The following is a 115343-nucleotide window of genomic DNA, read 5'->3' on the forward strand; positions in this document are numbered from 1 at the left end:
GCATTTATAAAACTAGATTTTCCAGCATTCGGGCGTCCTACTACAGCAAAACGCGGCAAAACCACTTCTTCCTGAACTGGCTCTGGTTTTACAGGGAAAGATTCGATCAAAGCATCTAATAAATCTCCTGTTCCGCTTCCTGAAATACTGGCAAATGTAAAATAATCTCCTAATCCAAGGTTATAAAACTCAAGCGCATCTTTTTCACGCATGGCGTTATCTACCTTATTTACAGCCAATAAAACCGGTTTCGTTACTTTACGCAATAAACGCGCAACAACGTCATCCATTGGTGTAATTCCTTCTTCAACATCAACCACAAAAATAATAACATCGGCTTCGTCGATAGCAAGCTCTACTTGTTTACGGATCTCTCCTTCAAATACGTCATCAGATCCGCGAACATATCCGCCGGTATCAATCACAGAAAACTCTTTTCCGTTCCACTCGCTTTTACCATAGTTTCTATCACGGGTAACCCCAGATACCGAATCTACAATAGCTTCTCTTCTTTGTATCAGCCTATTAAAAAGGGTTGATTTCCCTACATTAGGTCTTCCTACTATCGCAACAATGTTATTCATTTTTTTGAATTTTAGATTTTAGACTTTAGATCTCAGATTTTTAGTTTCCTAAAAACCTAATCACTTGGAATCCAAAATGCTTTATTTTAATTTTTTGCAAAGGTAGGTAAAAAAGTGGCTAAGTTGCTAAGTTTCTAAGTACCTAAGTTTTTTAATTCTTTTGTTTCAAGTTTGGGGTTTCAGGTTTCAGGTTTTAGAACCCAGAAAGTACAATCAAAAAATTGAAAATTATTTATTTTTTTAGGAGCTGTTTCCTGCTATCCGTTACAATCTTTTGTTACGCTAAAGCTTCACAAAAGGATTTCCACTGCTATCAGGGCTAGGGCTTCAGGGTTATCAATTGACTTCTGTCTTCCAAAATAAAAAAACCTTTTAAAAAATCTCAGAATTTTTATAGCTAATGGTGATCCCAGAAGGATTCGAACCTTCGACCTGTATAAACTGAGATTCCTACGGAATGACAAATATTGCGTTTAGATTGTACTTATAGTTTGTCATTCCGTAGGAATCTCAACTCAAAGTAATCATATTATCAGATCGTAAAAATTCTAAATATTCTTTAAAAAAATCAATTTTCTTTTTAGTTCGTATGCGTGAGGGATGGAAACGGCATCCTTTTGTGGCGGGGTTCGCCGCAAAAGATATAGTGTACAGCCCGGCCCTTGGGACACGCCCAAATTATATTATTGGTTATATCCAAATCGCTTTAACATATTAGCGTTACTTCTCCAGTTTTTATTCACCTTCACAACCAATTCGATATGAATTTGTTTTCCGAAGAACTGCTCTAAATCGGCACGGGCATCGGTTCCTACTTTTTTAAGAGCGGCTCCTTTATGACCAATGATGATTCCTTTTTGGGTTTCGCGTTCTACCATAATGATCGAACGGATTCGGATGATTTTTTCGTCTTCAAAAAACTCTTCGGTTACGATTTCTACAGCATACGGAATCTCTTTGCTGTAGTTCAGTAAGATTTTCTCACGAATGGTTTCGTTTACAAAAAAGCGTTCTGGTTTGTCGGTTAACTGATCTTTTGGATAGTATGCAGGTGATTCTGGCAATAATTCGATGATTCTACCAAAAACTTCCGGTACATTAAAATTCTGCAAAGCCGAGATTGGGAAGATTTCTGCGTTTGGCACTTTGGCTGTCCAAAACGCAACCTGCTCTTCTAATTGTTCTTGATTTGAATTGTCAATTTTATTCAACAATAACAAAACCGGGATTTTGGCGTGGATGATTTTATTAAAGAAAGCTTCGTCTTTTAAGTCCTGCTCTCCTATTTCGACCATGTAAACCAGGATGTCTGCATCTTCAAAAGCCGATTTTACAAAGTTCATCATCGACTCCTGCATTTCGTAAGCGGGTTTGATGATTCCGGGCGTATCCGATAATATCAATTGAAAATCTTCTCCGTTCACGATTCCAAGAATACGGTGACGGGTTGTTTGTGCTTTTGATGTAATGATTGATAATCTTTCTCCAACAAAGGCGTTCATCAATGTTGATTTTCCAACGTTTGGATTCCCGATGATGTTTACAAAACCTGCTTTATGTGACATTTGTGTATTATTTAAAGTGCAAAGGTAGTCATATCAAGTCAATACAGAAAATAAAACATTTTTTAATGTTTTGGTTGGATTTCTAGAAAATCGCCGTATATTTGCACCCGAAACATCGCGGGATAGAGCAGTAGGCAGCTCGTCGGGCTCATAACCCGAAGGTCACAGGTTCGAGTCCTGTTCCCGCTACAGAGAATAACCCATCAAAATTTTGATGGGTTTTTTGTTTTTTATTACCTCTCTCAATACCTGTAAATGTTGAGACTAAGCCAAAAATAGAGTTTACTCTTCCAGTTAGATATTCCCTGTTTTCAGCCCTAATTGACAATCCTTCTGGAAATACTAAATTCTGGATTCTTATTTTACTGTCAATATCTCCATCTCTCCAGTATTTATTGATATTTGTAACCTTTTCGATCACTTTATCAATATGTCTGCTGTGGTTAGATATTATTTTTTTATTCGATGCAATCTGAAGATCAACATCCTTTAATTCCATGTCAAACTGAAGTGAGTATCTATTGTATTTTTCATCCCCAAAATTCGGATTGTCAAAATAGCGTTTATCCAAATTTTCAATTTTCGATTCTAAATCTTTTTTCCTAGCAAGCAGACCTTCCATCTCTTCCCTGCCTTCATTTTCCACAATCTCAAAAAGTTTATTCAGCTGAAATTTAAAAGCTTCTACAAATTGAGAGCTTAAGGTATATCTTGATAACAGTTTTTCAAATGAATCATTCAATCCTTCCGTTTTTGAATGTGAGGTGGTCAATGCATTAAAACTGGCATTTCTGCATCTCTGGCATTTATAGTAATGCGCATTCTTTTTTCTTACCACATAACTTGTCAGAAGGCTTCCACATTCGCATCTTAAAAACCCTGTCAGTGGTCTAAACTCATTGATCTTGCTTTTAGAGTATTCTTTTACTGGCACTTTACTTTCGGAGAGCATCGCGTAAATTTTCAGGAAATCCTCCTGACTCACTAAACCTGTCCAATTTCCTTTCACTGGCTCTTCAAGCAGTGCATTGACAGATATTCCACAGTAAAATGGGTTTCTCCACATTGAGCCGAGTGATTGTTTTGTAATATTTAAATTCAGCTTTTCTAGTTTCTCTCTGATTACAAAATCTCTCTCTCCTGCGAGCTTCCATTTCCAAGCTTTTTTTAAAATCTCTCCCTCCAGATTGATCGTGATAGACTGCTTTTCCTGCATTAAGGAATAATCTCCAACCTTCTTTCCTCTCATGGTGTAACCTCTGGGGGCTTTGCCAAGCCAGTTTCCTGATCTGAGCAGTGCTTTCATGCCTGGAATTGTTTTTTCAAGCCTGTCCATGTTTTCTCTTCTGGCATCTAAAAGCTTGCTGTAAATATCAAGTTTGCTGTATTCATCATTAGTGCAGAGACCTGAAGAAGTTTCAATTAAATGCACGCCTAGTTTATCCACCAGTTCATGAACAATACTAATAGCGTTGCCACCGGTTCTGGAAAACCTGCTGATAAATTTGATCGCGATTGCAAAAGGTTTCTGCTTTGCGCTTTTAACCTCTTCTAATAATCTTGTAAACTCTTTTCTGGTAAAATCCCCCGATGCACTTTCGTAAGTGCCTCCAAGAATATTTTTAAGTGTATATCCATTTTTAGAAGCAAATTGTATTATTTCTATACGCTGTTCTTCAAGGCTGTTGTTTACCAGCTGTAATTTAGAACTTACTCTAGTATAACCCCAGATTTCTTTTACCTCAGCTCTTTGGGCTAATTTCTCTTTTTGAAATTTTTTAAAACTTTCAATTCCCATAATTTTACGTTTTAAAATTATAAACTATCATCGCTAATTGAAATAAGCTTTCAATTATTTCATTTCCATCTGATTCTGAAATTTCTTCAAAACCTCTACATCTTCTTAATTCTTCAATTGTTAATTTCCCTTCATTCGTTTTGGGCTTTTTTTCTGCATCATAAACAATCCTTTCTCTTTCATCAAACCTACCCCCCTGTTTTTCAATTTGTAAATTTACAAAAGTTTTTCCTCGGGTGATTCTTCTCTTCTCATCCGTTGCTCCGTTTTTCATTATAAAATTCCTCTTCATTAAAAAAAGACCATCACTGGTCTTTTTTGTTCAACAATCACTCTGCGCTATAAATTTAAAACACTTTTTTTAATTTATCCCGTTCAAAATATGGTGGGGATATTTGTAAAGATATGAGTTAATCTTCTGGCTTTGATAAGTAAAATATACCTGTGAAAGCCCTAGAACGTTCTTTTAAATCCAAGCAAAGATAAAACTCTCTCGTCTTATTGTCATGGACATAATATGTACATGAAACGTTTTTTGCTATTTAGAATCAACTATAGTTCCATCTTTCCGGCAGTGGTATAGATCACTAATTTCGTTTATAAGTTCAAATTCATCAATCGGGAATAACTGAAGTGCAACCCCTATTATTAGCCCGACATCAATATTCTGGTTTTGAATTGTTGGAGGAACTTCTGCGCTATCCCTGTCTAAAGCGATTATGCAGAGCTTCATCAGATTCCTTATAATGGAAACAAGTTCATAATAATCGTATATCCTGATCTCTGCGTTATACATTCCTCTTTTATCCTCGGCTGGTTTCAGAGTATTAAGCAGTCTTTCGCTTAACACTCCGATTTTTTCCAATTTTCTAATTTCATCTGTCTCCATACCCATTATTCTTAAATTAATTTTACCAAATCAGTCCTGCTCATAAATTTTTAAAAGCCCGCCTTCAATTACCAGTTTATGAAGTTCGTTGCTAAGCTTTGTGACAATCATTTCCATCTGAGAAACCTTTTCCGCGTCAAGCCTTGTTAATCCATGCGAAACAGTTCTATTTGCATCCAGATAAGGAAATATTTCTGTCCAGAACGTCTCAAGTAAATAATTGTACTTTTTAATATCATTATCCGCGTAAATGCATAAATTCCACAATGTCTTGCTTGACAAATAATTGGGCATATAATAGGTTTTTACGAAAATATAGGTTCTGCAGAACGAAAGAAAAAACTGTGCGAATAAACAACCCAACCCACAGTAGTTTTCCTCATTGTTGCGGGCTGTTGCAGAAAACTGTTCCGCACATTTTTCTAACGATTTATAAAAAATGTGAAGATCACCGTAATAAGGTTTGTGCGGTTCTTCCCAGTGAAATTCTGGATGATACTCATTTGATGAATAAATCAGATAATTTTCTTTTATGACTTTCTCAAAAAAACTCTGATGCTCATAGAGGTTATTCTGTATCCAATAACGACTGTGGCTGATCATAACCAAATTACATTTCCCGCCTATCTTGTTTTTTAAACAATTGGTAATTGCTTTTAATTTTTCATTACCTGCATTTTCGGCAATAAGCAACAGATAATAAATTATTTTATCATTGCTGGTTGTCTCATGAAACAGATAAATCTGTTCTGGTTCTGCCCTTTGCAAAATTATTTGAACAGCGGTATCAAGCACTGTAATCGCAGGCTTATTATCAATCTCGCACAAAACTTCTTTTTTATCTGTATATTCTTTTTTTATGAGTTTTTTCAGTTCACTCAATCTGTCTCCAATAAGATCGCAGAGATTTTCTTCAGCTTCACCGACAGCCTTAAACATTTCATTACGATACAATGCCTCATCATCGCTGGAAGCTTCCTTCGCCTGCTCAAACAGATCGGTAAGAAAATATCTTCCTTTGGAGCTTTTTACAAAGTATCTTTGAATAGCAGGAATGTATGCCGAGAGACTTGTGATTCTCTCATTTATACTCACAGAAACAGATTTACTTCCTAAGTAAAGTTCCTCCAAGTATTGGAGATCATATTCAATAAGCCTTGAATAAGAAGTAAAAATAGCGTTTGAAGCACTTTCTGAAATGAGATTTTTTATCTGCCATTTATGAAGCTCATGATCGTGATAAAAATTATTTTCGTAATCATTAAATCTTTTCTTGTATTTTTTCCATTCCCATTGTGTGAAAATTGAGTTATCAAATTCTTTATTCTCGTAGATTATAGCAGACTGGCGACAATAAAATCCAATAAAAGGATCGCCTAAAGAGTAATAATGATGAAGCTTTGAAGAAAAGATAAAATATACGGTGATCTGAAAGTTTTCTTTAACTTTTCTCACCCATTTACTCTGTTGGAGTTTCTGCACATCCATACTGCTGTCCAGATTCACGATAAGATTTGAGAATGCTGATGAGCTGTCTCTGGTAAAAAACAGCTGGATAATATTATACTTATTTATCAGCTCTCTGAGAATATTCTCCAAATACTCATTTTCCAGTTCCGGAAATGTAATTTTTTCTAGAGTTTTCATAGTGTGTTTTTTTTGAAGTTTTTATAAAGGTTGTTTTATTCGACAGGGGATAAAATATCCTCCGACAGCTTCTCTTTTTTAATCTTTTCAATACCTCTTTCCATGATAAGCTGTCCTGCATCCAGCATTTTGACTAAATAGACATAAGGAGTTATGATATCATAATCCGATTCTACTGCACGTGGAGATAATGAAAGATGCACGATTTCGCAGAGAAAGAATTCAAACTGCTCTAATGATTTCTCTTCAAATGCCTTTCGAAACACCTTAAAAGGATTTTTATACTCTTCTTTACTTAGTGAAGCCAGATGAACTATTGAACTGTAGTTGCCCGAACCCTTCACCTGCCATTTCCTGCTTTTTCTTTTAAGACAGTTGCAAACTTTGATAAACGAGTTTAAAGCAGTATAAATCACAAAAACATGGCAAGGGTTATCCTGCTTATAAATCTTCCTCCTGTAGCCGTGGATTGCTACATCGCTTAAAATCTGTTTATACTCATCTAGGTGGGAGAAATCAAAAAAAACATGCAGAGCATCATATGGATTTCCTGCCTCATAAGCTGACCAAAAATTAGTTCCAAAGGATATTTTATTCTTTTTCATAGCGGAAATATTTAGAATTCGAAGCGAAGTTCCTGCCTTTCAAAAGGATAAACTATTCCATAAATGGATATAATATCTGACAAAAGGGATATTTTACGGGATATTTTTTTATCTTTGAAATTCAGATTTTTTAATCCCCATGGCTTTATCTTTGAGCCTTCAGAAAATTGATAATCATTATGGAACAGAAAATACATCAGGGAAGAAACGTAAAACGTTTCAGAGAAATGCTTAATATAAAGCAGGAGGCATTAGCTTATGATCTGGGAGATGACTGGAATCAGAAGAAAATTTCTATGCTTGAGCAGAAAGATGTAATTGAAGATAATCTTCTTAGACAAATCTCAACAGTTCTAAAAATTCCAGTTGAAGCTTTTCAGAATTTTGATGAGGAGCAGGCAATAAATATTATTTCAAATACATTTGATAATGGAGCTTTCTTAAATACGGGTCATAGTCCTACATTTAATGTTAATCCAATTGACAAATTGATTCAGCTTCATGAAGAAAAAATTGTTTTATACGAGCGTATGCTGAAAGAGAAAGATGAAATGATAGCAAGACTTGAGCAATTAATTAAATAATTTATAGAAAATTATTGATATATAGAACTTTATAAAAATGCATTAATTCATAAAAAAAGAGACTTTTGAGTCTCTTTTTTGTTTTGGAAGTATTACAGCCTTTGCCATATCGATATGAAATAAGTTTTTTTATAATCTTTTAGTTGAGTAATGCATTTCCAACCAATAATATCTTCTAATATTTTAGCTAAAGCTTTGTTCCAAGCAAGATCTTCTGGCTTTGGATAAATAAAACCGATAACATATTTTTCTCCTTCAAAATCTACAGAGTCTAATTTTCTAAAATCTTTAAACAATCCGACACTGTTATTACCAAAATAAAAATTTAAGTTTCTTGGAGTTTTGGCAGATTGACTTATAACTAAAGCTTTCAATTCTACTAATATTTTTTTCTTTGATAAAAGAGTAACTTGAAAATCTATATTATAGCCTTTTCCGTCAGTTTTCTTTATTAAAAATTCTCTTTTATAATCAATAATTTTTCTCTTTGAACATAATTCCTCCAAAATAAAAATCATTTCAGCTTTGAACCAACCTTCAATTCTAGAATCTACTTTAGAAAATAATTCAAGATAGTTTGACTTCGATTCAAAATGGCTTTTAATTTCTGATATAATTGTTTTCATCTAAAAATATTCTTCAAAATTAAAACGGGGGCGAATCACAAACCACAATAAATCAAATAAGAAATTTAGGGATTTATTTTATTGTTATTTTCATCTTTTCAAATTGACTAATTGAATCATCAATTAACCATTTTAAAGAAACAAATTCAGTACAAGAACGAAAAAAATAATGATCAGAAATTTTTATTCCAGCAGAACTTCCATTCTCTTGTGACTGTATAGTAAAGATATATCGATCATTATCCGAATGAATTAAATCATAATTTTTAAAGGAGCAGTAATTTTCCACTTCTTCCAAATCAATGATTATCAATATGATAAAGCTACCACTAATAAAGTCCAAATAATCATTAGAATCTAAAATACTCAAAGAAAAAGGGTAGTATCCTTGACCCGAAAATTTGTATTGATTCAAAGAAATCATTATTGGATTCTTTAAATGTTTAAAATTTTCTTCCATGAACTTTTCTTCAAATTCTCTCGAAACAAAATAATAAGTTCCTTTTTCAACTTCGAAAGTAGCGTTTTTAGTTTCTTTTGAAGATATAATTAATTTATTTAACTCTTCAATATAATTTACTTCATCACTATTCAAATCAACACGTATTGTTTCTCCCTGAATTCCATAAAGGTTGTCAGTTTTATCGGTTTCTAAATACTTAACAATTTTATCGGCATTTTCTTTCTGCCTAGGAATTCTTGAATTTTCTAATTTACTTGATTTAACTTCAATAAGATTAAAACCACCTGGATAAACTACTGCTAAATCACAATATTTCAGAACACTAGTAATATCATTGAAAACTGCAATCATTCCTTCCTTGTAAATTTTTTTAAAGACTTCTATTTCTTTTTTTAGACCTATCTTCTCTGAAATAAAACCTGCAGACTCTTTAAAGTTTTGTGGCTTAATATCTAGTTTGCTGATAAAAGTAAAAGCTACTGCATCCCCAATACTACGATAAACATCTATCACAAATCTTATCTCTTCAAGCTTATTTTCTAAAAATTTAATTTTAGCTTTTATTTTAATAGATTCTTCTTTCGTTAATTTTTGAGAAGGATTTTTTCTAAGAATATTTAAATCTTTTTTTTCAGATTTTTTATCTCGTACTTTATTTTCTAAGGATATGATTTTTTTAATAATATTTAATTGCACAAGCTTCCAAACTTCTGCATTTAAATATGGTTCTTTACTAGCAAATTTTACTTGATCTAAAAGCTTCTTGAGAGTATTTCGATGGTATCTTATCATAATTAATTGTATTAATTTATATGAATAAATTTCACTTTCTCCAGTATTAATTGAATAAGAATGTAAATTGATTTTGCATATTGAGCGTAATAGCGAAATGCTTACAATACCGATACGTTTAATTTTCTTGTATGCCGACTAACTTTCCATCTTCAAATTCACTATCCAAATCCGAAATGAATTTATAATCTTATTAAAAACCTTCTTAAGTTCTAGTTTAACATTTCTTCATCTCGATGTTACACGCTACAGAACATGATAAAAAAGATAATACGATTGATTTTTCAAATAAGGTTCAAAGACATGCTAAGACAAATTGCTTAATCTTTATGAATTCGACTTATAATTGATTCCAATGTTCCAACATGTTTATTGTCTTTCGTCCAATTTACTTGATTCTTACTTACTTGTAAACAATATCCTTTTTTATCTTCGCTTATTCTGTAATATTTTTTATTTTCTTTATTTGCGTAAATTTCCTTATTGTCACCCCACCAATCTTTATTTTGCTTTTTCAAATCAAACAATTCTTTAATAAATTCCGAACATGTAAAATATCTTTTATTTAAATCTTTATTAGTAGCTGTTTTAATTACCGTCTTAATTTTATTATTTATAAATGCTGGTAAAGAATCATAATCAAGTAATTTATTTTTTACTATTAAGTTATCAATTGCTGAATCTATAAATTGCCATTTTTCAAATTCAGATCCTGTGATTTTTAAATATTTTGACTTTTGTCTTTCATCTAACCAATCAAAAGGGGCTTCTGGAAATTTTCCTCCTAAAAGTTGAAAAAGAATTATGCCAACTTGATAAATATCCGATTGTCTATTGTAAACATTTTGAAGAACAGATTCGTTTGGTCTATAAATTTGCGTAGATTTTGACGCAACCACTGTGTTTTCTGTATTTGAAATAAATTTAACTGAACCAAAATCAGCAATATAAGGTGTTTTAGTTTCTTGATCTATTAAGATGTTTTTTGGTTTTAAATCTCTATGAAGTAAATTATTTGGGTTTCTGTGCAATTCACTCAAACCATTCAATATTCCCTGTGTGATATTTATAGCATCATAGAGACTTACAATATTATTATCTTTAAAATTTTTCAAATCACCGCCGCTAATTTCAGGTGTTAAAAAATAAGCATATTGCTGATGAATTATTTTTGCATCATAAATTTTTAGGATATTTGGATGCTCAATACTTTTAAGAATTAATGGTTCATTATGAGTTGAAATATCCTTGTTATAATAATAAAACTTTAGCGCAACTCTATCAGATAATAGCTCTCTTTTTCCAAAATATAATTCTCCATTTGCACCACTGTCAGAATATCTATCAATTACAATGTCATTTTGTAATGATATAAAATCTTTAATTATTTCATCTACATTTTCGTCACCCATTATTTAAGAATTTAAAATATAATACGCTAATTTTACAGCTTCGGATTGATAACTAAATTGCGGAGTTATGTCCAAAGTGTTCTTCTTATAAAAAGCAATTAAAGTCTTTGGAGAAATAAATCCGACTGGCTTATTTTTATATGCTTGAATAAAACCTTCCAACTTAAAGGAAATTCCAGAAGATGAAAATTGACCTTTTGAACTTCTTGATAGAATTACAATTTTATCAATTTCTAAAGAATTAAAATGAGAATGGATAGTTTCTATAAAATCAATTACTTGAGAGTGATTGTGGTCGTCATCAAGCACAATAGATTTTACTTTACCAGTACTTTCCGTAATTTGATTATCTGAATCTTTTTCTAAAACGACGAAGATTATTTTATTGGATTTTATTTCAATTGCACATACTTTCATAAATTTATGTATTTGGTTAAATTACTTCCTTTTTCTGCGGGGCAATTTCTGATAACGTTTTCACACTTGTAAGGGTTGAGAAGTTGATTAGTATAGTTGCGCCAATGAAATCTTGTTGCGAAACTTTAATTCGACTAAGTCCCATAACATACGAACGCTCTTGGGCACTAATAATTATTTTCGGTTTATTTTTCCAAATTGTTTTGCATAACCACTATTTTCGCCAATTTCAATTTTCTCTCTATCAATTTTCATAAAAAAATTCCCACCTCTTTTATCTTCAAATACTTCAGTGTAAGCCATTAAAACTTCTTCGACATAAGTTGTAATTTTTTCTCCAGTCCATTTAAGACCAAAATGATTTGATAAATTTTCTAATATTTGCTTAGCTCTATCTTCATTATTTAGCGAAGTTTCAAAGTCTTTTAATATGTCGATTATTTCAAGAATAAATTCTCTTCTCTTTCCAGTATTTTCAAAAGCTTTTTTAATTTCTCTTTCTAATTGTTTTGGAATTTGTTTAAGATTATCTTTTTTTTGATTTTCAATTTTTATGGGCCTACTAGAATTTATTGGAACTCTAATCCTTATTTTCTGCCTTTTCCCATCTACAGGAAAATTAGTTGTTTTGTCAATATGGACATCATTTGATTCACTGTCCCAATTTTTAATTTCGCGACTTCCTCTTTTATGATCATCAATAATTATTGTTTGATTTTCAATTAGTCCTTTTAGGCTCATATTTTCTGTATTATTATCACAAACTTATAAAACACCTGCTATATTTTAGCGGATGTTTATCTCTTGATAGATCAATTTGCGCTATATAATTATAAGGTCTTACAATACTACACAAAAAAAATAGACAGAGATTACGGTTTTCCATAAATTCAACATAAAAAATTAAGCTAAGTAGTTTATTTAAAAAACGTATTTAGATAAACTATAAGGTCAATGGTTTTGTATTACACCTTTTATCACCCTAAAACTATTTTAATTATTATCAACAACAAAAAAAATGAGCAAAATTGTTGGACACAGGCAATTGATGTGCGCATAATGTCAGATCTCGTTTCTTAATCTGCCACCCTTCGGGACTTATAGCACATCTTATGCCTGTTAGTCCAATATCTATTTGCTTTCTTTTTTTCTTTTTTTCTTTTGAAATGATTTAAGTTAATCTTGATAGGTAAAATATACTTATGATACGTGAAAACATTTTTTCTTCATTAGATTTGTTTTCACTTATTACAAAACCTTAAAATAAACTCCCAAACAACAACAATCAACAGCTATCATGTTCAAAATATAGCCATGATGTGACAATACTATTTGCATTCACTAAATTTGAAGTTGCAAAAAAAGATCCTCAATTTATTCCAGATTATTTATATAAAGCTGACTTTTTTAAAAGTTCAAGAATATTTAAAAATTTCAAAGACTGCCACGTTCCTGCAGTCGGCAAGATGAACGGTTGTTTAACAACCGCCTATCTTGCCACCCATTACCTCGGAACTCGGTGGTGGAGACACTAAAAGAAAAGAGTTTGAAAACAATGAAAATGAAAGATGATGAAAAGAGAAAATTCAAACAGAACACGAATCGTAGGACTGCGATTAACTCCTTTGGAGTATGCCGAACTGGAAAAAAGATTTAGAGCAAGTACCTGCCGAAAATTAAGCGACCACATAAGAAGGCACTTATTTAACAAACCAATTGTAACCACATACAGAAATGCTTCTTTTGATGATTATATAGAAGAAACAATGGCTCTCAACAGTGAGCTTAATTCAATAGGAAATAACATCAACCAGATTGCTAAAAAGATGAATTCTTTTAAGACTATATCCGAATTTAAAACACAGGTATTCTGGTTTGAAGTAGATAAAAAGAAGTTATTCGAAAAAATAGAGGAAATTAAAATACACTCTCAAAAATTCTCAGAGCAATGGTTGCAGTTATAAGAACCAGTAATTCAGTACAGCGAATTTTAAACTACAATGAGATAAAAGTAAAAGATGGCAAGGCAGAATGCATAAGTGCTATTAATTTTCCTCTCGAATTCGACAGGCTAAATTTTACTTTAAAACTCAACCGTTTTACAAAACAGGCGTCGCTTAACGAAAACGTTAAGCGAAACGCTGTGCATATATCATTGAATTTTGATCCTTCGGAAAACCATTCTAAAGAAAAACTTAATGAAATTGCAAAAGTTTACATGGAAAAAATCGGATTTGGAAAACAGCCTTACCTTGTTTATCAGCATTATGACGCTGGACATCCCCATTTGCATGTGATTACAAATAATATTCAAAGAGACGGAAAAAGGATTGATCTCCATCTACTTGGAATTAGAAAATCAGAACCTGCCAGAAAAGAAATAGAAGAAACATTTGGACTTGTAAAAGCGGAAGGAAGAAAAACAAAAGAACTATTTTCTTTACAGCCAATTGCAAACCGCAAAATAGAATATGGAAAAGTAGAGTCCAAAAAGGCTATTAATGGAGTTTTAAACAAAGTTTTATTTGAATATAAATATTCAAGCCTTCCAGAACTCAATGCGATATTAAACCGATATAATGTTCACGCAGATAGGGGAACTGAAGAATCCAGAGTTTTTAAAAACAATGGAATACTTTATAAAATACTCGATGAAAATTCGAAATCTGTGGGAGTACCAATTAAGGCGAGTGACTTTTACAGTAAGCCGACTTTAAAATTTTTAGAAGAAAGATTTAAAGTAAATGATGTAAAAAAAGAATCACATAAAAGTCATATAAAGAATGCTGTACGAATGGCTTTTTATAGTGGAAAAATAAAATCTCTTGAAAAATTAGCAGAAGAACTTAAAAGTGAAGGTATTCATACAGTCTTAAGAATGAGCAAAGATGGACAGCTTTATGGTATTACTTATGTTGATCATAAAACACTTTGTGTTTTTAATGGAAGCAGTCTAGGAAAAGAGTTCAGTGCGAAAGGAGTTTTGGAAAGCTGTGCTCAAAATATCCTTCAGCTGGAGAGAATGAATAATTCAATTTCTCATATTTCTGGAAACTTTCCAAATATTGAAGATAAAGAGTATATAAAAGAAAATCTGGCTGATATACTTCTTCGTGGTGAAAAAATAAATGATTACGTGTCAAAACAGTTTAAAAAGAAAAAGAGAAGAAGAGTACAAAAAGGAATTTAAAATAGTAAAGTCACTCTTATCTTATTTTTTTTTATTATCAATCAAAATGCTTAACCGTTTTTCTTTTTCTTACTTTATGGAAAACCGTAAACAAGTAATATTTAGTAATTCTATATTTGAACTTAACTATATTTAATAAGTGTAAACCATTCATCATTTAAGAACCTTCTTTTATAAAATAAAGCTATTTTTACAAATTAATATTAATAAACACACATAAGATTACCTTAAATTATAATGGCAAAACAAGTAAAAGCTAAGAAAGAAAAATCGATCGAAGAAACTCTTTGGGAATCAGCAAATAAGCTAAGAGGAACTGTAGAATCTTCGGAATATAAACATGTTGTATTAGGTTTAATATTCTTAAAATTTGCAAGTGATAAATTTGTAGAACGCAGAAATGAATTAATCAAAGAAGGTCAAGAGAAATATCTTGAAATGAAAGAATTCTACAATATGTCGAATATTTTCTTTTTGCCTGAGGATTCCCGTTGGTCTTTTATTATTGAAAATTCCAAACAAAATGATATTGCGTTAAAAATAGATACCGCACTACATACGATCGAAAAAAATAATCCTTCGCTGAAAGGAGCATTACCAGATAATTATTTCTCACGTCTGAATATGGACGTGAGTAAATTGGCTGCCTTATTAGATACAATCAATAATATTGATACATTAAAAGACAAACAACAAGACATTGTTGGTCGTGTTTATGAATATTTTTTGAGCAAATTTGCCTTAGCCGAAGGAAAAGGAAAAGGAGAATTCTATACGCCAAAAAGTATTGTTAATTTGATTGCAGAAATGATCGAACCTTACAAAGGTATCATTTATGACCCTGCTTGTGGTTCTGGAGGTATGTTTGTACAATCTATTAAGTTTATAGAAAACCACCACGGAAACAAAAAAGAGATTTCTATTTATGGACAGGAATACACGGCAACCACTTATAAACTTGCCAAAATGAATCTTGCTATTAGGGGTATATCTGCTAATTTGGGCGATGTGCCTGCGGATACTTTTGGGCGTGACCAACACCCTGATTTAAAAGCTGATTTTATAATGGCCAACCCGCCATTTAATCAAAAAGACTGGCGAGCAAGTGATGAATTAAAGGATGATCCTCGTTGGATTGGCTATGACGTACCTCCTATTAGCAATGCTAACTATGCATGGATTTTGAATATGGTGAGCAAACTATCTGAAAATGGTGTGGCAGGTTTTATCTTAGCGAATGGAGCCTTGTCTGGTGGTGGTGAAGAATATAAGATTAGACGCAAACTAATAGAAAATGATTTAGTAGAAAGTATAGTTATTTTGCCACAAAATATGTTCTACACTACAGGCATAAGTGTTACCCTTTGGATTTTAAACAAAAATAAAAAGGCAAGAACGGTTCAAATGCCAGATGAGGCAAGAAACTACCGTGATCGTAAAAATGAAATTTTGTTTATGGATTTACGACAACAGGGGATTCCTTTTGAGAAAAAATTTATTCAGTTTTCTAGTTCAGATATTGAAAATATTAGTAAAACTTACCATACTTGGCAAACAAACTTAGAAATATATCAGGACGTTCCAGAATTTTGTTACAATGCAAAAATTGATGATGTTATAGCTAAAGATTTTTCTCTAGTTCCTAGCAAATATATCACTTTTGTAAACCGCGATGAAAATATTGACTTCGATGAGAAAATGACAACTTTACAAAGTGAATTTTTAGATTTATTGAAAGCGGAAACTCAATCTAAAAATGACTTATTAACCGTATTTAAAGAATTAGGTTATGCTATTGAATTATAAAAGATTAGGTGACTTTATAAAAGAAGTAAATATTAGAAATAATGATTTAAAAGTAAAGAGGTTAATTGGCGTAAGCATAGAAAAGAAATTTATAAATTCTGTTGCAAATGTAGTAGGAACAGATATGTCCATTTATAAAATCATAAATAAAAATCAACTTGCTTGTAAGTTAATGAGTGTTGGTAGAGATGAGAAATTACCAGTTGATTTGTATACAAATGAAGAACCATCCATGATTTCATCAGCATATTATGTTTTTGAATCAATTAGTGATGAAATTTTATTATCTGAATATTTAAAAATGTGGTTATTTCGTTCAGAAACTGACCGATATGTTGGCTATGTAAGTGGTGGTGATGTTCGTGGCGGTATTTCTTGGGACACTTTTTGCGATATGCCAATTGTAATTCCTCATATTGAAAAACAAGCCGAAATTGTTAGAGAATATCATGTTATTCAAAATCGAATGGCGTTAAATAATCAATTGATCACCAAACTTGAAGAAACTGCTCAAGCAATTTACAAGCAATGGTTTGTAGATTTTGAATTTCCCGATGAAAATGGTAAACCTTATAAAAGCAATGGTAATAGGATGATTTGGTGCGAGGAATTAGAAAAAGAGATTCCTGAGGGTTGGAAAGCCGGCTTTTTAAATCACATTTCCAAAATTGAAGATGGAGACAGAGGAAGTAATTATCCTAGTAAAGATGACATGTTTGAAAAAGAATTTTGTCTTTTTCTAGGTGCTAATAATGTAAGCCGATCAGGTTTTAAATTTGAGGAAAATATTTTTATTACAAAAGAAAGGGATGAATTATTAAGAAAAGGCAAGCTTAAAAGACATGACATCGTTTTTACAACTAGAGGTAGCTCTATTGGTAAAATGGGATATTATAGTAATTACGTACCTTTTGACCACATCCGAATTAATTCTGGAATGGTCATTTTCCGATGCACAAGCAAAAATCATGCATTATATTTATTTACAGTTTTAAAAACTTCAGATTTTCAAAAGGAAATAAAAGGCTTTTTTTCTGGTTCAGCACAACCACAACTACCTATAAAAGACATTATTAAAATTCCTATTTTGATTCCTAAAGAAGGATTGATAATACAATTCTCTCAATTAGTAGAGATTATTCAAGACAATATAGACATATACACATCCCAAAATAAATATTTAATTCATTTAGAAAAATTGATTTTTTCGAAAATGACGAAAGTTGAAATTGAAAAAGTTTGATTATGACAGAAACTATTAAAAATGAATTGCAAAAAGTTGATTTTTGGCTAACAATAATTCAAGATTCGATATCAGGATTAACTATTGGTTCTACAATTGCATTGATAGGATATTTCATTTGGAAAAAGCAAAATTTATATTCAAAAAAATTTGATGTTTATATAAATGTTATTTCAAGTATTGAGGAAATTCAAAGAGTTATTACACATTCAATAATACTCAAAAAAATACCTCATTTTAATAAGTTCTTTGAACTTGATGCTAACATATTTTTAGACTTGAAAAAGAATAAAATATTATTTATTTCATTTTTTGGAGAAAAACACAACGATAAAATTGAGTACTTTATTAATATCAATGAACATATTAAAAGAGTTCAATTCTCTTATGAAGAAGAAGATTCAACCATCACTCATTTTTTTACCGAAGAAGAAATTACACCCCAAATATTGCGAGATCATAAACAAGATGTGATTTATAAAATGCACGAATATAGCAAGGAACTCAAGCTTGTTTCAAAAGGCTTGAAGAGATATGCATTATTAAAATAACTTTTTAAAATACTTCATGTCTTTAACAATAACAAATAAAACTAAAAGCAAATGTTCTAAATATGAATTTAGTATTTATGAGCATACCTTAACATTACCTGATTTAGATAATTACATTCTTGATATTCTATATGATGAAACAAAATTAAATTATTTATTTCAAGTCAATGAACCTTTAAAAAAAGATGATCGAATCAAGCAACTACAAAGATTTATAGGAAATCCTTTTAGAAATAGAGAAGAAAAAGTACTTGATTCTGAAATTCGGCAAAACATTAAAGATAATGAAAGCAAACAATCGTACTATACTTTTTTTGCAGAAGCTTTATTAGCAAGGCTTAATATTGATTTTATTGATAATAAATTAATTACTGGTGTAGTAAGTATTGGGGACAATATTAGTGTTACTGGTCATGGTGCAGATGCATGTATGTATTCTGATGATATTTTGGTTTTAGGAGAAGCTAAGTTTTATGGTGAATTATATGGTGGAGCATATAAAATAACTAATGACACATCATTTATTAGTAAACTAGAAGATTTCATAGCTCGAATAAATGGAACAAATAATGTTGTATTAAAAGGTATTAATGGTGACATAACTACTAAAACAGAGGATGAAATAAAAAAAACACCTTTAATTTTAACTGGCTTTGTTTTACACACAATTGAAAATCCAATCACAAAATATGAGAAGTCTTATAATTTAGTAGATAAAATTAATATTAAAGATTTTTCAAGTGACTATAAAATACATTTATACCACCTACCAATTGAATCTAAAAATGACTTAATTTTTAAAGCTCAAAGGGTTGCTCTAGATTTAATAATTAAAGAAAAGGGACTATGATAGATTCAGAAAATGAATTGATAAATCAAGAAAATAGAGAAGTTGTTATTAAGCTTTTAGATGATTCTAATAGCAAAGTGAGCTTAGAAGATTTATTCTTATTTGATTTATCTCCATATTACAAAGAAAAAATTGAAGATTCCTTTTTTTCAAAACAACTTGAATTTATTCAGGAAAGAAATTTATTGAGTCACAATCCAAACATTTCATTCACATCTGAACAGATTACCATATATAATAAGATCGTTGAAAATGAAAGAAGTATAGTGTCTGCACCAACAAGTTTTGGTAAAACTATGCTTATCAAAGAATATATATATAACTATCAACCCAAGAAAATTGTATTCATAGTACCTACTAATTCTTTGGCAGATGAATTATTAGATGATTTTAAAAATTTGTTTGAAAATATGAGTTACACCATTTTTGACTCTATTAAAAATCTAGAAAAAATTAATGAAAAAAGTATTTTTATTGGTACTCAAGAAAAATATTACAATCTAATTCAATTCTATGATAAGATTGATTTATTTGTTATAGACGAAGCATATAAACTTACTGATCCAATCAAAGGCAGTAGAGAAGTTATCTTAAATCGTTCTTTCATTGACACTTTAGAAAATTCAAATAAAATTATCTTATTAATGCCATTAGTTAATTCACTAAGTGGTTTAGGGCATTTAAATTTTGAAATTTTAAAATCAGATTATGCACCGGTAGCAAAAAGTTTTCAGTCGAGTAAGAAATTAGATAAAAAAATTAATGAAACAATATCTGAAAATAACAAAACAAATCTTATTTATTTCAGCTCACCAAAATATCTTGAAAAATTCTATTTAAAAAATCTAAAAAACATTAGTAATCCCATAGCAGTAAGTGATAATTGGGTTAAAAGAGTTGAAGAAGATTTCCATCCAGAATGGTTACCAATCCAAGCTTTAAAATCCGGTATTGGAATACATTATGGTCCAATGCCTAAATTCATACAAAAAAAAGTAATCGAACTTTTTAAAACAAGAGCAATAAATAATATTCTTGCCACAAACTCCATTATTGAAGGTGTAAATACACCAACAAAAAACATTTATATAGCAAACTCAAATGACATATTAGGAAAAAATGATCTAGTTAAGTTTAAAAATTTGATTGGTAGAGCTGGAAGATTAGGAGAGCATAAAGTAGGAGAGATTTTTTATTGGGAAAAACATCAATCGCAATTTGAAAGTGCTAATTTATCCTATGAAAAAATTGATATTCAATTTGTCATCGAGAATAGAGCAGAGATTATAGAAATCAACAGAGAGGATGAAAGTGAGGAAAAAATAGATTCTAAGGATGACAATTCCAATGAAAACAAAAACACTTTAAAAAATTTATTAGATAATTCCAATTATTCTAATGTACCTCATTTGGAAGTAAGTAAACTACTAAATACCCATGGATTTACCCTTAACCAATTGATAACTTTAATTAATTACATAAAGGAAAAAGACAAAATATATTTACTTGGAATTATTGGGAAGATAAATAAAGGAATAGATACGAATGCATACAATGTCGCTTTAAATCATAAATTTAAATCATTTAATGAAATGGTTGAAGAATTACATATTTTAAAACCTAATGAAGAAAAGTCGAAAATCATCTCTTTACTTATAGATATGATATACAGTGTATTGCCATTTAGAATAATACCATTAATAAATTTCACAATAGATATCAATGAACTATATAAAGAACATAATCTAAAAAGTTTACTAAAAGATGACGTTATAAAAGAAGCGAATAGTAGAAAAGCTCAATTTTACAGCAAATTTATTGGTATTGAAAATCCAACTCATGAATCTTTAGTTATTGTGAATAAGTTGTTTGAATATGGAATTCCTTATCAACGAGTAAGGCCTTATCTAAAAGAGTTAACAGAAAAACTACCTAATAAATTCTCGATTCACGATATTAAAAAAATAATATTTGAAAATAATTCAATGGAAGATTTGAGAATATACTTTGAATAGTTAATGATGGAAAAAGTTATAAACAATAGAAAATGTATTTGGTGTTTAGAAACTGAACCCAACGTAACTTTTATTAAAAAAGCACACACCATTCCTAAGTCATTAGGAGGACAGAATTTCAATAAGAATATTTGCGATGATTGCAATTATTATTTTGGAAACAGAGATAGCCATAATGGTAAATATTCGATTGAAGTAGCCTTAAAAGAAGCTTTTACAATTTCAAGAAAAAGATTCTTACTCGGAAATATTACTAAAAGAAAAGTGGGTGAATTCAAATCTCAATTCTTTGAAATGAAAGAACGAAATGGTAAATATCGCTTAGCTTCTAAGCCATCTTTTATGTTTGCTTCGCAATCTGAGCTTTGCCGAGCATTTAAAAGAGGATTTTACAAAATGTATTTTGAAGAACTCAATAGACAACGAAAAGTAGGCTACGAAGCAAGTTTTGATGTAATAAGAAGTTTTGCAAGATATAATAAAGGAGACTTGCCTATATTGTATTTCACCAGAAAGATAGGGGTTATGATATTTTTTAATAGAGAAGCAGAAACACCTATTTTGTATTTCGATAGGATGAACTATTTATACTCAGATAGCAAATTTGCAGAGATTGAATTTTTAGGTCATGTATTTGGTTTTCCTATTTCCAATTTTTCGAAAGAGGAATTTGAAAATTATGCACTTCGCTCTATAGAAATAAAAAAAGATTTTTTTACCGAAGCTAAGATTATAAGTAAGTTCACCGATATTGATATAGCTTTAAACATTATGAACAGTTAAGTTTTTGTCCGTTTGATATTCAAATCTTCACTGTATTATATTTCGAAAAAAACAGCAGGAATAAATGTCCAGTTTTTTATATAAAAAACTGGACATTTTATATATATTTGCATTAACTAGTATAGTATGAAAACTACTGATTACATTGCAACTACCATAGATCGATTACCCAAAGGGTATGTCTTCACCTATGCAGACTTTACTACTGAGGTGAATAAAAAAGAAGCGGTAATCAAAGCGTTGAACAGAATGGTAGTTTCAGGTAAGATTGCTAAACTAGCTAAAGGGAAATATTACAAACCTGAGAATACACCTTTTGGCAATCTAGAACCTAATCAATTTCAAGTCGTAAAAGATTTACTTGAAGATGATGGAAAAACAATTGGCTATCTTACAGGTTTCAGTATTTACAACCAATTAGGATTGACCACACAATTAAGCAATACTATACAAATTGCTAAGAATGAAATCCGTCCAATGCTAAAACGAGATCGTTATACCATTAAATTTATCAAGCAAAAAAATACCATCACTAAGGAAAACGTTCCATTGTTACAAATTTTAGATTCTATTCGTTATATAAAAAAAATACCCGATACTACTATAGCTTCTGCTTGTATGCGATTAACAGCAATACTTAAAACTTTAAACGAAAAAGATGCAAATTCTTTGGTTCGTTTATCTCAAAAATATCCTCCTGCTACGAGAGCGCTATTAGGCGCATTATTGGAAGAATCTGGAATTATACAATTTCAAGAATTATTACAGAAAAACTTAAATCCTATTACCAAATATAAACTTTCGGGAGTTTCTAGTGTTTTAAAAACCGCTGAAAAATGGAATTTATTATGAAGCTACATCAAAACAAACAACTCTTTAGACAAGCTATACAATTTACAGCACAAACACTTGGAATACCAGAAATCTATGTGGAAAAGGATTATTGGGTCACATTAGTATTACATACACTTTATCATAGTGATATAAAAAATGAGGTCGTTTTTAAAGGAGGAACTGCTTTATCCAAATGCTTTGGGTTGATTGAGCGATTTTCTGAAGATATTGATTTAGTAGTACTACGAGAAGCAGGTGATTCAGGAAATAAATTGACGAATAGAATTAAAAAAATAAGTACATTAGTTTCTACAGTTCTTCCAGAAATAGCTGTAGAAAACATTACTCAAAAAATGGGTATGAACCGAAAAACCGCACATACTTATAACAAAGAATTTACAGGAAATTATGGTCAAGTTCGTGATGTGGTTATTGTCGAAGCCACTTGGCTTGGCTACCATGAACCTTATACCAAAGCAATTGTAAGTTCATATGTATATGAAATGATGATAAAAAACAATCAAGAGGCATTAACACATGAATATGAACTACTCCCTTTTGAGGTATTAGCCTTAGAACCTGTGCGAACGGTGTGTGAAAAAATCATGAGTCTGGTTCGTTTCTCTTATTCAGCTGATCCAATGTTAGATTTAAAAAATAAAATCAGGCATACATACGACTTGCATTTATTACTTCAAAACGAAGTAATAAATACTTTTTTTGAATCAGCAGATTTTGACATATTACTTAATAAAGTAGCTCAAGATGATGTAGATAGTTACAGAAATGACAATCTTTGGCTCCAAAATCATCCTAACGATTCCTGGTTATTTAAAGATCTTAATACAAGCTGGAACACACTCAAAAATTCTTATACCACTGATTTTGGAGAATTAGTATTGGGACCATTACCAGATGAAGCAGAAATAGCTAAAACATTATTAAGAATTAGTAAACGAATGGAGAGCATCCAGTGGACTATTAAAATACCTTGATATGAAATTTACTGAATCACAATTAGAACAGGCTTTTATCAGTTTACTACAAGAAGAGAAAATGACTCATCTTGCCGGTGGTGATGTCCGTAAATCTGAATTAAATGAAGTATCAGAACCTCAAGCAATTTACGGTCACGTTGTAAGCGAAACAGTTTTGCTAAAAGAAGATTTTAAAAACTATTTGCAATCTCAATATACTACTGAAAATATTACAGAAAGCGAAATTGACTCAATCATTAGAAGCTTAGAAAGACTACCTGCTTCTGATTTATACGAAAGTAATAAAACCATTATGAAAATGGTATCAGATGGTTTTTTATTGAAACGAGAAGACCGAAATCAAAAAGACTTCTACATTCAATTAATTGATTATTCTGCAAAAGACAATAACATCTACAGAATTGTCAACCAATTAGCAATTAGAGGTTATGAAATTCGTATACCAGATTTAATTTTATACATCAACGGGATACCATTGGTAGTTTTTGAGTTCAAAACTGCCATACAAGAAAATACAACTATGCATGACGCATATGTTCAAATAACAACACGTTATAAAAGAGATATTCCGGAACTATTTAAATATAATGCATTTTGCGTAATTAGCGATGGTGCCAATACCAAAGCAGGCTCCTTTTTTGCTCCATATGAATTCTTTTATGCATGGCGTAAAATTGAAGGTATGCCAAACGAAGTAGACGGTATAGATGCAATGTTTACGCTTATTCAAGGCATGTTCAATCGCAATAGACTGAGAGACATTATCCAAAACTTTATATACTTGCCGGATAGTTCTAAAAAGAATGAAAAAATTGTCTGTAGATATCCACAATATTATGCTGCTACAAAACTATTCGAAAACATAAAACTGCACCAAAAACCTTTAGGTGATGGTAAAGGCGGAACTTATTTTGGAACAACAGGCTGTGGAAAGAGCTTCACTATGCTTTACCTAAGCCGTTTATTAATGCGCAGTAAACACTTTGCAAGCCCAACTATTGTAATTATCACAGACAGGACTGATTTGGACGATCAATTATCCGGGCAGTTTACTAACGCAAAAGGATTTGTTGGTGACGAATCAATTATTAGTGTTGAAAGCCGAAGTGATTTAAGAGAATTGCTTCAAGGTAGAAACAGTGGCGGTGTGTTTTTAACAACTATTCATAAATTTACTGAAGACACAAAATTACTAACAGATCGTACTAATGTGATCTGTATCTCAGATGAAGCACATCGTAGCCAGACCAATCTTGATCAAAAAGTCAAAATTACAGAAACAGGCGTAAAAAAGTCATTTGGTTTTGCAAAGCACCTGCATGATTCACTTCCAAATGCAACATTTGTTGGTTTTACAGGCACACCTATTGACTCGACAATAGATGTCTTTGGCGATATAATTGACGCTTATACAATGACTGAATCTGTTGCTGATGAAATAACAGTTCGTATTGTCTACGAAGGACGTGCAGCTAAAGTACTGCTCAATAATAGCAAACTTCAAGAAATTGAAGATTATTATAATCGTTGTGCAGAAGAAGGTAGTAATGAAAATCAGGTTGAGGAAAGTAAAAAAGCAATGTCACAGATGAATGCAATCATTGGTGATCCTACCAGATTAGCAACAATAGCAGAAGACTTTATAACTCATTATGAAAAACGAATTGCAGAAGGTGCTACAGTAAAAGGAAAAGCAATGTTTGTTTGTAGTAACCGTCAAATTGCTTTCGAGTTATATAAAAATATTATTGACTTACGTCCAGAATGGGGTATTATAAAGATAGCAGAAGAAGATATTGAACTTACTGAAAAGGAAAAAAAGGAAATCAAACCAATGGAACGCATTAAGATGGTTATGACCCGTGGTAAAGATGACCATGCTGATCTGTATAATTTATTAGGCACAAAAGAAGATAGAAAGGAATTTGATCGTCAGTTCAAAAATGAAAAATCGAATTTTAAAATTGCTATTGTTGTCGACATGTGGCTAACAGGCTTCGATGTTCCTTTTCTTGACACGATGTATATTGACAAACCAATTCAACGCCACAACTTAATTCAAACAATTTCAAGAGTAAATCGAAAATTTGAAGGGAAAGAAAAGGGATTAGTTGTAGATTATATTGGAATTAAAAAACAAATGAATTTAGCACTTGCACAATATAGCAATGCTGATTCCCAAAATATAGAAGATATTGAACAATCTATTGTAGTAGTAAAAGATCAACTAGATCTTCTAAATAAACTATTTCACAAGTTTGATACTTTAAAATATCTTAATGGTACACCTCTTGACCAACTTAAATCATTAAACGAAGCAGCTGAATTTATACAACTTACACAAGAATTAGAAAAGAGATTCATGTACATTGTTAAACGTTTAAAATCAGGCTACGATATCTGTTCCGGAAGCGGAGTGTTCAATGACGTTGAAAGAGATTTGATTCATTTCTATCTAGCAATACGCTCGATAATCTTTAAATTAACCAAAGGAGAAGCACCAGACGCAGCAAGAATGAATAATAGGGTTAAGCAAATGCTTCAGGAAGCTATTGAAAGTAATGGTGTGGAAGAAATCTTTAAATTAGGTGATGAAAGCCAAACTGAAGTTGACATCTTTTCAGATGATTATATGGCAAAAATTGATAAAATAAAATTGCCGAATACAAAGATAAAGCTATTACAAAAATTACTATTGAAAGCAATTGACGATGTAAAAAAAGTAAATAAAATTACTGGTATTGATTTTTCGAAAAGATTACAATTTATAGTTGATAAATATAATGAACGTAAAGAAAGTGATGTTTTGCGAAGCGAAGTCCTTGAAGATTTTACAGATGAAATTATAGATTTGTATTATGCCCTAAAAAAAGAAAAAGAATCTTTTAAAGATCTTGGAATTGATTTTGAAGAAAAAGCATTTTATGACATATTAAAATCGTTAGCCATCAAGTATGATTTCATTTATCCAGAAGAAAAATTAATTTCATTAGCTCAGAAAGTAAAGGTGGTAGTAGATGACAAAGCTAAGTATACGGACTGGTCAAAGAGAGAAGATATTAAAGCTGAGCTCAAAGTTGGACTGATAATTTTACTAGCTGAAAATGGCTATCCACCAGTTGATCGTGACGAAGTTTATAAAGAAATTTTTGAGCAAGCTGAAAACTTTAAGAAATACAAAACTTATTAAGATTTAAATCTTGATATACAAACACATAGAGGTTTACATCAAAAGGTTGTTATTTTTCTAATATCTTATTTAATTTCGTCACAAAGTTAGGGAATCGTTCGCGGGCGCTAGCAAAAAATTCCCCCATAAATGCAGGAAAAAATTCCTGCTTTATTGCGTTGCTTTTTGCGCTTGCTAATCGATTCCCAGTCAATGTTCCATAATTAATTTAAAATATAAAAATTATGGAAACTTTAAATCAAAACTGGCAGACTGTATCTGAAATTGAACTGATCTACAAAACAAAAGTAAAAAACTCCGAAAGACCACAAATCAAATCTTCAAAAGATGCATACAAACTAGTTCTATCAGCTTGGGATCATAATAAAATAGAATTCTTCGAGCAGTTCAAAGTATTATTTATTAATCAAGCTCACAAGGTACTTGGAATTTACGAAATCTCTTCTGGAGGAATTGCAGGTACTGTTGTAGATCTTAGATTAATATTCTCAGCGGCACTTAAGGCCAATGCAACATCTTTGATGATGATTCACAATCATCCTTCAGGAAATCTCACAGCCTCTGACGCCGATAAACAGATAACTCGAAAAGTAAAAGAAGCGGGAAAACTTCTTGATATCACATTACTGGATTCATTAATTATAACTCCCGAATCATATTATTCCTTTGCTGATGAGGGCGCTTTGTAAGCGCCTTTAAAATAATGACTATTACATCAAAAAATGATTGTCTATAAAAGATTATATTATTGTTCAACATTACAACGTTCTGCCTGTAACCGACAGTCGCGGATCAAAACGGACTAAGATCTCTGTTCTAAGATATATTTCTTCGTGAAAATGAAGCATTAATTTATCGAGAACTCCGCGATTGCTGTTAGATTCTGTTAGAAACCATCTTTAAATTCAGCGTAAAACCCAATCTTGACAAACGGCTATTAATGGCTGTTTTTTTCTCTTTCAAGCAACTCTAAAATTTCATTATCTTGAAATGTTATTATTCCACTATCAACATTGTTTTTAAAATACTCAAAGTAATTTTTCTCAATCATTTTTTCGGCAATTTGTTGTGCATTTAGTAATCCTTTACTGTTCGACACAACTGGAGTGGCAATTAAAAAATCATAGTCGTCCATTTCTTTTGTCCATTCAATATTTAGAAAGCCATCTTGGTCAATTACAGGTTTCTCATTTTCAACGCTATATTCTGACGACTTAAACACATCTTTGTAATTAAGATAAATATCTGTCCATCTTTTTCTTATTATATCGGCTCCAACTTTATCCTTTTCGTCTATGTTGGGATTTATAAGCAGTCCTACAGTTCCCCATGACTTATTTAAAGATGGTTCTTTCCCCCAAATACCTTCTGCACTTGCTAATGCAAAAGCTTGACTTTCTAATATTCTTGCGTTTTTTATGACTTCGTTAAATCCTAAAATATAAGCTTGTCCAAATTCAGTTTTTGGATGATTGCTAAAAATCATTGAATATGTATCTTGTCTAGTTTGAGATTTCCGTCCATATCTAATTTTCAATTTGACTGGCGTTTTAGTTGAAATTTCATTTAAGCAAAGTGAACGCCATTTTTCTCTTATAGATGATTTGTCCCACAATAATGAACCGATGATAATTGTTCCTCCTTTAAATTCCATATGTTTTAATTGTAATTGTCCTTAAGGTTGTATTTAACGTTTTTGTACTACAGTGAGTTTGGGATTAAATTAAACCCATTATTCGGATTTACCACTCGAGCGAAGCGAACAGGCGAAGCAAATCATCCAAATACAAAACCAACTTTCCCGTAAGCCAATAGCCAAAAATTGCTTGTAGCGTGTGTTATGGGCAGTTTCTCTTCTCAACGTGATCTACAAGTAATGGTAAATAACTTTCATTTTCATTATTTAATATTTTGTTATCAAGTATCGCAAAGAGATTAAAACAGAATTTAGGAGAATTTACTTCGAAGTATTTAAACGGCTGACGACTTAAACTTTCCGAAATGGTTTTTCTTAAATCTTTAGGCATAATTGAAAGTAGTTCTTGATACTCTTTATATTTAAAATCAAATGTTCCCATGAACTCCAAATGATCATATCCAGCATGATCAAATTTGAATAGACCGCTAACAGAATATTCATTTTCATTTAATTTAGCAATTGCGTTGATTGTGTTAAATGGAAATATCATAGGATCAAAATAGCAGTTTTCTGTACCCGTTCTCATGATAAATAAGCCGAGGTCAAGTTTAAAATTTTTCAGAAATGGTTTTTGTATAAATTCTGGACCTAAAATCATTTCTAAATTATTCCAATTTTCTTTTAAATCTTTTATATGAAAGTGTAATAATGGTTCATGGTTTTTTGTGTTGAACATGGAAATTTCCTTACCGTTACATAAACAAAAAATTTCACTTCGTATTTCTTGATGAACTGCATAGCTATAGGCTTGAGATACGTTTTTACCAGAAATGATATTTTCTGTTGGTCGTTTTGCATCTAATATCCATTTGTTTTCTCCATTAATTTCAAAAGTATAGTCAGGAATAATATTTACCATTTCTTTCTTAGTTCCAAAATAGCAAAATGGATGTATAAGGTTTTTGCTTCTAATAATTTTATTATTAGATGAGGCGCTGTAACCAAGTTTTTTTAAGATCGGAAAAACAATTTCTTCTCTGACAGCGTCTTCTTTGAATTCTAGTGATTCTAATAGATTAAAATCAAAGTCTTTAAATAAATCTTCAAATTCATCGTCTTCTAAAAAAAGTTGGTTTAAAAAATCGTATTTCATAAGATATATTTTCTTGGTAACTCGAAATTGCCCATAACGTCTTGGCACTACAGCGGGTTTGGGATTAAATTAAGACCAATATTCGGATTTGCCAAATCATCCCAAATACAAAACCAACTTTTCATTAAGCCAATTGCCGAAATCCGTTGTGACATCTGTTACGAGTCGTTTATTTTTTTGTTCGAATTTGTTTTTTCATTTGAATTTTCATTGCTTTATGATGCAATTCATACATATTATCGATTGTTGATTCCAAAATTTCAATTGCTAATTTGATTTCATCAACACTTGGTTTTGATAATTCGTGAAGTGCTTCATTTCCAATAAATCTTAATTCGTGTAAACTAGTTGCGCTACTCTTCGTCAAAAAGCCACTTTCAAATAATCCTTCAATTTTACCTTCTAAATTTTCCTTTAATACATCATTATTTTTTCTGTCTTTTACCATAATTCCCTTTATGGCTTTATCTAGACATATTGCTTCAATTAATGCACGTAATCCTCCACAGCAAAGAATAAGTTGCTCATTATTAAAAGCATCAATAGTTTCGCGGTATAAACTTTTTAGCTTTATTGAGAGATTGCTAAAATTTTTTATTGAAATACTATTGGGACCACGTTTAGGATAAAGCTCTTGCATATATTGTGTAGTTTCATCATACGATTGTATTTGTGGATTTGTTTCCAATCTTCTAAATGAAATTTCATCACAACCACTACATTGTATGATTTGATAGTCAATTTCTTCCCACCAGCCTTGTCCGTCGTCATATGAAGTTTTTTCTTCTTTCATTACGATTTGATTAGTGGGTCTGCTACATTTATTACAATAACTTTTCATGATGGTTTTGTTAGTCTGTTTTTGCTAAATGGCTCATAACATATTCATATGTGTGACAAAACCACACAAGGCCATCCTAATTTGGGTAGATACGTGTGATAAATTTCACACATCATTTATTTTCAAATATATATATTTTTTCACTACAATTTTCAAAAGGTCTAGTAATTTTAAACGATGCTTTTTGAAATTTAAATTAGTGGCTACGCCAACAAAATGAAGAAAAAAATTAAGATGCACATTCCAAAATACCGCAATAATCCAAGATAATCTGGTTAGATATTTGAATGCTTCCCGCTACTAAGACAAAAAAGCTTCAGAGAAATCTGGAGCTTTTTTGTTAAAATGCTGTGTCATGGACCGCTGATGACACGGATTGGCTTTGCCAAAACGCGGATGATCACGGATTTTATTATCTTCAAGACGTGTTCATTTGTAAATTATATCTCTTACTGACAATTTTACGAAGCTCATTCACCAACTTACGAAGCTTACTCACCAACTTACCATGCTCACTCACCAACTTACGAAGCTTACTCACTAAATTACCATGCTTCCTAACAACTTTACCGAGCTTACTAACGAAGTTACCAAGCTTACTCACTAACTTACATAGCTCATTCACTAACTTACGAAGCTTACTCACTAAATTACCATGCTTCCTAACAACTTTACCGAGCTTCCTAACGAACTTACGGAGCTTACTAACGAAGTTACCAAGCTCGCCAACAACTTTACCGAGGTCCCTAACAAACTTACCGTGCTCACTAACAACTTTACCGAGGTCCCTAACAAACTTACCGTACTTACTTTCTCAAATACAAAGCTTACTTCTTCAACTACCGGGCTTGCTTTCTCAGATACCATGCTTACTTCCTCGCATACCTTACTTAGTTTCTCACATACGAAGCGTACTTCTTCAACTACCCTGCTTATATCCTTACATACCGTGCTTACTTTCTCAGGTACCAAGCTTACTTACTCGCATACCCTGCTTACTTTCTCAACTACCCTGCTTACTTCCTCGCATACCGTGCTTACTTTCTCAGTTATCAATCTTCCTTACTAACTTAGATGTACTTTTATTCGATTTTAATTTTCAAAAGAGGTAAACAATTTTGGATGATGTGAAAATTTTACAAGTCCTGTCAAAAATTCTGTAAAACATTCTGTTACAGAAACTTTAATTTTAAATCTGTCTAATTAATAGATATAGTTGCTTAGATAAGGTATTAATTTTAAAAATGATGATATGAAATCCGAAAATTACTTTGATATGTCTGAAGAAGGCAATATGACACAGTACGAAGAGCAACTGTTGTTAAACTATGATGATTATCTGGAAAATGCTTTTGTGGCTGAACTGACAGCAAGCACGCACTATAATCTGGAACTTGGCGATCTGGAAGAGGATCTTGAGGATGATATGGAATCTGAATATGACGAAAACGACTGGGAAGAAATCGAATAAGGATAGTGATAAAAATGGACCGCGGATGACACGGATTGGCTATGCCAAAACGCGGATTAAAACGGATTTTTAATCCTAAAAATATCTATGTCTATAAACATATCACCGTCTATAAACATGTCACCGTCTACAAACATATCACCGTCTGCAAACATATCACCCCTCTGGGGTTTTGTTTAATTAACAAAAATGATTTTCTATAAATATGTCACCTCTCTGAGGTTATAAGTAAAAGCCTGAGAAATCTATATTTCTCAGGCTTTTCTGTGCCAGGAAAATCATTTTTTCCTTGCTGCACTATTCTAACTATTAGAGTTCTGACTTTAAATTTATTTTAGCTTTCTGAAGTCCTTTTCCTGTTACTTCCAATTGGATTGTACCTGCCGTTTCAATCGCTTTAACCAAAACCACCAGTTTACCGCTGAAAAGCTTCATTTTATTCTGATGAAATATTTCTAATGAAGTCGCATCGCCATTACATGCTGCTCTATATGTTGCTGCACCGCTTACCTTAAATTGCAGCTCATTAACAGCTGTAGGACATGGAATTCCATTTTTATCCACCACTGAAACCGTTACAAAAGAAATATCTTCTCCATCGGCCTTGATAATTTCGCGATCGGCTTCGAGAACAATTTTATAGGGATTTCCGGCAGTCTTAATTTCGCTTTCAGCCGCTATTTTTCCATTGGAATCAAATGCAACAACTTTTACAGTTCCTGGTTCGTATTTAACATCATTCCACATTAAACGGTAACGGTTTTGCGGAGTAGATTTATTCTTTTTCTGGACACCCATGCTTTTTCCGTTTACGAAAAGCTCTGCGCTGTCGTAATTCGTGTAAACAAAAACCGGAGTAATCTCTCCTTCTCTTCCTTTCCAGTTCCAATGTGGCAATATATGAAGCGTTTTATCCTGAGTGTTCCATCTGCTTCTGTACAAATAAAAACGGTCTTTAGGAAGTCCCGCCAAATCTGAAATTCCGAAATAAGAACTTCTGGATGGCCATTTTTCATCATAAGGTGTTGGCTCTCCCAAATAATCAAAACCGGTCCAGACAAATTCGCCAATCACCCACGGTTTGTCATCCTGCAATACAAAATCTTCATCAGGAACATTCGACCAGCTGCAAGCTTCGAGATCATAAGACGAACACTGAAGATCATCGTATTGTTTCTCTTTTTGCTGTACAACAGGAAATTTATAAATTCCTCTTGAACTCACCGTTGAAGCGGTTTCTGAACCTAATATAAAACCTTGTGGAAATGATTTATATGCTTCTTCGTAAAGATGAACTCTGTAATTTAGTCCCGGTACATCTAATAAAGATCCAAAACCGGACGCCATAGTCTGCTTTACCTGATCCATTCCTACCGTTACCGGACGGGTCGGATCTTCTCTATGAAAAACATCCTGCAAAAATTTCGCCCTTGTCAAACCTTCTGCTCCGTATTGATCCGGAACTTCATTTCCTGAACTCCACATTACAATACAAGGGTGATTTCGTGTGGCTCTTACTAAATTTACAATGTCTTTCTCTGCATATTCCTCAAAAAAACGATGATATCCGTTTTCAACTTTTGGCTTTGCCCATTCATCAAAACTTTCTGCCAGAAACATAAACCCCATTTCGTCAGCCAGTTCAAGCTGTTCAAAAGAAGGCATATTATGAGAGCTTCGGATGGCATTACAACCCATATCTTTCAGAATCGTAAGCTGTCTTCGAAGTGCTGCTTTGTTCACCGCTGCACCAAGCGGGCCAAGGTCATGATGAAGACAAACTCCTTTAAATTTTGTTACTTTTCCGTTAAGGCTAAAGCCAGTATTGGCTTCGTATTTAATCGATCTGATACCAAATTTTATAGTTTGTTCGTCTTTTAAAGTTCCGTCAGCTGCGTATAGTTGGGTAATGGCTGTATATAAATAAGGTGTTTCAGGACTCCATAAATGAGGCTTGTCAACAGAAATCTTCTGATGAAATTTTCCGTCTTTTATTTCTGAATCTTTTTGAGTGGCTACAATAGTATTATTGGCATCTTTTATTTGGGTTACCATTGACAGATTATTGCCAGTAACCTCCGCTTTAAGATCAACAACGGCCGTATTTTCTTTAATGTCCGGAGTGGTAATAAAAGTTCCCCATTGTACAAATTTTTCCTCCTCTTTTACGACAATACTCACTTTTCTGTATAAACCGGCTCCGGGATACCATCTTGAAGAAAATGGCATATTGGTCAGTTTTACGGCCAGCACGTTTTCTGCCCCTACAAGGAGATCATTGGTAATATCAATGGTAAAATAACTGTATCCGTAACCCCATTCTCCTATTTTTTTTCCGTTTAAAAAAACCTGAGGTTCGCTCATGGCACCTTCAAAAATAAGAAGTGCTTTTTTTCCTTTTTTAAAGTCCGAAACAGAAAATGTATTGCGATACCAGCCTGTACCAATATGCGGCAATGCTCCGGTACGACCTGTTTTTTCGGTAGGGATTTTTTCTCCGTTTTGTTCAATTGCCGAAACCTGTTTGTCCCATTTTTCATCAAAAGGTCCGTAAATAGCCCAATCGTGCGGCACACTGACTTTTTCCCACTTTGAAGCATCAAAATCTACAGAAGATGCCTCTCCTTTTACCTCTTTAGAAAAGCGCCAGTTGTCTTTTAAAAGAACTGTGGTTGATTGTGACATCATTTTTCCAGATGAAAAAACGAGTAGAACTACGAATACTATTGATTTGAAAATTAACTTCATTTTCTGTTTTATTTTTTCACCATTAAGATCATTTAGCTTTATAAAACATACTATCGTAATGGTGAAATTTAATTTTTTATTTTTTATTCTTTAAAAGCATCCAATGCCGGCGAAGGTTTTCCGTCTGGAAGCCAGGCATTTAATTGATAACCGCTCCAGCTTTTTTCGCCTTGTGGTTCCCAATAAATAACGCCTAAACCTTTGTTATCAGGTACACTTTTTACGGCTTTTATGGTGGCTTCAAGCATTTCTTTGGTGTTTTGCACCAATGTGTAATCGCCACCAACCTCAACCACCATAACTTCTTTGTTATAGCGGGAAGCCATGTCTTTCATATTGTTTTCCAGATCTAAAATAGTACTTTGATAATCGGTTTTAATCCAATACGGATAATACGACAAACCAATTACATCGTATTTCACCTTATTTTCAGTGGCTTTGTCAAAGAACCATCTGAATTTTTCACTTTTATTTCCTTCGTCCAAATGAACAATGACTTTAATTTTCGAATCGATCGCTTTTGTCGCCTCGTATCCTTTATTAAGCAATTGTGCCAACTGATTAAAATTATCTGTATTACCTTCCGGCCAAAGCATTCCGCCTGGGATTTCGTTTCCAACCTGAACCCATTCTGGCGTTACTCCTGCTTTTTTTAGCAGTTGCAAAACATCAAAAGTATGCTGGTAAACATCGGTTAACAATTCTGGAAAAGAATGTTTTGCCCAGGCTGCAGGTTTATTTTGTTTGCCCGGATCTGCCCAGGAATCGCTGTAATGAAAATTGATCATAATTCGCATTCCCATTTTTTGCGCACGAACTGCCATGACTACCGTTTCTTCCGGACTGCAATGTCCGCTGGCTTTATCATCATTTGGATTTACCCAGACACGTAAACGAATAGTGTTTATACCACGGTCTTTTAATAATTGAAGACAGTCTTTTTCAGAGCCGTCTGTATCATAAAATTTATAACCGGTTGCTTCCATCTGTGGCAGCCAGCCTACATCAGCTCCTTTTGAAAAAGAGGATTTCTCAGTTGCCATTTTAGATTTACATGACGTAAACAGAACGGCAGTTAGCATCAAAAAGGAAACAATTTTAAGTGATTTTTTCATGTTTTATTCTTTACTGAAAGACTGCATTACAGATAACGCATTATTATCAAAACTATACAATGCCTGATTTTCGAAAGTAGAACCGCTTTTGGATTGTGGCCCTTTAAAAGCAACCCATTCGCCACCCCAATACGCAAATCCTTGCCCAAATTCGGATGATTTTACCAGATTTTTAATATCCAAAACAAAAGTTCTTTGTCCGGCAGGAGTTGCAGGATAACCCGGAACCAGCTGATCGCTTGAGCCTACAATATTATTGGTCTGGTCGTTATACAATAGAGTAAAAGGATAGGCAGTTTCGGCAATAAGCACTTTTTTACCGTATTTTTTTCCTAAGGCATCGATTGTATTTTTTACCTCAGTTAAATCTTTTCCGTGCCAGATTGGGTAATAGGATAATCCGATATAATCGTAATCGATTGTTTTCATTTTATTGAAAAACCAATCGGTACCACCACCATTTACACCAGCATAATGAATCATTATTTTGGTATTAGGAGCTTTGCTGCGAACGGCTGCACTGGCAGCACTTAACAAAGCAATACATTGTTGTTCGTTACTGATTAAGTTTCCCTGCGGCCATAAAAGACCACTGTTGATTTCATTACCAATCTGAATAATATCAGGGTTGATTTCGGTTATAATTGTCGAGGTGTAATTGGTAACAGCCGTTTTTAAATCGGTAAAAGATAAATTTTTCCATTCTTCAGGAACAGTCTGTACTCCCGGATCAGCCCAATCATCAGAATAATGTACTGTTATCCATATTCTTAAACCGGCTTGTCTGGCTTTTTTAGTCAATTGTTTTACTTCGTTTAAGCCGGAACGTCCGTTTACGGGGTTTTTCCATAAACGAATTCGGACTGTATTACAACCAGCACTTCTTAGTGTGGTAAGCATGCTTTCGGCTTTGCCATTGCTGTAAAATTTAGTTCCCAAAGCTTCCATCTGAGGAAGAAAAGAAACATCAGAAGCTCTGATAAAAGTATCCGTTGCATCAGGAGGGTTTACCACTTCAGGCTCTGCAGCATCATTACCGGAGCATGAAAACTGAATTGCCGTTATAGCAAGTAACCCAAGAATTTTTATATATTTTCTCATGATATGAGTTATAATTAATGAAATTTTGAATTTAAAAATACTTTTTTTAATGTAAAGAGAAGCCTCAAAATAAAACTTATTGAGGCTTGTCTTATTTTTTTAATTCAACTTATGGAGTAGGAATAAACATATAACGACCGTCTAAATCATTGAACCAAATGTCGTATTTTCCAGCTTCAACAATAATATCTCCTCCATCATCGCCCCAGCTTACATCCCAGCTGTTGTTTGCTTTAAATTTCATTTTTCCGGCTTTTAAAGTTTGATTCACTTTCCAGATATGGGCATCAAATGCTGACTGAACTAAAGGAACCTCCATGTTCCATCCAGCATCATCACCTGTTAATACAGATCCTGTCAAAGTAATAGTAGCATAAGTAGTCATTGGCCCTGTGTATGGCTCAATTTTATACGTTAGTTCTTCCAGATTAATTTCAAAAGAATAATAACCTGCCGCTGACGTAGGGAAAACACCCGGATCTGTATCGCTTTCGGTAGCTCTGTACTGTACTTTAGCGCCGTTTGTTCCGTAAGCCGGAGCCCAGAAGCCAACTTGTTCGATTAATTTAAAACCATCCGGGTTAAAATATCCTGTATAATAGTGTTTTGTATTGTCTTTTGTATCTCTGTAAATTGGCATGTTATTGCTTGTCACACTCCATCCTGCAGCAGTACCCGGACCTACTAAGAACAAATCAACTTTAGGGAATACGCCTCTGTAAGGAGTTAATGTAATTGTAATAGGAGTAGAAAGTTTTGGCTCAGAAAGCGTTGTTCCTACTGTAGATTTAATTCTAACATCAAGTGTTCCTTCAACATCAGGTAAAAGTCCAAGTTCAAGCGCTTTTGCGTTAAGCTCAGACACACTAATAATGGCATGTGTAGAGGTTGTCGTTGTAATATCTACCGGTGCTGCAAATTCAGTATTACTAGAAGCAAACTGAACTGTGTAAGTCACAATGGTAGGTGTTCCGTAGGATACTTTTTCCCAGGTCAAAGTCAGGGCCGTATTGTTGGGTGTCTCTTTGTTTAGAATTGTAGCTGAACCGCTCTCCGGTGTAATGATTGCAAAAGCAGGTTCCTGAGCCTCTAAGATCATTAAGTTTTCTTCGTTTTCACAAGACCAAAGTCCTGTAACTAGTGCAACAATTGCAAGAAGTTTATATATGTTTTTCATTTTTGTATCGTTTATATTTTAAAAAAAAAGTTTAGTAGCCCGTGTTTTGAGTCAGATTTCTGTTCGCTCCCAATGATCCTTCCGGAATAGGGAAAACATTCATGTGCGAAGGGATAGCGATTCCTTTAGAAGAATTTCCTTTCCATGACCAGTTGTACGATCCTCCTGTAAATTTTCCAAAACGGATTAAATCTTGTCTGCGGTGTGCTTCCCAGTGTAATTCGCGTGCTCTTTCATCAATTAAAAAATCCAGCGTTAATTCGCTTGAAAGGATATTCCCTACATTCGAATTGCTATTGGCTCTTCTTCTTAAAGCATTTACATAATCCAATGCCTGAGCAGTTGTCCCGTTTCCGCCTCTTAAAGTAGCTTCAGCATACATCAGGTAAACATCGGCTAATCTGAATAAAGGAAAATCTGTATCGGCGTACGTAGAGCTTACTCCATTTACTCCTGTTGAAGTTTTATTGGAGAATTTAGATAAAATATAACCCTGAGTTTTTACCCCAATATCAGCAATATCAATTGTTCTTTGTTTTGAAGGATCGCCCTGAACACCTTTTCCGATCGTGTTTCTGGTATCCTGACTGAATTTTGTACCATCGAATTTCTGAACAAATTCTTTTCTGATTCTAAGTGCGCCTGTCCAGCCTCCAATTCCAAAATCGGCGCCATTGTTTTCCCAGGCTCCAATCTGGCCATTGGTTAAAACCGTTGTAGCACCCCAGTTTTGAGAAACGGATCCATCTGACTGGATTGCGAAGATGATTTCTTCAGAGGTGTCATTATCTGCTTTAAAGTTATCCAGATATTTTGGTTTTAAAGTATAACCGCCTGCAATAACTTCGTTGCACATTGTAATACAGTCATCAAAACGATTCTCCTGAATATATACCTGAGCATTTAGATACAATTTAGCTAAAATCATGCGGGCCATCGATTGATCTAGTCTTCCGTATTCATTAGTTCTGGCTGCTTTTAAGTCTGGTAAAACCGCTTTTAATTCGCTTTCGATAAAAGTAAATAATTGCTTTCTGTTGTATTCAGGACCTGCGAAGTTGATAGGATCATTTTCAGTGTACATTGGAGCTTTACCAAATAAATCCATCATGTTGTAATACGCATAGGCTCTTAAAACACGAACTTCTTTTCGGTACAATTCGATATTGGCTAAAGTGGCAGCATCATTAATTCCACGTGAGCTTAATTTTTCAGGAGTACTCTGGCGTAAAAACTCATTGGCATACGAAACCGAAACCATTGTACGGCTGAACATTCCTAAAATAACCGGGTTGGCCGGTGTCCAGATATTACGTTGTAATTCAGCAGTTCCACCATCATTTTCATAACTCCATATTAACTCGTCTGTTGTTAACTCCTGCAGATACAATAAACATCTTGTAAACTGGCTTGTTCCTGCATCTACACCTTCAAGCGAAGAATTGTCAGGACCTAAAACACCGGTAAGCGTAAGGTTTCCGTAAACACCTGCAAAGGCTTTTTTGTAACCTTCAGGGGTTGAGAATAAAACATCTTCCGAAAGTACGTCGTCATCTTCAGAGACTACGTTTAAGTCATCTGTACAAGACTGAAAAACTGCACTTAGTACTATTATTGTTAGTAAAATATATTTTTTCATGGTTGCTTTATTAAAATTTAAGATTAAGACCAAATAAGATAGATCGTTGTCTTGGATAAATGGTTTTGTCAACACCGTTGTTCGTGATTTCAGGATCTAAACCACTGTATTTAGTAAGTACAAAAACATTCTGAACACCAGTTGATACTCTTAAGGAAGCTTTACTGTTTAACCAGTTTGTCAAAGTATATCCTAACGTAATGTTATCCATTTTTAAGAAAGAAGCATTCTCAATATAAAGATCTGATAATACAACATTTGAAGTGGTCTGGAAATTAGTTTCAGTTACCTGAGACGGAATATTGCTTAAAACACCACCATTTTCCATAGCATCATATTGTGCTCTGCTGGCATCTACTGCATTAAAAATGCGGTTACCAATACTGGCTCTTAAATTGAAAGAAAAGTCAAATTGTTTGTAATTCATGTTCGATGCGAAGCCTAAAGTAAAATCAGGATCAGGATTATTATAGATGTATTTATCCGAATCATTTTTGATATTATCGCCATTTAAATCTGCAAAAGCACCATCAATTGGTTTGCCTTCGCTGTTGTACAATTGTTTGTAAACAAAGAAAGAATAAGGCGTATATCCTTCGCTGAAAATTTGTCCAGGAGTTCCGGTACCGGCAATGTTGTCTCCTAAAAAGATATCCGAATTAAAAGCTAATTCTGTAATTCTTCTTTCAAATTTAGAGGCGTTGAAATTCATATTCCAGTTAAAATCCGTCGTTTTAATTGCGGTTGCATTAACGGTAAATTCGATTCCTTTAGTCGTAAAGCTACCAATGTTTTGATATACCCTGTTTGAATAATTACTTCCATCTGCGGCAGCTGCATTTGCTAATAAATCTTTGGATTCTTTGTAGTACACATCTAATCCGGCTGTGATTCTGTTGTCTAAAAATCCAAAATCAAGACCTGCATTGTAGGTTGTGGTTTCTTCCCACTTTAAATTCTTAGTTACTTTATAAGGCAGGGCAACAGGTATTGCATCTGATCCAAAATAGTATTCAGAATTTCCTCCTCCTAATTGGTATTTCTGAAGGTATCCGTTTGGTTCCGGAATATCCTGCTGACCTGTAATACCATAACTCAAACGTAGTTTTAAGTCGGATAAGGTGTTGTTGTCCTTAAAGAAATCTTCTTTGATTTTCCATGCAAAAGCTACTGAAGGGAAATTTCCCCAACGGTTTTCTTCTTCAAATTTTGATGAACCGTCTCTTCTGTAAGACAAAGTCAGTAAGTATTTATCTCTGAAATTTAAGTTGGTTCTGGCAAAAAATCCAATTAAAAACTGATCGGTATCAGTAGTGGTTTCCGGAAATGTTGACGGAAGATCAGGATTTAAAATATTACCTGTTTCAAATCTTGAACTTTCAAATTTTTGATACGAATATCCCGTTGTAAACTCGAAGTTTAAGGAGTTAAAAGTCTTATTGTAAACCAGATAAGAATCTAATAATTTATTTTGTCTTCTGGCTTCGGTATATTCATTGGTACCATACGGAATGTTATTGTTTGATGGTGCAGAACCTGCACTGGCATCTACCAATCTCGTTCTGTCTCCGTTTGATTCATCAAAACCAACATTTACAACAGCTCTTAGTTCTGGCAAGAAATGAAATTTATAATCTACTTCAAAGTTTCCAAAAAAGCGGTCATTTCTTCCTATATCGCGTGTATTCATTAATTGCGAAACTGGATTTCGGGCTGCGGTAGCAACTAAAGGATAATTTCCGTTAGCGTCCATTCCGGTTGTATATTCAAAATAACCTCCGTAAGGCGCACCATCTACTTTAATAGGCTGAGTTGGGTCGAAACCAATAGCAGCACCTTCTACACCATCTGTAAATCTGTTTTTTTCGTTGGCATAATTGGCAGATAATTTTACTTTTAAATGATTTTCAAAGAATGAAGGATTCATTACTAAACCAACGGTGTTTCTTTTAAATTCATTCGTTAAACGCAAACCTTGCTGATCTGTATTTCCTAACGTTAAACTTGTTGGAATAACCCCAAATAAACTTCCTCTCACCGCTAAACTCTGATCCAGAGATCCGGTGTTTCTGTAAATGGCTTTTTGCCAGTCTGTATTTGCCGTTCCTAATTTATCCAGATCATCAGGTCTTCTGTCGGCAATAATGTTTCTAAATTCATCCGCATTAAAAACATCTACCGTTTTAGTAAGTTTTCCTGCTGAATATTGTACGTTGTAATCTACAGATAAGGTTTTGCTTCCTTTTTTAGTGGTAATAATAATCACACCGTTTGAAGCTCTTGAACCGTAAATAGCCGTTGCCGATGCATCTTTTAAAACCGTCATCGACTCTACAGTTGCAGGGTTTAAAGAAGCTAAAAACGAAGCAGAACCTGTATTGGTTGTATTTTCAAGAGGCAATCCGTCAATAACAATTAATGGGTTGTTGCTTGCAAAAAGGGAGCTTCCTCCCCTAATTCTTATCTCTGATAATGAGCCAGGTGCTCCCGAAGAATTAATTGTCAAACCCGCAACTCTACCGTTAAGGAGGTTTTCAGTTGTAATGTTATTTCCTTTATTAAAATCTTTAGCGGTAAGTGCAGTCACTGCACCGGTCGCATCTTTCTTTTTGACACTTCCGTATCCTACCTGAACGACTACTTCTTTTAGTACATTATTGTCTTCTTCGAGATATACCGTTATGTTTTTCTGAGCACCAACAGTAATGGTCTGATTGGTATAACCGGTATAGGAAAAAACAATTTTATTATCGGTTTTTACTCCTGATAATTGAAATTTTCCATCAAAATCTGTGGTGGTATTTTGGTTCCCTCCGGTTACTTTTATGTTTGCTCCTGGTATAGGCTGTCCGGAGCTTTTTTCCAGAACAATTCCACTTATTGTGTTTTGGGCGAAAACACCAAAAGGGAGCAGCAGTAATAAAAGTAAAAGTTTGTTTTTAATTCTTTTCATACTTTTTTAATGGGTTTGGTTTAAGTTAGTTTTTGTTTATTAGTATTAATTACAAAATGGTAACAGAGCTATAGAAGTTAGTGGTATAATCTGCTTCTTAAAATAGGGCTCTTCTCTTTTTTTAATAAATAAGAATAGGTTTTCCTCTGTAAATTTTAATTGAAATGCTGGTCATGTTTAAATTGTTTTTGGTTACAATAATGGGTTAGTTTTTCTCTTGACTGACTTACTCTGAACAAAAAATAGTGTAGTACTACTCAAACGTTATAGCTTATCAACTCACTTTGCAAATTAAGTACAGAGTTCGTTATTAAGACAGGGGACAATTCATTTATAAAAGGGGACAATTTCGTAAAAGTGTGCGTGCGACACTTAATAAAAACATATTATTCAATTTTTTAATCTAAAAAAAATGATACTATGAATTTTAAACCTTTAAAAAAATGGAATTAGCAATCAATTAATTGTGGTTTTTAACCGGTTTATTCTTTAAAAAAATATTAATCTTGAAAAAATCACCACAAGAGACGCACTGTAGAGACGCACAGCAGTGCGTCTTTACGTTACGTAACCACAATTTATTAAAATGATGCAAGACGCACTGCTGTGCGTCTCTACGGAAAATTGGAATGAAAAAATTAAAACAAAAAAATTGAATCACGCAAAGACGTAGAGAACACTACGTTTTTTACTCTTAGTCTTGAGAACTCCAGGTATTCTTAAATAAAAACAGTTACGTTCTTTGCGAAAAACAGTAAAATTATAACCCGGCAATCCTTTAAAAAACAAATGTTCTATTTACACATTATATAATAATTGTGTTACTTTCGCAAAGTACACAGATTCATATATTCACATAAAAATCGATACAGCTTTGAGATCAGCTCTCTTCTTTTTTTCGTATATAAAAGAGCAACGGACTTTAAATAAAAATCTATGAATAAGTTAATGTTCTTTCTTGTTATTAGTCTTTTGCATATAAATGCATCCGGACAGAATTACCCGATAAGACATCTTGATATTTCATCAGGACTTTCTAACAATTCTGTGGCGACTATATACCAGGATCAAAACGGCTATATGTGGTTTGGAACTTTTGATGGCCTTAACCGATATGATGGAAATGATTTTAAAATTTACCGTCATATTCATACAGATCCAAATTCGATTCAGGGAAATGCCATTAGCTGTATCGAAGGAGACTTTCAAAATAATTTGTGGGTAGGAACTACGGCAGGTCCTGTGGTTTTTAATGCCGAACGATCTTCTTTTAGTCCATTGAAATATTATGATACGAATAAAAGAATCAAACCTTTAAACGTTACCGCCTACGAAATAATTGCGGTACATGCTCTACATATCATTCTCGTTGCCACAAAAGAGGCGATTGTGCTTTATAAGGAAGGTGAAAAAATTGGCACAGCGATACCCTTCAACGGAAAATTAAATTATATCGCACGATCCATAGCTTATAATGCGAAAAAACAAATTTTCTATGTTTTTATAACCGGCAAGGGGCTTTGTCAGTACGATATTAAATCTAAAAAACTAACGCTTCTTAATGATACCCTTACAGGTGCAAACTGCATTAAACTGACCAATGACGGGCTCTGGATTGGATCAGACGAAGGGGCGTATTTATATAATGACAACCTGAACACATACTCTAAAAATTATTTTCTGGAAAAAACAGTTGTGCGCGATTTTTTTCAGCAAGACAACAGACTTTGGATTGCTACTGACGGAGCTGGTCTTTTTACCCTTACCAAAAATCAGTCTGCTCCTGTTTTATATCGTGCCAGCGGGCCTGTTTCATTGCTTAAGAGTAAATCGCTGTATGATATTTTCGAAAGCAAAACCGGAGAAATGTGGTTCGGAACCCTTCGTGGGGGCGTAAGCATGATGGGAGAAAAACCGCTCCATTTTAATCATTTTAAGAGCAAGGATCCACTTACGAATAAAGAAGACGAAGATCCTGCGGCGAACTTCATGCTTTCTTTCTGCGAAGATGTAAAGAAAAATATCTGGATTGGTACTGATGGCGCCGGAATGCGATACTGGAACAGAAAACAAAATACCTATGACGTTTACTCGACAACAGCTGCTGCCGGAAGAAAAATTCAGAGCAATTTTGTTACGAGCATTGTCCGGGATTCTGATAATGCCATTTGGGTGGCTATGTGGAAAGGCGGAGTCTGCCGTATTGATCCACAATCAAAAGCAATTCAGAATTTCTCTATTTATAATCCATTCACTAAAAAAGCAGAACAGGAATCATGGGTACTGTTTATAGATTCAAAAAAAACGCTGTGGCTTGCCGTTACTAATGGCGGAGCACTATATCAATTTGATAAAAAACAAAATAAATTCGTCTGTTACAGCAACGCTTTACGCGATGTTACGTGTCTCTATGAAACCAAAGACGGGAAAATCTGGGGCGGAACTTTCAATTCTTTTTTTGAAATAGAACCCCAAACAAAAAAAGTAAAAATCCATCATTCCGATTATACTATTAGGTGTATAACTGAAGATCAAAACAATAATCTCTGGATTGGCACCGTTGAAGGCGGACTGCTTTTATTTAACCGAAAAACAGGTACTTTTAAAAAATATACCACACAAAACGGTCTTTCGAGCAATACCATACTTCGCCTTTTAGAAGACAAAAAAGGAAATTTATGGATGAGTACGTATCACGGGATTTCCAGATTGAATCCTAAGAACAATACTTTCAGAAATTTTGGGGTATCTGATGGCCTTCAGGGCAGTCAATTTAGCTGGAATGCGGGTACCGAACTTTCGACTGGGGAATTTATTTTTGGCGGTATAAACGGATTCAATGTTTTTGATCCTAATACTATAAAAGACAAAAAAAATACCGGCAAATTTTTATTAAATGATTTGCTGGTAAACAATCAGTCCTTAAAATTGGACAGTCCTTACATCACCGAAAAAAAGCTCGAAATGATAAGCGGTGCCGAACTTCCTTATGAAAAATCGGCCGTGAGTTTTGATTTTGTGTATTTGGATTATATCAATTCTGAAAAAAACAATTCCGCCTATTATCTCGAAGGATGGGACAAAGACTGGAATTATACCTCAAAGAATAACAGGGCAAATTATTCCAGGCTGACCGAAGGAACCTATGTTTTTAAAGTAAAAACAACCGATGTTTTAGGAAATTGGACCCAGGAAGTAACACTCGCGACGGTAAAAATCCTTCCGCCCTGGTATAGAACATGGTGGGCTTATACCCTTTATCTGATTGCAGCTGCTGCTGCGATTTACGCGTATGTACTTTATCATAAAAACAAGGAAAGGCTTCGCTACGAAATAAAACTGGCCCGTATGGAGCATGAAAAAGACAAAGAACATGCCGAAAAACAGTCTTCTATGTTTACCTATATGGCACACGAACTGCGCACTCCCCTATCTCTAATTATAAATCCGCTAAAGAGTGCCATTGATAGAAAAAACAGTTCTGAAGATGATCTTGATCTGAATTTTGCCTACAAAAATGCAAAAAGATTATTGAGTCTCACCGATCAGTTATTGCTTTTTAGAAAAGCGGAAACAGATCTTGATGAACTCAAAATTTCTAAAATTAATTTAAACAACCTGTGCCGTGAAATCTACGACAGCTTTACACAAATGGCAGCGGTTAAAAATTTGAATTATCAGTTTATTGAAGAAAAAATAGCTGTTGAAATATATGGTGATTATGAAAAAATAGAGATTAGTCTTTTCAATTTAATTTCAAATGCTTTCAAATTTACACCCAATAACGGATCCATCAGTATTGAGATAATCGAGAATATTGCTGATGTTTCTATTATCATATCAGATACCGGAAGCGGTATAAGTGAGAATGAAATTGATACTATTTTTGAAAAATTTAAACAGGCTCAGTCTAAAAGCAGTAATGGATTTGGAATAGGTCTTTATGTGGTGAAATATTTTGTGAATAAACATTCTGGTGAAATACGATGCAAAAGCAAAGTAGGAAAAGGTACTTCGTTTACCATTATACTTCCAAAAGGAAAAAATCACTTTGCCGAAATGAACATAAATGAGAACCATTCGCAAATGTCGCCTCTTGTGGGTGAACTTCTTGAAGGGATGCCGGCAGAGAGCCACAATTTAGATAAAAGCAAAGATCCTCTATTGCATCCTGAAAACATACACTCAGCATTAATCAGTACCAAAAAAGTATTGCTAATTGTGGAAGACAATCCCGAAATGAATCATTATCTGGTTCAGCTTTTTACCAACAACTATATAGTGTATTCGGCAGCAAATGGGCTGGAGGGACTAAAACTTGTCGAAAAACACATGCCTGATATTGTTCTAAGTGATATTGCTATGGAGGGTATGAACGGTTTGGATTTATGCAAAAAAATCAAACAAAATGATGATTTAAGCCATATTCCGGTGATACTTCTCACGGCGACAACCAGCAATGATATTCATTTGCAAAGTATTACCGAAGGTGCAGACGATTATGTTACCAAACCTTTTAACAGTGACATACTTCTGGCACGTGTTGATGCTGTTCTTCGAAACAGAGGACAATTGCGCAAGTATTTCTTAAACAGTATTACGCTTCGTGAAAATCTAAATAAGGTTCCTCTTGAATACAAAGAATTTCTGGATAAATGTATCGAAATCGTCGAAGCCAATCTTGAAAACAGCGAATTTAATCTAAAGAGTTTCTCTACTGCAATGGGCATGAGTCATTCCAGTCTTTACAAAAAGATTAAAGCAATTTCGGGACAAACCGTAAATGTTTTCATCAGATCGATCAGAATCCGCAGAGCCGCAGTAATTATGCTTACTGAAAATATTAATATTGCGCAGGTAGGGCCTCAGGTGGGTATAGAAGATCAGCGCTATTTCCGTGAACAGTTTGTAAAATTGTTTGGGATGAAACCTTCAGAATATATCAAAAAATATAGAAATTCTTTTAACAAGGAATTGAATATCATTCAGAAAGAAGATTTATGATGCAAATGCCATACTATTGAACAAAGGGGTTAGTTTTTTCGATGCTTGCCGCTGCTCCAATAAAAGCTTCAGAGAAATCTGAGGCTTTTTTGTTTAAATGCTATCTTATGGTCTGCGGATGATACGGATTGGCTTTGCCAAAACGCAGATTATAATGGATTTTTGGTTTAATTTTCTTCGTTAGTACTTATTTGATAAGCTACCAAACTTCCTCATTACTTTACCAAGCTTATTCTCTAAGTTACGAAGCTTACTCTACAAATTACCAAGGCTATTCTCTAAGTTACGAAGCTTGCTCTACAAAATACCAAGACTACTCTCTAAGTTACGAAGCTTACTCTACAAATTACCAGGGCTATTCTCTAAATTACGAAGCTTACTCTACAAAATACCAAGACTATTCTCTAAGTTACGAAGCTTACTCTACAAAATACCAAGGCTATTCTCTAAGTTACAAAGCTTACTCTACAAAATACCAGGGCTATTCTCTAAATTAGGAAGCTTACTCTCTAAGTTACTATAAATATGTCACTCCGCTGGAGTTTTATTATGAGACGAAAATGATTTTCTATAAATATGTCGCTCCGCTGGAGCTTTCTATAGCATATTCAATAGGGGTGAAATATAATAATTATCAATATCTAACCCTGATGGCGCTTTCAAAATAACATCTTCCTTAACCCGTTGGGTGTAATTAATAAAATTTAATAAACACATAGAAAACATAGATTTTATGATTTTGAAAAAAAGGAAATTAAAAAGAAACTCGTTTCTTCACACATAGCTATGTGTTTTAATGCAAGTGAAACGCCTTTTTTGAGTTCAATAAACTATGTTTTCTATGTGTTAAAATAATTTCACCCAACGAGTTCTTCCTTATATAAAATGATCCTTTTACGATCGCTTCATTTTGTTTAGAAGAAATTTACGAATAGGAACATCTACAAATTGCATCATCAAATACGAGAAAATCAGTAAAGCAACTAATCCTATTACGCTACAAATATTCATAAACGTCATATCGGGTTTGTATTTTTCGATATAACTATAAAACACCCAAAGAAAAGGATAATGAACCATATATAAAGGATACGAAATATCTCCTGATAGTTTACATATCTTCTTGAAACCGGGCAACAGCTCGGCACCTGCCCCCAATGCAACTAGGAAAGGAAAATAAACCACTACTATAAAAGCATCGATAAACCAGTTATATTCTTTTATAAATGGAACCACGAATGCAGCCACAAGCAATACCGACAAAGAGACAAAACCCAATCTGGATTTGATGATCCAATTGAAACGATACACCAGCATTCCGGCAAGAAAAGAATAAAACACGCGGGCGCCACCTCCAAAAAAACTATCACCGCTCCAGCCTACTCCTACATAATTGGCATCAAAAGCCACAAAACAAAGAATGACTGCTGCCACTAAAGTCAGTATCCACAGGATTTTATTATTTAGTTTATACAGCAGAAACGCATAAAAAACATTCGCTACATACTCCCAAAACAACGACCATGTAGGCGGATTAAGATGAAAAAGATTAAAGTAACGTTCCTGTACCAGCGGATACGGAATCATGAAACAGGACGAGAAAAACATTTTTACGGTTTCCCATAACCCATACTTCGCATACAAATCGCTAAACGGGTCAAAAACAAATGTCAATAAACCTAATATCGCCCCTATGACTACCAATGGCTGTAAACGGATCAATCTTAGTTTAAAAAATGTAGCGATTCCCATCTCGGCAATTCTGTTATCGTAGGCGTAAGCCAGTACAAAACCGGACAAACAGAAAAAGAAATCGACGGCCAGGTAACTGTGTGCAATAAAATTATCTGCATAATTAGGATACACAAATTCCATAAAGTGAAAAACAACTACCGAAACCGCAGCCACACCTCTAAGGCCGTCTAAAATTTCGTAATGCTGTTTGTTTTTTAAAATGTTTGGGGAAACTTCAGAGAATGCCATTCTTTATTAATTGAAATTAGTTTTGGGTTAAGAATTACAAATCAAATTATAATTTTTGACATCTTCATCATATTACACCAAAAATAACAGAACATCTATTATGAAATTATAATGAATTACTATAAAATGATTCGTTTATATACTTTATATCTTATTCGTTTATGCCAAATAAATAATATATTAGCTAAAATTTACCCAATATGGTAAGCTTCCAAAAACAAAAAAACCACACTCCAAATGAATAAAAAAACAGTAATTCTGATCGGTTTTATTATTTTAAAATTTGTTCTACAATATGTCTTGATAAGCCCTGAATACGATTTACAACGTGATGAATATCTGCATCTCGATCAGGCACATCATCTGGCGTGGGGCTATCTGTCAGTTCCTCCGGTGACTTCGTGGTTTTCTTATCTGATTCTTTTGCTTGGCAATTCGTTTTTTTGGGTGAAGTTCTTTCCGGCTCTTTTTGGTGTGCTTACCCTGCTCATCGTCTGGAAAACCATTGAATTACTCAAAGGCAATTTATATGCTTTGATTCTGGGCGCGACCTGTATGGTGTTTTCGTGTTTGCTGCGAATCAATATGCTTTACCAGCCCAATTCGCTGGATGTTTTATGCTGGACTGCTTTTTATTATACCGCAATTCTATATTTGACTACCGAAGAAAAAAAATGGCTGTATGCTGGTGCCGTCGTATTTGCTTTTGGTTTCCTGAACAAATACAATATTTTGTTTCTGCTTATTGGTTTGTTGCCCGCTCTACTGCTTACTGAACAAAGGCGTATATTGGTACAAAAACACCTTTATTTTGCTTTGCTTCTTGGTGTATTACTCATTATTCCCAATATCATCTGGCAATACAACAACCAATTCCCGATTGTGCATCACATGAAAGAACTTGCCGAAACACAATTGGTCAATGTTGATCGTTTGGGTTTTCTAAAAGAACAAGTCCTCTTTTTTATTGGAGGCTTTTTGGTTATTCTGTCCGGGCTTTATGCTTTATTGTTTTATAAGCCTTTCGAAAAATATAAATTCTTCTTTGCTTCTATCCTTTTCACCCTCGTTGTCTTTTTATATTTTAAAGCAAAATCGTATTACGCCATTGGTTTATACCCCATTTATATTGCTTTTGGGGCTGTATTTCTTTCAAAGATTTTAGAAACGGGCTGGAAGCGTTATCTGCAGCCTGTGTTTATCCTCCTTCCGCTGTTGTTTTTTATTCCGATGTACCAGCTGCTTTTTCCAAACAAAACGCCTGAATACATTGTTGCACATTCTGAAAAATACAAAGATCTCGGCATGTTGCGTTGGGAAGATGGTAAAGATCATGCTTTGCCTCAGGATTTTGCCGATATGCTGGGCTGGAAAGAACTGGCACGAAAAACCGACTCGGTATATGCAACGCTCCCTAATCCGGAATTAACGCTGGTGCTTTGTGACAATTACGGACAGGCCGGAGCGATTAATTATTATTCTGAAAAAGGGATAAAAGCCGTTTCGTTTAATGCCGATTATGTCAATTGGTTTGATCTTACGGTTTCCTATAAAAATCTTATCCGAATTAAAGAATATGAAGAAAACAATACCGAATTTGCCGAAACGAGTCCGTACTTTCAAACCTCAGCCATAGCGGGTGAAATAACCAATATTTATGCGCGGGAATACAAAACCACTATTTTTGTATTTACTAATGCAAAGGTTGATATCAACAAAAGAATTGAGTACGAAATCAAGGAAGAAAAAAATTACGAGTAATTCGTTTAACACATAGAAAACATAGCTTATTAAACTCAAAAAAGGCGTTTCACTTGCATTAAAACACATAGTTAGCGGTCAGACTAAAACGACAGAATGTGAAACTAAAAATTACAAACAAAAATGACAAAATTTAGTTGGGACATAATTCAGAAACAATCAGACGAAATTTTATCGTGCGGACTTAACAAATTGAAAACTCAAACGTTTTGCGACACTTCGACTGTTAATGAAAAAGGCTTTGGAAATTATCTAATTTCGCTTGATAAAGTTCCATTTTATGTTGGAGAAGGAAAAGAACTTATTAAAAGACTTAAACAACAATTCAAACCAACAACATCGACTTTTTACAAGAACTTCGAGAAACTAAATTCTGCAAATCTACTTACAAAACCTACAACAATTGACAAGTTTAAAATTCAATTTATTTCGACAAACATTGGAAGAAAAGAAGTTGAAGAATTTGGAATTGTAAACTTACCAACAAAACTTAACGGCTTCCAACTTGACAAAAGGAAAAAATTTGCAATTTCTGACCAAAAAGGACTTTGGAATGCTGTTCAAGCAAATTTCGCAACACTTTTAGAAGAAGGAGAAACTAAAATTCTAAAATCAACTTTTACATCTTGGTTTGACACAAAAACTATCAGCATGGCTGGACTGTACCTCGTAAAAGACAAATCAAACAAACTAATTTATATTGGTGAAAGTTCGGATATTGGAGAGCGAATAAAAACTCATAGTGGACGAACATATTTTTCTGCCCTTCGAAGGCACATTGGTACTGACATTTTTGGTTTTGAACTTCAAGAAATTAAAGGTAAAAAAAGGTACTTTAGCGAAACAGAAGACAAAAAAGTAACAGAATTTTTAAAAACGTGTAAAGCGACACTTTTTCCAGTTGTATTTGGACGCTACGAATTAGAAGAATATTTAATAAAAAAACACAAACCTTTATTAAACCGAAAAAACAAAAAAGACTAACAAAAAGCCCGAATCGCTAACATAGCTATGTGTGAAGAAACGAGTTTCTTTTTGATTTCCTTTTTTTCAAAATCATAAAATCTATGTTTTCTATGTGTTTAATTAAATTTTTAATCATTAAACCTCAACGGGTTATAACTTATACCTAATGATCGATTTTAGCACTATAGACTATTTAAAAAAAGGAAGCTTAAAGCAGGTTCAGGCTTTTGAAGTGCTGACACAACATAAGGTTTTGTCTAAAATGGCTCCCTACGACCCTATTCTGGCAGGAACAATTCCGATAAACATTGCTATTGATAACAGCGATCTTGATATCCTTTGTTATTGGGAGGACAAAGCTCCTTTTATTGCAATGCTGGAATTTCATTTCAGTAAGGAAAATCAGTTTACACTTCGTGAAACGGTTATTGATGCTCATGAAACGGTTATTGCAAATTTTAGAATAGAGAACTTCGAAATTGAGATATTTGGACAAAACATTCCGGTCAGAAATCAGAATGGCTACCTTCACCTGCTAATCGAACATGAAATTCTGGAATCAAAAGAGGAAAGTTTTCGCTTGGAAATCATCAAACTCAAGCAAAAAGGATACAAAACCGAGCCTGCTTTTGCCTTATTATTAGGCTTAAAAGGCAATCCTTTTGAAGCTTTATTAAAATACAAGATGTAAGGCAACACCACTACAAAAATATAAACTACTAGCATTAAACAAATTAACACCTCAACAAAACAAAAAACCAAGTCTATTTTGATATTAAAAAAATAAATCGACTATTTCTTTGCATAACCGTATTTACTGTGTATCTTTGCACCCGAAACATCGCGGGATAGAGCAGTAGGCAGCTCGTCGGGCTCATAACCCGAAGGTCACAGGTTCGAGTCCTGTTCCCGCTACAGAGAATAACCCATCAAAATTTTGATGGGTTATTTGCTTTTTACTATTTACCTCAAGCCTTGTAAATGTTGACACTAACCTAAAAACAAGGTTTACTTTATCGGTTAGATACTGCCTGTTTTCTGCCCTAATTGACAAACCTTCAGGAAATACCAAGTTTTGAATTCTTATTTTACTCTCAATATTTCCCTCTCTCCAGTATTTACTGATGTTCGAAACTTTTTCTATTACCTTATCGATATGCCTGCTGTGGTTAGATATTTTTTTTGCATTGGAGTATATCTGGCTTTCAATCATCTTTAGTTCAGTCTCAAACTGAAGCGTATATCTATTATATTTTTCATCTCCAAAATTTGGGTTTTCAAAATAACGTTTATCCAAATTCTCAATTTTCGATTCAATGTCTTTTTTCTTTGCATGCAAGCTTTTCATTTCCTCTTTAGCTTCTGCGTTCACATCTTCAAAAAATTTATTCAACTGTATTTTAAAAGGCTGTACATATTTTGAGTTTAATGTATATTTTGACAATAACCTTTCGAAAGAATCATTGAGACCTTCTGCTTTTGATTTTTGAGTAGTCAGAGCATTAAAACTGGCATTTTTACATTTTTGGCATTTGTAATAGTGTGCTTTCTTTTTTCGAACCTCATAACTTGTCAGCAGGCATCCACACTCGCATCTTAAAAATCCTGTAAGGGGTCTAAACTCATTAACTTTGGTTTTACAATATTCTTTAACTGCAATTACATTGTTCTCGGAAAGCATATTATCAACTTTCAGGAAATCCTCTTCGCTAACCAAACCCGTCCAGTTTCCTTTTACTGGTTCTTCAATTAATGAATTAACTAAAATCCCACAATAAAATGGGTTTCGCCACATAGAACTAATCCCCTGTTTTGAAATAACCAAATTCAATTTTTCAAGTTTCTGTCTGATCACATAATCTCGTTCCCCTGCAAGTTTCCATTTCCATGCTTTTTTTAAAATCTCTCCTTCCTGATTGATTGTAATAGACTGTGTGTCCTGCATTAAGGCATAGTCTCCTACTTTTCTCCCCCGCATTGTATAGCCTCTGGGAGCTTTACCCAGCCAGTTTCCTGACCTTAACAGTGCTTTCATTCCAGGAATTGTTTTCTCTAACCTGTCCATATTTTCCCTTCTGGCATCCAATAGCTTGCTGTAAATATCCAATTTACTGTATTCATCATTAGTACAGAGTCCTGATGATGTCTCAATCAAATGAACACCCAGTTTATCTACTAGTTCATGTACAATAGTAATAGCATTGCCTCCTGTTCTGGAGAACCTGCTGATAAATTTGATAGCAATTGCAAAGGGTTTCTGCTTTGCACTTTTAACTTCTTCCAGCAGTTTTGTAAATTCTTTTCTTGTGAAATCTCCCGAAGCACTTTCGTAAGTGCCTCCAAGTATATTTTTAAGCGTGTAGCCGTTCTTAGATGCAAACTGAACTATTTCACTCCTCTGCTCTTCCAGACTGTTATTTACTAACTGCAGTTTGGAGCTTACCCTAGTGTAGCCCCAAATTTCTCTTACCTCGTCCTTTTGAGCTAGTTTTTCTTTTTGAAATTTTTTGAAATTTTCTATACTCATCTTTTTAGTTTTAAAAATTATAAACTATTACTGCTAATTGAAACAGGCTATCAATTATCTCCTGACCTTCCGCTTCTGATACTGTTTCAAAACCTTTACAGCTTCGTAATTCTTCAATAGTTAATTTTACCTGATTATTTTTGGCTTTTTCTTTCTGATCATTAAAGACATCTTTCCTTTGTTCAAGCGTTTTATTTATGCCTTCAGCATGTGGCTCTATTAAGTCTCTGCCAACTGCGATTTTTCTTTTATCTTTTTCTTCATTTACCATCTCGCACCTCCTGCTTTAAACTGCAAAAGACCGTTTTTCACGATCTTTCTGATTACACATAATTATATTTATTTTAATAAATATAATTATGTGTATTTAAAGCTATGATGTTTACAGTGTCACTGGTGCTCTTTGTCTTTTAAAGTCGTAGTATCCAAAACAGAATTACAAGCGCACAATTAATTTATACATTAAAAAGCTGCGGCAGAACATAAACGAAAGATACATTTTTTTACTCTAAATAGCAATTGAAAAACATTAATAATTTAAATATCAAATCATTACATTATTAATTAACAAATCATGTTTTATACCTTGGACATGAATCAATACCAGTGCAGACCTACTGCTCTGGGAATTTTCGCTATAATATCAAGAATCTTGTTTCAGATGCCTTTTTTCAAATTCCTCTGTGAGTTGTATAATCCTTTCTGATAGAACAGCTAATTCAATTGTCTGCTTTTCCAGTTTGTACAGATATGCCGAAGCTTTCTTTTCGGAAAATTTTTGATATAAAATCTTCACAACCTGATTATAATTCACCCCAACAGCCCTAAACTGGCTGTAAAAGGAGGTCAGACGCATATAATAATCCATTGTCGCTTTATCAATCTTAACTGTTTTTATTCCTTTTTGAAAAACACACGCTGTAATAAAGTGTGCCATTACATGCATCCCTGAGGTTTCAAAAAGAGTCAGGAAACGGGCATTTTCTTCTGCAGTAAGACTGATGGAATAGCGATGGATGGCGGGATCTAGTTTGGATGGTCTGCCTCCTTTATTCCGATTCTTTCTTTCTTCATTTTCCATGATTTCAATTAATAGTATTAATAAAGCCAATATATTTTATAATGAGCATTAGTGACCTAGTGTGGCAGTAATTGGAAGTGTTTGGAGACATTTGGCACATACAATCTTAAACCTATAAAACTGGGCATCCGCTGTCAAATAAAGCCACCAGAGGACACTTGAAGAGAACAGGATTTTTTCAGAATTAATTTTCTGAAAAACATGAAATTATGCTCTACAAAGAAACAGTCAGCAATCAGATGTGGGAACTTCTGCAAAAGCTTATGAAAGACCAGAAATTGAAAGAATATGTACTGGTTGGAGGTACGGCACTTTCTTTAAAATTAGGACACCGCTTATCGGTAGATATTGATCTTTTCACAACAAAAGATTTTGATCCACAGATAATGATGCAATATCTACAGAAAGTCTATGGCGCAGATGAAAAGGAAAGCAGGATATACAACAATACAGTTCTTACCTACATAGATGATATCAAAGTTGATATTGTAACCCACAAATACCCTCTTCTGAATCCTGTTGAAAATACAGAAGGAATCCGCATGATCTCCAATGAAGATATTGGAGCTATGAAACTACATGCCATTTTTCAAAGCGGACAAAGATTAAAAGATTTTGTGGATATGTATTTTCTACTGGAACACAATCCCCTGAAATTCTATATTCAGGCTTATGAAAGAAAATATGACGGAAATGCCTTTTGGGCAAAACATGCTCTTAGTTATTTTGGAAATATCAATCAAGAATATGATGTTTCAATGGTTAAAGGGAAAGAGAAAAACTGGCTAAAAATGTCTGAACGTCTTAAAAAAGCTGTCGCTTATCCGGAGCGGAAATTCGTAATTCAGAACCAGGACAATAAAATTAAAAATCCCAATAAAGGAAAAGGTTTTCGAAGATAAAAACGTTGTTAAAACCAATAAAAATCATTAAATTTATAGTATGAAAAAGTCAGAAACGCACAAACAAATACCCAACCTACATCCCAAATTCTTTTGGGATACAAAAATTGACAAATTGGATTGGGAGAAAGCCTATCTTGCTGTGATAGCCCGTATTGTTGAGCGTGGTGGCCAGAATGAAATTGACGAGATCGTGCGTTTTTATGGTCATGAAAAAGTAATTAAGGCTGTTCGTGAAGAGATTTACTTTCTGCCCAATTATGCTATTGAAGATGCCCTTAAATTCTTTCCCGAACTCAAAAAGGAAGAAATGTACTGCTACCTCAACCGTAAGGACAAACCCTATCACTGGATTTAGTCCTGCATTTAATAAATAAGCCCTCCGACCATAATGATTAATCACTTCACTGCAGTCTGGAGGGCATGTCCATAAACATAATCTTCCATTTTATGTTTACTATCCGCACTATGGCGTATGCTTTCTAAACGATTATACTAATTAAGATATTACGAGCTTAAAATATTAGTTTAAGATCTGTATCTAATATTATAATATTTGCCGGTATTGTAATTATAAAATTCCCGTAATATGTTCTATTTTTATAAGCACTGATTTTTATTCTTTTTTTCAGAAACAATAAAAAAGAAAACGAAGATATGACGGGCTTATTCAGTCTGGCAAAAAGACTTCGGCATAATGTCTTGCTCGTTCCTCACAAGCCACCCTTCGGGACTTATTCCGATTCCTTTTGGCCTGACTGCATCCCGTCGTGTGAAATTGCTTTCTTTTTCTTTTTACCGTTTTTCTGTTTTCTTTGTAAAAGATATTTTTATTGGTATTGTGAAGTTCAATTATCTTTTCAAAATTTACCTGAAATAAAATCGCGAAATTTCCGGAAAAACCATAAAAGCATTTTTACATTTTTATGGTTTTAAAAATGCCTGTACAAATAAGTAAATACTTGCAGGCTTGCATTCCTGCATGCCAGCGTGCTTGCATACCAACATACTTGATTACTTACATTCTTGCATAATTGCACACCTGCTTCTGCCCATGCCTGCCTACCTGTGCTTATACATGATTGATTTCTTGATTGTTAACAAAATATACAAGTTATTACTGCATTAATCTTCCCGAAGTCTGCTGGCTTCCCCAAAGAATACTTTATCAAACTGCGATAAGCCTCTTTAATTGCATATTTCTAAAATAAATAACCTAGACAATTACAAAAAAAAGGGCATCAAGCCCTTTCATTAAATCTATCTCTAAAAATGGTTTCGCAGGAAACCTGCAAGTTGTGTTTTGAGATGCTTGAAATACTTTCCGCATCTCAAAACAACTTGCCCTGCGGGACTGGAAAACACCTCCGAAGTCGGCGTTTTTTTTTTTTAAAATTATAGCTGAATTTAGATTAATTAGAAAAATTGTTATCGTTTTTTTTTATTTCAATGTTTTTTGTAAAGCATATCCATTATTGCCATGGACATAATATGTACATGAAACGTTTTTTGCTATTTAGAATCAACTATAGTTCCATCTTTCTGGCAGTGGTATAGATCGCTAATTTCGTTTATAAGTTCAAATTCATCAATCGGAAATAACTGAAGTGCGCCCCCTAATATTAGCCCGACATCAATATTCTGGTTTTGAATTGTTGGAGGAACTTCTGCACTGTCCCTGTCTAAAGCGATTATGCAGAGCTTCATCAGATTTCTTATAATGGAAACAAGTTCATAATAATCGTATATCCTGATCTCTGCGTTATACATTCCTCTTCTATCCTCGGCTGGTTTCAGAGTATTAAGCAGTCTTTCGCTTAATATTCCGATTCTTTCTAATTTTCTAATTTCATCTGTCTCCATGCCCACTATTCTTAAATTAATTTTACCAAATCAGTCCTGCTCATAAATTTTTAACAGCCCATCTTCAATTACCAGTTTATGAAGTTCATTGCTAAGCTTTGTGATAATCATTTCCATTTGAGAAACCTTTTCCGCGTCAAGCCTTGTTAAGCCATGCGAAACAGTCCTATTTGCATCCAGATAATTAAATACATCTGTCCAGAACGTCTCCATTAAATAATTGTACTTTTTAATATCATTATCCGCGTAAATGCATAAATCCCACAATGCCTTGCTTGAAAGATAATTGGGCATATAATAGGTTTTTACGAAAATATAGGTTCTGCAGAACGAAAGAAAAAACTTTGCAAATAAAGAACCCAGCCCACAGTAATTTTCCTCACTGTTGTGGGCTGTTGCAGAAAACTGCTCCGCACATTTTTCTACCGATTTATAAAAAATGTGAAGGTCACCGTAATAAGGTTTGTGCGGTTCTTCCCAGTGAAATTCTGGATGATACTCATTTGATGAATAAATCAGATAATTTTCTTTTATGACTTTCTCAAAAAAACTCTGATACTCATAGAGGTTATTCTGTATCCAATAACGACTGTGGCTGATCAGAACAAAATTACATTTCCCGCCCGTCTTGCTTTTTAAACAATCGGTAATTATTTTTAATTTTTCATTACCTGCATTTTCGGCAATAAGCAACAGATAATAAATTATTTTATCATTGCTGGTTGTCTCATAAAACGCATAAATCTGTTCTGGTTCTGCCCTTTGCAAAATTATTTGAACAGCTGTATCAAGCACTGTAATTGCAGGCTTATTATTGGTTTGGCACAAAACTTCTTTTTTACCTGCATATTCTTTTTTTATTAGTTTCTTCAGTTCACTCAACCTTTCTCCAATAAGATGGCAGAGATTTTTTTCAGCTTCACCTACAGCTTCAAACATTTCATTACGATACAACGCCTCATCATCGCTAGAAGCTTCCTTCGCCTGCTCAAACAGATCAGTAAGAAAATATCTGCCTTTGGAGCTTTTCACAAAGTATCTTTGAATAGCAGGAATATATACCGAGAGACTGGCGATTCTATCATTTATACTTACAGAGACAGATTTACTTCCTAAGTACAGTTCCTCCAAGTATTGGAAATCATATTCAATAAGCCTTGAATAAGAAGTAAAAACAGCATTTGAAGCACTTTCTGAAATGAGATTTTTGATCTGCCATTTATGAAGTTCATGATCGTGATAAAAATTATTTTCGTAATCATAAAATCTTTTCTTGTATTTTTTCCATTCCCATTGCCTGAAAGTTGAGTTTTCAAATTCTTTATTCTCATAGATTACAGCAGATGCGCGACAATAAAATCCAATAAAAGGATCGCCTAAAGAATAATAATGATGAAGCTTCGAAGAAAAGATAAAGTATATGTTGATCTGAAAGTTTTCTTTAACTTTTCTTACCCATTTACTCTGCTGGAGTTTCTGCACATCCATACCGCTGTCCAGATTTATGATAAGGTTTGAGAAAGCAACAGAACTTTGTCTGGTAAAAAACACCTGGATAATATTATACTTATTTACCAGCTCTCTGAGAATATTTTCCAAATACTCATTTTCGAGTTCTGGAAACGTAATTTTTTTTAGAGTTTTCATACTGTTTTTTTTTGAAGTTTTTATAAAGGTTATTTCATTCGACAGGGGATAAAATATCCCAACACAGCTTCTTTTTTTTAATCTTTTCAATGCCTCTTTCCATGCTAAGCTGTCCTGCATCCAGCATTTTGATTAAATAGATATAAGGAGTTATAATATCATAATCCGATTCTCCTGCGCGCGGAGATAATGAAATGTGCACGATTTCGCAGAGAAAGGATTCAAACTGCTCTAATGATATTTCTTCGAATGCCTTTTGAAATACCTTAAAAGGATCTTTATACTCTTCTTTACTTAGTGAAGCCAGATGAATTATTGAACTGAAGTCGCCCGAACCCTCCACCTGCCATTTCCTGCTTTTTCTTTTCAGACAGTTGCAGACTTTGATAAACGAGCCCAAAGCAGTATAAATTACAAAAACATGGCAAGGATTATCCTGCTTATAAATCTTCCTCCTGTAGCTGTGGATTGCCACGCCGCTTAAAATCTGTTTATACTCATCAAGATGGGAGAAATCAAAAAAAGCGTGAAGAGCATCATATGGATTTCCTGCCTCATAAGCTGACCAAAAATTAGTTCCAAAGGATATTTTATTCTTTTTCATAACGGAAATATTTAGAATTCAAAGCGAAGTTCCTGCCTTTCAACAGGATAAACTATTCCATAAATGGATATAATATCTGACAAAAGGGATATTTTACGGGATATTTTTTTATCTTTGAAATTCAGATTTTTTAATCCCCATGGCTTTATCTTTGAGCCATCAGAAAATTGATAATCATTATGGAACAGAAAATACATCAGGGAAGAAACGTAAAACGCTTCAGAGAAATGCTTAATATAAAGCAGGAGGCATTAGCTTATGATCTGGGAGAAGACTGGAATCAGAAGAAAATTTCTATGCTGGAGCAGAAAGATGTAATTGAAGATAATCTGCTTAAACAAATCTCAGCAGTGTTAAAAATTCCAGTGGAAGCTTTTCAAAATTTTGATGAGGAACAGGCAGTAAATATCATATCTAATACTTTTAATGATCAATCTAATGGATACAATTATTATCCAACTTTTAATATAAATCCAGTAGAAAAATGGATTGAGGCCTTAGAAGAAATTAAAAGACTAAATTTAGAACTTTTGAAAGCCAAAGATGAGCAGATTAAGGTTTTGGAGAAATTACTAAAAGACAAATGAGCTTTTATAAGAAATACGTTAATTCAAACAAAAAGAGACTTTCGAGTCTCTTTTTGTTTGAATATTAACTTTTTTAATTCCCTTTTTAATTCATTAATAAAATGCTTCGGAAATTGTTTTAGTACTTTTCCATAATTTTCATTATTCTTTTTGCTGGCTCTCTTATTTCAACCGCTCGGCTATTTAAATAGCCAAGCGTATCTATTTCCGTTAATGCTTTTATTGCTACATAATAAGGAGCTAATAGAGTATCAAAACCTTTAGCTTCAAGAATTCCCAAAAACCAAGTACCATATCCCAATTTAATGGTAACAGCCCCAAAACGCCACCAATCATCTTGAGTAGTAAGCGGAAGAGATTGTTGTACTTTATTAAATGCCTTTTCAATATCATCTTTTGCAATACCTTCATTTCTATGGTATAATTCAAATAAAGTTTTATTTAGCCAATAACTATCTGCACTCATTTCGTCGATTTCTAATTTGCTAAAATATTCCTCCGCTTGGGGAATCTTATTCATTTTATCTCTATATAAAAATACTAAATTATATTTTGGGACATTTGAATCTAATTGTAATTCTATTGCTCTTTGATATGCTTTTTCAGCCTTGTCATAATCTTGTAAATGATCTTGGTATAAATTTCCTAAAACATTCCAAACAGCTGATTTATTTGGATTTATCTTAATTGCATTTAAAAATGCTTTCTCCGCCTTATCATAATTTTGCAAATTTAACATATATAATGCGCCTAAATTGACCCAAGCTTCTGAATCATTTGCATTCCGTTTAATAACAGCCAAATAAAGTTTTTCAGCTTCTTCATATTTATCTAATTCCGAATGATAAAACAATGCTAAATTAAAAAGTGAATCAGTTTCACTTGCATCAATTTCTATCGCTTTTAAATAAGCCTCTTCAGCCTTATCATTTAGCAAAAATTCATGCCAATAAAGATTTCCTAAATTATTCCATGCTGCACCTATTTTGTCATTTAATTCAATTGTTTTTAAATATGCTTTCTTAGATTCTAGATTTTTATTTAAATTTTGATACACATTTGCCAACTTAAACCAAGCCTCAGCATTATTCTCATTTTTCCCGATCTCTTCTAATAAATATTCTTCAAAATTTATATATTCTTGATTCTTTTGATTATCAATATTTATATTATTTTCCAATCCAAACTGCTCATAAATATTAGGATTTTCTTTTGCTTCATCCCTTAAGTCTTTCTGACATTTATCTTTAAGTTGCTTTTTCAATTTTTTATCTTTCACTACTTCTGCCATTGCTAAATTTAAGGTAATCTGATTAAGACTTCTACTTTCTCTTAATAAGCTATTCATTGCAACGGTATGTAAATCGTCTCCATAAAAAGTTTCCAGAAACTTGGACAAACAATAAAGTTCTTTCTTTTGCCTACGACTGCTTCGACGCATTAAAAACCAAATATTAAAAAAACGTTCACTAATTTGATAAGCGCTCCCTTTAGATTTATATGCATCCAATTTTTCGATCCACCCTAGTTCTACTAATCGCTTTAATTGAGGTGAAAGCTGATTATTTTCTAATCTTGTCTCTGTTCTTAATTGTTCTAGATTTATTGGATCCCAATTTAAAGCTATTGCATCAACAATTATCTGCATCTGAATAGACAATTCTTCAAATCTTGCTTTATATAATGGTGTTATTTCATCAAGTAATGCTTCTAAATCATCATTAATTTCTTTTGAAAATCCTTTTATAATTATTTTAAAGAGCATTACAGCCGTTCTTGGATTTCCACCAGTAAGTTGATGTATGGTTTTTAATCGTGCTATTTCTTCATGAATATTTATTAAAACTTCTTGGGCATTAGTAACTTTTGCCAAATTATTCAAAACCTCCAAAAGTTCTTCAAAACTTAATTTATTTAAATAACTAATTTGAAATGCATCATAAAAAGGGGCACCATAATTAAAAGTATCTTCAATTTCTACTGCACTTGCCCCAACGAGAATTGGCGCATCATTTTGCATTAACCATGCGCGTAAAACATGCTGTTCATTTTTATCAAGTCTGTCAAAAATAAAGCTCATATTATCAATTAATAATACAGCTCTTCTATCAATTTTTTTAGACATCTCAATCAGAAATTGAAAAGCTTGTTTGGCTAAATCTTCTTCATCTTTAATATTTCCAAGTTCTTTAACTTTTGAATCAATTAACTTGACCTCTTCTTTTCTCTTTAACAACTCCAAAACATCGGCCAATGCATCTAAACTGTTTAACCAAAACTCAGATAATTTATTTAAGTTATATTGTTCTTCTGGAAAAAGTAATGGAATAAATTTAGAGTTTTGTTTTCTTAATTCTACTTCTAATCTTTTCAACAAGGTGCTTTTCCCCATTCCTCTTTGACCAATAAACAAATAATGTTGTGGAATACTATTTGATTTTTCTTTATTAATCTTATCCATCAATAATTGAAAATATTTTTGCCTTACAACAAATAAAATTTCTACCGTTTCATCATCTAATCTCTGTGGATTATATAAACCTAATTGGCTTAATGATATATGTTTTAATTTATCCATTATCTTGAAAATCTATTGTACCAAAAATCTCTTAAAAGAGGAGAGCGAAAAGTATATTTTGACTCTTCTTCAATTAGATAACCATCATTCCTAAGCATATATATCAACTTACTCAAAATTAACTCCGCCTTTTCCTGATCGTTAACTATTGAGTTTAAAAAAGACAACAGCACACGTCTGCTCTCTCCCTCTTTAATACTAGAAAGCCGTTTTAATAATTTGCGAGCAAAATCTTGTAATTCTTTATACTCATTTAATCTTTCTTCCCATGTATTAAGATGTTTTTCGTTTAATAATAGATTGTAAGCCTCATCGACAGTTTCAATTGTAATTTCTCGGTCCTCTACTTGTACTAAATGATAAAATTTAAAAAATAAAATTTGTATAAAATAAGGAAGTAACCATCCTAACTTATCTAATTTATATTCAATTATTTCTTCCGATAATATAATATTATCAGATTTAGCTAGTTCCTTTAACATTTGTTTTGCCTTATCTCTCTTAAACGCACCGATTGGATAAGGATCAACATCATTAAAAGTATGACTCAATTGATGTTGACTTGTAAAATTATCGATACCTACAGAACTACAAAATATCCAACGAATTTTAGTTCCTGAGATCTGTCTAAAACTTCGCAACCAGTTCAAAAAGAATTCGGCATTCCTCTTCCCATTAACTGGATCACTTTCCATAAAACTATTTAACAATACAGTTACTTCATCAACCATTATTAATGTGTTTTCTCCATGATTTAATAGCTTTTTTAAATTATCATAAGAATCTTCTTTACCTTTCTGGTACTCAAAACTACCTTTTACACCAAATGCCTCTCCCGAAAGTTTAAATGAAGATAATAACGTTTCAATTATTTCAGAAGATTTTTCTTTTGTCTTTCCCCACCAATCTTGTTTCTGCAGCTCTTTTATAAAAACTTTTAAAAACCCCTCTTCAGATTTTATTTCCTCTAAATTTATCTCCATTGAATTCCAGCCAGCATCTTTAGCTTGTAGTATTATTTTTTTTGCTAAGGATGACTTACCAACTCTTCTTGGCGCAGAAAGTATTATAGAATTTCCTTTCTGAATATGTTTCCAGATATATTCCAATTCCTTTTCCCTTCCAAAGAAATTACTTCCTTCTACTGGCGACCCAGTTATATTTTCAATCATAGCTATTGTTTTTAAAACACAAATATATACATTTTTGCATATGTGCAAAAATGTATATTAAAATTTAACATTCAATAACGTAGAATTAATGAATATAGCCTTTTCTTTTTCCTGTGCAGTAATCACTTTCTGCTTATAGCTTTTCGTTGCTAAAGTTGTTTTGGATATGCAAACAAAAAGTAGAGAAAAAGTTAAGCTACATTTTTGTAACTAGTTAATTTATTAAATTCTTCAATAGTTTTAAAGTTCAAAGCAGAGTGCCTTCTTTTTTTATTGTACCAAATTTCGATGTATTCAAAAATTTCAAGTTCCATTTGTTCTTTAATAATTAGTTTATTTCCATAAATTAATTCTGTTTTTAGCAATTTGAAAAAACTTTCTGCAACAGCATTATCCCAACAATCTTCTTTACGGCTCATACTAAATCAGCGTTATCTTTCGGATTTGCCAAACCTTCCAAATACAAAACCATTTTTCCATTAAGCCAATTGCCCAAATCCTTTGTAGCATCTATGTTACCAGCAGGCTCTTATTCTTCATCACTTTCGTAAGAATCCAAATTAAAAATTCTGTAATTTGGTTTTTGAAAATATGGATAACTTATATTTAAAAGTTTTTGATGGTCAGGAAGATTTCGGAGAGCGGGGGGACAAAACATCTCATTTTAGAGTAGGGTACTTAATCGATTCATTAGTAAATTATTTTAACGTTAATTGCCACAGGTCCTTTATAATTGAAGCCAAGATTAAAGGACACTCTAGAATTTCTATTTATTTCTTCAAAAGCAGTGTACTCATTATCAAACAAAGTAAAATAAATTGTATCAGCAATTTGATTTCTTTTTATAAACCCATAATTGCTAAAAACACTATGAATTTCACCTGTATATATTTCCAAGTCGCCATTAGAATTCCTAATAGTTCCCCTTACAGATGACTTTATTTTTGGATCAAGATTAGCATAACTTAAAGTTTTAAAAATAGGTAGTGCCAAATCAATATCGTTATTTATATATAAAGCTCTTGCGTACCAAAATTGTGCGTGGTATCTATTATCTTTTTTTGTAAAACTTCTTTTCAGATAGTGTATTATGTTTGGCAAGTTCTCTATTTCATTCATACGAATTAAAAGATGCCCCATCTTAAAATTTAGATCTCTGTCACCAGGATTAGAATTTAGTGTTGTCTCTACTGTTTCAATTGCTTTAGGCAAGTCCCCATTACTCTCGTATATATTTGCTAAACTTCTACATAAATAAGTACTTTTTTTATTAGCATTAAAGGCATCTTCCAATAATTGTAAAGCTTTGGGCTCATTCTGAATTATCTTGTTAAAATTTGAATTTGATTCAATAATATGGGATTCATCAGGAAAAAATTGTAGAGCTTTAGAAATTAATAATTCAGTTTCCTTAACAATTTTTTCAAAGGCATAATTATCATCATTATCTAAATAAATTTGAAGTAAATGTAACTTACATTTTATAAGTGTATGGTATGGATGTGCAGTAACAAATTTATTTTTTACAATACTCTCGCAAATTTGCTCAACATCTCTTATTAATTTTTTCTTTTCTAAAAGGTTAGCTGTATGTAAGGCTTTGTTCAAGATTAGTTCAGCTAAAGAGTGTCTTATTAAAGAATTATTATGATTTGTTATTTCATCAGCTTTGTTTAATAATTTCTCAGCAATAATTAAACTACCTCCATTACTTTCCATTTCAAAAATTGCCTGTTGTTGAAGTAATTTTTCATCATTATAACTCTTGTTACTAGCAATGGTATAGATTTGTCTGATTTTTGATGGATCTCTAAAATGATTTAAAAGTTTTTTAGCATTTGTCAGGTATAAAAATGCTTCTTTATCACAGTCATAGTCAATATCCAAATTATTCAGAAGCCTTATGAACTCGTCAAACCTTATATTCTCGTCTGAAAATATTGAATCAATTACAAATTCAGAAATTAGTCTATGACGAGTTTCATATATAAAATCATTAATATAATACTCTCTTTTAGAAAATATTAGTGAATCTAACGGTCTGAAAAACTTTTCTTCAAATTGAGCATAAGTAATATTATGTACTCTTGAGATCAAGCCCGCCCTAGCAAATGTTCCAAGACTATGAAGTAAACAAACTGTTATATACATTTGTTTAGCTAACTCATCAGGAATTGAATGATATTCATCAGTAACAATTTCCTGAAAACTTTTGCCTTGTGTAGACTCATAAAGAGCAACTAATAATTCTCTACCTGCCTTTTCTTCAAATTCTTTAATTTGTACATCCCTAGTTTTGTTTTTTAAATAACCAAGACTATCATGAACTTCAAGAAGATTCAAAAGTGAATTTATTTCTGATTCAGTCAAATACTTTAATATATAAGAATTGGTACAGTAAAATTTTATTCTATTACATTCTACATTCCAAATATTTAATCTTTCAGCAGAAATAATTGTTACTAATGCACTTTCTTTTTTAGATCTTTCAATTAAGTGCGCAATTTCAAGTTCATTATTATAGGCATTATCAACGAATAAAAAAATTCTCTCCTTTACTAAATTATATAATTCTATAATTGGTTCAGCATTTAGTAAAATTTCTTTATTGAGAATTAGACAAATCTTATTAAATGATTTGAATCCTTCGTATGCAACTCTATTTAATAGAACAGTTTTTCCAGAACCCGCGTGACCTAAGATTACAAATAAGTTTTGTTCATTTTTTTCACTATTTAAAAATATCTCTGTTGCAATACCATTTTCTATACTCCTTCTTACATCTAAATTTTGAATCATGGGACTTATATTGTAAACAGTCCCCTTATAAAATTCTTTAGGATGAATTAACTCAATTTTAGGATTATCTTCAACAATGACAATGTCATTTTTAATAAAATTCACCAAGCTTTCACTTGGTTTGTTGTCATTTAAAGAAATTTTATTTAAAATTGAATTGCTCAAATCAAGTTCTAATCTTTTATCTAATTCCTTATCTAAATCATCTAAATTAATATTGTTTGTCAATTCCTCAATAAAGCCTGAAAAGGTATAATTTAACGCTGTAATTTTTTTTGTTGACAGCATTCTTTCAATTGCAGATTTTACATTTGGGGCGATTATATATGACCGCATTCTATTAGTTAGATCCGTATCGAGTTTTAACAAAACTTCTCGTATATCACTATCTTCTAAACTATGTCCAATAAATAATAATGTATGATTTCTCGCCAATTCTACAACTCTTTCAAATAGCCTTTCTCTATTTTTTTTATGTGTTACATATTGATCCGTTGTTAAAATTAATGGTAACTGGGGATTATTTATTTCTGTAATACATCCATGCAATTTTATAAATAGTAAGTCATTTACAGATTTAAGTTTGTCATTAATTCTTTCATCTCGCATGAATTTTACTAGTATTTGCTGTTTTTTCTGAACCTTACTATACGTTTTTTCTATCACTAAATCGTAGTTAGTAGTCACTATTGCCTTCCATCTAAAATGGGGTACTTTTAAATGAAAATCACATGGTTCAAAATCCTCAAAATAGTCCGCAATAAATTTTTGAACTGTATATAAATCATAATCTGAAATAGCTAATTCAGAAACCATAGATAATGATGAGCCTTTTAAATCATCATCAAGAAATTTATCAATTAATATTTCTGCTAATTCTTTTCCAATTGGTACTTTGTTTCCTTTTTGATGAGTTGCACCAATAAGTGCGCCTGAGCCTAGAAACAATACAACATTACCTTCTTTAATTTGTTCAATAAGTGATTTAGGAATCATAATTTATTTTTAAGTCTATTCAAGATTAAGCAAAATTTTATAGTAAAACAAATTAAGTAACTTATTCATTATTATTATTATTTCCCTGCTCTCCGAAGTGTTCTTTATTCACGCTGCGCATTCTCTGACTTTGAGCCATTTCAAACAAATGTAAATGAAAAACGAATACTTCTCAAAGTCTCCGACTTAAAACCATTTTCTTTGAATGTTTTTTCTGAGTATAAAAATCCAAGATAATCATAAGAACTAACCGTAAAAGTCAGGAGACTTTTTTCAGGTTTATAATTTCTAAGAAACAAAAAAATACGCAAAGTCAGAGTGAACTGCCCTCAAAAAGTTAGACACTATTTTGGGGCATTTTTATGAAAATGAAAAAGAAAAAATCGAATTAGAGCATAAGTTAATTTTTGATATAAACTCTAATTTTCAATCATCCTTTTTAGTAAATTATAATCTAAAACCAAATGTTTATATTCTACATCATTGATTACCTAAACAGAAGGAGCTAAAATATATCTTCCATGTCCAGCTTCCCTGATCATGAATCCCTCAACATCAAAGTTAATTGTGTCTTCAATCTTTAATTGTTCCAGAATTTTTTCTCTCAAAAACTGCTTTTCTTCAGTATATTTTTTGGATTTTATCTCATTATAGTATAGAGTATAAAATTTGTCATATTCTGAATCTATATCAATTTTATGGGTTTTAATATTTCTAAACTCAAGAAAATCTTCAACCGTTTCACTTTTTAGTAAAGCCACGAACATTCCCTCATTAGTTTTAAAAGCTTTTTTAAATATTTCAAAATTGGACTTGTGTGCGTTTGAAATGTAAAAATCAAAAAGTTTTATCGGGGCATAACAAGGAGAAAGCGACTTCCATTTACTAAATGAAATTGGGAAAAACCTTTGATAAATTTTTTCAAATTTGTCTATCCCAACAATATGTTTTTCAATTTTTTCCTTATAAAATATTTGGAATGGCATGTTATTTAAAATTTTAACTAATCCCTCTGAAGGTAAAGTAGAATAAAAGCCCAAAAAACCATTACATTTATTTGCAATAACACGATCATTTATATTATTCTCAATAGTAGGCGTTATAGACTTTCCCGAATGAGAATAGTGTTTACAACTCACAAGCCAATCAATAACTGTATCTTGACCACTTACTCCTGTTCTTATTTCTCTAACAATAAGATCTTTACCATTATCTGCACCTCTACTCGGATTTGCTATAATTTCATATCCCAATTCTTGCAGAAATTCACGAGCAAATAATTCAAAAGTATCTTGGTCTCCATCCCCAGTATTAGCTTTAGGAATTTCAGAAAAATTTATAATCATAAGTATCTCATTATTGTTTTAGATACAGGAACTCCATACAAGGAGGTTACTCAAGCATCTTAACAATAAATACTCTCAAATTTTCAAAACTGTAGCTTTATGGCACTTTTTTTTCAAAATATTTTTTTTGACTAGCAAAATAACTGTTCCAAAATGACACACTCCTCAATGAGATTTTAAAATTTGTAAAGTTTTCATCTACAGCATGGATGGTAGTGGATAGTTTAGGTACACAATTTACCTCGCGGGCAGGTAATTTGAGTAATTAAATGATGGGATTTTGCATTAAAATAGCCGATATTAGTAGAGCGGGGAGTTTTGGAAACCTATTAAAATCATGTTTGAGTATTCCAGCGGATACAGGCAAAGCTAGTACAAAATTCTAATGTTTTGGTACGTTTTTGATAGTAAAAGTTAATATTAAAAATCATAAAAATTCATTACTAATATGGCTTTTATTTAATTCAAGGTTTGGACCAAAATTGATAAATTGCAAATTGAATATTAATGCGATTATACATATATTTGTTTTATTTTTAATTCCTATCCTCTTCGGAATCTACTATTTTAAATAAAACTGAATATCAAAAAATATTAATTGTAAATAAAATCTATGAGTAAAAATAAAAACCAATTTGGATGTCTAGTAATTATTTTCGTTTTTGTTTTATTCATTGTTTTATACAATATAATTGAAAGTTCATTTTCTAAAAAGGAAAATAAATTAGCTGATAAGGAAGCTAACGAAAAAACTTTTAAAAAATATTGGAATAACTCTAACATTTTGTTTTTCAAAACATTTAATTGTAACGACCTAAAAAAAATTGAAGCTAAACCAATAATTAAAAAAGTATTTATAATTGAGACTTTTCATAAAGAATTGTGCAATCCTCAACAAGCTTTAAAATTCCATTACATATTTCCTGAAAAAAAATATAGTTCTAAAATAACCGATAGTATAATTAATGCTAATATCTTAATATGGATTAATGAGATTGAAGAAATCGAGGAAGGAAAATACACAAATGGAACAATTGCCAAACGACGACAACTAATGTTAAGTTTTATAGATTTATCTCAAAAAACAATTTATAAAACTCAAATTATTAAATTTGATGGAGAACCTGAGCCAGAAATCAAAGTACGACGAAACACTAAATCTAAAGAAATTAATTTTGGAGAATATCCGAGAGAAAAAATTGTTGAAATTATTAAAAATTTATTAGATGAGTAACTACTACTGGGAAATCATTCTTGAAAATTCTTCAAAAAAAATAACACTGCCTTATCTTTTGGGGGCTAAACTAATATTTTTTAAAAATTCACAAATTGATGAAATAGAAGAATTATTCCATCAAATAATTAATTCAGAGAATGATTCTGTCTACAGTATGTATCATTGTCCTAATATTAGAGAATATGTAATTTTTAAAAACAAATATGGATATTCTTTTAAAGGAACTGAGATACGAAATCCTAAAACAAATATTTTAAAATTAGTTTTTGGATTAAACATGGAATTTCTTGGAAAAAATTTAGACCAAATTCAAAAAAACTTAACTAAAAGATATGAGGAAGATATTAATGCAGGTAAATTTTCTTTTTTAAAAGGAAAATTCCATGAGTATAATAATGATGAAAAAAATGAGATTTTACATTTATCAAATCAGTTGAAGTAAACCTTTCTCATAACTTGTTTTTTAAAAACTTTCAATTGCATTAACAATTTTATAAAAATCATCAATAAACTCGTTAGATTTTTCAAGGTTTCCCGCTACTAAGAAAAACACCACTTGAAAAAGCTGGTGTTTTTTGTTTATAACACTTTAGTTTTATGGATGAATTTATTGTTTATATTCTCTTCTCTGAAAAATTTAATAAAAATTATACTGGTTATACTTCTAATTTAATTGAAAGATTTAAATCTCATAATTCCCTTGAAACAAAAGGATATACTTTAAAATATAGGCCTTGGAAAGTAATTCATGTAGAATTTTTCAATTCAAAATCCGAAGCTATTAAAAGAGAAAAATATTTAAAAACCGGAATTGGAAGGGAATTTATTAAAAAGATAATTGATAATCGATAAACTTGGAGGGCTCATATCCGCCGCGGCGGACACAGGTTCGAGTCTTCGCCGCGGCGAACTACTAAGACAAAAAGCTCCAGATTTCTCTGGAGCTTTTTTTTGTTTAAATGCTGTGTCATGGAACGCGGATGACATGGATTGGCTTTGCCAAAACGCGGATGATAACGGATTTTTTAGTTTAATTTTTTATTAGGACAAGCTTATTGGTAAGATAATAAGTTATATCGTCGGGCTCATATACGCCGCGGCGGACACAGGTTCGGGTCTTCGCCCGGCGAACTACTAAGACAAAAAGCTTCAGAGAAATCTGGAGTTTTTTTGTTTTTATAAAATTATTCTAGCAAATAGAAACAGTCAAAGAATTTTATAAGGTTTACAATTTCTAAGAAACAAAAAAACTGCGCAAAGTTCACATAGAAATTTGCGCAGTTTTTCATAGGAAAACTTCAGAGAGAGGTTATTACCAAATGGTTATTCTGTCTTTCTTCGGTAAAAACATTTTATCTCCAGGCTGTAGATTAAATGCTTCGTAAAAAGGTGTAGTGTTCATTAGAGGACCATTAACACGCCAATTTGGAGGAGAATGTGGATTATTATTAATCCATAAACGAAGGAACTCGTCTTTCATTTTTACCCTCCATATTTTGGCTATAGAAATAAAGAAGCGTTGGTCTGGAGTAAAACCATCAATTTTTTTATTCCCTTTTCCTTGCTCGGTCATTTTAAATGCATCATAGGCAACTGCTATTCCGGCAATATCCGCCGTATTTTCGCCAACTGTCATTGCACCATTAATGTGCAGATCACCTAAAACAGTATAGGTACTGTACATATCGATAACCTGTTGTATTCTTGACTTAAACTGTGCATAATCCTCTTTTGTCCACCAGTTTTTTAAGTTGCCATCCTTGTCATATTGAGCACCCTGATCATCAAACGTATGGGTTATTTCGTGACCTATCACCATTCCGATACCTCCATAGTTAAGTGCATCATCTGCATTATTATCAAAATATGGGGCTTGTAAAATACCTGCAGGAAAAACAATTTCATTGGCAGTAGGGTTATTATAGGCCGTTACTGTTGGAGGCGTAGTAAACCATTCTGATTTATCGACTGGCTTACCCAATTTTGCCAATTGAAATTGATATGCCGCTGTAGCAGCCGAAACCATATTCTCAAAATAGGTATTCCTGGCTATATGTACATTGCTATAGTCTTTCCATTTATCCGGATATCCTATTTTTTTAGTCATGGCTGCCAATTTTTCTTTCGCTTTTTGTTTCGTAGTCTGACTCATCCATTCCAGATTATCAATTCTTTTTGCATATGCTTTCTGCAGATTATTCACGAGGACTAACATGCGTTTTTTGGCATCTTCTGAAAAATATTTTTTTACATACAATTCAGCCAACGCCTCGCCTAAGGTATTGTCAAGTACATTAGCCATTTTTTCGCCACGAGTTTTTTGAACAGCCTGACCAGAAAGTACTTTGGTGTACTCAAATGAGGCATCTGCAAAAGGCTTACTTAAATCATCTGCATATCTTTCTAAAGAATTTGCTTTCAGGTAAATTTTCCAATTATTAATGGGGATGGTCTTTACGAGTTTATTTAGTGCATCATAATAGGCAGGTTGCCCTACATTAATGAAATCGGTTTTAGCACCTAAATTATTTAAAAATGTAGTCCAGTCTATGTTGGGATGTCTTTTTACAAGATCTGATACAGCTATTTTATTATAATTTGCCTGTACATCCCGAAGTTCAACTTTTGTTTTATGCGAAATAGCGAGTTGTTTGTCAATATTGTACACCAAATTAGCATTGTTTTCAGCCTCTTTGGCATTGCTGCCGGTTTGCTCAAATAATGTAGCAAGGTATTTTTTGTACGATTTCTGTATGGCAACAGTTGATGGATCTGATTTGAAATAATAGTCCCTGTCTGGCAAACCAATACCTGTTTGATAGATTTCAGCAATGTTCATACTGCTGTTTTTCTGATCGGGTGACACTCCAAAAGCAATAATAGAAGGATTATTAACCTTCACCTGATTAACGACAAAGTTCATTAAGGACGGTAAATCGCTAATAGCTTCAATTTTAGCAAGTAGCGGTTTAATAGGTTCATAACCGCGTTTGTCAATGGTTATCGTGTCCATACCTGATGCATAAAAGTCTCCTACCTTTTGTGCTATACTTCCTGCCGGATTCTTACTTTGCGAAATACTGTCCAATATTCCCTGCAGGCGAATTCGTTGTGGGTAATTCATAAACATGTAGGCACCAACTCCGGATTGTGATGCAGGTATTGATACAGAATCGTACCATTTGCCATTTACATATTTAAAAAAATCATTACCAGGTCGCAAGGTGGAATCTATTCCAGTGATAGCAATATCTTTTTTTCCTTGGTGTTTTGAGCAAGCTGTAAAAGCTAAGAATGCAATGAAAAGCATTAATGAATTTTTCATAATCTAGATTATTTCTATTAAATGAACCGAAAATGTTTGAAAACCGATGTTCTAAAATTTATATAACTGGAATAGTTACTTTTAAGAGAACAATATACGAATTCAGTATTTAATTCTAAAGTTTATCTACCTATTGTTATAGTTATGAAAATTCCAATCGAATTAGATATACCTGATAATTATCTAATTACAGTAATTCCTTTACCCTCTACGAAGTGTTCTTCTTTACGCTGCGCAAATGACATGTCCGCAGCTTTTCATAAGGAAGACTTCGGAGAGCGGGGGTTCCCATCATAAGTAATTGTCCAATTCAAACTGTCTAAGTCTTTAATTGTAAAAAGATACTTCTTATTGTAAATGTTTTTCTTGAAAATCTCTTTCCAACCATACTTATCCACGCTGTCTTTCTGTACAATGAATAATCTTGCTTTTTTATCTTCTAGTGTATTAAAAAAAGTATCCCAATATCTTGGTGTATCGTAATTTGCAACTGTTTGTCCTTTCTTAATTTCTGTAAAAATAAAAGGGGCGTCATAATCACCTCTTTTAGATTCGTCAAAACCATCTTGATATTCATAATAAAATCCTGCATTATTCATATTGTCATTATCAGAAAAAATGCTAAATATTACTTTATCAGAATTGTTTCTTACAAGTAATTCCCTTGTATCTAGTTTATCACAAGAACAAAAATTGAATAAAAGGAATAAAAAAATAAATGTTTTAGTGTTCAAAATAGTTTTATGTTTTTAGGTGATAGTATAATTTATATTTTAATTCTTCAGATATTGAGTTTGTATCTATTGGATAGTATTATTGTATGTAATAAAAATGGCAGAGTAATGATAATAAGCCCTTCTCTCCGAAGTGTTCTTTATTCACGCTGCGTAAATGTCATTTGCAAGTTTTTCATAAGGAAGACTTTGGAGAGCAGGGATATACTTAAAATATACCAGACGGTAATATTTTTAAATGTTCTTCATATTTTCCTGTAATTTGATTTCTTCTAAGTATAATCAAGAAATCAGAATTCTTATATTTATAAACTGCATCACCTACTTTAACATCTTGATAAGCACGAATATCATAATTCCAAAACCTAACTTTTTTATAATTATCATACAAAGCAAGTGATTTTGTTGGCGTTATATCAATTTTTGTTATAATAAAATTATAACTTTTTGACATCTCTTGCTTTGATTTAAAATAAAAATTTGCAATCACACCTAAAAAAATGATCGTAAAAAAACTCACCAAAAAAACAATTTTATTTTTCATAATTTATCATTTAAAAAAAGCCATTAATTGGTATCGTATAACTTAGCCCTCCCCTTGCACCAGCCCTGTTCTCCGAAGTGTTCTTTATTCACGCTGCGCAAATGTCTCCGACTTTTCCTTTCAAACAAATGTAATTGAAAAACGAAGACTTCTCAAAGTCTCCGACTTAAAACCTTTTTCTTGGAATGTTTTTTCCTGAATGTAAAAAATCCAAGACAATCATAAGAACTATCCGTAAAAGTCGGGAGACTTTTTTCTGGTTTACAATTTCTGAAGCAAAAAAAATGCGCAAAGTCAGAGACATTTGCGCAGCTTTTCATAAGGAAACTTCGGAGAGCGGAGGTTCCCATCATAAGTAATTGTCCAATTCAAACTGTCTAAGTCTTTAATTGTAAAAAGATACTTCTTATTATAAATATTTTTCTTAAATATTTCTTTCCACCCATATTTATCTACGCTATCTTTTTTAATAATATAATATCTTATTTTTTGGTTATCACAAGTTTTTATGTATTCTTCCCAAAATGGAACAATTATATAGCTAAAATCATCTTCTTTTGGAATTGATTCTTTTCCCATATTTGGAATACTGTCTATACTATTTAATTCTTTTTTTGTATAAAAGCAATAAATACTATTTGTAGAATTGTTATGGGTCGTAATATACCTACCATCCGTCTTATGTCCTATGCAAGAGATTAATAACAAAAACGAAATCAGACAGTAAATTTTTATTAGCTTCATTTGTTTAAGGTTAAAAAGGATTAAAGGGTTTTAAATGATGTGTTAATTGAAAAATCTCCCTGCTCAACGAAGTGTTCTTTATTCACGCTGCGTAAATGACATTTACAAGTTTTTCATAAGGAAGACTTCGGAGAGCGGGGGAACTAATCCAAATTTAATATCTTTATGATATTCTCATCAAATGGCTTCTCTGAATTAATCATAACTATATAAAAACTTTGATGTCCCTTGTAAAATAAAAATACTGTTGGGGTCAGTCCTTTGGTAAAATCTGAAAGTATTTGATGTTCTCCTTTTTCATTGCTTAAGGACATATGATTTATTGAACCATAAAACCCCTTATAATTTGTACCCTTAAAGGTTCTCTCTATTTTTGAATATTCATCTAAGTTTACATTTATCTCAGAATTAAAAACAAAACCATAGTTAATGGTAAATTCCAAGTCGCTGCCCTTATTTAATATTTCTCCTGACTGAAACTTCACATCATAAAGATTGACATTTTGATTAATGGTAGCTTTTTTCAATTCAACATTAGCCAAGTCTTTAAACTCCCATACTATTATATTATAAATGTCTTTATAATGAAAATTATTATAAACATCCCTTTTTTTTACATAACTATAACAGAAATTAGTATTAAGATTTGTTTTAACAGAATCTTTAAAAACCCACATATATTCTTTATAGGTCTGCTTATCCGATGAATGGCTGTATCTTATAGTAACGTAAAAAAAATAAGATAAATAGCTAATTACTACTAGTATTATAGTTGCTATTATTATTTTCAAAGTCTTATTCATATTAAAATTCAGTTAAATATTGCATCTCTGCTCACGGAAATGTTCTTTATTCACGCTGCGCAAATGTCTCCGACTTTTCCTTTCAAACAAATGTAATTGAAAAACGAAGAATTCTCAAAGTCTTTGACTTAAAACCATTTTCTTAGAATGTTTTTCCTGAGTGTAAAAATCCATTACAATCATAAGAACTAACTGTAAAAAGTCGGGAGACTTTTTTCTGGTTTACATTTTCTGAAGCAAAAAAAATGCGCAAAGTCAGAGACATTTGCGCAGCTTTTCATAAGGAAACTTCGGAGAGCGGGGGCTTTTTATTTAAAAAAATGATTTCCTTTTTTTTACTCTTTTACGAATATATATTGATTTCCACCCTGTTTTAAAATCATTTCCTTTTTTTCTGCATTAAATTCCAGTACAATTCCCGCAGGATCAAATTTAAAAATATTAGAAGCGGTTGGCTCTAGGGGGAAAGACGACTGCCCTGTTGCCTGTGCTACCAAGCTGGCTTCTTTTTTGGTAATCTCTATTTTTAAAGGAATTTGTGCACTTTTGTAGATGCCTAAATATTGCGATAAAGTATTTTCTGGTATTTCAATAGTGTTGAAAGCTGGCATTTGATACGGTTTATTGAAATAAGAACTTAATGCACATAAAAGAATATTGTCATTATTATACCCCATTACTCCGTTAGATGTAATTGCAATAGCCAATTTTTCATTAGCAAAATAATCTAAAATTGATCGGAATCCGTCAATTCCGCCAGTATGTCTGTAACTTTTTTTATCAAAGTAAGAGAATTCAAAAATACCCATCCCAAAATTATCTTTAATTGTTTTCATCCGATTTAAATTTTCTGGTGTAATAATCTTTCCGGCAAAAAGACTTTCTATAAAAATATTCAAATCAGTTGGATTGGAAACAATTGCACCGGCGCCAAGTGGTACAGACATATCTGTCTCTTTATGTTTTTCCCATTTTCCTGCGAAAGTATAAGAATAGGATTCGTTTTTTTCTAAATTGATTTTAGATCCTAAATAAGTATTTTTTAATTTTAGCGGTTGAATGATTTTCGCATTTAGTAGTTCGCCATAAGGTTTCTTATAAACCTCTTCTAATATAAAGGATAATAAAATATAATTAGAATTGCTGTACTCCCCTTTTGTATCTGGTTCAAAAGAAATTTGTCCAGAAGCAATTCTTTCGATCAGCTTGACTTTTGATTGGAATTGAGCAGACCAGCTCAAATAATCAGAATCATTTGTAATATCGTAAATTCCGCTTCTGTGATTCAATAAATTACTGATAGTAATTTTGCTGGCGTTTTTAACTGTTGGAAAGTAAATATCAATAGTTTGGTCAAGCTTGATTTTTTTTTCTTCTAAAGCCTTAAAAACCAAAGATGCGGTAAACATTTTTGAAATTGATCCAATTCTGTATTTGCTGTTTACCGTTGACTTCTTTGAAGTCGCGATATCATCAAAACCTATTGAGTGGGTATAAATTGTTTTTCCATTTTCAGAGATAGCAATACTGCCCATAAATTTATTGTTTTTTTCCAGAATCTGAAATAAGCTGTCAAGTCTCTTTGCATTGAAATTTTGGGAGAAACCACTTGTTATGAAAAGAGCAAATAAACTTGTAATAATAATTTTTTTCATGAGATTGTTTTTTGATTGATTTTTTAGTTTTTAATACATTTTATGAGAAAATAAAGTATTGTGATTCAAAAGCTAATTATGATTAGGTTTTTAGGAAGACGTTTGGATTTGTTATTTGTTACCTCAAAATTTAAAAAAATATAATTTGGAAGGAGACTGTAAAAATTCTACAATACAAAAAATGGGATTAGATAAGACTACATCTTAAATTATTTATAGGTAATTTTTTTTATATTATATGTCCTTTAATTACAAACATAAATACTATGAAATGAATACCGACCGTGACGCAATTATAACGATGCCCCCCCGCTCTCCGAAGTCTTCCTTTTGAAAAGCTGCGCAAATCTCCCGTTGCGTACACGAAACGAGACGCACACATTAGCACTCGAACAAAATGTAAATAAAAATTATTTTGTTTGATTTTCTGTGACAAAAAATTTATTTAGAAATAAAATCACAATTGTTGTGACAAAATAAAATTTAAAAAAAAAATATCACGGCTTCTGTGGCAGAATTAAAAATTAAATAAAATTTGCCACACTTTCGGTAGCAGAAAAATAAATAAAAATAAAATTGCTACCGTTTTTGCAGCAAAATAAAAATTAAATAAAATTTTGCTACACTCGCTCTATGAAATAAATAAGTCCTAAAAGTGATTTTAATCGAAATCTCTTTTACTTTTGCCAAATGTTGGAAATTCTTTACCAGGACGAATATATTATTGCAATCAATAAACCTAGCGGATTGCTGGTTCACAAATCATTTTATGCGCGCGATGCAAAAGTGTATGCTATTCAGGAATTGAGAAATCAAATTGGGGGGCAACATGTTTATCCTATTCACCGCTTAGATCGAAAAACATCTGGTGTCCTGTTATTTGCATTGGATAAAGAGATTCTGAAAATTATGAATGATCGTTTTGCTACTCGCGAAGTCGAAAAAAAATATTTGGCAATTTTACGTGGCTGGTCACCTGAAGAACTCACGATTGACTATGATTTAATCAATGATGATGACATTAAACAAAATGCAATAACCTATTTTCATCGTTTGCAAAATGCCGAAGTTGAATTAGAATTTAACAATAAACCCACATCACGATATTGTTTGGTAGAAGCAATTCCTGAAACGGGTCGTATGCATCAATTACGAAAACATTTCAAACATATTTTTCATCCCATTTTAGGAAGTCGTCCACATGGTTGTAACAAGCAAAATAAATTATGGCTGGATAATTATGAACTGAAAGGAATGATGCTGCATGCACATCAGTTAATTTTTAATCATCCCATAAAAAATGAACAACTAATCCTGAACGCAAAGATTAATGAAGAGTTTAGCCGAGTGGGTACTATTCTTAATCTGGACTTGAGTAACTATCAATAAATACTAATTTGTACATTATTCTTTTATTTTGAAATAATCGTTTTGAACAGCGGTAAAAATGGACCGCGGATGACACGGATTGACTAAGCCAAAAAGCGGATTATAACAGATTTTTTTATTTAATTCTCTAAATCACAAAGCCTTTTCTCTAAATTTTCCAGACTTCTTTTTCTTTCAATTTATTTAAAGAATTACTCATTTTGACACAATTATGAAACGAAATGGGACAATAACCCGCATTCAAATTACTACTTTGGTCAAAAAAAATAATAGCATTTTTCTGATAGTAATCACAGATTTGACAAACTAATCTACAGGGCATTTCTTCTAAAAAAAACCAAAAAGAATTATCCCGAGAGTTTTGCAGGCAAAGATTATGTTGAGAAAAATTACTTAAAAAAATCAAATATCAATTATGAAAAAAACAGTAACAAAATTGCATTCTACCCTATTGGTCCTAGTATTTATTGTACTCTCAGTATTTGAGACAAGTGCACAGGAAACACCCAATGCCTTAATCAATAAATATGAAGCGATTAATAAACACAGTCAGATTTTTGGGTATTCATGTATCCCGTCGAGTATTGAAATGGTGCTGAAGCTGAATAAAAAAGTAGATGCTAACTTTTATAATTACCAAAAAATATGGGAGAATAAAATGGATGGAACATTTGCAAACTTTGATGGTTTGTTATTAAACGGTATCCGTTTCCACCAAAAATTCAATCTAAAACGTGATCCTAATTTTCCATTTGATGATTTATTTACGACAATAGATAAAGAACTTTCAGAGAGTCGGTATGTAATAGTTTCGCTACCATCGGGCTACGGATGGCACATGTTTGTAATAACTCATAAATTACCAAACGGTGAATTTGTTGCTTACAGTAAGGATGGCGACAAAAATTTGATTGAAACAAATGTTAAACAGGTAATTAAAAGTGTAAACGGAACAGATATAATGACTTATCGTGAAGAATAAGGATAGAAAAGCTTCAGCGAAATCTGAGGCTTTTTGGTTTTGGATTATTTTTGAAGAAATTCTGTTTTTACGTTTGAAACATTAAAAACGTATCAATAAAAAAAGATCAAACCTTTTTATCCGTTTGATCTTTTTTAATCCACTTACATTGAGCAGTATTAGTGATTGTCAAATTCTCTGCGTTTGTAAAAATTATCATCATCACTCTCATAATTAGCGCTGGCATCATTTTCAGGATAGTAGGACTTCATTACACTTCGCTCATAATTTCTGTCAAAATTAAGCTGACTGTTGTATCGGTTGGTTTTTCTAAAAGTATTGTATCCTATACTGTTAGCCATGACAATTTTTGTGTCTTTATTGATACTTACCGATCCAATAGGTATAATAATATGGCTGTCTCCGTCTTTATACACAAATTCTCTTGCATTTTCGTTTGCTAAAGCGTCGTGTATCTCATTGCGGCTGTCGTCTATCAATCCTTTATCTACATTTACATCCAGATATACAACACGCTGCATATCTTTATTAACCCATAGATTATCGATTTTGCCAATAGTACGGTTGTCAGCGTCAACAATTTTCCATCCTCTTACATCTGAATAATTTGAAGCAATTTTATAATCAGAAAGTTCGTCCAGTCTGTATAAATTTCTGTCTTTATTTTCCATAAACTCTTATTTAATATTTTATATTCATTTTAGCTGAGTATAACTGTCCAAAACAATTTTATCCAGCTGTTTAGCTTTTATTTTCTAACGTACACTTGTACTGTTTTCGATTTCAACGTTACTTTCGCTTTGTACTTCATTATCTCTCAAAAAGATGAAGTATAAAAGTGCTGTGATTATTACCACTGCAACTACCCACGGCCATATCGGCTTTTTTTTCTCAATTCTAATTTCTGCCATAACTTCCTTTTTTTAAATTAAAAATAGTTTTTATATAATTCTAAAGGTACAAAGCAGAATAGCGTAACAAGTATGTAATTTCAGCCAGAAGTTACACAATTCCCAGTAGGCTAATTGATTGATAATCCGTTGTGTGAAATAAATAAAAATTTAATTAAACACATAGAAAACATAGATTTTATGATTTTGAAAAAAGGAAAATCAAAAAGAAACTCGTTTCTTCACACATAGCTATGTGTTTTAATGCAAGTGAAACGCTTTTTTTTGAGTTCAATAAGCTATGTATCTAGGTGTTAAAAATAATTTCACCCAACGGGTTAATTGATAATGCAATAGTATGATATAGCGGTTCGCATTTCGGTGATCAATTCGCATTAAACCTGAAACTTTCTTAATAAAAGTTAGAAAACCCCAAAACCGCACAATAATGTGACAGTAATGAGGCCCGCTAAACTATAGATTAGTCGATTCGAATTGTTTAAGATCTCTGGTGTTTTTTTGTACAGCCAGGGATGAAAACATTCCTAATACAAACGACATTCCGAAGAACCCCTTTTCACTGAGTAATAAATCGGCATTCCAGAGACCAATTATTAATAATACTATTGATGCTATTGTACTAAACCAGCTGAGACTGTAATACAAATCAGTCACAGGGATACCTTCGAGCCTGTCGCGCACACTTTTTTGCACTGATATGACAGAGAAAAGACCAAAAAGGAGAATTGTAAAATAATATCCCTTTTCATTATAAGCCATATCCGAATTGTAAAGACCAATACAATAGGAGGTCATACCTATAAGTAACGTCATCCAGGAGGCACCGACAAAAGCAGCACTTGGCTTTAAGGGGCTATGCCCATTATTTAATTTTGAATTTGATTCTGAATTGTTGTTTACTTCATTTGATTTTAGCGGTTCCATAATTTTTATGTTTTATAATTATGAGACAAATTTCAGTAGGAATGAGTCCTTATAAAAATCAATTTATGCATAAAACTGACGTTATAAAAATACATTTTACTATTTTTATCGGGAGAAAATTATAGTTATGAATGCACTCCAGGAAATATCGAATATGATGAATGAAGCTGATAAAAAGGCATTCATACAGTATCTTTCTAAAAAGAATAAACGTAAAGACACAGCGAATATAGCCTTATTCAATTCTTTAAAAACTGACGATATAAAACTTAAAAAAGAAATTTTAGAAGACAAAAAAAGTACCGATGCCTATCATGCGCTTAGAAAACGACTTTATGACAACATGATTAATTTTATGGCTAACCGAAGTTTTGAAAATGATACTTCGGAAGAAAATACCATACTTCGGCTTATTGTTGTAAGTCGGTTATTTTTTGAACATCAACTTATAAAAACAGCCTTTAAATGTCTGGCAAAGGCCGAAGAGACTGCGCTAAACCTGGAGCATTTTAGTCTTCTCAATGAAATTTATCTGACTCAGATACAATTTGCCCATTTCAACCTGTCAGAACCAATCGAAAAAATAATAGGCAAATTTAAAGCCAATAAAAAACAGCTCGAACAGGAAGAACAGCTTAATTTAGCCTATGCTGTCTTGCGTCGTGAACTTGCTGCTATTTATCACGAAGGCCGAATAGTAGATTTTCAGGCATTTATAAAAAACACTATTGAAACACATGGGATATCATTACAACAGGGATTAACTTTTAAATCTCTGTACCAAATATTATTTATTGCCAACGAATATGCTTCTATAAACAACAATTATTCGCTTATTGAGCCTTTTGTTGTGAAAAGCTATCAGTTCATTAGCAAAAAAACCGACCTGACAGACCGACATTTATACTATCATATCTACATCTTATATTTTATAGCCAACTTCTATTTTCGCAATGGTGAGTTTACGGAGTCTTTGCACTATCTCAATCTGATGTTTACCGAACTTCAGAAACAATCCGGCAAATATTATCAGCGTTTTTGCCAGCGCTATTTTTTATTATTGGCCTTCAATGAAAATTATATGGGTCATCCTATAAAAGCTATAGAAATTGCTGAAAAAGCTCTTTCATCCAACAAAAAAACAGATCCTAATGACAGTAATGACATTCGGCTTATGCTTATCGTTTTTTATATCCAGCAAGATTCCGGACGTAATGCCGTAAAAGAAATGGCTAAATTAAATCATACCGACAGTTGGTACGAAAAAAAAATGGGTATGGACTGGATAATCAAAAAATGTCTTGTCGAAATCCTTCTGCATGCACAGCAAGAAAACACAGAACTGGCTTTGTCCCGGATAAAAAGTTTTAAACGACGTTATAAAAAATATCTTTTAACGGTAAATGAAGCCCGTGTTGTGCAATATCTTTTGTTTGTAGAACAATATGTAATGAAGCCCGAAATTATACAGACACAAAAATTCAAAGCAGCAATAGAAGATTTTATAATTGCAGCGCAAAACGGTCCTAAAGATATTTTGATCATGAGTTTCTTATCCTGGCTGCTTGCAAAAGTGAGACGAAAAACGGTCTATGAAACTACTTTAAATCTCCTTGCGGCGTACTTTCCTGTAGTTAAAATCGAAAAAACTTAGAATCTCTGGCTTTTTCAACGAAGAGGATGTTTCGAAAAACGGAGGAAAATGATGTTCCATTTTAACTATTCGGATAGGTGACATCTTGAAAACTTTCAAAGAACACTATTAAAAAGCAAAAGAATATTTCCTTAAAACAATTAGCTTGTAATAAATTTTTAGATCTCATCTAAAATTATCATTTTAAATAAAAAAAATCATCTTTATTGCCTTGTATGCAAAATAATCAATTATTAATCAAATAAGAAAAACAGACGTGATAGAGCAAAACTTACAACATTAAATATCAGGCATATTTTAAGTTTTCCTGATTCCTTTTAAACTAAAACAAAAATTCAGCTTGCAAGCAATCCTATTCCAAGTGAAAGATCAAGCCTTCCTTCGTCATTTAGACTTTACAATGAGATTGTTACTATATTGTAAAGTTTTATCTTGAAATTTATTTCTATTTTTGTAGTTTATTTTTCTACCCAATGAATAATCCACAACATCCTATACCACACAACGAACCAGAACGTCTGGCAGCATTAAAACGCTATAACATTCTTGACTCCTTACCCAACCATGCTTTTGATGATGCCACAAAACTTGTGGCGTATATATGTGGCGTACCCATTGCCCATATTTCATTCATAGACGAAAGCAGACAGTGGTTTAAATCGGAAATTGGGATAGGTGTAACTGAGGTGCCGAGAGAAATCAGTTTCTGTCAATACACTATCATGGAATCAGAAATGGTTGAAATCCCGGACACCCATACAAACGAAAGATTCAAAGACGACCCAAACGTTATAGATGGTTTTAAAATCAGGTTCTATGCCGGAATTCCGCTTACAACCCCGGATGGTTATAACATCGGAACCATTTGTGCTATAGACCATGTTTCTAAAGAACTAAATGATAACCAGCGCAATGCGCTTTCGATTATTGCGAAACACGTTATCAATCAATTGGAATTAGGAACTAAAAATATTGACCTTAATACTCAGAAAAAAATAGCCCAACGTGCAGTACACGCAAAAGATAATTTTTTAGCCAATATGAGTCATGAAATCAGGACTCCGTTAAATGCCATTATTGGTTTTACGGATCTGCTGGCCCAGACAAAGCTGGATACTGTACAGCGCGATTATATTGAAAGTGTACAAATTGCAGGAGAAAATCTGCTGCTGATTATTAATGATATTCTGGATCTTTCTAAAATAGAATCCGGTAATTTAAAGATTGACGAACAGCCCTTCCATTTAAAAAAGACATTGAAACATGTTTATAATTTATTAAAGGTAAAAGTTCCGAAAGACATTGAATTTAATCTTTTTCTGGATGCCGAAATGCCTGAAGTTGTTATTGGCGATCAGGGAAGACTCAACCAGATACTCGTGAATCTTACGGGTAATGCGCTGAAGTTTACCGAAGAAGGTGAAGTTACTATTTCAGTAAAAAAACTGGAAGAAACTGAGGATCGTTACGCCCTTAGATTCTCTGTTAAAGATACCGGGATAGGCATACCGGAAAACAAGCTTAAAACTATTTTTGAACGTTTTACCCAGGCAGAAGAAAGCACTACCCGAAGATTTGGAGGTACTGGGCTTGGCCTTAACATTGTTAAACAACTTGTTGAACTTCAGGATTCTAAAATTCAGGTAAAAAGTAAGCCCGATCGCGGTTCTGAGTTTTTCTTTGTACTTACTTATAAAAAAGCAAATCAGGCGGAATTGGTCGCTGAGCCTTTGTCAGGAGAACATCTTCATAAACTTAAAATACTTCTTTGTGAAGACAATGTGTTGAATCAGAAACTCATCAAAAGTGTTATCGACAACTTTGGTTTTGAATTAGACATTGCAGATAATGGTGAAGCCGGGATCGCTCTTCTGTCAAAAAACGAATACGACCTTATCTTAATGGATCTTCAGATGCCTGTTAAAGATGGGTATCAGACTACGGAATATATTAGGAATGAAATGCAGTTAACTATACCCATTATAGCCATGACAGCACACTCGCTTGTGGGAGAACAGGAACGCTGTTATGCTGTAGGAATGGATGCTTATGTACCCAAACCTTTTAAGCAGGTTGTACTATTAGATGCTATAAAGACCGTAATGAACAAAGACAGTATGCCAGTACAGAAGCGATTGGTAGATTTGTCTTTTTTAGAGGAGATGTCATGTGGTAATCTGAATTTTAAGCAGGAAATGATTGATCTTTTTATAGAGAAGATTCAGATGGAAGTGACACAGCTGGAAGAAGCTTTTCATAACAATGATTATGACAGAGTCGAAAAACTGTCACATAATATGAAATCCAGTTTCGACATGTTCCTGCTGGAAGATCTTACGGGCTGTTTATCCTTTATTGAGAAAGAAGCAAAACTTAGACAATTTACTACTGAAACAGCTGAGCAGCTGAGTCTATTACGTTCCGAAATTACTGAAGTAGTTAAAATTTTAAAGGAGCTATGATAAAAGAGAAGTATGTATTAACTTTACATTACCTGATACCACATTAAGTTTTCTCAACGATAAACATTTGATCCTATGAAAATAGTTTTAGCTGAAGATAATGAAATCCTACGCAAATCATTATCCTTTTTCTTAGCGTCTAAAGGATTTACCGTTGACCAGTTTTCTGATGGAAAGGAAGCATTAAATGCTATTGAAGCAAATAGTTATGATCTGATCCTGACTGATATAAATATGCCCGGTATAAGCGGAATGGAAATTACGCAATACGTAAGACAAAGCATTGGTTCTGACATCCCGATAATTATATTTACTTCATCAGGTGTAGAACAGACTGAGCTGGATTCTTTTGATATAGGTGCAAACGAGTTTATTGCAAAACCTGTCAGTCCTGCTGTTCTTTTAGTGAGAATTAATAAATTACTAAACAAACGTGCCTAATGAAGTTTTTATATTATTCTTTTTTTCTACTGTTTATCTCCTTTACCGCACTGGCACAGGAAATTAATATAGACGCCGTTGTTGCTGAAGCGCAACTTGAAGTTAAAAACAATAACTTCGATAAGGCACTTGCACTGATTGAGCCTTTGTCTGCAAAATTTCCTGAAAATGAGGATCTGAAAATTTATACTGGCAGAATTTACAGCTGGAAAAAAGAATACAATACTTCTATAAAAATACTATCGCCTATGGCGGACAGGACAGTTCCTAACCCAGACGCTTTACTGGCCATTATTAACAGTTACTTTTGGTCAGAACAGTTTGAAAAAACTATTTATTATTGCGACAAGTACCTGGCAATTGACCCTAATTCTACTGATGTACTGACTATTAAAGTAAAGTGTCTTGAAAAGCTGAATCGCGATGAAGAAGCATTAGCCATTATAGAAAAAGAATCCCTGACAACGAACAGCACGCAGGCATTTAAAGGCATAAGTACACTTATAGGCCGTAAGACAAAAAATGCAATAGCAGTTTCCTATCTCAACGTATCTACATCAAATCCGGGGCAATCACCACTGCACTATGGCTATGTCGAATATTCGCATAAGTTCAGCAAATCAGCAATTGTAGGCCGTGCCAATGTTGGGCATGTAAATAATGACACCCAAATGTTGTTTGAAACCGATTATTATCAGACCTTTTCAAAAAAAAATTATTTATACGTAAATGCAGGCCTTTCAACCGGAGAAACAGTCTTTCCCGTTGCTAAAGCCGGCATCGAATATTATTTTATTCCACATAAAAATTTTGATTATGCCCTTGGACTTCGCTTTATGCACTTTGAAACAGAAAATGTCACATTGCTTACAGGACAACTGGCTTATCATACAGGAGTTTATACACTTGCTTACAGACCTTACTACGATACGGCAAACGAATTATTCTCGCATGTTGTAAGTGTAGAGAACAGAAATGAGGAAAAAGAAAGCATCTTAAGAGTAGAACTCCAATACGGAAATGTACCCTACCTCTATCTTTACAACAACTTTATTGAGCCCCTAAAAGCATACAGAGCCGGGATACAATATCAGTATCGTTTGGGAAATTCTTTTTTTGTACGGCCTGTTTTTCTCTATGAGTATGAAGAATATTTACCGGAAGAGTACAGACACCGGTTTAATGCGCAGCTAATTATCACTAAACGTTTTTAGTATGATAAACTTTCGGGAACTTTACAAGAACAGTACATGGGTAGAACCTTTTCTAATCCTGACGATAAGCCTGTTTGTCACCGCCTCTTTTATTTTGTATGTAATGATTATCAGAAGCCGTAACAGAAATATAAGAAAAGAAAGACTCCGGATTGAATACAGTTCTCTTATCGAAAAATTAATATTCTCCATTATTTTTGATGATACTCCTTTTTCAGTTATTAAAGAAGACAAAGGTTATATAAAGTATGCTAACAATCCTTTCTTCAGAGAAGTTATAACAGAAACTATTATGAATCTTCATAAAAACTATGAAGGCGTTTATGCACAAAAACTGGAAAAATTTTATACAGAGTCCGGGCTGATAAAAGATTCTTTTAAAAAACTCAGAAACCCTAAATGGGAGGTAAAGTGTAAAGGAATTACAGAGCTTGCAGAAATTAATGCTACAAAAGCTTTTGACACCATCTTAACTATTTCTAAAGGACGGAATAAAACTTTGAAAATTACTGCTCTAAATGCCTGTATCAAACTAAGAGGAACAAAAGGAATCGTACACCTTACCGAACATCATTACCCTATTGACGACTGGACTCAGATAAACATTATTAACGCTTTTAAAAAACACGACATAGGCGATACTAAAGGAATTGAACTGTTACTGGAATCACAAAACTCTACTGTTGTAACACTTGGCCTGAAACTTATTAAGGAACTTAATCTTACACAAAAAATTCCTTATGTAACACAATTGGCTGCCAGAACAACAAATTCTCAACTCAAATACAAAGCGCAAGATGTATTGCAAACATTAACCGTTTAATCCTAGAAGCTAATGATTTTTTATAATACAGAACTAACCTTGTTTTTTGAGATATACCTAATCCTTATACTTGCTTATGCAATACTGATTATGTCTTCGTATCTTATATTAGCGTATCTCTCTACAAAAGAACTAAAGGAATATCTTAAAAAAAATAGTTTTGTAGATTATGAGGTACTTCTTACCAGTGAATTTGCACCTAAACTTTCACTTATAGCTCCAGCCTACAATGAAAGTTTTACTATTCAGGAAAATGTAAAATCATTACTTTCTTTAAATTATAATAACTATCAGGTAATTGTTGTGAATGACGGCAGCAAAGACAATTCGATGGAAATCCTCATCAAAACCTATGACCTGATACTGACGGAACTTGACTTTCATTCAAAAATTGAAACCAAAAAAATCAGAGGTATTTATACTTCAAAAAATGCCGCTTTTAAAAAACTAATCGTAGTCGACAAGGAAAATGGAGGCAAAGCCGATGCTCTGAATGCCGGACTTAATATCGCACAAAATCCGTATGTAGTATGTATTGACGTCGATTGTATTCTTGATAAAGACTCGCTGCTGAAACTTGCGAAACCGTTCCTTGAATCTTACGGAAAACGTATTATTGCTACCGGTGGTGTAGTCAGAATAGCCAATCAATGTGTGATTAAAAACGGCCGTCTGGTCGATGTAAATATTCCGGATGTTATGCTCTCCAGAATACAGGTTCTGGAATATCTGAGAGCTTTTCTTTTAGGAAGAATGGCTTGGGGAAGACTCGATGGACTCTTGCTTATTAGTGGTGCTTTTGGTGCTTTTGACAAAGAAATTGCCCTGCTTGCAGGTGGTTATAATACCAAAACAGTAGGCGAAGATATGGAGCTGGTAGTAAGAATGCGCCGTTATATGCTGGAAAACAAAATTCCTTACACGGTGAGTTATATCCCTGACCCGCTTTGCTGGACAGAAGCACCGGAAGATTTCAAAATATTCAAAAAACAACGCAGCCGCTGGATGAGAGGAACAATAGAAACACTTAGCATTCATAAAAAAATGTTTCTTAACCCAAAATACAACCGACTTGGCTTACTTAGCATACCGTATTGGACCTTTTTTGAATTACTGGCACCCGGAATCGAGTTTACTGGCCTTGTAATTACAGCATTGTTTATTATATTTGGTTTACTTAAATGGCATTTCTTCCTTTTACTTTTATTATTTGTTTATTCGTTTGCTATTTTTTTCTCTGTTATCGCATTGTACAGCGAAGAACGTACCTATCATAAGTATCCTAAGCAAGCTGATTTCTTTAAACTGTTGCTGGCAGCTTTTATAGAACCTTTTTATTTTCATCCTTTAGCGGTTTATGCAGCCTTGATTGGCTATAAAGAAAAAATAATGGGAACCAAAGGCTGGGGCGAAATGACCAGAAAAGGCTTTACCAAAAAAGAAGAATCCTAATTATTTCCAATTCTTTTTTGAAATGGATTACGAAACAGGACTTCTTTAAAATAAAAAAAACTGACAAAATAGGTATAACTAAAACACTTTAAGTAAAATATACCTAAAACTAACTACAAAAAAAAGACTGCTTAAATAAACAGTCTTCTATTTTTATAACCTTACAAAAGCTTACGCCATAAATAACGCGTACTTATTATAGTTGTACAAAACCTGATCATAAGGCACTAATTTTGGAGCTACTTTTTCTGAAGAAGCATCAAATTTGATTCCGTTATGTTTTCGGAATAAGTAAATTTCTTTTAGGCAATTCGACAGACTTTGATGAATTAATGTTGTAAATATGGGTAATGGTTTATCGCCCACCAATAAATCAATCTGGTAGTTTGAACTACTTTTTGAAAGGTTGTTACCAATGATTCTTATCGTAAATGTTGTGGATTTGCCATACTGCTCACCCTGATACTGTACTACCATAATTTTATTTTTAAATGTGATATTATTACTTCTAGCCTCTCAAATTATGTTCTTCCTAAATTTGAGTAATTAAAGTTATGAAAAAAAAGCAAACTTATAAAAAATAGACACTAAATAAAATGTTATTTTTTGAATTCTTTTCCTTTTTTAAAAACACAAAAAAACCGTAACGAATTACGGTTTTTCAACAATTAACTAAATATATTTAATCAACTTTAATCAACGATAGTAAAATTCATTCATAAGCACGATTAATTTTGGGTTACAATAGTAGTTTCTTTTTCAGTATTCACATCTAATAAAAAAGGATTTCCGTTTTCATCAAACATAGTCAGATTCAAAGAATCCAATAGTGCCAGATTTTTAGATACCGCTCCTTTAAATTTATTATAAGAAAGATTCATTTCAGATAAATTATGCAATTTTTCTATTCCATCCGGAATTTCTCCTTCAAAACCATTATCAAACAAACTTAGGTTTTCCAGATCGCTAAAATTGCTAATCTCGTTGCTTAAATTTCCTGACAAATGGTTGCCATTTAAAAGCAATACTCTTAAAGAAATCATTTCATACAATGAATCAGGTAATGTACCATCTATTTGGTTATCAAATAATGAAAGTGTTTCCAGATTACTCAGCCTGCCAATTTCCGAAGGCAGTTCACCTGAAATTTGGTTCTGAAACAATTCAAGATCTTTAAGTTTAGGCAAATCGCAGATAGCAGTAGGCAGTGCTCCTGAAATTTTATTCAAAGAAATGTCCAAAACCTGAAGTTCTTTAAGTTTAATAATTGCTTCGGATATTGGTCCGTGAAGATCATTTTTGTGCAAATCAATCGATACGAGATGCACTAAATCAAAAAACTCTTTGGGCAATTCACCACTTAAATTATTATTAGCCAAATTAATAGAAATTACATTTCCATTTTCGGCAATTACGCCATGCCAGGTAGATACGGGTAACGCTAAGTCCCATTTTATCTTCCATTGCGACCCATTGGTGGCATGATACAATTTAATAAGCACGTCTTTCTCTTTGTCTGATATAATATCAGCAAAAGTGGACAAAGACGAAACAAGGGTCAAAAAAAAGGTTATTACACTTTTCATATGATTTGGGGGGTTTGTTACGTTTTCTAAATTTATGCAAATTTATAGATATAAAGCACATAATGTCGATAAAGTGTTAATAAAATTATAAAATGTACTACTTAACCTATATACGTAAAAAATTAGAAATTGGTTTTTTTTGATTAAATTTGGCTTAACTAATTATAAAAACCTGATTTTATGGAAATTAACTTTATTGCATTATTTGTTGCCGCAATTGCAACATTGGTAGTAGGATTTGTTTGGTACCATCCAAAAGTGTTTGGAACCATCTGGATGAGAGAAAACAATCTAACACAGGAAGAACTTCAAAAAGGTAATATGCTCAAAATATTTGGCTTAACCTATGTTTTTTCGCTTATGATTACGATGACGCTCATGTCGCTGACTATTCATCAATCGGGAGCGGTTGGTATGGTAGGCGGACCTCCTATGCTGGAAAGCGCTAAACCGTCTTTTGCCGCTTTTATGGCAGATTACGGAACAGCCTATCGCACCTTTAAACACGGATCACTTCACGGATTTATATCGGGTTTGTTTTTTGCTTTTCCGATAATTGGTGTTAACGGTTTATTCGAGAGAAAATCCTGGAAATACATTCTGATTCATGCTGGTTTCTGGACCGTATGCCTGACGATAATGGGCGGAATCATCTGCGCATTCGCTTAAATATAAAAATACAACCCGTTTAGGACTCACACTTAAACGGGTTTTTCTTAATAATAACTTAAATGAAATGAGTTATTGCAAATATTATCTAATTTTGAAGAAATTAGCGTACACCTCTTGAATACAACTTATTCTTTCGAAATATATAACAGCGCATCCTTACTGCCTTTAGAATGGAATTCGCTGGCCATTGAAAATATTTTTCTGACTCGGGAATACCTCGAAGTACTGGAAAAATCATCTCCAGTAAATATGATTTGTCATTTTATCGGAATTTATGAAGAAGCAAAACTGGTTGGAATTGCCTTAACTCAATTTTTATTTGCAGAAAAACTGGAATCTTTTGGAGAACGTGATAAGTGCTTAAAAACATCCGTTCGGAATTTTGCTTTTAAAAATTTTGCTTCGCACGTATTATTCGTTGGCAACAATATGCTTACGGGACAAAATGCTTTTGCTTTTGATAAAAGCATAAAAGATTTCAACGCCATTAAAACACTTCAAAGAGCAATCAATCAGCTTAAAAAAGAGTTGAAAGCAAATGGAAAAAAAGTTCATATAACAAGCATTAAAGACTTTACAGAAACCGAAATCAAGCCTTTGCAAGCTGAATTTAAAAACAATTATACGTTTTCGACTCAGCCCAATATGGTTTTTGATATTGATAAAAACTGGAAAACAGAACAAGATTATATTGATGCGTTGTCAAAAAAATACCGTGATCAATACAAAAGGGCAAGAAAAAAATCTGAAGGAATCGAAAAACAAAAAATGTCTTTGGCAGATATTAAAAAATACGAAGACGTTATTTACGATTTGTATTTTCATGTGGCCAAAAATGCGCCTTTCAATACTTTTTTCTTGGCACGAAATCACTTTAGCTTTTTTAAAGAAATCATGAAAGATAATTTTCTTTTTTATGGTTATTTTTTAGATGGCCAATTAATAGGTTTCAACACGCTTATCAAAAACGGAAATGTCATGGACACTTATTTTCTAGGCTATGACGAAAGTATCCAGCGTGAAAAAATGCTGTATTTGAATATGCTTTATGATATGATTGCCTACTCGATTAAAAAAGGTTTTTCGACGATTGTTTTTGCCAGAACGGCTCTGGAAATCAAAAGTTCTGTTGGTGCTAAGCCCATAAAAATGTATGGCTTAATTACACACAGTAATGCTTTGATCAATCATAACATTGGTCGTTTTTTTAATTATCTGGAACCCAAAACGGAATGGCAGGAACGTAATCCTTTTAAATAATTGATAAACTAGAGTTCCTTATAATCATTTAAGACAAACTTGTCATTCCGTAGGAATCTCTATGTTCAAAGATTTAGCAAATCTGAGATTCCTACGGAATGACAAACTTTGCGCAAGTTTCTTCATGTTTTATATCTTGTATTTAAGGAACCGCAATTTTCATTTGTTTGTGCAGAATATGAATTTCCAGATCGGTTTGGGCACCACAATATTCGCCATCAATCTGAAAATTTACCGGAGAATCTGTTTTAATTGCCGCCTTATCTGTCGAGATAATCACAATATCATCAGAGTCAATGGGCATATTGCCTGTAATAATTTTTCCGAGCAACAATAAATCCAGGCTTTTAAGAATAACCAATTCAAATTTGCCATCATTCATCGCGCCATGCGGATTGATGATAACACCGGTTCCGTATTTTTGCGAATTGGCAATTACAATCATTCGGGCCGTATGCTCAACGGTTTCGTTATTAGCCATGATAGTGGCTACAAATGGCTCCGCAGATTCTTTTAGAGTAGTATAAGCCTGTAAAGCATATCCCCAAAAACCTCTCAAGTCGCTGTTTTCGTAATTTTTAACCAAATCGGCATTGAGGCCAATATCACTTAAATGAATACTTTTTTTGCCGTTGATGCAAATCATATCCATTTCGATATAATCGCTTAAAAAAGCAATTTTAAGATTCTCTTCGATTGTAGCAGGCAAATTCAAATCTACAGACAAACCGTTGGCAGAACCCGCAGGCAAAATCCCAATAATTACATCGTGATGTTCCATTGCTTCGGCCACCATTTTTATAGTTCCATCGCCACCTGCCACGATAATTCGCTGAGGCTGATATTGGTCATATAATGATTTTATAGTCTGCAAATCTTTTTCTCCAGTGGTTTCATACACTTCTAAATCAAAATGATTTGTTGCTGCAAACTCTTGCACAGCATCAATTAATTCGGATTTATCTAAATCGCCCGAAATTGGATTTACCACAAAAATGACATTCTTTTTCAAAATTTTCCCTTTAAAACCGATTAAAATAATTAATTTTCAATTTCTATAAAAGTACACAATTAATGAAACCAATTCTACAATTATATCGCGGTTATGCTAATGAACAAGAATTAATTGTAATGGGTCATGTTTTCAAAAATTTGTATGATTATGATTTTCAGAAGAAAAACTTCAAGAATGCTACTTCGATTATCAATCAGTTTCGAATAAAAACTTTAGCAAACTTTGACGTTTATCTAAAATTTGGCGAACAGGAAATTCATACTAAAACCTTAGACGACGGCTACTTTAAATTCTGCATCCCACTGGAAAAAGAGTTTAATTTTGGATGGATGTCTTACGAAGTGAGCATCCGATATAAAAATGAAACTATTACATCAACAGGAAGTTTTATAAGGCCTCACAAAGGAAATTTGGGTATTATAACTGATATTGATGATACGTTTTTGATTTCGCACACGCATAATATTTTCAAAAAAATATACATTCTTTTGTTTAAAAACGTCAATGACCGAAAGGTTTTCAAGGATGTTGTACCGCATTATCAGGCGCTAAGTTCTGCCGGAAGAAACAATAAAGAGGAACAGAATGCTTTTTTTTATATTTCGAGCAGCGAATGGAATTTATATCGGTTTATTGTAAAATTTACTAAAATTCATCAATTGCCCAGAGCCGTAATTTTATTGAAAGATATTAAAAGAGGCATCACCGATTTCTTCATGAGCGGAAGAGGCAATCACAACCATAAATTTGATAAAATCAAACATGTTTTAGAATTTTACCCAAACCTGAAATATGTTTTGCTGGGAGACGATTCGCAGCATGACCCGTTTTTATATGAGCAAATCTGCAAAATTTTCCCCGTAACAGTAAAAGCGGTTTACATTCGTCAAACCGGATCTCACCAAAAAGAAGCCACGAAAACTATTTTAGAAAACTTAGAAAGTCTAGGGATTTCGGTTTGTTATTTTAAAGATAGCAGCGAAGCGATTATGCACTCGAAGTCTATTGGGCTAATTAAGTAGGTTTTTTTTATGAGTTGTGAAATGTGAGATGTCGGTTGTGAGATGTTGGTTGTGAGTTGTGGGTTTTACGTTTCGAGAAAAACTTGAAACCTGAAACTTGAAACCTGAAACCTGAAACAAAAATAACTCACACCTGAACTTCCTAGCCCAGATTACTTCACTATAAATTTGTTTTTAATCGGAGTTCAGTGAATTTCATTTGCAGTGGAAAGCCCGGAGCAAAAAAACCTGTATTTCCTGTTGTAAAAAAGCGACTGAAAGAAGCTCTTTTTACGACAGTAGAAATACAGGTTTTTTTGTGAGGACTTGTAACGGAAAGCTGGATTAGCTCCTGAAATTTTTATGCATTAAAATTATCTATCTCTTCCTGAACGATTTCCCAATCCAGAAGCAATTGGTCTAAATCGGCTTTCTTTTTATTGTAAGCGGTGAAAAACGAAGCGTCTTCGATGTGTTTATCATAATTAGAAGTCAGCATTTTATCGTCGTGCTGAATGTCTTTTTCTAATTGTTTGATTTGGCTTTCGATTTTGCTTAAACGGTTTTGCAGCGCTTTTCCTTTTTTCTGATCTTCGTAAGAAGTTTTGTTGCTTTCTTTGGGAGCAGCAGCTTTGGCAACGTCTTTTTTCTCGACTTCACGCATGTTTTCAAGATTGCGCTGCTCTAAGAAATAGTTGATATCGCCTAAATATTCTTTGATTTTTTGATCTTTAAATTCATACACGATATTCGACATTCCCTGCAGGAAATCTCTATCGTGCGAAACCAATAATAGTGTTCCGCCAAATTTTTGAAGTGCCGCTTTCAGAACGTTTTTAGATTTAATATCCAGGTGATTCGTAGGCTCATCCATCAGCAATACGTTGATAGGCTGCAACAATAATTTACACAAAGCCAGACGGTTACGCTCTCCTCCAGAAAGTACTTTTACCTTTTTCTCCACATCGTCTCCACGAAACAAAAACGAACCTAACATATCACGAACTTTCATTCGGTTGGTATCCATTGCAGCGTCTTCCATGGTTTGAAGCAAGGTAATTTCGCCATCTAAATATTCGGCCTGATTTTGGGCAAAATAGCCTAACTGTACATTATGTCCCAATTTGATCGTTCCTTGGTATTCAAATTCGTTTACCAAAGCTTTTATAAAAGTAGATTTTCCTTGTCCGTTTTGACCCACAAAAGCAATTTTACTTCCTCTTTCAACCAGTAAACTAATGTCTTTCAGAATCACTTTATCGCCGTACGCTTTGGTTACATTTTCGGCTTCAACCACTACTCTTCCTGGTTCTTTAGAAACTGGAAACGAAATATTCATAACCGAATTGTCGTCTTCATCAACTTCAATTCGTTCTACTTTATCTAATTTTTTAATCAACGATTGCGCCATCGAAGCTTTGGAAGCTTTTGCACGGAATTTCTCGATTAATTTCTCAGTTTCTTCTATTTTCTTGGCCTGATTTTTTTGGGTAGCCAATTGTTTTTCACGAATTTCATGACGCAATTCCAAATATTGAGAATACGGTTTATTAAAATCGTATGCTTTTCCTAACGAAATTTCGATGGTACGGTTCGTAACATTATCCAAAAACATTTTATCGTGCGACACAATCACCACCACACCAGGATAATTACGCAAGAAACTCTCTAACCAAATGATACTCTCGATATCTAAGTGGTTGGTTGGCTCATCCAGCAACAACACATCATTGGATTGCAATAATAATTTTGCCAGCTCGATACGCATTCTCCAGCCTCCTGAAAAGGTTTCGGTCTGGTTATTAAAAACTTCTCTCTTGAACCCCAATCCTAAAAGAATCTTCTCCGTATCACCCACATAATTGTAACCTCCTAAAAGTTCAAAACGATGGGTATAGTCAGATAAATCCTCGATAATCTGACCGTATTCTTCACTTTCATAATCGGTTCTGGTCACCAATTGATGATTGATTTGCTCTAATTTTTTCTCTACAATTTTAATCTCCGTAAAAGCTTCATACGCTTCTTCAAGCACCGTTCTTCCTTGTTCAAAATCGATATCCTGACGTAAAAAACCCATACGGATATCTTTCTCCTGAGAAATAACTCCGGAATCAGGAGCAAAATCTCCTGCTAACATTTTAAGCATTGTCGATTTACCGGCTCCGTTTTTACCCACAAGACCCACTCGGTCTCCTGCTCCCAAACGAAAAGTAACTTCTTCAAATAAATATGTTCCTCCAAAAGAAACCGAAAGATTGTGTATATTAAGCATTAAAATATTGTTTAAAGTTTAAAGTTTTGACACCCTAAACCGAGAATGAAAATTGTAAATTTGTATGACCAGAATAATGGTAAAGTAAATTTTTTGCAAATGTTAAAAAAAGGATCCAAACTAAATAGTATTTTAACAGGAACTTGTCCAAAATGTCAAAATGAGAGCATGTATTCGGACAAAAATCCGCTTCATTTGACTAAAGTTCTCAAAATGAACGAAAATTGCAGTCATTGCGGATTAAAATACCAACTCGAACCTTCTTTTTTTTACGGCGCCATGTACGTAAGTTACGGTCTAAATGTAGCCGTCGGAATTGCCGCATTTATCATTTCATTTGTCTTTTTTGGGGCCACTATCGGTTACGCCTTTATTTCTATAATTGTTGCCTTGATCGTTTTACTCCCTTTTGTTTTACGCTTATCAAGAAACATTTACATCAATATGTTTGTTTCTTATGATCCCAAAACTAAAAAGTAAATTCCAATTCTAAACTCCAAATTCCAAAGTTTTAAAGTCGGATACAAAGTTTTAGGAGCTATTTCCTGCTATCCGCTTCAATCTTTTGTGGCGAACCCCGCCACAAAAGGATTTTCGCTGCTATCAGGGCTAGGGCACCTATTTTCAAAAGAATGTTTTTAAATTCTAAATCGTAATTTTTCTTGCCATAACGTCTAGTTTGTCATTCCAGAGGCACATCTCGATGCTGAATTTACAACGCAGAGATTCCTCCGGAATGACAAGATTGAGTATATTTTCTATCGTGACTCTCTGCTAAGAGGCCTAAATAAAAATAGACCACAGATGACACTATTTGAACAGATAAAAACGGATTTTTATAACTCTTTGTAAATCACAATCAGCGTTAATCCGATAAAATCAGTTCCATCTGTGTGCCATTCTAAAAGATTACTATAAGAAACGGATAGTCATATTTTCTGCTAAAAAACTTAGAAACTTAGTCACTCAGAACCTTAGAACCTCAAAAAAATCATTTCCTCTTTTTATAAAAACGATAAATGTCGATTGTCGGGTCTAGCGGTTTATGATTTTCGATATAATCAAACAAATCTTTTGCCATGGCAGGGCCAAGCATCACACCTCGTGTACCCAATCCGTTCAGGAGATGCAATTGTTTATGTTCATAATGAGTTCCTATCATTGGTCTTCTATCCCGAACCGTTGGCCTTACACCGCCAAAATGCGAAACAATTTCAAAATCACAACTGATGATTTCCTGAATTCTGTCTAATAGTTCTGTCTTTCCTTCTTCTGTAGGCAAGTCGGTTTTGTCTTTCCAATTATACGTTGCACCCACTTTGAATAAACCATCGCCTAAAGGCAGAATAAAGACACTGGTGTTCACAATAACATCCAAATCCAGGTTTGGTGCTTTTATAATAAACAATTCTCCTTTAGTACCATCAAGCGGTAAATCATTAAAAAACGGATTCGCATGCAGACCAAAACCTTCGGCAAAAATTATATTTTTGGCTTCTAAATCTTTGTATTGAACAAACTCATCATGAAATATCAATTTAGAATAGTCAAATGTTTCGCGTAGTAGCAACTTATTGATTTCTAAATATTCCTGATATTTATCTAACAAAAGTGCCGTATCAACATAACCGGTATGCAAAACTTCTCCATAATCATGAGGAGAATCAATACCCGAATATTTTTTGTGAATTAATTTTGTAGAAAGAAAAGGTGCCAATAGAGGTTTATCTGAAGCTGCAAACCAATTATTTTGCTCCTCTATCGAAAAGAATTTTCGAAGAATCGGAAGCCTAAAATTAAACTTCGTCTGCAATTTTCCTTCCACCTGATGATAAAACTCCTCCATCAATACCAATTGTTCTTCGGCTTTCCAGACTTCACTAAAACGCTTTAAAATAACCGGATTATACAAACCGCCCGCAATTCTGGATGATTGCTGCGATTTATCATCAATCACTAAAATTGTTTTGTTGTTTGTCTGTGCTATTTCTGCAAAAGAAATCCCTGCTAATCCAGATCCTATAATCAGGTAATCAATCATACTAAATTGGTTAAATAAAAAAAACTCTTACTACAAAGGTAGTAAGAGTTTTCTATTATATGTTTTTCGAATACTTAGTAGTTCCACATATCTTGTTCGAAATTGCGAATTTTCTCTTTCACTCTTTCTGATTCTAACAATTGATTCTGAGCATTATCTTTCATATACTCCTTAATCTCACGATCTCCATAAAGGTTTTCTTCTTTATAAATAACCGCATTAAATCGTCTGGAATTCAAAATTTGATCAAATGAAATTGGAAGAGCCGAATTTTTATCATTAAAAGCTTTTGCTTCATGCAACACCTCTCTTGCTGCAGGGAAGAAAATCCAAAACAATTCAATATAATCCTTCTCATCACTATTCATAGTGTAAACATCAGGAGTTACAGGACAAAGTCCTAACAAACGATATTTTAATTCACTTTGACGTTTATCAAAATACCAGTATCCTTTTATTTTATACTGAGTAACGTCTTGTGCTGTCATATCTGTTCTCAGGATATACTCAGCAGACAAAGCAGTTCCAGAGTTGATTTGCTCTCTACCAGCATCCGTTGTATCAATACGTGATAATGACGCCTCGATGTCTTTCATAGGTTTTTTAGTATTGAAATAACTATCTGTATATACTTCAGTTATTTTACCCTTTTTAATGGCCTTTGTCAGGACATCATAAAGAGAACGTCTATCAGGACCAATATTAGCAGTATCTACAGGAAAATACAAAGGAAAATTGATTTTTTCATTCAAATCAATAATCTCCCAGGTAGTTTTTCCCATTAGGATATCTCTATCATCAACATAACCATACGCCAATGGCTTATCATTATCTGAAATAAGTTGGGCTGCCGTCTTAAGTCCTATTTGATCAGGAGTTTTTGCATTCAGCAAATTAGATTGCGCAAATGAAGATAAACTTCCTGCGATAGAAACAATAGCTATTAAAAAATTTCTTACTTTCATCATGATATCATTATAAGATATTGAACGTAGTTTTCACTACTTTATTATTGTATTTCGTAAATTACCGGTGCAGTTCTAGGTAATAAATAGCTTCCTGCTCCAACAAGTTTTGTTTTAATTTCAGAAATAGTAACCTGATCTCCTCTACCTGCTTTTGATAGAACTGATTTACATTGTGCATTTAATTTGTTACCGTTAACCACAACCGTAGGCTGTCCAGTAATTTTTAAGTTAAATCCAACAACATCTAAACCAACTTCGAAATCGAAATCCTGTAATTTAGCACCAATAGTAGCAATTTCTAAATTTGATTTAGGTCCTTTTACAACACCCATTTCTCCTCTAATTGTTCCTGTTGGTCCTGGAATACCTTTAATTCTGAAAACTCTTTTATCTGAAACCGTTTGTCCATTATCTAAAGTTCCTGTTACGTTAATAACAACTTCATTTCCTGAACCCGGGCTCATGTTATATTTTCCTGCACCAGAACCCTGGCTTAAACCTGGAGCCGAAGCTTTGATTTTATTAGCCGCTACACCTGCAAATGAAATAGTCATAGGGTTTACAACACCTCTATATACAACATTCATTTTATCAGCAGAAATAGTAGCTGAATTTGGTTTAGGAACTACAACATATTTACCTGCAAATTTAAGCGGAATGTTTTTTCCGTCTTCTAAGAACGTAAACTGACCGTTAATATTTTGCTCTCCAATTCCACCAGCAGTTAACGAAATCATTGCCTGACCGTTAACAATTTTACCAGGTCCCTGGAAAGATGTAGGTTTTGTGTTTTCGTCATAACGACCTAAAACCACTTTACCTGTAACATTCTCACCCTGGAAATAAGCATTTTTATCTAAAACAACAATCGCTTGGTAATTACTGTAAGATGCAGCAGCAACAGCTGCTTTTCCTAAAGCTGAACTATAAACATCAGATTCTGATTTTTTAACGTCATTTTGCCAAGCCGAAAGTTTAGCTAAAGATGCAACAGCTGGAAATCCTTTAAAGTGGTAAGCTAAATACTTATCCTTTAAACCTTCTTTATTAGCAACATCAGAAACATCGAATTTCTTCTCTACTTCAGCTAAAATAGCAGCGTATTTTTTCTCAGTTCCTAAAGCAGCTTTCATACCTGCTTTATATTTTTCGATTTGAGCAATAACGTCTTTACCTTTAGCAGTATATCCTTCACCTGTAAACCAGTTGTCGATATTATCTCCTTTGTCCATAGACTCGTAAGGTAATTTTCCAGTTTCCTGATCTGTTGTAAATCCTTTTAAAACATCTGTTTTTAAAGTTGCAATATATTCATAAAACTCTTTAGAAACAGTTTCAACTTTATGAGCTGTAACTGCAGCAGTTGCAAACTCTCCTTTTGCTTCAGCAGCTTTTTGGTCTAAAGATGATAATAATGAAGCATTTGTCTCTACAGAAGAAGTATTTGCACTTTCAAATTTTTCATTCATTAAGCCAAAAGCAGATAAAACTTCTTTTGACATATTCATTGCTAACATCGCGATGAAAACCAGATACATCAGGTTAATCATCTTCTGTCTAGGGGTTAATTTTCCTCCTGCCATTTTGTTTTGTAATTAGTTCTTATTAATAAATTTAATATAATAGTCAAAAACTAATTATCCTTTGTTACTCATTGCAGAAAGCATACCACCGTAAACATTGTTTAAAGAAGCAATGTTTGCAGTCATTGATTGCATTTGTTCTTTCAATTTAGAAGCATTTTCAGCAATTTCGCTGTTTGCCTGTGCATTTCTTGAAGCACTTTCTAATTGTACTTTGTATAAACTGTTTAATGATTCCATTTGTGCAGCCGCCATAGACATTTCTTCAGCATATTTCTTTTGTCCTGCGATAGAATCTACTGTTGGAGAAATTGCTTTTGCAGCTCCTTCAAAATTCTTAATACTGTTTCCTAAACTTGACATTAATTCGCTGTCAATTTTAGCTTCTTTTAACATTGTGTCTAATTTTTGAGACAACAATCCTTGGGCATCAGATGGAGTTTCAACTTTATCCGCTTTTTTTCTAGCTTGTCCGTTAGCTAATTCTGGGTACACTAAAGTCCAGTCTAATTCGTCGTCAACTGGTTCGAAAGCTGAAAGGGCAAAAATTAACGCCTCTGTAATTAATCCTACAGAAAGCATCAAGGTACCTGTTAATGGTCCAATTTCAAAGTGAGTAATTTTGAATAATGCTCCAACGATTACCACTGCCGCTCCCATACCATAAGCGAAATTCATTGCTTTTTTACTTAATAATGCCATAATAATTCTTTTTTTTAGGTTTTAAATAGATTCTGATTTGGTTATTGATTTAATTATAATTTACTGTTATTTGTTGTTTCCGGTAACTTGAGTTCCCATATAATCCTGAACTGTTCTGAAACCAATGTAACTTCTGGCAGAATCTGCGTATTCAAGGTCACGAGTACTTACTTGTAGGAAGTAAGCAACATCTTTCCAGGAACCACCACGAACAACTTTACGCTGATTTGTATTGTCTATTACGTTTGGATTCATTGTAGAAACATACTCATAAGCATTCGGATTGTAAGCTGAATTTGTCCACTCCGCAACATTTCCAGCCATATTATATAAACCATAACCATTTTGTTCATACGACTTAGCTTCAACTGTATATAAAGCTTCATCTGCAGCATAATCTCCTCTATTTGGTTTAAAGTTTGCTAAGAAACAACCTCTATCACTCTTAGTATAAGGACCTCCCCAAGGGTAAGTTGCTGATTCAAGACCTCCTCTGGCAGCATATTCCCATTCTGCTTCTGTAGGTAATCTGAAAGCATTTACAAGATCACGTCCTTTTTTCTTTGATTTGATGTATGTATTTTTATTTAAAGTTCTCCAGGCACAAAAAGCTTTTGCCTGTATCCAGGTAACTCCTACTACAGGATAATCACCGTAAGCCTTATGCCAGAAATAATCATTGTGCATTGGCTCATTGTAAGAATAAGCGAAATCTTTAATCCAAACTGTAGTATCAGGATAAACTCCTACTTGCTCAGTTTTTACGAAATCTTTTCTTTTACCCACTTTAGCTTTTGCTGCAGCCTGAATATCCATCCATGAATAACGGAATTTCAATTTATTTACATCAATTGTTCTTAATCCATTGTAAGATTCTTCGATAGGCAAATACATAGAATCCATTACTTCAGTGTAATACTCATCCGGATACGCCTTTGTATCTTTGATTAATTTTACTTTTCTGTTTAATTTTCTTCCTGCATAAGGATCATCTTTAGTACCTACACTATAATAATTATCGTACATATACTTATCATAAGCTGTCATTTTTTCCGGATCAGAATCATTAAATGCGTAGTCAGCAATGCTTCCTGCATTTTTTCCTTTTCCGTCTGTTGGCGCTTTCTGACCAGTTTCGTCAGCCAAAATAGCCAAACGAACTCTCATAGTTGAATCTTTCACCCATTCTACGAATTGACGATATTCACTATTGGTTATCTCAGTCTCATCCATATAAAAAGAACGAACTGTTACCGTTTTAGTAGGCGCATCTTCAACATTAGCTAAATCATCATCTGATTTACCCATAATAAAAGAGCCTCCTGGAACCAATGTCATACCGTAAGGTTTCTCCGGATGCCATTTCCCTCCTGTAACACCAACTAATTCACCTTTATCACCTGATTTACCACAGCCAATAACTAGTGTTAACATTGCCGCAAATGCAATAAACTTCTTCATATAAATTTGGATTATCTATTCATTATTATAAGTTCGTAAACGTATTTATTATTTATCTAAAAAACAATACCTATTCACTAATTTTATTTTACCGTTCAAAAATAATGTTAAATAAAATAAAAAAAAAATATTTAACCGATAAAGAACATAAAAAAATCGGTGTAAAACGTTAAATTTTAAAATTTGTCTTATTTAGCCTACTAAAAAACGTTAAAAATATTTTAAAGCCCTCCGCTCTTTTTTATTTTAACAAATTTCTTTGTTATAAAGCATTTTTTCTTTGTGCTTTCCACCATCGTTCTGGTAACTCCTGATTACAAGCTAATAAATACTCTTCGTAAGAACACGGTAATAACGTGTTTCTCTTCAATTTATTGCCTCCATTTGACACAAACGGAATCTCAATCCACCAACGATCGGTTTTGTCACTTTTATAAAATATCAGTTCTTCTTCTTCTAAAGGAACTATATATTTTAAATAGTTGGCGCGACTCCCAAAAGGGTATTCTTTAGAACGATAATGATATCCTTCGATAAAATACCAAACAATTTGCGAAATAATCACGGATTCCGGCAACGTACTATTATGATTAAATATCCCGAAAGCCGTCACTTTATCACTAATTCCGGCATATCTGGCTAAAGAACAAATTTCTTTTCCGTTGAAACCATTTGGCTCAAAAGTAACCATATTTCCGGATTCTGATGACTTTACAGCATTTAAATCGATACTAATTAAATCAGCATCTCTAAACACCGGCTCAGCCAAAGCTATATTGTTAGAAATTTCGCCCAAACGATAAGCATCAAAGAACAATTTTTCGATTAAATCAATCTCTTCCTGAGAGTTATAATATGTTTGGTACCCAATATTACAATAATTAAAAAGATTATTGGGTTCATCTATAATAATCTTAGTTAGATACGAGTTAGCCGAAACCGTTTCGTTTTCTTTTCCAAAATCAAACCTGTTATCTACAGAAACCATGTTGACCATTTGCTCCAAATCGTCATAAGCACGATACATAGCATAAGTCAAATCCTGAGAACCTCCTAGAACTATAGGAATCACTTTATTCTTAATTAAGGTAGAAGTTACTTTTTTTAGAGCGAAGTAAGTATCCTCAACAGAATCTCCAGCAAGGATATCGCCTAAATCCGCAATAGAAGCATCCCAGTTTCCGGGGAACATACCATAAAGTTTTTTACGTACAGCTGCTAAATTTACCTCGTTGACCATATTAATATTCCTACGGTCTTCCAAAACACCTATAATAGCAATCGTAACTTTACTAATATCCGGAAATTGGTCCTGCGTATGAAACACCACTTTACTACCCAACTCCTGAGAGGATAATGAGCTTATAAACTTTAAAATTCCGTCATCAACCGGTTCTAGAAAATCAAATTCCATTTATTATATCTTTTAACCTCTCTGTTTCCCTCTTCAAAACAGAGGGAAACAGAAAGAATTAATATCTTAATTATTTTTTCTTAGCGGCTGGTTTTTTAGCAGGTGCTTTCTTAGCGGTTGTAGCTTTTTTTGCTGGCGTTTTTTTAACAGGCGTTTTAGCTGCAATCATTTCCTGAACCTGAGCGAGCGTTAATTTTGTTGCATCAACATCTTTACTCAATTCAATTTTGATTTTGCCTTTGGTAATCACCGAGCGGCCCCAACGCGCTTTTTCAACCAAAATTCCTTCGTCTTCCCAATTATGAAGCACTTTATCTATATTTTTCTGTAATTTATCCTCAATAAGATCCTGAACATCCTGTTGCGATAAGTTATCAAAATTGTATTTTTTACTTACGTTGATAAAAATTCCATTCCATTTAATGAAAGGACCAAAACGGCCTGTACCTTTCTGGACACCTTCGCCTTTATAAACAGCGATTGGCGCATCAGCAATTGCTTTTTCATCAATTAATTCCTGAGCTCTTTCTTTTGTAACAGCAAGTGGATCTTCTCCTCTTGGCAACGAAATAAACACACTTCCGTGACGCACGTAAGGGCCATAACGACCGTTACTTACTTCTACTTCTTCTCCTTTATACTCACCTAAATTTTTAGGCAACAAGAATAAATTTAAAGCATCTTCTAAAGTAATGTTTCCAATATTTTGATCGGCCATTAAACTGGCAAATTTTTTATCTTCGTCATCCGCTTCTCCAATCTGAGCCATCGGACCAAATTTTCCTAAACGAACCGAAACCTGTCTTCCGTCAGCATCTTTTCCTAAAATTCTTTCACCGCTTTCGCGTTCTGCATTGGCTTCAACTTCTTTTACATTGGGATGAAATTTATTGTAAAATTCCTGCATCATGGTTGCCCAGTCGATGTTTCCTTCTGCAATTTCGTCAAAATCCTGTTCTACTTTTGCAGTAAAATTATAATCCAGAATATTACCGAAGTTCTTAACCAGGAAATCCGTTACGATCGTTCCGATATCTGTAGGAACTAATTTTCCTTTATCAGAACCTGTGTTTTCTTTTAGCAACTTCTCTCCTACTTTACCAGTTTGCAAAGTAAGCTGTGTATAATTACGCTCCTGACCTTCCAGCGTTCCTTTTTCTACATAGTTTCTGTTGATGATAGTAGAAATAGTTGGCGCGTACGTTGACGGACGACCAATTCCTAATTCTTCTAATTTTTTCACCAAAGAAGCCTCTGTATAACGTGCTGGCGGACGAGAATATCTTTCTGTAGCGGTAATATAATTGTTGGCCAATTTTTCATTGACTTTCATTGCCGGCAACATTCCTTCCTGCTCTTCTTCGTCATCATCGTGACCTTCAAGATACACTTTCAGGAAACCTTCAAAAAGCAACACTTCACCGGAAGCTGTAAATAATTCGCTATGATTATTGGCTTCGATTTTTACGTTTGTTCTTTCTAATTGCGCATCACTCATTTGTGAAGCCAGAGTTCTTTTCCAGATCAAATCATACAAACGAGCCTGATCACGATCGATATTTACGGTGTGACGTGACATGTCTGTCGGACGAATTGCTTCGTGCGCTTCCTGTGCTCCTTTGCTTTTATTTGCAAAAGTTCGAGGTTTTGAAAACTCTTTCCCGTATGATTTTATGATTTCTGCTTCTGCAGCATCCATTGCATCTTTTGAAAGGTTTACACTATCCGTTCTCATATACGTTATAAGTCCCGCTTCGTACAAACGCTGTGCAAGCTGCATGGTGATACCAACTGGCAAATACAATTTTCTGGCTGCTTCTTGTTGCAGAGTTGAAGTTGTAAAAGGTGCTGTTGGTGATTTTTTGGTAGGTTTTGTTTCTAAATCCGAAACTTTATATTGCGAACCGATATTTTGATTTAAGAAATCTTCGGCTTCTTTTTTTGTATTGAAATTTTTAGGCAATTTTGCTTTGAAGGCTTTTCCGGCTTCATTCACAAATTCAGCTACAACTGAATACGTTGCAACTGCATTAAAATTCTGAATTTCTCGTTCACGCTCTACAATCAAACGAACCGAAACCGATTGTACACGACCTGCTGAAAGTCCACCTTTGATTTTTCTCCATAAAACCGGTGATAATTCGTAACCCACCAAACGGTCTAAAACACGACGCGCTTGTTGTGCGTTGACTAAATTATAATCAATTTCTCTTGGATTTTCGATTGCTTTAAGAATCGCCGATTTAGTGATTTCGTGAAAAACAATTCTTTTTGTTTTTTTAGTATCTAATTTAAGTTCTTCCGCCAGATGCCATGAAATAGCCTCACCCTCGCGGTCCTCATCGCTCGCTAACCAAACCATTTCGGCATTTTTAGAAAGGGTTTTCAGTTTACTAACTAGGGCTTTTTTATCGGGTGAAACTTCGTATTTAGGTTTGAAACCATTCTCTACATCTACTCCTATCTCCTTCGAAGGCAAGTCGGCTATGTGTCCATAACTTGACTCAACTTGAAAGTCACTTCCTAAAAACTTTTCGATTGTTTTTGCCTTTGCAGGTGACTCAACTATTACTAAATTCTTTGCCATTGGTCTATTTTTCTGCAACAAAAGTATCTATTTTTTTTAAATATCAGCCTTGCTAATTGATTTTTGAGTTATTTTAATATTATCATTCCTAAAATTGCAGATTTATCTATAAACAGATTGATTATATATATAGGTATAACTTTTAGGGTTTTAATGACTGATAAACGTGATTTTCGACCGGAGTTTCATAGCCCAGATTGAAGTGTAAAGCCCGGAATAAAAAAAACAAAAGTTTCTTGTTCTAAAAAAGCGACCAGCGGAAGCTCTTTTTAGGACATTAGAAACTTTTGTTTTTTTTATGAGGACTTGAAACGGAAAGCTGGAAATAGCTACAAAATAATTTTAGATTTTAGATTGTTGATTCTTTTAAATTTTTTAGGCATATAACAGAAAATTACAATGTAAACAAATTTGTTTATATTTGTATTATGAAAACAAAACTCGAAATATTAAAAGGAGTTCATCCGGGAAAAATTATTGAGCGGGAATTGCAGAAAAGAAACATCAGCAAAAGACAATTTGCGCTTTCTATTGATGAATACCCACAGACTTTAGGTTCGATTATTAAAGGAAATCGAAATATGAATGTTGATTTGTCATTGAAAATTGAAGAAAAATTGGGATTTGAAGAAGGTTTTTTAATGACTTTACAGGTGTTTTATGAAATCAAACAATCTAAGAAAGATGATAATTATAAACCTGATCTTTCTAAGTTGAATAAAATTACTTTTTGGGATACGACTTTTGATAAAATCGATTGGAAATTGATGAAAATTGCAATTATTAGAAGGGTTTTGGCTTATGGCAATACATCTGAAATAGAAGAAATAACTCGTTTTTATGGAAAAACTGAAGTAGATAAAATAAAAATAATAAACCAACGCCGATGAAAGATTTATATTGGAATACAGTAAAACCCATTTTGAAAGTAGTACTTCAAGATATTATTACCGAACCCATTTTTGCTCCTTTTCGATTAGTTGGCGGAACATCTTTAAGTTTACAAACTGGTCATAGGATGTCGGTTGACATAGATTTGTTTACTGATGCAGAATATGGTTCCATAGATTACAAAGCAATTCGAGAGTTTTTAGAAATTAAATATCCGTTTTGCAGTTCTAGAAGTCTTGAAAATGTTAGTTTTGGAACTTATTTTATAGTAGGAACTTCAGAAATGGATTGCGTAAAAATAGATCTATATTACACAGACGATTTTATAGAGCCTCCTCTAATCATCAACGAAATAAGAATGGCAACAATAAACGAAATTATTGCCATGAAACTCGATGTTGTTTTACGTGGTGGAAGAAAGAAAGATTTTTGGGATTTGCATTATTTTATTGATAAAATGAATGTTGATGAAATGATTACTCTGTTTCAAAAACGATATCCTTATACGGAGGATTATGAGAAAATAAAAGAGCAATTAATCTTTTTTGAAGAAGCCGATACTGATTTTGAACCAAATTGCTTATTGGGAAAAAACTGGGAAATTATAAAATTGGATTTTTATGAATTTGTAAACCAATAAAATTATAAATTACGAAATGCTTTCTATAACAAAATCTTAACTCTAAAATCTAAAATTTCTTTTCTGCCATCTTGTCATATTTATACCTTTTGCGTTATCTTTGCACTTTGAAATTACACAATGGAAAAGATTATTGAAGAAAGCAAACAAGGCGAAAGTCTCGTTTTGGAAAATAAACCTGAGAATACTAAAAAACTTTTTATTGAAAGTTACGGCTGTGCGATGAACTTTTCGGACAGTGAAATCGTAGCTTCGATTTTATCTATAAACGGATACAACACTACACAAACCCTTGAAGATGCTGACTTAGTTCTAGTAAATACCTGCTCGATTCGGGACAAGGCTGAACAAACTATTCGTAAACGTCTGGAGAAATATAATGCGGTGAAACGTATTAACCCAAAGATGAAAGTAGGCGTTCTGGGCTGTATGGCCGAGCGTTTGAAAAGTCAGTTTTTGGAAGAAGAAAAAATTGTTGACCTTGTGGTTGGGCCTGATGCTTACAAAGATTTACCGAATTTATTGGCGGAAGTTGAAGAAGGCCGCGACGCCATCAATGTCATTTTATCGAAAGAGGAAACGTACGGAGATATTTCGCCTGTTCGTTTGATGAGTAACGGAATTACAGCTTTGGTTTCGATCACGCGTGGATGCGATAATATGTGTACTTTTTGCGTGGTTCCTTTTACACGTGGGCGTGAACGTAGCCGTGAACCACAAAGTATTATGGGCGAAATTCAGGATTTGTGGGACAAAGGTTTTAAGGAAATTACTCTTTTAGGTCAGAACGTTGACAGTTACCTTTGGTACGGCGGCGGTTTGAAAAAAGATTTCGAAAACGCTTCTGAAATGCAAAAAGCAACTGCTGTTGATTTTGATCAATTGCTTGAAATGGTTGCTGTTGGTTTTCCTAAAATGCGTATTCGTTTTTCGACTTCTAATCCGCAGGATATGCACGAAAGTGTTTTGCATGTTATTGCGAAACATCCTAATATTTGCAAACACATTCACTTACCTGTTCAGTCTGGAAGCAATAGAATTCTAAAAGAAATGAATCGTTTGCACACTCGCGAAGAATACATGACTTTGATTGATAAAATCAGAACGATTATTCCGAATGCGTCGATTTCGCAAGATATGATTGCTGGTTTCCCAACCGAAACCGAACAAGATCACCAGGACACGATGAGTTTGATGGAATATGTAAAATATAATTTTGGTTATATGTATTCGTATTCTGAACGTCCGGGAACTTTGGCCGGAAGAAAAATGGAAGATGATGTTCCAGAAGAAACCAAAGCCAGAAGATTGCAGGAAATTGTCGATTTGCAGCAAAAACACGCCTGGTTCCGCAGTGAAGAATTTGTTGGACAAGTTGTGGAAGTTTTGGTTGAAAAAGTTTCTAAAAAGTCAAAAGAAGAATTCTCAGGAAGAAACTCGCAAAGTATCACGGTTGTTTTTCCAAAGGAAAACTATAAAATTGGGGATTTCGTAAATGTAAAAATTACAAGCTGTACGAGCGGAACTTTGAAAGGGGAAGCTGTTGGTTATTCTGAAATGAATTAAATTTTTAACCGCAAATTTCACAAATTTTCACAAATTAATATATGCCTAACGAAAACGAATATTATTATAAGAAGCATGAAAATTACGAGATTGTAGGTATATGTATGGAAGTACATAGACTATTAGGTCCGGGTTTACTCGAAATTGTTTATAAAGACGCATTAGAAATTGAATTTAAAAATCATAATATTCCTTATCAACGAGAAAAAGAGTTTTCAATTGAATACAAAGGAGTCATTTTGCCTCATAAATTTTATGCTGATTTCATAGTTTATGAGGATATAATTTTAGAGGTAAAATCTGTAAAGGAAATTTGCAATGATCATCTAGCTCAAACATTAAATTATATGAAACTTGCAGATACTCCAGTTGGAATAATTGCAAACTTTCAAAACAAATCATTAGTACATAAACGATTGATAAATTCTTAAAATGAATTTGCGATAATTTGTGTAATTTGTGGTGAAAAAATATCACTGTTTCAACCATCAGTTTCAATGAGAAGCCTGAAACCTGAAACAAATAAAAACTTGAAACAAAATTTTAAATGGAAACAGTTCAAGCAATAAAACAACGATTTGAGATTATTGGGAATGATCCGAAACTCAATCGCGCTATTGAAAAAGCCATTCAGGTTGCTCCTACTGATATTTCGGTAATGGTAACAGGGGAAAGTGGTGTTGGTAAAGAGAATATTCCTAGAATTATACATTCGCTTTCGCATAGAAAACACGGAAAATATATTGCTGTAAACTGCGGAGCCATTCCGGAAGGAACAATCGATAGTGAACTTTTTGGTCACGAAAAAGGCGCTTTTACAGGTGCAACAAGTACGCGTGAAGGATACTTTGAAGTAGCTGATGGCGGAACTATATTCCTTGATGAAGTTGGTGAATTACCTTTGACAACACAGGTTCGTTTGCTACGTGTACTTGAAAATGGCGAATTTATAAAAGTAGGTTCTTCACAAGTACAGAAAACCAATGTGAGAATTGTGGCTGCAACGAATGTCAATTTATTCAATGCTATCGAGAAAGGAAAATTCCGTGAAGATTTGTATTATCGTCTGACTACTGTCGAAATTACATTGCCACCCTTACGCGAAAGAAACGAGGACATTCATTTATTGTTTAGAAAATTCGTAGCCGATTTTGCGCATAAGTATAAAATGCCCCCTTTGAAATTGGATGACAATGCGGTTCAGTTATTACAAAAATTCAGATGGAACGGGAATATTCGTCAGTTGCGAAATGTAGCCGAACAAATTTCTGTTCTGGAAACCAACCGTGATATTTCATTGGCGACTTTACAGTCCTATTTACCTACCGAAGGTTCTAATTTACCTTCTGTAATTAGTGATAAAAAGAAAGACAGCGATTTTAGTACTGAAAGAGATATTTTGTACAAAGTGCTTTTTGATATGAAAAGTGATCTGAATGATTTGAAAAAACTGACTCTGGAATTGATGAAAAACGGGTCTTCGAAAGTGCAGGATATCAATCCAAATTTGATTCAGAAAATATACGGTTCTCAACAAAATGACAGCGAAATAGATTTTGAAGAAGAACCAAGAACTGCTGTGATGACTCCTACTGTTCGCGAAGAAAACTATCAGAACGAAGACGACAATAATTATCTTTTTGCTGAAACCATCGAAGAAGAAGAAATTTTGCGTTTGGAACAAAAAGAAATCGAAATGATCAAAAAATCATTAGAAAAAAACAAAGGAAAACGAAAAGCTGCCGCTGATGAGTTAGGGATTTCTGAAAGAACTTTGTATCGAAAAATCAAACAATTCGATCTTTAAAAAGAAAAAAAACAATATTAAAATCCCAAATTCCAACCTAAAAGCAAAATTTCAAAAAACAAATTCCAAATTTCAAATTTACTAT

At 33.1% G+C, this 115343-nt stretch carries 95 protein-coding genes, 2 tRNA genes and 1 pseudogene (1 of these 98 cut by a window edge); 44 read left to right on the top strand and 54 right to left on the bottom strand.

Annotation, left to right across the window (positions count from 1 at the left end; translation table 11 throughout):
• Together der and era are read right to left on the bottom strand one after the other, a co-directional pair.
• A protein-coding gene (gene der / locus GON26_RS12220) for a ribosome biogenesis GTPase Der (protein WP_160375054.1) crosses the window boundary here: on the bottom strand, positions 1–584 show its 5' end (the start). It extends 727 nt beyond the left edge of the window; only the first 584 of its 1311 coding nucleotides appear in the window; it begins with the start codon at positions 582–584; its stop codon lies beyond the left edge, outside the window.
• A 683-nt stretch (positions 585–1267) separates the two neighbouring features.
• On the bottom strand, positions 1268–2149 hold the full coding sequence (gene era, locus GON26_RS12225; RefSeq protein ID WP_160375055.1) for a GTPase Era: 882 nt from the start codon (positions 2147–2149) through the stop codon (positions 1268–1270).
• A 116-nt stretch (positions 2150–2265) separates the two neighbouring features.
• Here era and GON26_RS12230 point away from each other — a divergent pair.
• Positions 2266–2338: transfer RNA gene (locus GON26_RS12230), tRNA-Met, on the top strand.
• Here GON26_RS12230 and GON26_RS21875 read toward each other — a convergent pair.
• From GON26_RS21875 to GON26_RS12255, 5 genes are all read right to left on the bottom strand, one after another.
• Positions 2298–3947 carry a recombinase family protein gene (locus tag GON26_RS21875; RefSeq protein ID WP_160375231.1) on the bottom strand — a complete coding sequence of 550 codons (1650 nt, stop codon included), beginning with the start codon at positions 3945–3947 and terminating at the stop codon, positions 2298–2300. The genes GON26_RS12230 and GON26_RS21875 overlap by 41 nt on opposite strands.
• A gap of 4 nt (positions 3948–3951) precedes the next feature.
• Entirely contained in the window at positions 3952–4221 is a 270-nt protein-coding gene (locus tag GON26_RS12240) for a hypothetical protein (RefSeq protein WP_160375056.1), read from the bottom strand.
• Between the two features lie 264 nt (positions 4222–4485).
• Positions 4486–4836, bottom strand: coding sequence for a hypothetical protein (locus GON26_RS12245; RefSeq protein WP_160375057.1), 351 nt, complete (start codon positions 4834–4836; stop codon positions 4486–4488).
• Positions 4837–4866: 30 nt separating this feature from the next.
• Positions 4867–6483, bottom strand: coding sequence for a hypothetical protein (locus GON26_RS12250; protein ID WP_160375058.1), 1617 nt, complete (start codon positions 6481–6483; stop codon positions 4867–4869).
• 35 nt (positions 6484–6518) lie between these two features.
• Complete coding sequence (locus GON26_RS12255; protein WP_160375059.1) at positions 6519–7088, bottom strand: hypothetical protein; 570 nt, start codon at positions 7086–7088, stop codon at positions 6519–6521.
• A 179-nt stretch (positions 7089–7267) separates the two neighbouring features.
• Between GON26_RS12255 and GON26_RS12260 the strand changes: the two genes are divergently transcribed.
• Complete coding sequence (locus GON26_RS12260) at positions 7268–7672, top strand: helix-turn-helix domain-containing protein (protein WP_160375060.1); 405 nt, start codon at positions 7268–7270, stop codon at positions 7670–7672.
• Between the two features lie 92 nt (positions 7673–7764).
• Here the strand turns inward: GON26_RS12260 and GON26_RS12265 are convergent, their stop codons facing one another.
• The 5 genes from GON26_RS12265 to GON26_RS12285 form a co-directional block, all read right to left on the bottom strand.
• Positions 7765–8298 carry a hypothetical protein gene (locus GON26_RS12265; protein ID WP_160375061.1) on the bottom strand — a complete coding sequence of 178 codons (534 nt, stop codon included), beginning with the start codon at positions 8296–8298 and terminating at the stop codon, positions 7765–7767.
• 73 nt (positions 8299–8371) lie between these two features.
• Entirely contained in the window at positions 8372–9553 is a 1182-nt protein-coding gene (locus GON26_RS12270; RefSeq protein WP_160375062.1) for a hypothetical protein, read from the bottom strand.
• A gap of 320 nt (positions 9554–9873) precedes the next feature.
• A complete protein-coding gene (locus tag GON26_RS12275) occupies positions 9874–10965 on the bottom strand; it encodes a protein kinase domain-containing protein (RefSeq protein ID WP_160375063.1) in 1092 nt (363 codons plus the stop codon).
• 3 nt (positions 10966–10968) lie between these two features.
• Positions 10969–11382 carry a DUF3010 family protein gene (locus GON26_RS12280; RefSeq protein WP_160375064.1) on the bottom strand — a complete coding sequence of 138 codons (414 nt, stop codon included), beginning with the start codon at positions 11380–11382 and terminating at the stop codon, positions 10969–10971.
• A gap of 174 nt (positions 11383–11556) precedes the next feature.
• Positions 11557–12123 carry a hypothetical protein gene (locus tag GON26_RS12285; RefSeq protein WP_160375065.1) on the bottom strand — a complete coding sequence of 189 codons (567 nt, stop codon included), beginning with the start codon at positions 12121–12123 and terminating at the stop codon, positions 11557–11559.
• 830 nt (positions 12124–12953) lie between these two features.
• Between GON26_RS12285 and GON26_RS12290 the strand changes: the two genes are divergently transcribed.
• From GON26_RS12290 to GON26_RS12345, 12 genes are all read left to right on the top strand, one after another.
• Positions 12954–13346, top strand: coding sequence for a plasmid mobilization protein (locus GON26_RS12290; protein WP_230407934.1), 393 nt, complete (start codon positions 12954–12956; stop codon positions 13344–13346).
• A complete protein-coding gene (locus GON26_RS12295; protein WP_160375067.1) occupies positions 13331–14572 on the top strand; it encodes a relaxase/mobilization nuclease domain-containing protein in 1242 nt (413 codons plus the stop codon). Before GON26_RS12290 ends, GON26_RS12295 begins: the two co-directional genes overlap by 16 nt.
• Before the next feature lie 237 nt (positions 14573–14809).
• Positions 14810–16378 (top strand): type I restriction-modification system subunit M, encoded by a 1569-nt coding sequence (locus GON26_RS12300; RefSeq protein WP_160375068.1) that lies wholly within the window; start codon positions 14810–14812, stop codon positions 16376–16378.
• Positions 16362–17621 carry a restriction endonuclease subunit S gene (locus GON26_RS12305; protein WP_160375069.1) on the top strand — a complete coding sequence of 420 codons (1260 nt, stop codon included), beginning with the start codon at positions 16362–16364 and terminating at the stop codon, positions 17619–17621. The genes GON26_RS12300 and GON26_RS12305 overlap by 17 nt, the downstream gene beginning before the upstream one ends.
• 2 nt (positions 17622–17623) lie before the next feature.
• The gene (locus GON26_RS12310; RefSeq protein WP_160375070.1) at positions 17624–18172 is read left to right on the top strand and encodes a hypothetical protein; all 549 of its coding nucleotides are present in this window, start codon (positions 17624–17626) and stop codon (positions 18170–18172) included.
• Between the two features lie 16 nt (positions 18173–18188).
• Positions 18189–19022, top strand: a complete 834-nt coding sequence (locus tag GON26_RS12315) for a hypothetical protein (RefSeq protein ID WP_160375071.1) — start codon at positions 18189–18191, stop codon at positions 19020–19022.
• Positions 19019–21037 carry a DEAD/DEAH box helicase gene (locus tag GON26_RS12320; RefSeq protein WP_160375072.1) on the top strand — a complete coding sequence of 673 codons (2019 nt, stop codon included), beginning with the start codon at positions 19019–19021 and terminating at the stop codon, positions 21035–21037. Before GON26_RS12315 ends, GON26_RS12320 begins: the two co-directional genes overlap by 4 nt.
• Positions 21038–21043: 6 nt before the next feature.
• Complete coding sequence (locus GON26_RS12325; protein WP_160375073.1) at positions 21044–21820, top strand: HNH endonuclease; 777 nt, start codon at positions 21044–21046, stop codon at positions 21818–21820.
• A gap of 126 nt (positions 21821–21946) precedes the next feature.
• Positions 21947–22672: a type IV toxin-antitoxin system AbiEi family antitoxin domain-containing protein gene (locus tag GON26_RS12330; protein WP_160375074.1), complete on the top strand. Its 726-nt coding sequence runs from the start codon at positions 21947–21949 to the stop codon at positions 22670–22672.
• Positions 22657–23649 carry a nucleotidyl transferase AbiEii/AbiGii toxin family protein gene (locus tag GON26_RS12335; protein ID WP_230407935.1) on the top strand — a complete coding sequence of 331 codons (993 nt, stop codon included), beginning with the start codon at positions 22657–22659 and terminating at the stop codon, positions 23647–23649. The genes GON26_RS12330 and GON26_RS12335 overlap by 16 nt, the downstream gene beginning before the upstream one ends.
• 1 nt (position 23650) lies before the next feature.
• Complete coding sequence (locus tag GON26_RS12340) at positions 23651–26842, top strand: type I restriction endonuclease subunit R (protein WP_160375075.1); 3192 nt, start codon at positions 23651–23653, stop codon at positions 26840–26842.
• 224 nt (positions 26843–27066) lie between these two features.
• On the top strand, positions 27067–27531 hold the full coding sequence (locus GON26_RS12345; protein ID WP_160375076.1) for a JAB domain-containing protein: 465 nt from the start codon (positions 27067–27069) through the stop codon (positions 27529–27531).
• 248 nt (positions 27532–27779) lie between these two features.
• On the opposite strand, the gene GON26_RS12350 is transcribed toward GON26_RS12345, so the two are convergent.
• The 4 genes from GON26_RS12350 to GON26_RS12365 all read right to left on the bottom strand — a co-directional run bounded on the left by GON26_RS12350 (position 27780) and on the right by GON26_RS12365 (position 31342).
• A complete protein-coding gene (locus tag GON26_RS12350; RefSeq protein WP_160375077.1) occupies positions 27780–28496 on the bottom strand; it encodes a hypothetical protein in 717 nt (238 codons plus the stop codon).
• 184 nt (positions 28497–28680) lie between these two features.
• Entirely contained in the window at positions 28681–29634 is a 954-nt protein-coding gene (locus tag GON26_RS12355; RefSeq protein ID WP_160375078.1) for a type I restriction enzyme HsdR N-terminal domain-containing protein, read from the bottom strand.
• Positions 29635–29803: 169 nt separating this feature from the next.
• A complete protein-coding gene (locus GON26_RS12360; protein ID WP_160375079.1) occupies positions 29804–30427 on the bottom strand; it encodes a DUF4145 domain-containing protein in 624 nt (207 codons plus the stop codon).
• A 693-nt stretch (positions 30428–31120) separates the two neighbouring features.
• Entirely contained in the window at positions 31121–31342 is a 222-nt protein-coding gene (locus GON26_RS12365; RefSeq protein WP_160375080.1) for a hypothetical protein, read from the bottom strand.
• 385 nt (positions 31343–31727) lie between these two features.
• Between GON26_RS12365 and GON26_RS12370 the strand changes: the two genes are divergently transcribed.
• Positions 31728–31946: a hypothetical protein gene (locus GON26_RS12370; protein ID WP_160375081.1), complete on the top strand. Its 219-nt coding sequence runs from the start codon at positions 31728–31730 to the stop codon at positions 31944–31946.
• Positions 31947–32255: 309 nt separating this feature from the next.
• On the opposite strand, the gene GON26_RS12375 is transcribed toward GON26_RS12370, so the two are convergent.
• The 6 genes from GON26_RS12375 to GON26_RS12400 form a co-directional block, all read right to left on the bottom strand.
• A complete protein-coding gene (locus GON26_RS12375) occupies positions 32256–34694 on the bottom strand; it encodes a DUF4982 domain-containing protein (RefSeq protein ID WP_202110870.1) in 2439 nt (812 codons plus the stop codon).
• Between the two features lie 83 nt (positions 34695–34777).
• Positions 34778–35809 carry a glycoside hydrolase family 53 protein gene (locus GON26_RS12380; RefSeq protein ID WP_230407936.1) on the bottom strand — a complete coding sequence of 344 codons (1032 nt, stop codon included), beginning with the start codon at positions 35807–35809 and terminating at the stop codon, positions 34778–34780.
• A gap of 3 nt (positions 35810–35812) precedes the next feature.
• Positions 35813–36910: a glycoside hydrolase family 53 protein gene (locus tag GON26_RS12385; RefSeq protein WP_202110871.1), complete on the bottom strand. Its 1098-nt coding sequence runs from the start codon at positions 36908–36910 to the stop codon at positions 35813–35815.
• 109 nt (positions 36911–37019) lie between these two features.
• On the bottom strand, positions 37020–38087 hold the full coding sequence (locus GON26_RS12390; RefSeq protein WP_160375082.1) for a SusE domain-containing protein: 1068 nt from the start codon (positions 38085–38087) through the stop codon (positions 37020–37022).
• A 31-nt stretch (positions 38088–38118) separates the two neighbouring features.
• Positions 38119–39726 carry a RagB/SusD family nutrient uptake outer membrane protein gene (locus GON26_RS12395; RefSeq protein ID WP_160375083.1) on the bottom strand — a complete coding sequence of 536 codons (1608 nt, stop codon included), beginning with the start codon at positions 39724–39726 and terminating at the stop codon, positions 38119–38121.
• Positions 39727–39736: 10 nt separating this feature from the next.
• Entirely contained in the window at positions 39737–42679 is a 2943-nt protein-coding gene (locus tag GON26_RS12400; RefSeq protein ID WP_160375084.1) for a SusC/RagA family TonB-linked outer membrane protein, read from the bottom strand.
• A gap of 936 nt (positions 42680–43615) precedes the next feature.
• Between GON26_RS12400 and GON26_RS12405 the strand changes: the two genes are divergently transcribed.
• Both GON26_RS12405 and GON26_RS12410 read left to right on the top strand, forming a co-directional pair.
• The gene (locus tag GON26_RS12405; protein WP_160375085.1) at positions 43616–47683 is read left to right on the top strand and encodes a hybrid sensor histidine kinase/response regulator transcription factor; all 4068 of its coding nucleotides are present in this window, start codon (positions 43616–43618) and stop codon (positions 47681–47683) included.
• Between the two features lie 191 nt (positions 47684–47874).
• Positions 47875–48180 (top strand): hypothetical protein, encoded by a 306-nt coding sequence (locus GON26_RS12410; RefSeq protein ID WP_160375086.1) that lies wholly within the window; start codon positions 47875–47877, stop codon positions 48178–48180.
• A gap of 397 nt (positions 48181–48577) precedes the next feature.
• On the opposite strand, the gene GON26_RS12415 is transcribed toward GON26_RS12410, so the two are convergent.
• Positions 48578–49666 (bottom strand): acyltransferase family protein, encoded by a 1089-nt coding sequence (locus tag GON26_RS12415; protein WP_160375087.1) that lies wholly within the window; start codon positions 49664–49666, stop codon positions 48578–48580.
• A 237-nt stretch (positions 49667–49903) separates the two neighbouring features.
• Between GON26_RS12415 and GON26_RS12420 the strand changes: the two genes are divergently transcribed.
• The 4 genes from GON26_RS12420 to GON26_RS12435 all read left to right on the top strand — a co-directional run bounded on the left by GON26_RS12420 (position 49904) and on the right by GON26_RS12435 (position 53308).
• Complete coding sequence (locus tag GON26_RS12420; RefSeq protein ID WP_160375088.1) at positions 49904–51427, top strand: glycosyltransferase family 39 protein; 1524 nt, start codon at positions 49904–49906, stop codon at positions 51425–51427.
• Positions 51428–51550: 123 nt separating this feature from the next.
• Positions 51551–52411 carry a GIY-YIG nuclease family protein gene (locus tag GON26_RS12425; RefSeq protein ID WP_160375089.1) on the top strand — a complete coding sequence of 287 codons (861 nt, stop codon included), beginning with the start codon at positions 51551–51553 and terminating at the stop codon, positions 52409–52411.
• A gap of 148 nt (positions 52412–52559) precedes the next feature.
• On the top strand, positions 52560–53084 hold the full coding sequence (locus tag GON26_RS12430; RefSeq protein WP_160375090.1) for a DUF4269 domain-containing protein: 525 nt from the start codon (positions 52560–52562) through the stop codon (positions 53082–53084).
• Positions 53085–53235: 151 nt separating this feature from the next.
• Positions 53236–53308, top strand: a tRNA-Met gene (locus GON26_RS12435).
• On the opposite strand, the gene GON26_RS21880 is transcribed toward GON26_RS12435, so the two are convergent.
• The 3 genes from GON26_RS21880 to mobA form a co-directional block, all read right to left on the bottom strand.
• On the bottom strand, positions 53268–54920 hold the full coding sequence (locus GON26_RS21880) for a recombinase family protein (RefSeq protein WP_394350401.1): 1653 nt from the start codon (positions 54918–54920) through the stop codon (positions 53268–53270). The two genes, GON26_RS12435 and GON26_RS21880, sit on opposite strands and share 41 nt — an antisense overlap.
• Positions 54921–54930: 10 nt before the next feature.
• The gene (locus GON26_RS12445) at positions 54931–55191 is read right to left on the bottom strand and encodes a hypothetical protein (protein WP_160375091.1); all 261 of its coding nucleotides are present in this window, start codon (positions 55189–55191) and stop codon (positions 54931–54933) included.
• A 372-nt stretch (positions 55192–55563) separates the two neighbouring features.
• Complete coding sequence (gene mobA / locus GON26_RS12450) at positions 55564–56001, bottom strand: conjugal transfer protein MobA (protein WP_160375092.1); 438 nt, start codon at positions 55999–56001, stop codon at positions 55564–55566.
• Positions 56002–56210: 209 nt separating this feature from the next.
• Here mobA and GON26_RS12455 point away from each other — a divergent pair, with 209 nt between their 5' ends.
• The gene (locus GON26_RS12455) at positions 56211–56903 is read left to right on the top strand and encodes a nucleotidyl transferase AbiEii/AbiGii toxin family protein (protein ID WP_160375093.1); all 693 of its coding nucleotides are present in this window, start codon (positions 56211–56213) and stop codon (positions 56901–56903) included.
• 40 nt (positions 56904–56943) lie between these two features.
• Positions 56944–57261 (top strand): DUF6922 domain-containing protein, encoded by a 318-nt coding sequence (locus GON26_RS12460; RefSeq protein ID WP_160375094.1) that lies wholly within the window; start codon positions 56944–56946, stop codon positions 57259–57261.
• Between the two features lie 1154 nt (positions 57262–58415).
• On the opposite strand, the gene GON26_RS12465 is transcribed toward GON26_RS12460, so the two are convergent.
• The 3 genes from GON26_RS12465 to GON26_RS12475 are packed head-to-tail and all read right to left on the bottom strand — an operon-like array spanning position 58416 to position 61017.
• Positions 58416–58766, bottom strand: a complete 351-nt coding sequence (locus tag GON26_RS12465; RefSeq protein WP_160375095.1) for a hypothetical protein — start codon at positions 58764–58766, stop codon at positions 58416–58418.
• Positions 58767–58796: 30 nt separating this feature from the next.
• Entirely contained in the window at positions 58797–60413 is a 1617-nt protein-coding gene (locus GON26_RS12470) for a hypothetical protein (RefSeq protein ID WP_160375096.1), read from the bottom strand.
• A gap of 34 nt (positions 60414–60447) precedes the next feature.
• Positions 60448–61017, bottom strand: a complete 570-nt coding sequence (locus tag GON26_RS12475) for a hypothetical protein (RefSeq protein WP_160375097.1) — start codon at positions 61015–61017, stop codon at positions 60448–60450.
• A gap of 179 nt (positions 61018–61196) precedes the next feature.
• On the opposite strand from GON26_RS12475, the gene GON26_RS12480 reads away from it, so the two are divergent.
• On the top strand, positions 61197–61604 hold the full coding sequence (locus GON26_RS12480; RefSeq protein WP_160375098.1) for a helix-turn-helix domain-containing protein: 408 nt from the start codon (positions 61197–61199) through the stop codon (positions 61602–61604).
• A gap of 118 nt (positions 61605–61722) precedes the next feature.
• Here the strand turns inward: GON26_RS12480 and GON26_RS12485 are convergent, their stop codons facing one another.
• From GON26_RS12485 to GON26_RS12505, 5 genes and pseudogenes are all read right to left on the bottom strand, one after another.
• On the bottom strand, positions 61723–64182 hold the full coding sequence (locus GON26_RS12485) for an ATP-binding protein (protein ID WP_160375099.1): 2460 nt from the start codon (positions 64180–64182) through the stop codon (positions 61723–61725).
• On the bottom strand, positions 64182–65354 hold the full coding sequence (locus GON26_RS12490) for an ATP-binding protein (RefSeq protein WP_160375100.1): 1173 nt from the start codon (positions 65352–65354) through the stop codon (positions 64182–64184). The genes GON26_RS12485 and GON26_RS12490 overlap by 1 nt, the downstream gene beginning before the upstream one ends.
• 191 nt (positions 65355–65545) lie before the next feature.
• Positions 65546–65776 (bottom strand): annotated as a pseudogene (locus tag GON26_RS12495) (IS3 family transposase); the annotation flags it as partial.
• Between the two features lie 268 nt (positions 65777–66044).
• Positions 66045–69149: an SIR2 family NAD-dependent protein deacylase gene (locus GON26_RS12500; protein WP_160375102.1), complete on the bottom strand. Its 3105-nt coding sequence runs from the start codon at positions 69147–69149 to the stop codon at positions 66045–66047.
• 491 nt (positions 69150–69640) lie between these two features.
• Positions 69641–70495, bottom strand: a complete 855-nt coding sequence (locus tag GON26_RS12505; RefSeq protein WP_160375103.1) for a restriction endonuclease — start codon at positions 70493–70495, stop codon at positions 69641–69643.
• A gap of 613 nt (positions 70496–71108) precedes the next feature.
• Here GON26_RS12505 and GON26_RS12510 point away from each other — a divergent pair.
• The 3 genes from GON26_RS12510 (at position 71109) to GON26_RS12520 (ending at position 72584) form a co-directional block, all read left to right on the top strand.
• On the top strand, positions 71109–71729 hold the full coding sequence (locus GON26_RS12510; RefSeq protein WP_160375104.1) for a hypothetical protein: 621 nt from the start codon (positions 71109–71111) through the stop codon (positions 71727–71729).
• Entirely contained in the window at positions 71722–72174 is a 453-nt protein-coding gene (locus GON26_RS12515; RefSeq protein WP_160375105.1) for a hypothetical protein, read from the top strand. Before GON26_RS12510 ends, GON26_RS12515 begins: the two co-directional genes overlap by 8 nt.
• 155 nt (positions 72175–72329) lie before the next feature.
• On the top strand, positions 72330–72584 hold the full coding sequence (locus tag GON26_RS12520; RefSeq protein WP_160375106.1) for a GIY-YIG nuclease family protein: 255 nt from the start codon (positions 72330–72332) through the stop codon (positions 72582–72584).
• A gap of 460 nt (positions 72585–73044) precedes the next feature.
• On the opposite strand, the gene GON26_RS12525 is transcribed toward GON26_RS12520, so the two are convergent.
• The 6 genes from GON26_RS12525 to GON26_RS12550 all read right to left on the bottom strand — a co-directional run bounded on the left by GON26_RS12525 (position 73045) and on the right by GON26_RS12550 (position 79537).
• Positions 73045–75057 carry a M13 family metallopeptidase gene (locus GON26_RS12525; protein ID WP_160375107.1) on the bottom strand — a complete coding sequence of 671 codons (2013 nt, stop codon included), beginning with the start codon at positions 75055–75057 and terminating at the stop codon, positions 73045–73047.
• Between the two features lie 257 nt (positions 75058–75314).
• Positions 75315–75791: a hypothetical protein gene (locus tag GON26_RS12530; protein WP_160375108.1), complete on the bottom strand. Its 477-nt coding sequence runs from the start codon at positions 75789–75791 to the stop codon at positions 75315–75317.
• Positions 75792–75999: 208 nt separating this feature from the next.
• Complete coding sequence (locus tag GON26_RS12535; protein ID WP_160375109.1) at positions 76000–76335, bottom strand: hypothetical protein; 336 nt, start codon at positions 76333–76335, stop codon at positions 76000–76002.
• Between the two features lie 294 nt (positions 76336–76629).
• On the bottom strand, positions 76630–77079 hold the full coding sequence (locus GON26_RS12540) for a hypothetical protein (protein WP_160375110.1): 450 nt from the start codon (positions 77077–77079) through the stop codon (positions 76630–76632).
• A 143-nt stretch (positions 77080–77222) separates the two neighbouring features.
• The gene (locus tag GON26_RS12545; protein WP_160375111.1) at positions 77223–77882 is read right to left on the bottom strand and encodes a hypothetical protein; all 660 of its coding nucleotides are present in this window, start codon (positions 77880–77882) and stop codon (positions 77223–77225) included.
• Positions 77883–78217: 335 nt separating this feature from the next.
• A complete protein-coding gene (locus GON26_RS12550) occupies positions 78218–79537 on the bottom strand; it encodes a serine hydrolase domain-containing protein (RefSeq protein ID WP_160375112.1) in 1320 nt (439 codons plus the stop codon).
• 690 nt (positions 79538–80227) lie between these two features.
• On the opposite strand from GON26_RS12550, the gene GON26_RS12555 reads away from it, so the two are divergent.
• Positions 80228–80926: a pseudouridine synthase gene (locus GON26_RS12555; protein ID WP_160375113.1), complete on the top strand. Its 699-nt coding sequence runs from the start codon at positions 80228–80230 to the stop codon at positions 80924–80926.
• 415 nt (positions 80927–81341) lie between these two features.
• Positions 81342–81908, top strand: coding sequence for a hypothetical protein (locus GON26_RS12560; RefSeq protein WP_160375114.1), 567 nt, complete (start codon positions 81342–81344; stop codon positions 81906–81908).
• Between the two features lie 158 nt (positions 81909–82066).
• Here the strand turns inward: GON26_RS12560 and GON26_RS12565 are convergent, their stop codons facing one another.
• From GON26_RS12565 to yiaA, 3 genes are all read right to left on the bottom strand, one after another.
• On the bottom strand, positions 82067–82579 hold the full coding sequence (locus tag GON26_RS12565; protein ID WP_160375115.1) for a PRC-barrel domain-containing protein: 513 nt from the start codon (positions 82577–82579) through the stop codon (positions 82067–82069).
• Positions 82580–82663: 84 nt separating this feature from the next.
• Positions 82664–82819, bottom strand: coding sequence for a hypothetical protein (locus GON26_RS21565; protein WP_202110872.1), 156 nt, complete (start codon positions 82817–82819; stop codon positions 82664–82666).
• A 453-nt stretch (positions 82820–83272) separates the two neighbouring features.
• A complete protein-coding gene (gene yiaA / locus GON26_RS12570; RefSeq protein WP_160375116.1) occupies positions 83273–83743 on the bottom strand; it encodes an inner membrane protein YiaA in 471 nt (156 codons plus the stop codon).
• A 127-nt stretch (positions 83744–83870) separates the two neighbouring features.
• Here yiaA and GON26_RS12575 point away from each other — a divergent pair, with 127 nt between their 5' ends.
• From GON26_RS12575 to GON26_RS12600, 6 genes are all read left to right on the top strand, one after another.
• Positions 83871–85397 (top strand): hypothetical protein, encoded by a 1527-nt coding sequence (locus GON26_RS12575; RefSeq protein WP_160375117.1) that lies wholly within the window; start codon positions 83871–83873, stop codon positions 85395–85397.
• A gap of 473 nt (positions 85398–85870) precedes the next feature.
• Entirely contained in the window at positions 85871–87859 is a 1989-nt protein-coding gene (locus tag GON26_RS12580) for an ATP-binding protein (RefSeq protein ID WP_160375118.1), read from the top strand.
• A gap of 75 nt (positions 87860–87934) precedes the next feature.
• Complete coding sequence (locus tag GON26_RS12585) at positions 87935–88300, top strand: response regulator transcription factor (protein WP_160375119.1); 366 nt, start codon at positions 87935–87937, stop codon at positions 88298–88300.
• Positions 88300–89514 (top strand): YaiO family outer membrane beta-barrel protein, encoded by a 1215-nt coding sequence (locus GON26_RS12590; protein WP_160375120.1) that lies wholly within the window; start codon positions 88300–88302, stop codon positions 89512–89514. The genes GON26_RS12585 and GON26_RS12590 overlap by 1 nt, the downstream gene beginning before the upstream one ends.
• Before the next feature lies 1 nt (position 89515).
• Entirely contained in the window at positions 89516–90337 is an 822-nt protein-coding gene (locus GON26_RS12595; protein ID WP_160375121.1) for a hypothetical protein, read from the top strand.
• A 12-nt stretch (positions 90338–90349) separates the two neighbouring features.
• Positions 90350–91789 carry a glycosyltransferase family 2 protein gene (locus GON26_RS12600; protein ID WP_160375122.1) on the top strand — a complete coding sequence of 480 codons (1440 nt, stop codon included), beginning with the start codon at positions 90350–90352 and terminating at the stop codon, positions 91787–91789.
• Positions 91790–91960: 171 nt separating this feature from the next.
• Here the strand turns inward: GON26_RS12600 and GON26_RS12605 are convergent, their stop codons facing one another.
• Entirely contained in the window at positions 91961–92266 is a 306-nt protein-coding gene (locus tag GON26_RS12605) for a hypothetical protein (protein WP_160375123.1), read from the bottom strand.
• Between the two features lie 251 nt (positions 92267–92517).
• A complete protein-coding gene (locus GON26_RS12610) occupies positions 92518–93375 on the bottom strand; it encodes a leucine-rich repeat domain-containing protein (protein ID WP_160375124.1) in 858 nt (285 codons plus the stop codon).
• 180 nt (positions 93376–93555) lie between these two features.
• On the opposite strand from GON26_RS12610, the gene GON26_RS12615 reads away from it, so the two are divergent.
• Positions 93556–94044: a DUF1761 domain-containing protein gene (locus tag GON26_RS12615; protein ID WP_160375125.1), complete on the top strand. Its 489-nt coding sequence runs from the start codon at positions 93556–93558 to the stop codon at positions 94042–94044.
• A 117-nt stretch (positions 94045–94161) separates the two neighbouring features.
• Complete coding sequence (locus GON26_RS12620) at positions 94162–95307, top strand: GNAT family N-acetyltransferase (protein WP_160375237.1); 1146 nt, start codon at positions 94162–94164, stop codon at positions 95305–95307.
• A 142-nt stretch (positions 95308–95449) separates the two neighbouring features.
• Here the strand turns inward: GON26_RS12620 and GON26_RS12625 are convergent, their stop codons facing one another.
• A complete protein-coding gene (locus GON26_RS12625) occupies positions 95450–96319 on the bottom strand; it encodes a diacylglycerol/lipid kinase family protein (protein WP_160375126.1) in 870 nt (289 codons plus the stop codon).
• Positions 96320–96381: 62 nt separating this feature from the next.
• On the opposite strand from GON26_RS12625, the gene GON26_RS12630 reads away from it, so the two are divergent.
• Positions 96382–97344, top strand: coding sequence for an App1 family protein (locus tag GON26_RS12630; protein WP_160375127.1), 963 nt, complete (start codon positions 96382–96384; stop codon positions 97342–97344).
• A gap of 340 nt (positions 97345–97684) precedes the next feature.
• Here GON26_RS12630 and GON26_RS12635 read toward each other — a convergent pair whose 3' ends face one another.
• Positions 97685–99598: an ABC-F family ATP-binding cassette domain-containing protein gene (locus GON26_RS12635; protein ID WP_160375128.1), complete on the bottom strand. Its 1914-nt coding sequence runs from the start codon at positions 99596–99598 to the stop codon at positions 97685–97687.
• A gap of 99 nt (positions 99599–99697) precedes the next feature.
• On the opposite strand from GON26_RS12635, the gene GON26_RS12640 reads away from it, so the two are divergent.
• Positions 99698–100078 carry a DUF983 domain-containing protein gene (locus GON26_RS12640; protein WP_160375238.1) on the top strand — a complete coding sequence of 127 codons (381 nt, stop codon included), beginning with the start codon at positions 99698–99700 and terminating at the stop codon, positions 100076–100078.
• Positions 100079–100589: 511 nt separating this feature from the next.
• Here GON26_RS12640 and GON26_RS12645 read toward each other — a convergent pair.
• The 7 genes from GON26_RS12645 to topA form a co-directional block, all read right to left on the bottom strand.
• On the bottom strand, positions 100590–101639 hold the full coding sequence (locus GON26_RS12645) for an NAD(P)/FAD-dependent oxidoreductase (RefSeq protein WP_160375129.1): 1050 nt from the start codon (positions 101637–101639) through the stop codon (positions 100590–100592).
• 74 nt (positions 101640–101713) lie between these two features.
• Entirely contained in the window at positions 101714–102604 is an 891-nt protein-coding gene (gene porN / locus GON26_RS12650; protein WP_160375239.1) for a type IX secretion system ring subunit PorN/GldN, read from the bottom strand.
• Positions 102605–102648: 44 nt separating this feature from the next.
• A complete protein-coding gene (gene porM, locus GON26_RS12655) occupies positions 102649–104190 on the bottom strand; it encodes a type IX secretion system motor protein PorM/GldM (RefSeq protein WP_160375130.1) in 1542 nt (513 codons plus the stop codon).
• A 54-nt stretch (positions 104191–104244) separates the two neighbouring features.
• A complete protein-coding gene (gene porL, locus GON26_RS12660) occupies positions 104245–104892 on the bottom strand; it encodes a type IX secretion system motor protein PorL/GldL (RefSeq protein ID WP_160375131.1) in 648 nt (215 codons plus the stop codon).
• Positions 104893–104958: 66 nt separating this feature from the next.
• On the bottom strand, positions 104959–106353 hold the full coding sequence (gene porK / locus GON26_RS12665) for a T9SS ring complex lipoprotein PorK/GldK (protein WP_160375132.1): 1395 nt from the start codon (positions 106351–106353) through the stop codon (positions 104959–104961).
• Between the two features lie 262 nt (positions 106354–106615).
• Entirely contained in the window at positions 106616–107767 is a 1152-nt protein-coding gene (locus GON26_RS12670; protein WP_160375133.1) for a formimidoylglutamase, read from the bottom strand.
• Positions 107768–107837: 70 nt separating this feature from the next.
• Positions 107838–110354, bottom strand: a complete 2517-nt coding sequence (gene topA, locus GON26_RS12675) for a type I DNA topoisomerase (protein WP_160375134.1) — start codon at positions 110352–110354, stop codon at positions 107838–107840.
• Positions 110355–110782: 428 nt separating this feature from the next.
• On the opposite strand from topA, the gene GON26_RS12680 reads away from it, so the two are divergent.
• From GON26_RS12680 to GON26_RS12700, 5 genes are all read left to right on the top strand, one after another.
• On the top strand, positions 110783–111244 hold the full coding sequence (locus tag GON26_RS12680) for a helix-turn-helix transcriptional regulator (protein WP_160375135.1): 462 nt from the start codon (positions 110783–110785) through the stop codon (positions 111242–111244).
• On the top strand, positions 111241–111885 hold the full coding sequence (locus GON26_RS12685; RefSeq protein ID WP_160375136.1) for a nucleotidyl transferase AbiEii/AbiGii toxin family protein: 645 nt from the start codon (positions 111241–111243) through the stop codon (positions 111883–111885). The genes GON26_RS12680 and GON26_RS12685 overlap by 4 nt, the downstream gene beginning before the upstream one ends.
• Positions 111886–112005: 120 nt before the next feature.
• On the top strand, positions 112006–113451 hold the full coding sequence (miaB, locus tag GON26_RS12690; RefSeq protein ID WP_160375137.1) for a tRNA (N6-isopentenyl adenosine(37)-C2)-methylthiotransferase MiaB: 1446 nt from the start codon (positions 112006–112008) through the stop codon (positions 113449–113451).
• 41 nt (positions 113452–113492) lie between these two features.
• The gene (locus GON26_RS12695; RefSeq protein ID WP_160375138.1) at positions 113493–113882 is read left to right on the top strand and encodes a GxxExxY protein; all 390 of its coding nucleotides are present in this window, start codon (positions 113493–113495) and stop codon (positions 113880–113882) included.
• Positions 113883–113998: 116 nt separating this feature from the next.
• Positions 113999–115258, top strand: a complete 1260-nt coding sequence (locus GON26_RS12700; RefSeq protein WP_160375139.1) for a sigma-54 interaction domain-containing protein — start codon at positions 113999–114001, stop codon at positions 115256–115258.
• The last annotated feature ends 85 nt before the right edge of the window (positions 115259–115343 follow it).

It is taken from the genome of Flavobacterium hydrocarbonoxydans (assembly GCF_009789235.1).
GTDB classification, from domain to species: Bacteria; Bacteroidota; Bacteroidia; order Flavobacteriales; family Flavobacteriaceae; genus Flavobacterium; species Flavobacterium hydrocarbonoxydans.

Coding starts and splice junctions, on each gene's coding strand:
- era (WP_160375055.1), bottom strand. CDS start 2,149: ATGTCACATAAAGCAGGTTTTGTAAACATCATCGGGAATCCAAACGTT.
- GON26_RS21875 (WP_160375231.1), bottom strand. CDS start 3,947: ATGGGAATTGAAAGTTTTAAAAAATTTCAAAAAGAGAAATTAGCCCAA.
- GON26_RS12240 (WP_160375056.1), bottom strand. CDS start 4,221: ATGAAAAACGGAGCAACGGATGAGAAGAGAAGAATCACCCGAGGAAAA.
- GON26_RS12245 (WP_160375057.1), bottom strand. CDS start 4,836: ATGGAGACAGATGAAATTAGAAAATTGGAAAAAATCGGAGTGTTAAGC.
- GON26_RS12250 (WP_160375058.1), bottom strand. CDS start 6,483: ATGAAAACTCTAGAAAAAATTACATTTCCGGAACTGGAAAATGAGTAT.
- GON26_RS12255 (WP_160375059.1), bottom strand. CDS start 7,088: ATGAAAAAGAATAAAATATCCTTTGGAACTAATTTTTGGTCAGCTTAT.
- GON26_RS12260 (WP_160375060.1), top strand. CDS start 7,268: ATGGAACAGAAAATACATCAGGGAAGAAACGTAAAACGTTTCAGAGAA.
- GON26_RS12265 (WP_160375061.1), bottom strand. CDS start 8,298: ATGAAAACAATTATATCAGAAATTAAAAGCCATTTTGAATCGAAGTCA.
- GON26_RS12270 (WP_160375062.1), bottom strand. CDS start 9,553: ATGATAAGATACCATCGAAATACTCTCAAGAAGCTTTTAGATCAAGTA.
- GON26_RS12275 (WP_160375063.1), bottom strand. CDS start 10,965: ATGGGTGACGAAAATGTAGATGAAATAATTAAAGATTTTATATCATTA.
- GON26_RS12280 (WP_160375064.1), bottom strand. CDS start 11,382: ATGAAAGTATGTGCAATTGAAATAAAATCCAATAAAATAATCTTCGTC.
- GON26_RS12285 (WP_160375065.1), bottom strand. CDS start 12,123: ATGAGCCTAAAAGGACTAATTGAAAATCAAACAATAATTATTGATGAT.
- GON26_RS12290 (WP_230407934.1), top strand. CDS start 12,954: ATGAAAAGAGAAAATTCAAACAGAACACGAATCGTAGGACTGCGATTA.
- GON26_RS12295 (WP_160375067.1), top strand. CDS start 13,331: ATGGTTGCAGTTATAAGAACCAGTAATTCAGTACAGCGAATTTTAAAC.
- GON26_RS12300 (WP_160375068.1), top strand. CDS start 14,810: ATGGCAAAACAAGTAAAAGCTAAGAAAGAAAAATCGATCGAAGAAACT.
- GON26_RS12305 (WP_160375069.1), top strand. CDS start 16,362: ATGCTATTGAATTATAAAAGATTAGGTGACTTTATAAAAGAAGTAAAT.
- GON26_RS12310 (WP_160375070.1), top strand. CDS start 17,624: ATGACAGAAACTATTAAAAATGAATTGCAAAAAGTTGATTTTTGGCTA.
- GON26_RS12315 (WP_160375071.1), top strand. CDS start 18,189: ATGTCTTTAACAATAACAAATAAAACTAAAAGCAAATGTTCTAAATAT.
- GON26_RS12320 (WP_160375072.1), top strand. CDS start 19,019: ATGATAGATTCAGAAAATGAATTGATAAATCAAGAAAATAGAGAAGTT.
- GON26_RS12325 (WP_160375073.1), top strand. CDS start 21,044: ATGGAAAAAGTTATAAACAATAGAAAATGTATTTGGTGTTTAGAAACT.
- GON26_RS12330 (WP_160375074.1), top strand. CDS start 21,947: ATGAAAACTACTGATTACATTGCAACTACCATAGATCGATTACCCAAA.
- GON26_RS12335 (WP_230407935.1), top strand. CDS start 22,657: ATGGAATTTATTATGAAGCTACATCAAAACAAACAACTCTTTAGACAA.
- GON26_RS12340 (WP_160375075.1), top strand. CDS start 23,651: ATGAAATTTACTGAATCACAATTAGAACAGGCTTTTATCAGTTTACTA.
- GON26_RS12345 (WP_160375076.1), top strand. CDS start 27,067: ATGGAAACTTTAAATCAAAACTGGCAGACTGTATCTGAAATTGAACTG.
- GON26_RS12350 (WP_160375077.1), bottom strand. CDS start 28,496: ATGGAATTTAAAGGAGGAACAATTATCATCGGTTCATTATTGTGGGAC.
- GON26_RS12355 (WP_160375078.1), bottom strand. CDS start 29,634: ATGAAATACGATTTTTTAAACCAACTTTTTTTAGAAGACGATGAATTT.
- GON26_RS12360 (WP_160375079.1), bottom strand. CDS start 30,427: ATGAAAGAAGAAAAAACTTCATATGACGACGGACAAGGCTGGTGGGAA.
- GON26_RS12365 (WP_160375080.1), bottom strand. CDS start 31,342: ATGGTATCTGAGAAAGCAAGCCCGGTAGTTGAAGAAGTAAGCTTTGTA.
- GON26_RS12370 (WP_160375081.1), top strand. CDS start 31,728: ATGAAATCCGAAAATTACTTTGATATGTCTGAAGAAGGCAATATGACA.
- GON26_RS12375 (WP_202110870.1), bottom strand. CDS start 34,694: ATGAAGTTAATTTTCAAATCAATAGTATTCGTAGTTCTACTCGTTTTT.
- GON26_RS12380 (WP_230407936.1), bottom strand. CDS start 35,809: ATGAAAAAATCACTTAAAATTGTTTCCTTTTTGATGCTAACTGCCGTT.
- GON26_RS12385 (WP_202110871.1), bottom strand. CDS start 36,910: ATGAGAAAATATATAAAAATTCTTGGGTTACTTGCTATAACGGCAATT.
- GON26_RS12390 (WP_160375082.1), bottom strand. CDS start 38,087: ATGAAAAACATATATAAACTTCTTGCAATTGTTGCACTAGTTACAGGA.
- GON26_RS12395 (WP_160375083.1), bottom strand. CDS start 39,726: ATGAAAAAATATATTTTACTAACAATAATAGTACTAAGTGCAGTTTTT.
- GON26_RS12400 (WP_160375084.1), bottom strand. CDS start 42,679: ATGAAAAGAATTAAAAACAAACTTTTACTTTTATTACTGCTGCTCCCT.
- GON26_RS12405 (WP_160375085.1), top strand. CDS start 43,616: ATGAATAAGTTAATGTTCTTTCTTGTTATTAGTCTTTTGCATATAAAT.
- GON26_RS12415 (WP_160375087.1), bottom strand. CDS start 49,666: ATGGCATTCTCTGAAGTTTCCCCAAACATTTTAAAAAACAAACAGCAT.
- GON26_RS12420 (WP_160375088.1), top strand. CDS start 49,904: ATGAATAAAAAAACAGTAATTCTGATCGGTTTTATTATTTTAAAATTT.
- GON26_RS12425 (WP_160375089.1), top strand. CDS start 51,551: ATGACAAAATTTAGTTGGGACATAATTCAGAAACAATCAGACGAAATT.
- GON26_RS12430 (WP_160375090.1), top strand. CDS start 52,560: ATGATCGATTTTAGCACTATAGACTATTTAAAAAAAGGAAGCTTAAAG.
- GON26_RS21880 (WP_394350401.1), bottom strand. CDS start 54,920: ATGAGTATAGAAAATTTCAAAAAATTTCAAAAAGAAAAACTAGCTCAA.
- GON26_RS12445 (WP_160375091.1), bottom strand. CDS start 55,191: ATGGTAAATGAAGAAAAAGATAAAAGAAAAATCGCAGTTGGCAGAGAC.
- mobA (WP_160375092.1), bottom strand. CDS start 56,001: ATGGAAAATGAAGAAAGAAAGAATCGGAATAAAGGAGGCAGACCATCC.
- GON26_RS12455 (WP_160375093.1), top strand. CDS start 56,211: ATGCTCTACAAAGAAACAGTCAGCAATCAGATGTGGGAACTTCTGCAA.
- GON26_RS12460 (WP_160375094.1), top strand. CDS start 56,944: ATGAAAAAGTCAGAAACGCACAAACAAATACCCAACCTACATCCCAAA.
- GON26_RS12465 (WP_160375095.1), bottom strand. CDS start 58,766: ATGGAGACAGATGAAATTAGAAAATTAGAAAGAATCGGAATATTAAGC.
- GON26_RS12470 (WP_160375096.1), bottom strand. CDS start 60,413: ATGAAAACTCTAAAAAAAATTACGTTTCCAGAACTCGAAAATGAGTAT.
- GON26_RS12475 (WP_160375097.1), bottom strand. CDS start 61,017: ATGAAAAAGAATAAAATATCCTTTGGAACTAATTTTTGGTCAGCTTAT.
- GON26_RS12480 (WP_160375098.1), top strand. CDS start 61,197: ATGGAACAGAAAATACATCAGGGAAGAAACGTAAAACGCTTCAGAGAA.
- GON26_RS12485 (WP_160375099.1), bottom strand. CDS start 64,182: ATGGATAAATTAAAACATATATCATTAAGCCAATTAGGTTTATATAAT.
- GON26_RS12490 (WP_160375100.1), bottom strand. CDS start 65,354: ATGATTGAAAATATAACTGGGTCGCCAGTAGAAGGAAGTAATTTCTTT.
- GON26_RS12500 (WP_160375102.1), bottom strand. CDS start 69,149: ATGATTCCTAAATCACTTATTGAACAAATTAAAGAAGGTAATGTTGTA.
- GON26_RS12505 (WP_160375103.1), bottom strand. CDS start 70,495: ATGATTATAAATTTTTCTGAAATTCCTAAAGCTAATACTGGGGATGGA.
- GON26_RS12510 (WP_160375104.1), top strand. CDS start 71,109: ATGAGTAAAAATAAAAACCAATTTGGATGTCTAGTAATTATTTTCGTT.
- GON26_RS12515 (WP_160375105.1), top strand. CDS start 71,722: ATGAGTAACTACTACTGGGAAATCATTCTTGAAAATTCTTCAAAAAAA.
- GON26_RS12520 (WP_160375106.1), top strand. CDS start 72,330: ATGGATGAATTTATTGTTTATATTCTCTTCTCTGAAAAATTTAATAAA.
- GON26_RS12525 (WP_160375107.1), bottom strand. CDS start 75,057: ATGAAAAATTCATTAATGCTTTTCATTGCATTCTTAGCTTTTACAGCT.
- GON26_RS12535 (WP_160375109.1), bottom strand. CDS start 76,335: ATGAAAAATAAAATTGTTTTTTTGGTGAGTTTTTTTACGATCATTTTT.
- GON26_RS12540 (WP_160375110.1), bottom strand. CDS start 77,079: ATGAAGCTAATAAAAATTTACTGTCTGATTTCGTTTTTGTTATTAATC.
- GON26_RS12545 (WP_160375111.1), bottom strand. CDS start 77,882: ATGAATAAGACTTTGAAAATAATAATAGCAACTATAATACTAGTAGTA.
- GON26_RS12550 (WP_160375112.1), bottom strand. CDS start 79,537: ATGAAAAAAATTATTATTACAAGTTTATTTGCTCTTTTCATAACAAGT.
- GON26_RS12555 (WP_160375113.1), top strand. CDS start 80,228: ATGTTGGAAATTCTTTACCAGGACGAATATATTATTGCAATCAATAAA.
- GON26_RS12560 (WP_160375114.1), top strand. CDS start 81,342: ATGAAAAAAACAGTAACAAAATTGCATTCTACCCTATTGGTCCTAGTA.
- GON26_RS12565 (WP_160375115.1), bottom strand. CDS start 82,579: ATGGAAAATAAAGACAGAAATTTATACAGACTGGACGAACTTTCTGAT.
- GON26_RS21565 (WP_202110872.1), bottom strand. CDS start 82,819: ATGGCAGAAATTAGAATTGAGAAAAAAAAGCCGATATGGCCGTGGGTA.
- yiaA (WP_160375116.1), bottom strand. CDS start 83,743: ATGGAACCGCTAAAATCAAATGAAGTAAACAACAATTCAGAATCAAAT.
- GON26_RS12575 (WP_160375117.1), top strand. CDS start 83,871: ATGAATGCACTCCAGGAAATATCGAATATGATGAATGAAGCTGATAAA.
- GON26_RS12580 (WP_160375118.1), top strand. CDS start 85,871: ATGAATAATCCACAACATCCTATACCACACAACGAACCAGAACGTCTG.
- GON26_RS12585 (WP_160375119.1), top strand. CDS start 87,935: ATGAAAATAGTTTTAGCTGAAGATAATGAAATCCTACGCAAATCATTA.
- GON26_RS12590 (WP_160375120.1), top strand. CDS start 88,300: ATGAAGTTTTTATATTATTCTTTTTTTCTACTGTTTATCTCCTTTACC.
- GON26_RS12595 (WP_160375121.1), top strand. CDS start 89,516: ATGATAAACTTTCGGGAACTTTACAAGAACAGTACATGGGTAGAACCT.
- GON26_RS12600 (WP_160375122.1), top strand. CDS start 90,350: ATGATTTTTTATAATACAGAACTAACCTTGTTTTTTGAGATATACCTA.
- GON26_RS12605 (WP_160375123.1), bottom strand. CDS start 92,266: ATGGTAGTACAGTATCAGGGTGAGCAGTATGGCAAATCCACAACATTT.
- GON26_RS12610 (WP_160375124.1), bottom strand. CDS start 93,375: ATGAAAAGTGTAATAACCTTTTTTTTGACCCTTGTTTCGTCTTTGTCC.
- GON26_RS12615 (WP_160375125.1), top strand. CDS start 93,556: ATGGAAATTAACTTTATTGCATTATTTGTTGCCGCAATTGCAACATTG.
- GON26_RS12630 (WP_160375127.1), top strand. CDS start 96,382: ATGAAACCAATTCTACAATTATATCGCGGTTATGCTAATGAACAAGAA.
- GON26_RS12635 (WP_160375128.1), bottom strand. CDS start 99,598: ATGCTTAATATACACAATCTTTCGGTTTCTTTTGGAGGAACATATTTA.
- GON26_RS12640 (WP_160375238.1), top strand. CDS start 99,698: ATGTTAAAAAAAGGATCCAAACTAAATAGTATTTTAACAGGAACTTGT.
- GON26_RS12645 (WP_160375129.1), bottom strand. CDS start 101,639: ATGATTGATTACCTGATTATAGGATCTGGATTAGCAGGGATTTCTTTT.
- porN (WP_160375239.1), bottom strand. CDS start 102,604: ATGAAAGTAAGAAATTTTTTAATAGCTATTGTTTCTATCGCAGGAAGT.
- porM (WP_160375130.1), bottom strand. CDS start 104,190: ATGGCAGGAGGAAAATTAACCCCTAGACAGAAGATGATTAACCTGATG.
- porL (WP_160375131.1), bottom strand. CDS start 104,892: ATGGCATTATTAAGTAAAAAAGCAATGAATTTCGCTTATGGTATGGGA.
- porK (WP_160375132.1), bottom strand. CDS start 106,353: ATGAAGAAGTTTATTGCATTTGCGGCAATGTTAACACTAGTTATTGGC.
- GON26_RS12670 (WP_160375133.1), bottom strand. CDS start 107,767: ATGGAATTTGATTTTCTAGAACCGGTTGATGACGGAATTTTAAAGTTT.
- topA (WP_160375134.1), bottom strand. CDS start 110,354: ATGGCAAAGAATTTAGTAATAGTTGAGTCACCTGCAAAGGCAAAAACA.
- GON26_RS12680 (WP_160375135.1), top strand. CDS start 110,783: ATGAAAACAAAACTCGAAATATTAAAAGGAGTTCATCCGGGAAAAATT.
- GON26_RS12685 (WP_160375136.1), top strand. CDS start 111,241: ATGAAAGATTTATATTGGAATACAGTAAAACCCATTTTGAAAGTAGTA.
- miaB (WP_160375137.1), top strand. CDS start 112,006: ATGGAAAAGATTATTGAAGAAAGCAAACAAGGCGAAAGTCTCGTTTTG.
- GON26_RS12695 (WP_160375138.1), top strand. CDS start 113,493: ATGCCTAACGAAAACGAATATTATTATAAGAAGCATGAAAATTACGAG.
- GON26_RS12700 (WP_160375139.1), top strand. CDS start 113,999: ATGGAAACAGTTCAAGCAATAAAACAACGATTTGAGATTATTGGGAAT.